Genomic DNA, 93,912 nt, shown 5'->3' on the forward strand with positions numbered 1-93,912 from the left:
TTTCGTCCGAAGACATTAAGAATCCATGTCACTTTGAGTGCCCACACAGATTGTCTGATAAATTGTTAAAGAGCAGTTGCGACGCGCTTCAGCGCTCTGTCGCGAGGTGGCGTATATTACGCTTTCCTCTTTCAGAGTCAACCCGTTATTTCAGGATTTTTTCTCTTCAACCGACCGGGTTGTCTGTGAAGTGATTCACATCCGCCGTGTCGATGGAGGCGCATTATAGGGAGTTCTCCGCAGGCCGCAACCGCTAAATGACAGAAAAATGACTGACTGCTGCATTCCCCAGCAAAACCCCGCCTTATACCCTTTTACGCACAGAGTTATCCACAATCCATTGACGATCCCGGTGCGATCCCGCTAATTGAACACTATACTAGCGGCAAATATTCCTCTCGCAGACCAACCTGATGACGACACAACGACTTCAACGTGACTGGCGTATCCCAACCGCCGGGCTCGCCGTGCTGGTGTTACTTATGGCAGGTTTCGCACTGCATACGCACTGGAATGCTTTTATTCAGTGGTGCCTCGCCGCTCAGATCACCCTGCACCGTTATCTGGTGATGTATTTGCTGCAACTTAATAATCATCAGTACAGCGGTGGGCTGTGGTTGTTAACCGGTGCGTTTCTTTATGGTGTACTCCATGCCGTTGGACCAGGACACGGCAAATTTATCGTCGCCACGTATCTCAGCACCAATAAAGAGAGCCAGCTCGCGGCGCGCGTCGTACCGTTTATCGGTAGCCTGATGCAGGGCGTCAGCGCGATCCTCTTTGTCTTTATCCTGGCGGTTGGATTGAACCTCGCGGCAGGGGATATCAGTACCAGCCGTTGGTACGTCGAGAAAATCAGCGCCTTACTGATTGCCGCCTTCGGTGCGTTTATCATTTATCAGGCGCTCAGCAGCCTGCGTCCGCGCAAAATGGCGATTAGCGCCATCAAGCCGCATCATCAGCATAATGAACACTGTGGCTGCGGCCATCACGGCGTAGGGGTGGATCTGGCTAAAAGCGACTGGAAAACCCGTCTGGGCGTGGTGCTGGCCATTGGCGCACGCCCGTGCAGCGGCGCAATTATGATCCTGATGTTCTCGAATGCGCTCGGCATTATTAGCTGGGGAATTACTGCTGTGATGACAATGTCGCTGGGCACGGCGCTGTCGATTATGGGGCTGTCGCTGGCAGTACGTTACGCGCGTGAACGCACAGTAGCCTGGTTTAGTGGCGGCACTTCCCTGAACTGGGTAATGCCGATGGTCAAAATAGCCGGAGGAGTTGTTCTGATACTGTTCGCAACTATCCTCTTCCTGACGGTGATCCCCGTCAGCGTCAGCGGCGACTATATCGCCGCAGGATGCTAATAAAAGAAAACCCGCCAGCGGCGGGTTTTTTATCACTCGTTAATTCGCGGATGCTGGTCAACCAGGCGAGAACGTTTTTTCTGAAGCTCTTCAATCTCTGCGTCAATATCTTCAATCTTCTGCTCTACGTTATCGTAGTGCTCGCGCAGGATCTCCTTCGCTTCCTGAATATCGGACGCCGCAGGCGTTGCCCCTTTCAGTGGACGGTTCGCCGTCTCCTTCATAGTAATACCGGTAATCAGGCCAATCACCGCAATAACCATCAGATAGTAAGCAGGCATCATCAGGTTCTGCGTGCTCTCCACCAGTGAAGCAGCAAGCGTCGGCGTCAGGCCCGCAATCAGAACGGAGATATTAAAGGCTGCCGCCAGCGCACTGTAGCGAATATGCGTCGGGAACATTGCCGGTAGCGTAGAAGCCATCACCCCGATAAAGCAGTTGAGGATCACCGCCAGCATCAGCAGACCGGCGAAAATCAGCCCCAGCACATTGCTGTTAATCAGAATAAAGGCCGGGATTGCCAGCGCGAACAGTGCGACGCTACCGAGAATAATGAATGGCTTACGGCCAAAGCGATCGCTCAGCAGGCCCATAATCGGCTGCACGAACAGCATGCCTACCATGATGGCGATAATAATCAGCACACCGTGGTCTTCCGAGTAGTGCAGGTTATGCGACAGATAGCTCGGCATGTATGTCAGCAGCATGTAATAGGTCACGTTGGTGGAAATCACCAGACCGATACAGGTCAGCAGGCTGCGCCAGTGTTTGGTCGCAATCTCCTTGAACGACACTTTCGGGCCATCCTGCAACCCTTCACGGTCGCCCTGCTCCAGCTTTTCAACGTGCTGCTGGAACGCAGGCGTCTCTTCCAGGGCGTGACGCAGGTAAAGACCGATGATGCCAAGCGGCAGCGCCAGGAAGAACGGAATACGCCAGCCCCAGTCGAGGAAGTTCTCTTCACCCACTACGGTTGAAATCAGAACCACAACTCCCGCGCCCATGACAAACCCGGCAATCGAACCAAAGTCGAGCCAGCTGCCCATAAAGCCGCGTTTTCGATCCGGAGAATACTCAGCGACAAAAATCGATGCACCGGTATATTCGCCGCCAACGGAGAAGCCCTGCGCCATCTTACAGATCAACAGCAGGATCGGTGCCCATATACCAATGGTCGCATAGGACGGAATAAGGCCGATACAGAATGTACTTATCGACATGATGACAATAGTAATAGCCAGGATCTTCTGGCGACCATATTTATCACCCAGCATGCCGAAGAACAGGCCACCGAGAGGGCGAATAAGGAAGGGAACAGAGAACGTACCCAGCGCGGCAATCATCTGCAAGCTGGGATCGGCACCGGGGAAGAACACTTTACCAAGCGCATAGGCAACAAAGCCGTAGACACCAAAATCGAACCACTCCATCGCATTACCGAGCGAGGCCGCCGTAATCGCTTTGCGCAGTTTCGCATCATCAATAATGGTGACATCGCGCAGCGTGATGGGTTTTACTTTTTTCCTTCTAAGCATAGCTTTCCTCGTAGACTCAGCCCCGTCCGTTTCACAGCGCATTTGCAAGCTGTGAACCAGAGATCCGCTCCATGCGAATCTCCTTATTCAAGCGTAGCAGGTTTACTTACATTGACGTTTTACCTCAATACAACCGAACCTGTTGACGCCTGTCTGGGCAGTTAAAGACCTTTTTACCCTACCAGCGTTTATATATGTGATCAACTTCACATATATTTTTCCGGTTCGTAAGTTGGCTTCAGGTTTTGTCAATTCACGATAAATAAGGTCATTCTCACCCCCTTTATCAAGCACATCTTAACACCCGTTATTATTCCTCTTAAAACAAAAAACAATCACATTTCTTCACATCGAATTTACACAAAATTTAATTATTAACAGCGGGCATTCCTGTTTACATTCAATATGTGACGCAGATAACTAAAACAGTGTTTTATTTTCATTGAATCGCAATTCCAAAGATCGCATGATAAACCCGAACACAATATCCCAGCGGCTTTCAAATGAAGGAATGCTAAGCACCTGAATTTCGCTTTACAGCATAAGTAACGAATCGATTGGTCTTCAAAAAAGGCAATCATTTGAATTTGTTGATCTATTTTTTGAGATTTCCGCCAGCCACGCGGGCGAGATGTGAGGGTTAATGATGAAGATTAAAGCAACAATAGAACGCATCCCGGGCGGGATGATGCTGGTCCCGCTGGTACTTGGCGCGATATTAAATACGCTGGCCCCGAATACCGGTGCTTATTTTGGCGGTTTTACAAAAGGTATGATCACCGGAACGGTGCCGATTCTGGCAGTCTGGTTCTTTTGCATCGGCGCATCTATTAATTTACGTGCAACTGGTACGGTATTACGTAAATCAGGGACGCTGGTCATTACTAAAATTGCGGTCGCCTGGGTCGTTGCCATGATCTGCGCGATGTTCATTCCGGAGAATGGCATACAGACCGGATTCTTCGCCGGATTATCCGTTCTGGCCATTGTTTCAGCAATGGATATGACCAACGGCGGTCTCTATGCCAGCCTGATGAATCAATATGGCACCAAAGAAGAATCAGGCGCGTTCGTGCTGATGTCCCTGGAGTCGGGTCCGCTGATGACCATGCTGATTCTGGGTTCTGCCGGCCTTGCCTCCTTTGAACCCCACCATTTTGTCGGGGCGATCCTGCCGTTCCTGATTGGTTTTGCGCTAGGCAACCTCGATCACGATCTGCGCGATTTCTTCAGCAAAGCCACCCCGGTACTGATCCCGTTCTTCGGCTTCGCGTTGGGCAATACCATCAATCTGAACGTGATTCTGGAAACCGGCCTGCTGGGTATTGTGCTGGGTATTGCCGTCATCGTCATCACGGGTATCCCGCTAATTATTGCAGACCGCGTCATTGGGGGCGGTAACGGAACCGCAGGTGTGGCCGCCTCGTCGGCCGCAGGCGCTGCGGTAGCTAACCCGGTGATTATCGCCCAGATTAACCCGGCCTTTGAACCGGTGGCGGCTTCCGCCACGGCCCTGGTTGCCGCCAGCGTGATTGTGACGGCGATTCTGGTCCCGATCATCACGGCGCTGTACGCCAGACGTTTTGGACAGGTTCCGGAAACCCAGGCAGAGCCGAAAGCGGTAGAAATGCACCACTAAGCCGTTCGCCCCCTCCTTAAAAAGAGGGGGCAATCACGCACTAAATATCTCTTCCACCATGCCATCCACCAGCCGTTTTGCCGAACAGAGTCTCGGCATACCCAGCGCGACCGTTTGCCAGCTCTGCGTCACTGACCAGCTCACCGGATGTTTATCCGCCTGACACCAGTCCCCCAGCCAGCCAAGCATATCTTTATAATCCATCAGACCAGGAGAAGCGGGCGTCGTCAGCCACTGATGGTAAAAATGCCGGGTGGTGGGAGAAGCGTTAATCCCCTGTGCCAGATAGTTTGCGGCCATGCTGCGCAGGTTATCTTTCAGCATGGCCGCCACATCACTATTCGCCAGACGACAGGCATCGCCAAACGCGCCCCAGCGCAACTCTTCCAGCACGATAAAGCAGCGGCCAGCCAGCGACCAGCCGTCATACTGCCCGGCTCGCCAGCGGGTAAAAATTTGCTCGCTGTGCTCACCCGCCTGAACCGTAAGGCCGCGCTGCGCGAGCGCTTTCTCTTTATAGGCGGCACGCTGGTTGAAATGTGCGGAGAGCGCCTCGTACTGTTGCAACAATCCGGAAGGTTGAGGGAGGCGTGGATTAACCTGCTGGCGCAGGGCTACCAGCTTGTCGGACATGCGGGTCAGCGCCAGGTGTCCGGGGTCGAGCATACCGGCCAGTTTCTCCGCCAGACCCAGCCGCAGTGCTGCATTTTCGTTGAGCATTCCCGCCATTGCCCATGGCCGCAACCGGGTCTGCGTAACGATCTCCTGCGTCAAACGCTCACGAAATTGCAGTTGCTGTGGCCCCAGGAGGGTGTGACGAGCAGCATCCGCCCCCTGGACCAAATCGACCATAAATTTTGGATGAATACACTCCAGCGTCCGCCCGGGACCGTCCAGTAGCTGTGTTGTCATGGTTGCTCTGCCGCGAATAAGGTTTGAATATCATCGCGTAACAGTCGGGTATCTTCCTGAATCCACGCCGCTGTGGTCATACTTTGCTTCAACAACTGGCTAAGCGCCCGGGTTGAATGCTCATTCTGCTGCCGCACGGCAAGGCTATCACGCAAGCTTTCCTGTAACCCGGTCAGGCACAACGAAAACTCTGCAAAGAACGTTGCCATACCTGCCGTAACAGAGACATCGACCTGCGCGGCCAAAGCTTTACGTATTTGATCGCAAAACTGATCGGTATGCTGCGTAAATTTGCCATGAAGCTGAGCGATATCGATGACATATCGGGTGCGCGTCTCCACATACGCTTCCCAGCCCCAGCCGGGATGATTGAGCCAGCGCGAGACGGTATTACGTACGCTGCCCGCCCCTGCAGGCTGACTGGCGGGAGGGGTGTCCTGCACAATGGCATCATTAAATAAGCCGCGCGTATTGAAGTTAAGCTGGTTTGCCTGAAACGCCGGAAAGCTAATCCGCGCCCGAAAGCCGGCATGACTGAGCTGTTCCTTAATTTGCATCTCGATGGGGCGCATCGCCTCATTCAACGATCGGGCGAGCGTAGACTCCAGCTGATCGAAGCGTAACGCCAGCTCCCGGCTAATTCTGCTCTGCGCATTCAGCAAAATCTGCTCGCATGACGATCGGATCTTGCTCAGGACAATCTGTGCCTGCCCTTCATCGTCAAGCACCAGTTGCTGGTTCCCATCCGTGTCGTCTGTACGCATGCTGGATGGCTCGCGCCCGGCTAAATCAAGAATTAACGGGCGGCTAAACATGTCGTCCAGCGCCTGGTGAAGTTCGCCTTTCTGACTAAGCAGAAATGCATCCGCTGCGTTGAGCGCCTCTTCAACTTCATGCTGGACCTCATCGCTCACTACGCTCTGCCGCTGACGCAGCATCGCCATGTCCTCTTCCAGGCGCTTAATATTCCGCTCCAGCTCATCAAAGGCGACCGTCAGTCCCTGATGGCGAAAATCCAGGTATTCTCTGGCATTTTGCGCATAGTTCAGCAGCTTATGCGATGCCGACCGCAGGGCGAACAGCGAGGCGTTGGCGTAAGCCGCGTAAATCAGCTTGCGGATGGGCTGTTCGAACAGCGAATCCTCCCACAGCAGATCCGCCGCATGGCGAATATGGTCACTATCGTCGAGATCGGCCGTACGCCAGCGGCGGCCCAGCGCGGCCTCGGCAAAATCCTGTACCCAACGCTGATCCTGATGATCGGGAAGCCGCCCATGGGTGTTCATCTCATAGCGGGCGCGGTTTGCCAGGTAGGCCCACATGGAAGAGACCGGATAAATTTGTCCCGGAGAAATATTCCCTTTCATCAGCGTGCCGGAAATCATCGCCCGTACCTGCTCTTCATCGTCGCTGTTACGATCTTTCTGATCGAATTTGTTGACCAGGGCGTAAAGCGGCACGGATTTCCCCGCCGCCGAAATTGCCTGACGAACCTCGGCGTCGGAAATAGATTTAAGCTGGGTATAGTCCATCACCGCCAGCACGGCGGAGGCGCGCGCCAGCTGCTCGCTGAGCATTTTTTGCAGGTGCGGCTGACCGGCCTCGTTCGGCCCCGGCGTGTCGAGCAGCGTCAGTTGCCCCAGGTGCGCATCCAGACCGGCGAGGTGCACAAATTCCACCTCAATCACCGGAATATGTTCAATCGCGGCGTACTCAGAAAAAGGAAACTCCACGCCCAGCGCCTGAGAAAGCCGCACCAGATCGTTCAGGCTTTTCAGACAATGAAAGATGGGCTCCGCGCCCAGGTGATGTTTTCCGAACGCCTCACCTCTTTCGATGCGCTCCAGCAGCGTATTCATGTCCTTGTCGATTTCCAGACGCCGCGCCAGCTTGCCGCGATCTATATCGCACAATTTCGTCTGCAACTGGGAAATCAGGGTATCAATGGGCGCAACGTGCAAAAAATGCAGCACCGGCTCCTTCTGGCCCGGCGTATGGCGGATCAGCGTGGGCAGCGCCGTCATCGGACGATTGCGGTTCGGCAGCACTTCCGTACCCACAATCGCATTAATGGTGGTCGATTTTCCCGCTTTCATGGTACCCACAATCGCCAGCACCATTTCGAGGCGGGTTATTTTGCGTAATTCGTTATTCAGCAACGCCTGCTGAGCGTCGACACCCCGCGCGCTAAAATGTAATGGCAAAACGTTGTTATTAACGCCGCTCATGGCAGCGGCTGTGCTATCCAGCTTTGCAATCGGCATTGATTTTAATGAATCAAGATTGTTCAGAGCCAGCTGTAACAAACGTTCGGCTTCCTGGCTTAATTCAAATATGGTCTGTGTGTGCATGATAAAAGCCTTCCCTTAACGCAAATTTATTACTTTTATTAAGCCACGTTTTTTTAATTATACTGTTCAGGCTTATATGATCACGTATGGAAAACATGTTCATTTAATACAAGTAACTGAAGATAATGAGAATTTAAATCTCACCCTTCTAATACGTGTAAAACATCCCTCTGGTCAGAAGACCAAAAGTAAATAGACAAAACGCATTTTCAGGAAACATCAGGAGATATCATCGTTATTTACCCACCAAAAAAGAGAGGTATTCCCTGACACCAAAAGATGTATAGCATCAGAAAGGATAGATAAATAACGGTTTGTTCCTTCACCTTATCCGAAATGGCACAGCGTAGCAATTTGCTGTAATAAAATATTCGATATATTTATCATCATAACGATCACTGCCGTGCAGGGCATAAGCTTCCCCTAATTCACTGACAGTTCGTGTCATCTTTTACGCATTTTTGCGCTATTTTTCTAAAACAATATCACCGACAAAAGTGGGGATTTGCGTTATACTCGCTGCCTTTTTCGGCACACTGCCGTCATTTAGCTGGCGTTTTCCAGCGTGTTAACACTTTTGAGGATACCAACATGCAACTTCCACACTGCCCGAAATGCAATTCTGAATACACCTATGAAGACAATGGCATGTTCGTTTGCCCGGAATGCGCCCATGAATGGAACGATGCGGAGCCTGCGCAGGACAGCGATACGCTGATTGTGAAAGACGCGAACGGCAACCTGCTGTCAGACGGCGACAGCGTTACCGTTGTGAAAGATCTGAAGGTAAAAGGCAGTTCTTCCATGCTGAAGATTGGTACCAAAGTGAAAAACATCCGTCTTGTTGAAGGCGATCATAATATCGATTGCAAAATTGACGGCTTCGGTCCGATGAAACTGAAATCTGAGTTCGTGAAAAAGAACTGATTGACCCGCCCGGTGACGCTTCGCTTACCGGGCGTTCGGGAACTACACTTAACGGGCTTTTCTTACGTGAGGTAAAGATTATGCCGTTAAGTCCCTACATCTCTTTCGCCGGCAACTGTGCGGAGGCCACCGCCTTCTATCAGCAGGCCGTCGGCGCAGAACTCCTCTACAAAATCACCTTCGGCGAAATGCCTAAAGACGAAAACAGCGAAGAAGGCTGTCCGTCCGGCATGAACTTCCCGGATACCGCCATCGCCCACTCTAACGTCCGCATCGCGGGCAGCGACATTATGATGAGCGACGGGATACCGCCTGGCAGCAGCGCGCAATACGCGGGTTTCACACTGGTGCTCGACACCCAGGATGTGTCGGAAGGCAAGCGCTGGTTCGACAACCTCGCCGATGGCGGCAATATTGAAATGGCCTGGCAGGAGACCTTCTGGGCGCACGGATTCGGCACTGTGACCGACAAATACGGCGTGCCGTGGATGATTAACGTCGTTAAATCGTAGGCTGGATAAGCGCAGCGCATCCGGCAACAGCGTCCGGTGGCGCTGCGCTGACCGGGCCTACGGTGATTGTCATCAAATCCCCCTCAACTCTTCAAACTCCCGCAACCAACACTTAACCTGAATGTCATATTGATGCGCCAGCATGAGGCCACATTTATCGTGAGGCCCAGCACATGCAAACTGTCATTCGCGTCGAGAAACTGAGCAAAACCTTCCATCACAACAAGGCGCTGCATGCCGTTGATCTGACCGTCCAGCAGGGCGAAATGGTGGCGCTGCTGGGGCCATCCGGTTCAGGAAAATCCACCCTTCTTCGTCACTTAAGCGGCCTCATTACCTGTGACAAAACGCCGGAAAGTCGCGTCGAGCTGCTGGGTAACACCGTGCAACATGCGGGGCGTCTGGCGAGCGATATTCGCAAAAGCCGCGCGCAGACGGGCTATATCTTTCAGCAGTTCAACCTGGTGAACCGCCTGACGGTGCTCGAGAACGTGCTGATTGGCGCGCTCGGCAGCACCCCGTTCTGGCGCACCTGCCTGCGCTGGTTCTCCCCTTCCCAGAAACAAGAAGCCTTACAGGCGCTGACCCGCGTCGGCATGGCGCATTTTGCCCACCAGCGCGTCTCAACGCTCTCCGGCGGACAGCAGCAGCGCGTCGCCATCGCCCGCGCCCTGATGCAGAAAGCCAAAATCATTCTGGCCGATGAGCCTATCGCCTCGCTGGATCCGGAATCGGCCCGCATCGTGATGGAAACCCTGCGCGACATCAACCAGAACGACGGCATCACCGTGGTGGTGACGCTGCATCAGGTGGATTACGCCCTGCGCTACTGCGAGCGCATCGTCGCCCTGCGTCAGGGCCACGTGTTCTTCGATGGCGCCAGCCATCAGTTTGATAACGAACGTTTTGATCATCTCTACCGCAGCGTAAACCGCGTCGAAGAACGCGCGCAGGCTGCTTAACGCCCCGATAACGAGGAATGGAAATGAACTACAAAGCCGTTGCCGCGCTGGCCTTCACCAGCATGTTCAGCATCAGCACCCTGTTAAGCCCGGCCTGGGCAGAGGAACAGGAAAAAGCGTTGAACTTTGGCATCATTTCAACGGAATCACAGCAAAACCTGAAGCCGCAGTGGGAACCGTTCCTGAAAGATATGGAAACCAAACTGGGGATCAAAGTGAACGCCTTCTTCGCCCCGGACTACGCGGGCATTATCCAGGGAATGCGCTTCAACAAAGTCGACATCGCGTGGTACGGCAACCTCTCTGCCATGGAAGCGGTAGATCGCGCCAACGGCCAGGTCTTTGCCCAGACCGTTGCAGCAGACGGCTCCCCGGGCTACTGGAGCGTGCTGATCGTTAACAAAGACAGCCCGATCAACAACCTCAACGATATGCTCGCCAAACGCAAAGAGCTGACCTTTGGTAACGGCGACCCGAATTCTACGTCCGGCTTCCTCGTCCCGGGTTACTACGTCTTCGCGAAAAACAACATCTCCGCCAGCGACTTCAAGCGCACGGTCAACGCCAGCCACGAAACCAACGCCCTGGCCGTAGCAAACAAGCAGGTAGACGTTGCCACCAACAACACTGAAAACCTCGACAAGCTGAAGACCTCCGCGCCGGACAAGCTGAAAGCGCTGAAGGTGATCTGGAAATCGCCATTGATCCCGGGCGACCCGATTGTGTGGCGTAAAAACCTCTCCGAAAGCACCAAAGACAAGGTCTACGACTTCTTTATGAACTACGGCAAAACGCCGGAAGAGAAAGCAGTGCTGGCGCACCTGGGCTGGGCACCGTTCCGCGCGTCCAGCGATTTGCAGCTGGTGCCGATTCGCCAGCTGGCGCTGTTTAAACAGATGCAGGGCGTGAAGGACAACAAAGGTCTGAAGGAAGAAGAGAAGACCAGCAAAGTGTCGGAAATACAGGCGCAGCTGGACGATCTCGACCGCCTGACCGCCGCGCTCGGGGCGATGACCAGCGTGAATAAAGCGGTGCAGTAACTCAAGTCCCCTCTCCCTTGAGGGAGAGGGTTAGGGTGAGGGGGAAAGGCGCACGCTGATGCCCTCACCCCGGCCCTCTCCCACAGGGAGAGGGAGAACAGATTAAGGAGCCAACATGCAAACCATCACCCTCCCGCCGCCAAAGCGCAGCTGGTTCTCGCTCATAAGCTGGGCCGTTCTGCTGGCGGTGCTCGTTATCTCCTGGAAGGGCGCGGAGATGGATCCGCTGCTGCTCTTCAGGGACTCGGGCAACATGGCGACCTTCGCCGCCGACTTCTTCCCGCCGGACTTCAGCCAGTGGCAGGACTACCTCAGTGAAATGGCCACCACCCTGCAAATCGCCGTCTGGGGCACCGCCCTCGCCGTGATCCTCTCCATTCCGTTTGGCCTGATGAGCGCCGAAAACATCGTGCCGTGGTGGATCTACCAGCCGATGCGTCGCCTGATGGATGCCTGCCGCGCCATCAACGAAATGGTCTTTGCGATGCTGTTCGTGGTCGCCGTCGGCCTGGGTCCGTTCGCTGGCGTGATGGCGCTGTTCATCCACACCACCGGCGTACTCTCCAAGCTGCTCTCCGAAGCGGTTGAAGCCATCGAGCCCGGCCCGGTGGAAGGCATCCGCGCAACCGGCGCGAACAAAATCGAAGAGATCCTCTACGGCGTCCTGCCGCAGGTCATGCCGCTGCTCATCTCCTATTCGCTATACCGCTTCGAGTCCAACGTTCGCTCCGCCACCGTGGTCGGCATGGTGGGCGCAGGCGGTATTGGCGTCACCCTGTGGGAAGCGATTCGCGGTTTCCAGTTCCAGCAAACCTGCGCATTGATGGTGCTTATCATCGTCACCGTCAGCCTGCTGGATTTCCTCTCTCAACGCTTGCGTAAGCACTTCATCTGAGAAGCGAGGCTTTGATTGGTATGCACTTATCCAGACATCCGACCAGTTACCCTACCCGCTGGCAAGAGATTGCGGCAAAGCTCGAAGTGGAGCTGCGCACGCACTATCGGTGCGGCGACTACCTGCCCGCCGAGCAGCAGCTTGCCGACCGCTACGAAGTGAATCGCCACACCCTGCGTCGCGCCATCGATCAGCTGGTGGAACGCGGCTGGGTCCAGCGTCGTCAGGGCGTCGGCGTGCTGGTGCTGATGCGTCCGTTTGACTACCCGCTCAATGCCCAGGCGCGTTTTAGCCAGAACCTGCTCGATCAGGGCAGCCACCCCACCAGCGAAAAGCTGCTGTCTGTCCTGCGCCCGGCCTCCCGCCACGTAGCGGACGCGCTGGGGATTCAGGAGGGCGACAACGTCGTTCACCTGCGCACGTTGCGCCGGGTGAACGGCGTGGCGGTCTGTCAGATCGACCACTACTTCGCGGACCTCTCCCTCTGGCCCGTGCTGCAACATTTCGCCAGCGGTTCCCTGCATGATTTTCTTCAGGAGGCGACGGGTATCGCGCTCAAACGCACCCAGACGCGCATCAGCGCCCGCCGCGCGCAGGCTAAAGAGAGCAAGGTGCTGGAGATCCCCAACATGGCCCCGCTGCTCTGCGTGCGCACCCTCAACCACCGTGACGGCGACGTCAACGCAACGGAATACTCCGTCAGCCTGACCCGCGCCGACATGATTGAATTTACCATGGAGCACTGAATGCACTTCGACACCTCCACTCGTCAGCGCTGGATGCGCGTGCTGGCCCACAGCCAGCCTGCTGCGCTGGCTGCCCGCATGAACGCGCTCGGCCTGACGCCGGACTACGACACGATCCGCGCGCCAGAGATCGGCCTGGTGCAGATCCAGGCACGCATGGGCGGCACCGGCGAGCGCTTCTTCGCCGGCGATGCCACCCTCACCCGCGCGGTGATCCGCCTGAGCAGCGGCACGCTGGGCTACGGCTACGTACTTGGGCGCGACAAAACGCACGCCGAGCGCTGCGCCGTGATCGACGCGCTTTTACAGGAACAGCCGCATTTTCAGACCTTAATGGAAACCCTTATTGCCCCGCTGGAAGCTGACCGCGCCGCACGCCTTGCCGCGCGTCAGACCGAAGTGAATACCAGCCGGGTCGACTTCTTTACGCTCGTTCGCGGAGACAACGCATGACGCTTCAACCTGCCTTTACCCTGGCCGTCCAGGATGCCCAACAGAGTTTCCGTCGCCTGCTGAAAGCCATGAGCGAGCCCGGCGTGATCGTCTCGCTGCACCAGCTTTCGCAGGGCTGGCTGCCGCTGAATCTCGCCTCTACCAGCGTGCTGCTGACGCTGGCGGACAACGACACGCCGGTATGGCTGTCAGGGGCATTGCTGAACGATATCGCCAGCCAGAACCTGCGCTTTCACACCAACGCGCCGCTGGTCGAGCAGCCCCAGCAGGCAGTCTTTGCCGTGGCAGACGAGCAAATCAGCCACGAGCAGCTTAACGCCCTGAGCGAAGGCAGCGCCGTCGCACCGGAAACCAGCGCCACGCTGATTTTGCAGGTCTCCAGCCTGAGCGGTGGTCGCATGCTTCGCCTGACGGGTGCAGGCATCGCCGACGAGCGGATGGTCGCCCCCCAGCTGCCGGAGTGCATCATTCATGAGCTGACCGAGCGCCCGCATCCGTTCCCGCTCGGTATCGACCTGATCCTGACCTGCGGCGAGCGCCTGCTGGCGATCCCGCGAACCACTCACGTGGAGGTGTGCTGATGTACGTTGCCGTCAAAGGGGGCGAGAAGGCGATCGCCGCCGCCCATGCCTTGCAGGCGCACAGACGCCGGGGGGATGACGCTCTTCCCGAGCTGAGCGTCGCCCAGATTGAACAGCAGTTAAACCTGGCCGTCGACCGCGTGATGACCGAAGGCGGCATCGCGGACCGTGAGCTGGCGGCACTGGCGCTGAAACAGGCCAGCGGCGATAACGTGGAAGCCATCTTCCTGCTGCGCGCTTACCGCACAACGCTTGCGAAGCTGGCGGTGAGCGAGCCGGTAAATACGGCGGAAATGCGTTTAGAGCGCCGTATTTCTGCGGTGTATAAAGATATTCCTGGCGGCCAGCTGCTTGGCCCCACCTACGACTACACCCATCGTCTGATGGACTTCGCTCTGCTGGCAAACGGTGAAACACCGCAGCTCAGCGCCTCTGATGCTGAACAAGACGCCTCCCCGCACGTCTTTAGCCTGCTGGCAAACCAGGGGCTGGCGAAGGCGGAAGAAGACACCGGCAGCACACCGGATGACATCACCCGCACGCCGCCGGTCTATCCCTGTTCGCGCTCGTCCCGTCTGCAACAGCTGATGCGCGGCGACGAAGGGTATCTGCTGGCGCTGGCCTACTCCACGCAGCGCGGCTACGGGCGCAACCACCCGTTCGCGGCAGAGATCCGCAGCGGCTATCTCGATGTCGAAATTGTGCCAGAAGAGCTGGGGTTTGCGGTGAACATCGGCGAACTGCTGATGACCGAGTGCGAAATGGTCAACGGTTTTGTCGCGCCAGAAAATGAAGATCCACACTTTACCCGCGGCTACGGGCTGGTGTATGGCCTGAGCGAGCGCAAGGCGATGGCGATGGCGCTGGTTGACCGTGCGCTCCAGGCGCCGGACTACGGCGAGCATATTGCAGGCCCGGCACAGGACGAAGAGTTCGTGCTGGCCCACGCGGATAACGTTGAGGCCGCGGGCTTTGTCTCGCACCTCAAGCTGCCGCACTACGTCGATTTCCAGGCCGAACTGGAACTGCTGAAACGCCTGCAACGGGAGCGCGCCAATGGCTAACTTAAGCGGCTACAACTTTGCCTATCTGGACGAGCAAACTAAACGCATGATCCGCCGCGCCATCCTTAAAGCTGTGGCGATCCCCGGCTACCAGGTGCCGTTCGGCGGCCGCGAAATGCCGATGCCCTACGGCTGGGGCACCGGCGGTATTCAAATCACCGCCAGCGTGATTGGCGAAGCGGACGTGCTGAAGGTCATCGACCAGGGGGCAGACGACACCACCAACGCCGTGTCGATCCGCAACTTCTTCAGGCGCGTAACGGGCGTCAACACCACTGAAAAAACCGAAGACGCGACGCTGATCCAGACCCGTCACCGCATTCCGGAGACCCCGCTGACTGAAGATCAGATTTTGATTTTCCAGGTGCCGATCCCGGAGCCGCTGCGCTTTATCGAGCCGCGGGAAACCGAAACCCGCACCATGCACGCCCTGGAAGAGTACGGGATCATGCAGGTCAAACTGTATGAGGACATCGCCCGCTTCGGCCATATCGCCACCACCTACGCCTACCCGGTGAAGGTGAACGGCCGCTACGTGATGGACCCGTCGCCGATCCCGAAATTCGATAACCCGAAGATGGACATGATGCCCGCCCTGCAACTTTTTGGTGCCGGACGTGAAAAACGCATCTACGCCGTACCGCCGTTTACCCGCGTAGAGAGCCTGGATTTCGACGATCACCCTTTTACGGTGCAGGAGTGGGACGAGCCGTGCGCCATCTGCGGATCCAAACACAGCTATCTGGATGAAGTGGTGCTGGACGACACCGGCAAACGGATGTTTGTCTGCTCCGACACTGATTACTGCCGCCAACAGAGCGAGGCGAACAGCCAATGAAACCGCTGCTTTCGGTTAACAACCTGACTCACCTTTATGCGCCGGGCAAAGGCTTTAGCGACGTGTCGTTTGAGCTGTGGCCGGGCGAAGTGCTGGGCATTGTCGGCGAGTCCGGCTCCGGTAAAACCACCCTGCTGAAGTCCATCTCCGCGCGCCTGACGCCGCAGAGTGGCGACATTTTGTATGAGGGCGTGTCGCTGTACGGCATGAGCGAAGCCGAGCGCCGCCGCCTGCTGCGCACCGAGTGGGGCGTGGTGCATCAGCACCCGATGGACGGCCTGCGCCGTCAGGTGTCAGCGGGGGGCAACATCGGCGAACGGCTGATGGCCACCGGCGCACGCCACTACGGCAATATCCGCGCCACGGCGCAGCACTGGCTGGAGGAAGTTGAAATCCCCGCCTCGCGCATCGACGACCTGCCGACCACCTTCTCCGGCGGCATGCAGCAGCGTTTACAGATTGCCCGCAATCTCGTCACCCATCCGAAGCTGGTGTTTATGGACGAACCGACCGGCGGGCTGGACGTATCCGTGCAGGCGCGCCTGCTCGACCTGCTGCGCGGCCTGGTGGTGGAGCTGAACCTGGCGGTGGTGATTGTCACCCATGATTTAGGCGTCGCGCGCCTGCTGGCGGACCGTCTTCTGGTGATGAAGCAGGGTCAGGTGGTGGAAAGTGGGTTAACCGACCGGGTGCTCGACGATCCCCATCATCCGTACACCCAGCTGCTGGTGTCGTCCGTATTGCAGAACTGAGGGCGCTGTTGCCGGGTGGCGCTGCGCTTACCCGGCCTACGAACAACGCACCCATAGGCCGGGTAAGGCGAAGCCGCCACCCGGCAAAACGAACACCGCACCTGTAGGCCGGGTAAGGCGAAGCCGCCACCCGGCAAAACGAACACCGCACCCGTAGGCCGGGTAAGGCGAAGCCGCCACCCGGCAAAACGAACACCGCACCCGTAGGCCGGGTAAGGCGAAGCCGCCACCCGGCAAAACGAACACCGCACCCGTAGGCCGGGTAAGGCGAAGCCGCCACCCGGCAAAACGAACACCGCACCCGTAGGCCGGGTAAGGCGAAGCCGCCACCCGGCAAAACGAATCGCGAGGCAAAAATGATCCACGTTGAAAATGTCAGTAAAACCTTTGTGCTCCACCAGCAAAACGGTGTCCGCCTGCCGGTACTGCAAAATGCCTCATTAGAGGTCAGCAACGGCGAATGCGTGGTGCTGCATGGCCATTCCGGCAGCGGAAAATCCACCCTGCTGCGCTCCCTGTATGCCAACTACCTGCCGGACGAAGGCCATATCCATATCCGCCATAACAATGAATGGGTCGATCTGGTCCAGGCTCCCGCGCGCAAGGTGCTGGAAGTACGCCGCTCGACGATCGGCTGGGTCAGCCAGTTCCTGCGGGTGATCCCGCGGATCTCTGCCCTGGACGTGGTCATGCAGCCCCTGCTGGATCTCGGCGTGCCGCGCGAAACCTGCGCCGCTAAAGCCGCCAGCCTGCTGACGCGTCTCAACGTACCGGAGCGTCTGTGGCACCTCGCCCCGTCGACCTTTTCCGGCGGCGAACAGCAGCGCGTGAACATCGCCCGCGGCTTTATCGTCGATTACCCGATTTTACTCCTGGATGAACCCACCGCCTCGCTCGACAGTAAGAACAGCGCAGCGGTGATGGAACTGATCGAACAGGCCAAAGCGCGCGGCGCGGCGATCGTCGGGATCTTCCACGACGACGCCGTACGCCATCGCGTGGCGGACAGACTGCACCCGATGGGGACAAACGTATGATTATCAATAACGTCAGGCTGGTACTGGAAAATGAGGTCGTGAACGGCTCGGTTGAGGTCCGGGACGGTGTCATCCGCGCGTTTGCTGAAACCCAGAGCCGCTCACCGGACGCGATGGATGGCGAAGGCGGCTGGCTGCTGCCGGGGCTGATTGAGCTGCATACCGATAATCTTGATAAATTTTTCACGCCCCGCCCGAAGGTCGACTGGCCCGCGCATTCAGCGATGAGCAGCCACGACGCGCTGATGGTCGCCAGCGGCATCACCACGGTGCTGGACGCGGTGGCGATCGGCGACGTGCGCGACGGCGGCGATCGGCTGGAGAACCTGGAGAAGATGATCAACGCCGTGGAGGAGACGCAAAAGCGCGGCCTCAACCGCGCCGAGCACCGCCTGCACCTGCGCTGCGAGCTGCCGCACCACACTACCCTGCCGCTGTTTGAAAAGCTGGTGGGCCGCGAGCCGGTCTCGCTGGTTTCCCTGATGGATCACTCGCCGGGGCAGCGCCAGTTCGCCAACATTGAAAAGTATCGCGAATACTATCAGGGCAAATACGCGCTCAACGACGCGGAGATGGCGCGCTACGAAGAAGAGCAGCTCCAGCTTGCGGCCCAGTGGTCGCAGCCGAATCGCCTCTCCATTGCCGCTATGTGCCGGGACCGTAATATTGCCCTGGCCAGCCATGATGATGCCACGCACGACCATGTTCGCGAATCCCACCAGCTTGGGAGCGTGATCGCCGAATTTCCCACCACGTTCGAGGCGGCAGAGGCATCGCGTAAGCATGGCATGAACGTGCTAATGGGTGCGCCGAACATCGTGCGCGGCGGATCACACTCCGGCAACGTGGCGGCAAGCAAGCTCGCCTCCCTCGGCCTGCTGGATATCCTCTCATCTGACTATTACCCCGCCAGCCTGCTGGACGCGGCCTTCCGCGTCGCGGACGACGAAGGCAATAGCTTCACGCTGCCGCAGGCGATTCGCCTGGTGACGAAAAACCCGGCCACCGCGCTCAATCTTCACGATCGCGGGGAAATCGCCGAGGGGAAACGGGCCGATCTGGTGCTGGCGCACCGTAAGGGCGAGCACATTCATATCGACCACGTCTGGCGTCAGGGAAAAAGGGTGTTCTGATGGGAAGACTCATCTGGTTAATGGGCCCGTCCGGCTCCGGGAAGGACAGCCTGCTGTCGGCGTTACGGCAGCGGGAACACTCACAGCTGCTGGTGGCGCACCGCTATATCACGCGCGATGCCAACGCCGGAAGCGAAAACCATATCGCCCTGAGCGAGCAGGAGTTTTTTACCCGCGCCGGACAAAACTTGCTGGCGCTAAGCTGGCATGCCAACGGTTACTACTATGGCGTCGGCATTGAGATCGACCTCTGGCTGCACGCGGGGTTCGACGTGCTGGTTAACGGCTCACGGGCGCATCTCCCGCAGGCTCACGCCCGGTACGAAGCGGCGCTGCTCCCGGTCTGTTTGCAGGTTTCCCCGGAGGTTCTGCGTAGCCGGCTGCAAAAGCGGGGGCGCGAAAACGCGCGCGAGATCGACCAGCGGCTGGAACGTGCGGCGCGCTACACCCCGTCGGGTTGCCATCTCCTCAATAACGACGGAAGTTTGCTACAGTCAGTCGAGACCTTTCTATCGCTTATTCGCCAGAAGGAGAAACAGCATGCCTGACTGCCAGCTTCGCCCCGCCACCGCCGACGATGCGCCGATCGTTTACGCTCTGATCTGCGAACTTAAGCAGGCCGAGTTCGATCATCAGGCGTTTCACGCCGGGTATCTGGCCAACTTGCAGGATCACAATATGCGCTACCAGCTGGCCGAGCTGGACGGGAAGATCATCGGGATGATCGGCCTGCACATGCAGTTTCACCTGCACCACGCCCGCTGGATCGGCGAGATCCAGGAGCTGGTGGTGATGCCGCAGGCGCGCGGATTGAAAGTGGGTAGCCAGTTGCTGGCCTGGGCAGAGGAGATCGCACGCCAGGCAGGCGCCGAGCTGACCGAGCTTTCCACCAGCGTGAAGCGCGTGGACGCGCACCGTTTTTATGTTCGTGAAGGGTATACGCAAAGCCATTTCCGCTTCACCAAACCGCTGTAGAGGTGCGTTATGAGTCTGACGATCACGCTAACAGGAACGGGAGGGGCGCAGCTGGTGCCGGTGTTTGGCTGCGACTGCGCGGCGTGCCGACGGGCGCGTTTACAGGAAAATTATCGCCGTCGCCCCTGCAGCGCGGCGGTGAAATTCAACGATGCGGTCACCTTGCTGGACGCGGGTATTCCACACCTGATGGACGACTGGCCCGCAGGGAGTTTCAGGCAGTTTTTGCTTACCCATTATCATATGGATCACGTTCAGGGGCTGTTTCCTCTGCGCTGGGGCGTGGGGGCGACCATTCCGGTTTACGGTCCGCCGGACGACGCAGGCTGTGACGACCTGTTCAAACATCCGGGCCTTCTGGATTTCAGCCACACGGTGGAGCCGTTTGTGACGTTTGAACTTCAGGGCTTGCGGGTCACGCCGCTGCCGCTCAACCATTCAAAACTCACATTTGGCTATCTGCTGGAGTCCGCCCACAGTCGCGTGGCGTGGCTTTCTGATACCGCCGGGCTACCGGATAAAACGGTGACATTTCTGCTAAATAATCAGCCGCAGGCGATGATTATTGATTGTAGCCATGAACCGCGCCAGGAGACGCCGCGCAACCACTGTGATTTGAATACGGTGATTGCGCTGAACGAGGTGATTGGCTGTCCGCAGGTGATCCTGACGCATATCAGTCATCAGTTTGACGTCTGGATGATGGATAACCCGCTGCCGTCCGGCATTGAAGCGGGGTATGACGGGATGGTACTGGTGCTGGATTAGGTTTTGCCGGGTGGCGGCTGCGCCTTACCCGGCCTACGCGTTGCGATACCGGGGTTTACCACCGATCGTAATCATCCTCTAACCGGCGCTCATCCTCCTCTAACCGACGCCGGTCGTCATCCAGCTGCCGCTGACGCTCGTCTAAGCGCTGGCGTCGGTCTTCTAACTGCCGGCGACGATCGTCGTACTGGCGGCTGTCGGTTTGACGGCTGCGATCGTAACGATCGTCGTCATCGTCATTACGGCTGCTGCCGGGGTTATAGGCGTCGTTGATCGCCTGCTGAATATTGCCAATAGCATCATCAATCACATCGGCATGCGCCAGTTGGCTGGTTAAAGTCAGCAGACCCAATAACAGAGCGGTAGAGTAACGTTTCATAAGGCCAGACTCGCAGGTGAACTGGCCTTAAGGTAATGACTGGCTACTGGCTGGTGTAGCGGAGGAATCTCAAATTCTGTTGTTAACAGTACTCATCAGGCCTCAGGCATCTCCATTGAGCGGATCACAAAAAAGTCCTGCGAAATACCTGCGCCTTTGTCTACCGTTTGCAGGTCGTGTACAAACCATGCGTACATTTCTGACGGTGCCGTATCTATGGGAAACGGCTGGGGTTTACCGAGGTTCGCCGCATGGAAATAGTCCAGAAATCGCTTCGCACGCCACAGCGCGGGTCCATACACGTTCGGAACGATATCCCGGCGTCTGTCCATAGGGTTCTGTTCCATACTGTTTCGCATTCTTATAGCCGCATTCTTTACGTCATCAAGCCATCCCCAGTTTTGCTGTAGTACAGCAAGTTCATTCGCGTACTGCCCGGCGGTCTCTTTCGCCTCCTGCGTAATGCCTGCAAACCCTGCCGATGCGCCAGCAGAGGCCAGCGTCTCGCCGCGCTGTTTTTCATATTTCATACATTCCGTGCGGTACTGGTAATACTGACGCCCCAGCCAGTCGATATAGCTGTCCAGATGCCGGTTCTGGCATGCGGTACTTAATGAAGTAAAGGGCAGTGCGCTCTGGTACGCCTCTGCCCACTGCAGGACGGACTGGTTTTTGACGTTGTCCTGGACGATGAAATAAGCAGCCACATCAGTATCTATTTTATCGAGCGACTGAAAATCAGGAAAAGGCACGCCCGCCATGGTCGCCTCACTGTACATCCTGTGGAGCGCCACGCGGCAGAGTTCCGCACTGGGCTTTTGTTCGTCCGGTTTCAGGCCCCCGCCGATATCCTCCGCGCATCCGGGATAGAGTTCTTCCTTGTGCGCCGGGTTATTGCCGGTGCGGTACAGGCAGCGCCAGACGCGGGTTTCATGGGCGGCAACCAGATGCAGGCTTTTCTTTACCGACTCAGGCAAGGGGGTATCCTGGTCGATGGACTTGTCCCCCAGCAACACGCTAATCCCTTTTATCGGCCCGCCAAACGCAGAGATAAAGTAATCCACGCCGTTGTTGTTGCTGGCCGATGTGCGCCTTGAGCAGTCAAACAGGCCGGTAAAGACGATATCGACGGGTATACCCTGGTAGGTGTATTTATCCCCCTCTTTCTTACAGATATCTTTCAGCAGGTTGTCGAGGAATTTACGAGCCAGGGTAGCACCGAGGTCAAAACCGAAAAGGGAGACAGAAATGAGTTTAATGGGCACCGGGCTTTTTTTAACGGCTTCCTTGTATCCCTCTTCAAACGATATTTTGGTCGATGCAATACGGGTATCAGCACCCGTTACCAGCATATCTGCGACAACGGGGTTATCACGAAGCCAGGGGGTTGCTTCGATACTGACTTTTTTAGCCGCTTTCCTTGCCGTATCGGAGGCCAGTTTTTTCCATTCTGTAGGGTTAATAAGTTTCTTTCCCTGATTTTTTAAAATCTCGTACCAGTTGTTGCCTTTTATGGAATCCCAGGCCGCTTCTTTAGCCATTTCACCGGGCTGTTCTTTTAAATTATCCTTTATACTGCCCAGACCGCTGTCCATGACGGTGTGAAGCTTTTCAACGACGGTTTCATTAAAAGGAGTGCCCAGGCCTGAGATGTAAAAAGCATTATAAGTAATACTTGGTATGTTTTCTCTTTCATCAGGAAATGCCCGGAACAATCTGGCAATATTGCTGAGACGATGTTCCGGGGCATCCTGTTCGATATTGCGATGAATCCCGTCAAAAAAGAATCCCAAATGCCATATCCGTGAACAGTTCCCTAAACCAGCATCTTCCGCCTGCTGGGCCCGGTTTGCCGCGGCAATAAGGCTTTCAATATCCATATGTTATTTTCCTTTTTTTAATTCTGTAGTTTGATATTTAATATCGTGGGAGTCAGGATGATTGAATCCGGTGCTCCACCATAACCGGACATTATCTTCAGGCAGGAAATAAACATGGAGATAGTTTTCACCCCACTGGCGTTTTGGCAAAGGTAGTGTTAACTTGCGGGTCTCTCTACGTAGCCCTGCATCGTATTGGGCTCTTGTGGTACTGAGCGTCCAGACCACTTCAGCCTTATCCCCGCTGATGCTGCCGCAGCAGGTGGCCTTTCCCCCGCCATAAGCAAATGCATTTGCCCCCGCTACGCCATTTACGCTAAACCCCAGAACAGGCCTGTCAATTTCACTGTGAATAATCAGCGTCACCGGCCCCGACGGCGGTCCCCAGACCGCAGCCCACACCGACCAGCCAAAATAAATCACTAGTGGGAGTATCAGTGCACCCCAGAGCCATTTGCCCCAGCGGGCATAACCTCGATTCACGACGCTGTCTATTTTTTGATATTTACCGAACCATCCCATTATTCTGTTTCCCTGTCATTATCATTCTCCTGATGCGTTTCATAAGGCGACCATGCGTTATCACTCCATCCCAAAAGGACTTTATCGCCCGGGAGGAAATGAACGTGTAAATCATTTTCGCCCTGCTTCCGTACTGGCATAGGCATTTCTGTGCGACGAGTTTCGAGACGCATACCTTTAAGATACTGAGCATGGGTTATATCAAGCGTCCAGATTACTTCAGCTATGTCACCTTCAATAGTCCCGCAGCAGGTGGTTCCGCCCCCGCCATGCGCAAAGGCATTCGCACCCGCCACACCGTTTACGCTAAACCCTAAAACAGGTCTGTCTAGTTCATTGTGAATAATCAGCGTCACCGGCCCCGACGGCGGTCCCCAGACCGCAGCCCACACCGACCAGCCAAAATAAATTACCACCGGCAGTAACAGTGCACCCCAGAGCCATTTTCCCCAGCGGGCATAACCCCGGGTAACTGCACTGTCTATTTTGTCGAACGCGTTAAAAAATCCCATTTTAATCCCTTAAAATCAGTGCATATTCTGGCGCTGTTTTTTCGCCACCTGTGCGGCAATATCATCGGCTGAAGGGCTGTTAAAATCTGTGCTCCACCATAAATAGACTTTGTCATCTGGCAGGAAATAGGTATGAAGATAATTTTCACCCCACTCACGTTTTGGCAAAGGAATTGTTAACGTACGGGTTTCTTTACGTAGCCCTGCATCGTATTGCGCTCTTGTGGTACTGAGCGTCCAGATCACTTCAGCCTTATCCCCGCTGACACTACCGCAGCAGGTGGCTGCGCCAGGACCAGTCCCGTAAGGATTTGTTTTATCACGCGCGAACGCATTCCCTCCCGCCATACCATTCACGCTAAACCCTAAAACAGGCCTGTCGAGTTCACTGTGAATAATCAGCGTTACCGGCCCCGATGGTGGTCCCCAGACCGCAGCCCACACCGACCAGCCAAGATAAATCACCACCGGCAGTAACAGTGCACCCCAGATCCATTTTCCCCAGCGGGCATAACCCCGGTTAACCGCACCGTCTATTCTTTTATACGCACTGAAAAATCCCATGGTTTATTTTCATCCCTGATGTTGAATGTTATTTTTTAAGACTTGCTCCAGCGAGAATTTTCCCTGAGCCACATCTTCTAATGCAGATTGTATAACTCCAGACTCCACGAGCTTTTTACCACCAGTAAGATAAAAAAGGGCATACAGTTTTTGTTCTGTGCCCGCTTTCATTTTCGCTTCGCAGGCTTTGCTCAGTGCTTTTTTGACCATATCGCGTTGTGCGCAAGGAGAAAAATGCTTGCTGGAGGGCAACTTTTGCCATGCGGTTAACACACTAGTCACAACCGGTTCATCCGCGATATATAGCCATTCTTCTTTATTCAGTCGTATGGTGCTGTCTCTCGCATTTATTACCCGTGAAGGGGGAATATCTACTGGATGCAATCCATTTTCTCCAGATGTCCACCAATGTGAAACCCCTCTGAATAACATACTGTGCCATTCCCGATCGTTACAGCTCGTCAGCAGATTCATGGCATCACGGGTATAAAAACGCACTAAAGCCGCTGATCCATCAGGCGAAATAATTGTGCATGCCGCGGAAAGCTGAACGGCTAAAGCGCATCCTGAACGTGAAGAGGCGATAACAGCCACTAAACCTGGCATAGAATAAATATAACGCTGTAGCGCCTCCTTATTTTCTAAAGCAAATAACCAGGGGCCATAGTTTCTGAATTCTGCAAGTTGCGGATGGAGATAAAGTGAATACAGAGAGGACGCATGTTCGTTATAAAAAGCCTGAAAAGCGTCCGATGTTTGCGCACCGCCTTCCAGCAACAGAAAGAGATGGGTGTGAGTTGATTCAGGTAGCATATGCATCATTTTTGTGACATCCATTGACTACGCTCCCTGCACGATAGTGTCGTTGGCTTTAATGGCATTGAGGAGACACTCAATACATATCTTGCCATTAAGTGGTGGATACTGACCCGGGAGAAGCGGTATGGATAGCGGCATTGTGGCTGGGGTTGCCGCCATTGTCCGTTTAACCTTCCGTATATACATCGCCGTCGTGCCGTACTCAATTCTCCCCGCCTCCAGCCGCAGGTAGCTCCCGCCCCCGATGAGCGTGATGCGCTTCTTGCCCGCAAACGTGATGTCACTCGCGGACGACAGGGTGAGCTTTTTCTCCGCGAACAGCTGCATTCTCCCGTTCTGCGCCTGCATCTCCACTGGGCCTTCACTGGCTTTCAGGCTCAGCTGGCCCGTTCTGGCAAACAGCCCGAGTTTTTCACCCGCCAGCGCCGTCATGTTGCCCATGACACCGGCACTGATATCCCCTCCGGCGTTAACGGCGACGTTTTTTGTGGCTGTCATCTGCATGTGCTCCCCGCTGCTCACGGCAACGCCTTCCGGGGCAGAGAACAGCAGGGTTTCGTTAAGGGGCTTCAGGCGCTGCTCAAACATCTGTATCTGGCTGTCGATATCCGCCTTCAGCGCCTGCGCCTGCTCTGCCGCCATCCCCAGCTGCTGAAGCTGTTTCAGGCAGACGTCGATCTCCCTGAGTGCCGTGCTCATCTCCAGCACCCCGCCTGCGGCCTTCTGCTGCCCGTCCGCGGTGACAAACAGCCCCTTTGCGACGCGAATAACGCCGTGCTCATCGGTCCTGAGTTCAAAGCCTTTGCCACGACGCTGCCCCTGGCTGTCCACCAGGTGTCCGCTGTTGAGCTGAGTTTTCCCGTACTCCGTGGCGAGCTTGATGTGTTCCTCGCCGCGCTTATCCTCCATCCGCAGCTTGTTGTTCGCGGGAGTTCTGAGAATGTTCCGGGTGTGATTGTCGCGGTTCACCAGGTCAGGATGTTCGGAGTCGTGCAGCGCATACGCAATGTACGGCAGGTCAATATCGCCGTTGCTGTAGGCAATCGCCACTTCCGTCCCGTCTGTGAGCGGTGTGTGCCAGCCCAGCGTGTCACCGGCATACGGTTTCGCCATCCGCAGCCACAGGTAGCTGTAACCGGCTTCCGTCCCCTCCCGGTTGAAGTCGAGCTTCACCCGGTAGCGTCCCTGTTCGTCAAGGTGAGCGTAAATATCATTTTTCTCCCGGCTCTCGACCCGGGCCGGAAGCGTGCCGTGGATTTCCGGACGCGGGATGTCCGCCGGGCGGAAACAGTAACGCTCGGTGTAGGGCATGCCCCACACCGACACGTGCAGGCGGGAATCACGGGCCCCCCGGAAGGTCACGAGCGTGAGGATAACCCCCTCCTTCAAGGCCGTAATGACATCGCCCTGTGGCTCCAGCACCTGCCCGGGCGTGAGGTGGGCAGCATTGCTGAACAGGTGGATGCGGGCTGATTTATTCAGTTCCCGCTCGTGGTGGATGCGGGCATAAAAGGCGCCGGATTCGGTTTCCGGCTCCGGGCTGGTGTCGTCACCTGCGTCACGGTAAGGCGCTGCGTAGCGGTAATACTCCCCGGTGGTGACCGCATCGTTACGTACACTGACCGTCGCATCCATCGGCGTGGAGGCAGTCCGGTAGTTGTAATCCCGCGTGGCGACAGAGCCGGTGGCAACCCTGTGCCAGGTCCGCACATCCCAGACCGATTCTGCTGCGCCGTCAAACAGGCCTGATGGCTCGCGGTACGGCAGGCGCACGTCAAACCGGTAGTTAAGCTGGCTGTCGGCAAAAATGTACGTATCCAGACCGCGCACGTCGTCCATCTCCGTACGCCAGTAAATGCCCACCTCGGACAGAATACGCCGGATAAACTCAAGGTCCGTTTCCCGCCACTGGGTGATAATTTCACGCGGCGGGTAGGTGCGCGCCAGCCTGAATTCAAAATCAGGTCCCTCCAGTCCGTGCTTGCGCAGCACCTGCTCCACCACTTCCGGAACGGACTGGTTCTGAAACACGGCGCACTGCCGGGTGTATCCCAGGAGCGCCAGACGGGAACTGAGCGTGAGCCGGTAGTGAGACTGGTCTTTTGATGTGGACAGCCATTCCAGGCGGGTGACGATGCCGTGGACATTTTTGCCGCTTCGCATCCGGAAGGTGGCATATTTCATCAGCACCTGTTCCGGAGGAATGCTCGCCTGTGGGGTGGTGAACTCGATGTCCCACCGGAACGGCTCGCTCAGGGCTTCCCTGCCACGAAAACGCAAAACATCCGGCTTCACTGGACTGTCAAAAATATCCAGAAAGTAACGGGTCTGTCCGTCAAAAAGCGCCAGCCAGTTATCCATAACAAAAACCTGATAATAAATAGGGTTAAATCAGGATAGTTACATGCCGAGACGGGACTGTAAATGACTGAAACAGGAGTTAAATTCTGAAAATGAAGGACAAATCAAATTACCATCACCTTGCGCAGCGCCTGCGCCAGCTGTGCGCGGGTGAACGGTTTTCGCAGTAACGGAACGTCCGGCAGTTGCGGGTTATGCGCCGGGCGCAAATCCTGCCCGCTGATCAGCAGAACCGGCAACTGCGGATAGTGGCTGCGTACATGGCCGATCACCTCCGCACCGCTCAGGCCGCCCGGCAACATCAGGTCGCTGATAAACATGCCGATATCCGGTGATGCGTCCAGCATGTTCAACGCCTGCTCGCCGTTTTCGGCTTCAAGTGTCAGGTAGCCAAGCTGGTGCAGTTGCTCGCACAGGGTCTGCCGCACGCCCGCCTCATCTTCCAGGACCAGCACAAGCAGCTCACTTTCTGCCGGGGCCGTGGTCGCCAGCACGACATCATCGGAGAACGCGGGCAGCGTCGAGCGCGGCAGCTGGAGCCGCACGGTGGTTCCCTGCCCCGGCGCGCTTTCGATCTCAACGCGACCACCCGACTGGCGCACAAAGCCGTACACCATCGACAGCCCTAGCCCGCTGCCGCTGCCGGTCTGTTTGGTGGTGAAGAACGGTTCAAAGACCTGCGATTTCACCTCCTGTGACATCCCGCAGCCGTGGTCAATCACCTCCAGCGCGACCATATCCTGCCTGCGCCCGTCGCTGCGGGTCACACGCTGGTTCCAGGTGCGAATTTTAATCACACCGTTTTGCCCCTCCATTGCATCACGGGCGTTCATCACCAGGTTGATAATGGCGTTTTCCAGCTGGCTGACGTCAATCCATGCGGGCCAGGCCGGGGTTTGCGCTTCAATATCCAGCGTCAGCGTGGCGGGAAGCGAGTGCCGCATCAGCTCGCTCAGGTTCTCCAGCAGCGGCTTCATCTCTACCGCATGGGGTTGCAGGGATTGCTTGCGCGAGAAGGCCAACAGACGCTGGGTGAGCATGGCCCCGCGTTCCGCGGCTTTAAGCGCACGGATGATGCGCGGCGCGTCCGGTGATGCCGAATCGGTCAGCTCCAGACTGCCGATAATCACCGCCAGCAGGTTATTAAAATCATGCGCCAGGCCACCCGTCAGTTGCCCGACCGCCTTCATTTTCTGGCTGTGCAGCAGCGCCTCCTCCAGCCCCTGACGTTCGATGCGGTCAACCTCCATCTGTGAGGTCTTCACCTTCAGCAGCCGCGTGGTGTGCTCCAGCGAAGCGGTATTGCGGGCGAAAACGTTAAACGCGCGCGCCAGTTCCCCCAACTCATCACGCCGCTGTAGCGCGGGCACCGACACATCCTGCTCCCCGTGAGCGAGACGCGACATCGCCCTTGAGATAGCCGTCAGGTTGGAGCCCAGATTGCGGTAAATATACCAGCAGGCACAGCCGGTGATGATCAGCGCCAGCACCGCGAAGATGCTGATAAACACGCTGATGGATTGCAGCTCGTGATGGCTCTGGGCCGTGCGAAGCCGGGAAGCCTGCGCCACCTGTTCAACGTACTGATTAATGTCGCTGTTTAATATCGCCACCAGCGCCTTGATGTGGAACATGTACCAGCTGATGGACAGATCGCTCTCCTCCAGCTGCGTCGACAGTGGTGCGAGCTTGCGCAGCTCATCATTAAAATCCGGGAGCACCAGGTTGGCCACCGGTTGCAGGGCGCTCGCGGGTAACCCCGCGGTTACTGCATCCAGCTGCTGCACCGTGGCGCGCGGTGAAGGGGTATCAATGGCGGCAACGATCAGCCTGTCCATCTCTGCAAGCTGTCGGGCGTCTGGCACATTGCTCGCGTAACGGCGGTTGATATCCTGCAAATGACGCAGGTAGCTTTGGCTTTGATAGAGCGAGCTGAGCAGCGCGTTACGCTCCAGATGCCGCTTTTGCCCGCGCTCCAGCATTCCCGTCACGCTCTGCTGTAATTCATTACTCCTGCGAATAATTCGCGCCACCAGCGCCGGCTCCTGCTGCGCCAGCGGCGCATCGGCAAGTTGATCCAGCGAGTGGCGCAGCGCCATCTGCGTCTGTTTCAGCCGCTCGGCTTCGCCTTTGTACTCCAGCGCACCGACCACCTGCGACAGCCGCACCGCCGCCGTTGCCACATTTGCGGTATCACGGGCGAGGTTCATGCTGCCGGTCATGTCATCCAGCGTTTGCTGTTGGACCTGCTCCTGGATCTGGCTGGCGTGACGAAAGCCGAGCACCGCCACACCGCTCACCATCAGCGTGACGGCGACCACCAGCAGATTAAAAATCAGCAGGCGTCCGCGGGCGCTGGTGAAGAACGGGGGGCGTGAAGACATGGGTTTGGGCTCCTCTGCGGATTGGTGCCTTCACCCTGGCCCTCTCCCACAGGGAGAGGGAAAAGGAAAATGTGATGGCGATTAGCTATTCATAACTATGACAAATATGAACAGCTTCTGACATTTTGCATTTACGCGCCTGTGATGAAGTGCAGATATCGACATTCACAGGAGATCCGCCATGAGCAGAACCCCGGTTTTAGAGATGCGCCACATTGCCAAAACCTTTGGCAATTTCCACGCGCTCAAGGGCGTGGATTTGACGGTTTTCCCCGGTGAGATCCACGCGCTGATGGGGGAAAACGGCGCCGGAAAAAGCACGCTGATGAAGATCCTCGCAGGTGCCTATACCGCCAGCAGCGGCGACATCCTCATCGACGGTAAGCCGTTTCATATCAAAGGGCCGAAGGATGCGCTGGCCGCAGGCATTACCCTGATTTATCAGGAGATGCAGCTTGCTCCTAACCTGACCGTGGCGGAAAACATTTTTCTCGGCAGCGAGCTGTCGCGCGGCGGGCTGGTCCAGCGCAAAGAGATGGCTGCCCAGGCGCAGGCGGTCATTGACCGCCTCGGTGCGCAGTTCAGCGCCACCGACCTGGTCATGAAACTGACCATCGCCGAGCAGCAGCAGGTGGAGATCGCCCGCGCCCTGCACCGCAACAGCCGCATTCTGGTGATGGACGAACCTACCGCCGCCCTCTCCTCACGCGAAACCCACCGTCTGTTCGAACTGATTTTGCGCCTGCGCGATGAAGGCATGGCGATTATTTACATCAGCCACCGGATGGCGGAAGTGTATGAACTCTCGGACCGCGTCAGCGTGCTGCGCGACGGGCAATACGTCGGCAGCCTGACGCGCGACAGGCTCAACGCCTCCGAGCTGGTGCGCATGATGGTGGGCCGTCCGCTCAGCGATCTGTTTAACAAAGAGCGCGATATTCCCCTCGGCAGCCCGCGTCTTAACGTCCACCACCTCACCGACGGCAAAAAAGTGCAGCCCTGTAGTTTGCAGGTGCGCTCCGGTGAAATCGTCGGACTGGCGGGTCTGGTCGGGGCCGGGCGTTCCGAGCTGGCGCAGCTGATCTTCGGCGTGCGCAAAGCCACCGGCGGCATGATTGAGGTGGACGGCGAACCGGTGGTGATCCACTCCCCGCGCGCGGCCATTGAGAACGGCATCGGTTTTCTTACCGAGAACCGCAAGGAGCAGGGGCTATTTCTGGAGCTGGCGGCGCAGGAGAACATCACTATGGCGACGCTGGAGCGCGACGCCACCTTCGGCTGGCTGAACCGCAAAAAAGCGCAGTCGATTTCCGATGACGCCATCGCCCTGCTCAATATCCGCGTGCCCCATTCACAGGTGCGCGCGGGCGGGCTCTCCGGCGGCAACCAGCAAAAACTGTTGATCTCCCGCTGGGTGGCGATAGGCCCGCGCATTCTGATTCTGGACGAGCCCACGCGCGGCGTGGACGTCGGCGCAAAAAGCGAGATCTACCGCATCATGAACCAGATGGCGCGCAAAGGCGTTGCGATACTGATGATCTCCAGCGAGCTGCCGGAAGTAGTAGGGATGAGCGACCGGGTGTACGTGATGCGGGAAGGCAGCATTGCGGGTGAACTGCACGGGCGCGACATCTCTCAGGAAAACATCATGACGCTGGCAACCGGCGTAAACGACACTCATCATCAGGCGGTGTAATTATGACAACTCCAACCCATCCGCAGCAGGTGGCGAAATCCGCCTCCGCCAAAAAAATGCTGATGAGCGATCTGATGCAAACGATCGGCATTTTGCCGATTTTAATCCTGATTGTGGCGGTATTTGGCTTTATCGCCCCGAACTTTTTCACCGAGAGCAACCTGCTCAACATTACCCGGCAGGCGTCGATCAACATTGTGCTGGCGGCCGGGATGACCTTCATCATCCTGACCGGCGGGATTGACCTCTCCGTGGGCTCGATTCTGGGCACCACGGCAGTGGCGGCGATGGTGGTCTCGCTTATCCCTGAATTTGCGATGCTCTCCATTCCGGCGGCGCTGATGCTCGGTATGGTGCTGGGGCTGTTCAACGGCGCGCTGGTGGCCTTCGCCGGACTTCCGCCGTTTATCGTCACGCTCGGCACCTATACGGCGCTGCGCGGCGCGGCCTACCTGTTGGCGGACGGCACGACGGTTATTAACTCCAACATTAACTTCGAGTGGATCGGCAATAACTACCTCGGCCCGATTCCGTGGCTGGTGGTGATCGCCCTGGCGGTGATTGTGGTGTGCTGGTTCATCCTGCGCCGCACCACCCTCGGCGTTCACATCTATGCGGTTGGTGGCAACGTGCAGGCGGCACGCTTAACCGGCATTAAGGTCTGGCTGGTGCTGCTGTTTGTCTACGGCATGAGTGGCCTGCTCTCGGGCTTAGGCGGCGTGATGAGCGCTTCACGTCTCTACAGCGCCAACGGCAACCTCGGCACGGGGTACGAGCTGGATGCGATTGCGGCGGTGATCCTCGGCGGCACCAGCTTCGTCGGCGGGATCGGCACGATCACCGGCACCCTGGTGGGCGCGCTGATCATCGCCACCCTCAACAACGGCATGACGCTGATGGGCGTCTCCTATTTCTGGCAGCTGGTGATCAAAGGGGCGGTGATCATCATAGCGGTGCTGATCGACAAATACCGTACCCGACACCATCAAAGTGCATAACAACAATACCCTACGTGAGGAATACAGCATGAGATTGAAGCCCTTAGTGACCGCGCTCTGTGCTGGCGCGCTGCTGGCCGCAACCCCGTTTGCGCAGGCAAAAGATCTGAAATCCATCGGCGTGACGGTGGGTGACCTGGCTAACCCGTTCTTCGTGCAGATCACCAAAGGTGCCGAGCTGGAAGCGCGCAAGCTGGCGGGGGACAACGTCAAGGTGACGCTGGTCTCCAGCGGGTACGATCTGGGCCAGCAGGTGTCGCAGATCGATAACTTCATTGCGGCGAAAGTAGACATGATCATCCTCAATGCCGCGGATTCCAAAGGGATCGGCCCCGCGGTAAAACGCGCTAAAGAGGCGGGGATCGTGGTCGTGGCGGTGGACGTGGCGGCGGAAGGGGCCGATGCGACCATCACCTCCGATAACACTCAGGCGGGAGAAATGGCCTGTAAGTACATTACCGACCGCCTGAAAGGTAAAGGCAACGTGGTGATCATCAACGGACCGCCGGTTTCTGCGGTACAAAACCGCGTGGAGGGCTGCCAGACCGAGTTCAGGCGCCACCCGGATATCAAAGTGCTCTCGGATAATCAGAACGCCAAAGGCAGCCGCGAAGGCGGCCTGGAGGTCATGACCTCCCTGCTGGCTGCCAATCCGAAGATCGACGGCGTATTCGCGATTAACGATCCGACCGCGATCGGCGCCGATCTGGCGGCTAAACAGGCGCAACGCAATGAATTCTTTATCGTTGGCGTAGATGGCAGCCCGGATGGTGAAGAAGCCCTGAAGCGCGAAAACTCGCTGTTTGTTGCTACCCCGGCGCAGGATCCGCAGGTGATGGCGGCGAAGGCGGTGGAGATCGGCTATGACATTCTTCAGGGCAAACCTGCGCCGAAAGAGCCCGTGCTGATCCCGGTGACGATGATCGATAAAAAGAACGTCGGCACATATAAGGGGTGGACGGTTAAGTAAGCCCCTCACCCCGACCCTCTCCCCAAAGGAGAGAGGGTGTTCAAGTTCCCTCTCCCCTTTGGGGAGAGGGTTAGGGTAAGGGGGCGGCAAAAACTCAAGGAGTCCCCATGAAACGCTCCGACATCAATGAAATCCTCGGCCACACGCGGCAGTTCTTCTCCATGCACGGCGTGCATCTCCCGCCGTTTGCCAGCTTTCCGCCGACAAAATGGCAGCAGCTTGACCAGGCAGCATGGCAGGAGGTGTTTGACCTCAGGCTCGGCTGGGACGTGACGGCATTTGGTGGCAACAACTTCGCTGCACAGGGGTTAACGCTGTTCACCCTGCGCAACGGCTCCCCCAACGGCGTGCCCTATGAAAAGTGCTATGCCGAAAAAATCATGCACGTCCGCGACGGCCAGGTGACGCCGATGCATTTTCACTGGCGCAAGCGGGAGGACATTATTAACCGCGGCGGCGGGAATCTGATTATTGAGTTATGGAATGCGGGCGCGCATGAAGAGACCGAAAACACCGACGTGACCGTCACGATAGACGGCTGTCGGCAGACGCACGCGCCCGGCAGCCAGCTGCGCCTCACGCCTGGGGAGAGCATCTGCCTGACGCCCGGCCTGTACCATAGCTTCTGGGGTGAACGCGGCTTTGGTGATGTGCTGGTGGGCGAAGTGTCGTCGGTCAATGACGATGAACACGACAACCACTTTTTACAGCCCATCGATCGCTACAACACCATTGAAGAAGACGAACCGGCGGTGCTGGTGCTGTGCAACGAGTACACCCTCTTTCGGATATAAGGAGTGAATGATGCCATTGATTTCTCTTGCCGACGGTCTGGCCCACGCCAGGGAACACCGCTACGCCCTGGGCGCGTTCAACGTGCTCGACTCCCATTTTCTGCGCGCCCTGTTTGCCGCCGCGAAGCAGGAACGCTCGCCGTTTATCATCAACATCGCCGAAGTGCATTTTAAGTACGTGTCTCTGGAGTCGCTGGTGGAAGCGGTGAAATTCGAAGCTGCCCGCCACGATATTCCCGTGGTGCTTAACCTCGACCACGGACTGCATTTTGAGGCGGTGGTGCGCGCCCTGCGTTTAGGGTTCAGCTCGGTGATGTTCGACGGCTCCACGCTGAGCTATGAGGAAAATATCCGCCAGACCCGGGAAGTGGTGAAGATGTGCCACGCGGTGGGCGTCTCGGTAGAGGCGGAGCTGGGCGCGGTAGGCGGGGATGAAGGGGGCGCGCTTTACGGGCATGCGGATGAAGCCTTCTTCACCGATCCGCGGCTGGCGCGCGAGTTTGTCGATTTAACCGGTATCGACGCGCTGGCGGTCGCCATTGGCAACGCGCACGGCAAATACAAGGGCGAGCCGAAGCTTGATTTCCCGCGTCTGGACGCCATTCGCCAGCAGACGGGCCTGCCGCTGGTTTTACACGGTGGCTCTGGCATAAGCGACACTGATTTCCGCCGCGCCATTGAACTCGGTATTCATAAAATCAATTTCTATACCGGCATGTCGCAGGCCGCACTTGCCGCCGTTGAGCAACGCATGGCGAACCGACAATCGCTTTACGATGAGTTTGCCGAGCTGCTGCTGGGCATTGAAGAGGCCATTACCGATACGGTTGCGGAACAGATGCGCATCTTCGGCAGTGCGGGGCAGGCCTAATGGAACGCAAAGGGATCGTCGCCGCAGGCAATATGCTGGTGGATCACGTCCACCAGATCGTACAGTGGCCGGAGCGCGGCTGGCTGGCAGAAATCACCCACAGCGAACGCTCAACCGGCGGTGCGCCGCTCAACGTTCTGCTGACGCTGGCAAAAATGCACGTCGGCCTGCCGTTACAGGCGGTGGGGCTGATTGGGGAAGACAGCGACGGAGACTATATTCTGGCGATGCTCGACCAGTATCACGTCAATCGCCAGCGCGTGCAGCGCACGACGTTCTCCCCAACGTCGATGTCGCAGGTGATGACCGACCCCAGCGGACAGCGCACTTTTTTCCACTCGCCGGGCGCCAACCGCCTGCTGGATCTTCCCGCCTTCGATCGTTTAGACGGATCGCTGAAGATCTTCCATCTCGGCTATCTGCTGCTGCTCGACAGCCTGGATATGCCGGACGAGGAATTTGGCACCCGCAGCGCGCGGTTACTGGCACAGATGCACGATCAGGGGTATGAAACCTCGCTCGATCTGGTGTCCCGCAAGGGCGACCCGCGCTATCAGCCGCTGGTGCTCCCTGCCCTGCGCCATCTTGATTATCTGGTGATTAACGAGCTGGAAGCCGGTGAGTTTAGCGGGCTTGAGATCCGCGACAGCCATGATGCGCTGAACATGGCCCATATCGCCGACGCTGCCGCACAGCTGCTGGCGGCAGGCGTGCGACAGCGGGTGGTGATCCACTGTCCGGAAGGGGCATGGGGTGAAGCGCCGGGTGAAAAAGGGCAATGGGTTCCGTCGTGGAAGCTGACGCAGGACGAGATTATCGGCAGCGTCGGCGCGGGCGACGCGTTTTGCGCGGGCTTTTTATACGGCTGCCATGAATCCCTGCCGCTGACGGAGAGTATTTATCTGGCGCACGCCTGCGCGCGGGCCAGCCTGCTGGCGGCTAATGCAATTGACGGCGCGAAAACGCTGGCCGAACTTCAGACGTTTATTCAGGAGAACGGTCAGGCGGCTTTCTCATGATGGGAAACGTCCGTGGCAAAAACATAGCCCAGACCGCGAATGGTTTTGATCAGCAGAGGCTGGTGCGGATTGACCTCAATTTTTCGCCGCAGCCGCATGATCAGTACGTCGATAGTGCGGTCAAAGACCTCAGCGCTTTCGCTGTGGGTCAGTTCAAGCAGCTGTTCACGGCTCAGTACCCGGCGGGCGTTTTGCGTTAATGCCAGCAGCAGGCCATATTCGCCCTGGGTTAACGGCACGGTATTACGCTGCGGATCGCTCAGCTCGCAGCGGGTGGTGTCCAGCGTCCAGCCGTTAAAAGCAATACCCTCAACGCGCGGCGCGGCAGGCTCCGCGGCCAGCGCGCCGGTACGACGCAGCACCGCCTTAACGCGGGCGACCACCACGCGCGGATTGAACGGTTTTCCGATGTAATCATCAGCGCCCATTTCCAGCCCGACAACCACATCTGATTCACTTCCCAGCCCCGTCAGCATCACCACCGGTAGCGACGGTCGCCGCTTTTGCATCTGCAGCAAAACCTGTAATCCGTTGATATCCGGCAGCATCATGTCCAGCAGAACCAGCGCAATGCCGGAGTCCTGCTGGACACGGTTCACCGCTTCCTGACCGGTGTGACACGTCAGCACGGTAAAGACGTGCTCGCTGAGCACATCCTGTAGCAGTTCGCAGACTGCGACATCATCATCAACCACCAGAATCGCCGGTTTCATCGCATGCTTCCGTCAGGGAATTATGTTAAGTCTGAACCATTCTGCCGCCGGCTCCAGCCGAATTGTTTTTTACGTGACGGAAATTCAATCCATGTCACATCCCCTGCCCTTTCGACACGTCAATTTTGACGATTGGCTGTTTTTCGTCAGGGTTTTGCCCCGCAAAGGGTCGTAAAGTCAGGAAATACCCATAGTAAAAACATGGCATAGAAGCTGCATATTGGGCAGGTAAGAACTGTTTAACTGGAGCAAAGCGATGAAAAAAGTCGTCACGGTTTGCCCTTATTGTGCCTCAGGTTGCAAGATCCACCTGGTGGTCGATAACGGCAAAATCGTCCGGGCGGAAGCGGCGCAGGGTAAAACCAATCAGGGCACGCTGTGCCTGAAAGGGTACTACGGCTGGGATTTTATTAACGATACCCAAATCCTCACCCCGCGCCTGAAAACCCCTATGATCCGCCGCGAGCGCGGCGGCAAGCTGGAAGCCGTCTCCTGGAATGAAGCGCTGGATTATGTTGCCACGCGCCTTAGCGCCATCAAGGCCAAGTATGGCCCGGATGCGATTCAGACCACCGGCTCCTCACGCGGAACCGGGAATGAAACCAACTATGTGATGCAAAAATTCGCGCGCGCCGTTATTGGTACCAATAACGTCGACTGCTGCGCTCGCGTCTGACACGGCCCATCGGTTGCAGGTCTGCACCAGTCGGTCGGTAACGGCGCAATGAGTAATGCCATCAATGAGATAGATAACACCGATCTGGTGTTCATCTTCGGCTATAACCCGGCGGATTCTCACCCTATCGTCGCGAATCACGTGATTCGCGCCAAACAGAACGGGGCGAAAATCATCGTCTGCGATCCGCGCAAAATTGAAACCGCGCGCATTGCCGATATGCACATCGCACTGAAAAACGGCTCGAACATCGCGCTGTTGAATGCGATGGGGCACGTCATTATTGAGGAGAACCTCTACGACCAGGCGTTTGTCGCAAGCCGTACGGAAGGGTTTGAAGAGTATCGCAAGATTGTCGAAGGCTATACGCCGGAGTCCGTAGAGGCGATAACCGGCGTCAGCGCACAGGAGATCCGCCAGGCGGCGCGGATGTACGCCGGAGCGAAAACCGCCGCCATTCTGTGGGGTATGGGCGTGACCCAGTTCTACCAGGGCGTGGAAACCGTGCGCTCGCTCACCAGCCTCGCCATGTTGACCGGCAATCTGGGTAAAGCGCATGTGGGCGTGAACCCGGTACGTGGTCAGAATAACGTGCAGGGCGCGTGCGACATGGGCGCGCTGCCGGACACCTATCCGGGCTACCAGTACGTCAAATTCCCGGAAAATCGCGAGAAATTCGCGAAGGCCTGGGGCGTGGAGAGCCTGCCTGAGCACACGGGGTATCGCATCAGCGAGCTGCCGCACCGCGCGGCGCACGGTGAAGTGCGTGCGGCCTACATCATGGGTGAAGATCCGCTCCAGACCGACGCCGAGTTGTCTGCGGTGCGTAAAGGGTTTGAGGATCTGGAGCTGGTGATTGTTCAGGATATCTTTATGACCAAAACCGCGGCGGCGGCGGATGTGATTTTACCGTCGACCTCCTGGGGCGAGCATGAAGGTGTCTATACGGCGGCAGACCGCGGCTTCCAGCGCTTCTTCAAGGCTGTCGAGCCGAAGTGGGATCTGAAAACGGACTGGCAGATCATCAGCGAAATCGCTACCCGCATGGGCTACCCGATGCACTACAACAACACCCAGGAGATCTGGGACGAGTTGCGGCATCTGTGCCCGGACTTTTATGGGGCAACCTATGAAAAAATGGGTGAGCTAGGCTACATCCAGTGGCCGTGCCGGGATGAGTCAGAGGCGGATCAGGGAACGTCGTACCTCTTTAAAGAAAAATTCGACACCCCGAACGGGCTGGCGCAATTCTTCACCTGCGACTGGGTCGCGCCGATCGATAAACTCACCGACGAGTATCCGATGGTGCTCTCCACCGTGCGTGAAGTGGGCCATTACTCCTGCCGTTCCATGACCGGCAACTGCGCCGCGCTGGCGGCGCTGGCGGATGAACCGGGCTACGCGCAGATCAACACCGCCGATGCCGAACGGCTCGGTATTGAAGATGAAGCGCTGGTGTGGGTGAACTCGCGTAAAGGCCGCATCATTACCCGCGCGCAGGTCAGCGACCGTCCGAACAAAGGCGCGGTCTATATGACCTACCAGTGGTGGATTGGCGCCTGTAACGAGCTGGTGACGGAGAACTTAAGCCCGATAACCAAAACGCCGGAGTATAAATACTGCGCCGTAAACGTGGAGCCCATAGCGGATCAGCGCGCAGCGGAACAGTACGTGATCGACGAATATAACAAGCTGAAAGCCCGCCTGCGTGAAAGCGCAATGGGATGAAGCTGTTAATTAATCGCTGACTAAATGGGGTGAGATATTCACCCCATTATTATTTCTGGCATCGCTATTAATAATATCAATATATTTCTCTGAAGACGTCTCGCAGAAAAATGTAATTTGCGCGAAAATTAATTACATCTTTGCATTTTAATTCAGAGGGATAAGATATGCGGCGGGTGCTTAAGACTTTCTGTCTTGAGCATTGTTGAGGGACAGAAAGTGGAAAGCCCCGGGAAATTTGCATTTACCCGAGGCTACCCCTCAACCCCCAACAGGTTGAGAGTAGCCTCTTATTCTTTTTTTCACAAGGAGTAAAAGGCATGACGCCATTAAAAACTGCGTTAGGCATCGTCTTTATTATTTGCCTGACGATAGTGATCTTTACCTTTATTACTCGCGGTAACTTATGTGAGTTTTCAATAAAGAGTGAACATCAGGAGGTGGCGGCGAAATTAGCCTGTAACGCAGGCTAACCTCTTCGGGCGGAACGCGTGTTCCGCCCGGCTTGTGGGATGCTGAGGTCTTAACGCACCCGTTTTTTTCTTCTGTCGCCGCGATTATACTGCGCGGCGTGTACCCCGATGATAAGAATCCATGAAAACCCTTTTTCTGATGTTGTTATTTTTAACCGCCTTTGCCCGTGCCGATGAGATAGGCAGCCAGTATCGTAAACAGGCGGAAGCCGGTGATGCGCGCGCCCAGTATTATCTTGCCGATACGTACTTCAGCTCCGGCGACAGCAAGCAGGCCGCGCTGTGGGCCGAGAAAGCGGCGAAAGGCGGCAATGTCGACGCCATGGCGCTGCTGTCGCAAATCCTCTTTACGCAGGGCGACTACGCACAGGCCAAAGCTCTGGCCCAACAGGCAAACATTGCGGGCAGCAAACGCGGCGCGATCATGCTGGCGCGGGTGCTGGTGAACACGCAAGCAGGCAAGACCGACTACCCGCAGGCCATTAAACTGCTGCAAACGGCGACCGAAGACATCGATAGCGACTCCGCGGTAGACGCGCAACAGCTGCTGGGGCTGATCTATGCCAACGGCGTTGAAGTCCCTCAGGATGACGTGCAGGCTGCGGCGTGGTTCAAGCGGAGTTCGGCTCTGTCCCGGACGGGTTATGCGGAGTACTGGGCAGGCATGCTGTTCAGGCAGGGTGAGAAAGGCTTTATCACACCGAATAAACAGAAAGCGCTTTACTGGTTAAACCTGAGCTGTACGGAAGGGTTTGATACCGGGTGTGAAGAGTTTGATGCGTTGAGCGGGGAGTAAATTATTGCCCGGTCGCGCTGCGCTTACCGGGCCTGCGGCTTATGTAGGCCGGGTAAGGCGAAGCCGCCACCCGGCATTTTTACATCATTGGTCAGCCGTTTTATCAAAACGACCCAGCACCTCGCGTTCATACGCCAGCGCTTTTTTACGGTCGAACTTGTGTTCCCACTTGGAGATTACCAGCACCGCCAGCGCATTACCCACCACGTTCAGCGCGGTACGCGCCATGTCGAGGATACGGTCCACACCGGCGATAAACGCCAGGCCTTCCAGCGGAATACCGACGCTGCCCAGCGTCGCCAGCAGCACCACGAAGGAGACGCCCGGCACGCCTGCGATACCCTTTGAGGTCACCATCAGGGTCAACACCAGCACGATTTCCTGCCACAGCGACAGGTCAATGCCGTACAGCTGAGCGATAAAGATTGCCGCAATACTCTGATACAGCGTTGAACCATCCAGGTTGAAGGAGTAACCGGTCGGTACAACGAAGCTGGTAATGGACGCCGGTGCACCGTAGGCCTCCATCTTCTCAATGATACGCGGCAGCACGCTCTCGGAGCTTGCCGTGGAGTACGCCAGAATCAGCTCATCTTTCAGAATGCGGATCAGGATCCAGATGCTCAGCCCGCACAGGCGCGCCACAATCCCCAGCACCACCAGCGCAAAGAACAGGATCGCGAAGTGCACCAGAATCACCAGCTTCGCCAACGGCCACAGGGAAGCAAAGCCGAAGTTCGCCACGGTTACGGCGATCAGCGCAAAAACACCCACCGGCGCATAGCGCATCACCATGTGGGTGACTTTGAACATGGTTTCAGAGATAGAGCGGAACACCGTTACCAGCGGTTCACGGTGCGTCGCGGGCAGGGAAGAAAGCCCCAGACCAAAGAGCACCGAGAAGAAGATGATCGGCAGCATCTCGCCCTTCGCCATTGACGCGATAATGTTGGTCGGCACCAGTGACAGAATTGTGCCCATCAGACCGTGCGAATGGCTCTGCACGTCGGCGGTGGTGCTTTGATATTTCGAAATATCCACCGTCGCCAGCTGCGACATATCAATCCCGGAACCGGGCTGGAACACGTTCGCCAGGGTGATACCAAGAATGATGGCAACCGTGGTGATCACTTCGAAATAGAGAATGGTTTTAACGCCGATGCGGCCTAACTGTTTCGCATCACCTACCCCGGCAATACCGACCACCAGCGTCGAGATCACAATCGGCACAACAATCATCTTGATCAGATGAATAAAGATATCGCCCGCTGGCGAGAGAAGGTTCGCAATCAGCCACTCGCGGCTGTCGCTATGGTAATGGAGGTAACTGCCCAGCAAGATGCCCAGCACAAGGGCCAGCAGGATCTGCCAGGCCAGGCTGACTTTCAAATTTTTCATAGAAACTGACTTCCTCAATGAAATCTCCGCACCAGCAAAACTGCATGAATATGGAGACATACTGAAAGGGTATGAATTGTGTTGCGTTGGTTTATGGGATTTTTTAACGCGCCGTATGAGTATCATTTGCACGGCATGCTGCGCAAGCCTTAAAGAACAAGGCATTTCACTGCAAAAAGCGTCATTGACGGTAATTAATAGCAATCCACATCAATAACCGATTGTTATGAAAAAACTTTTACAAACAAAAAAGTGAATAATTCTTCAGATGAATTATTTCCCTTCAAAGTTTCATTCGCTCAATTTTCATACTCTTCAGACATTGCGTGATCTGTCGCCCAAATACTAAACAAAGCTTGTAAAGCCCCTACTATTAACGTTTTTGCGACATATTATTAACATCTTACAAGGAGAAAAAAAGCCATGAGCCAAATACACAAACACGACATTCCCGCAAACATTGCGGACCGTTGCCTGATAAGCCCGGAGCAGTACCAGGAGAAATACCAGCAGTCCATTTCCAGCCCTGACGCATTCTGGGGTGAACAGGGCCACATCCTCGACTGGATCAAACCTTATCAGAAGGTAAAGAACACCTCTTTCGCGCCGGGCAACGTCTCCATTAAATGGTATGAAGACGGCACGCTGAACCTGGCGGCGAACTGCCTGGACCGCCATCTTGCCGAACGCGGCAACGAAACGGCCATTATCTGGGAAGGCGACGATGCCTCTCAGAGCAAACACATCTCATATAAAGAGCTTCATCGCGACGTCTGCCGCTTCGCCAACGTGCTGCTGGCCCAGGGCATTAAAAAAGGCGATGTGGTGGCGATCTATATGCCGATGGTGCCGGAAGCCGCGGTGGCTATGCTGGCCTGCGCGCGCATCGGCGCGATCCACTCCGTTATTTTTGGTGGCTTCTCGCCGGAGGCGGTTGCCGGACGTATCGTCGACTCGAACTCAAAGCTGGTGATCACCGCTGACGAGGGCGTGCGTGCCGGGCGCGGCATTCCGCTGAAGAAAAACGTCGATGAAGCGCTGAAAAACCCGAACGTGAAATCCATCCATAACGTCATTGTCTTCAAACGCACGGGCGGCAACATCGACTGGCACGAGGGCCGAGACCTGTGGTGGAGCGATCTGATTGAAAACGCGAGCGACCAGCATCAGCCGGAAGAGATGAACGCGGAAGATCCGCTGTTTATCCTTTATACCTCCGGATCCACCGGTAAGCCGAAAGGCGTGCTGCATACCACCGGCGGCTATCTGGTTTACGCGGCCACCACCTTTAAATACGTTTTCGACTACCATCCGGGCGACATCTACTGGTGTACCGCCGACGTGGGCTGGGTCACCGGTCACAGCTACCTGCTGTACGGCCCGCTGGCCTGCGGCGCAACGACGCTGATGTTTGAAGGCGTACCTAACTGGCCAACGCCGGCACGTATGTGCCAGGTGGTTGATAAGCATCAGGTCAACATTCTCTACACCGCGCCAACGGCCATTCGTGCGCTGATGGCGGAAGGCGATAAAGCCATCGAAGGGACCGACCGCTCTTCCTTGCGCATCCTCGGTTCCGTGGGCGAGCCGATCAACCCGGAAGCCTGGGAGTGGTACTGGAAGAAGATCGGCAACGAGAAGTGCCCGGTGATGGACACCTGGTGGCAGACCGAAACCGGCGGCTTCATGATCACCCCGATGCCGGGCGCCACGCAGTTGAAAGCCGGTTCGGCCACCCGTCCGTTCTTCGGCGTGCAGCCCGCGCTGGTGGACAACGAAGGCAATCCGCAGGAAGGGGCCACCGAAGGCAACCTGGTAATCGTCGATTCCTGGCCTGGCCAGGCGCGTACCCTGTTCGGCGACCATGAGCGCTTCGAACAGACCTACTTCTCGACCTTTAAAAACATGTACTTCAGCGGCGACGGCGCGCGCCGGGACGAAGACGGTTATTACTGGATCACCGGACGCGTGGACGATGTGCTGAATGTTTCCGGCCACCGTCTGGGCACGGCGGAGATTGAGTCTGCGCTGGTGTCGCATCCGAAGATTGCCGAAGCGGCAGTTGTCGGCATTCCTCACAACATCAAAGGCCAGGCGATCTACGCCTACGTCACCCTGAACCACGGCGAGGAGCCGTCACCAGAGCTGTATACCGAGGTGCGCAACTGGGTGCGTAAAGAGATCGGCCCGCTGGCCACGCCGGACGTGCTGCACTGGACCGACTCACTGCCGAAAACCCGTTCCGGCAAGATTATGCGCCGTATTCTGCGCAAAATCGCAGCAGGCGACACCAGCAACCTCGGTGATACCTCAACGCTTGCCGATCCTGGCGTGGTGGACAAACTGCTCGAAGAGAAGCAGGCCATCGCAATGCCTTCCTAGTGTTTTCTCCCTCTCCCCGTGGGAGAGGGCCGGGGTGAGGGCATCAGACCGCACCTTCCTTCCATCACCCTAACCCTCTCCCCATAGGGGAGAGGGGATAAAAACAAACCAACCTTACCTTTGGAGACTCTGTGATGAATAACGATATTTGTCAGCAGATAGAGAATAGTGCGCACTACAGGGAGCTCGTCGAAAAACGGCAACGGTTTGCCTTTATCCTTTCCATCATCATGCTGGTTATTTACGTCGGCTTTATTCTGCTGATCGCCTTTGCGCCGCAGTGGCTCGGTACGCCGCTGCACGCCGGAACCAGCGTTACGCGCGGCATCCCAATTGGCATTGGCGTTATCGTTATTTCGTTTGTGCTGACAGGTGTGTATGTCTGGCGTGCGAACGGTGAATTCGATCGTCTTAACAGAGAAGTTCTGCGCGAGGTAAAAGCATCATGAAGCGAGTCCTGACGGCGCTTGCCGCCACACTTCCCTTTGCTGCCCATGCGGCAGATGCCCTTACCGGCGAGGTCCAGCGCCAGCCAACCAACTGGCAGGCGATTATCATGTTCCTGATTTTCGTGGTGCTAACGCTTTACATCACCTACTGGGCGTCGAAACGCGTGCGCTCCCGTAACGATTACTACACCGCGGGCGGCAACATTACCGGCTTCCAGAACGGGCTGGCGATTGCGGGAGACTTTATGTCTGCCGCCTCGTTCCTCGGGATCTCCGCGCTGGTTTATACCTCGGGGTATGACGGCCTGATCTACTCCCTCGGCTTCCTCGTCGGCTGGCCGATCATTCTGTTCCTGATTGCCGAGCGCCTGCGTAACCTTGGCCGCTACACCTTTGCAGACGTAGCTTCATACCGCCTCAAACAAGGCCCCATCCGCATGCTCTCCGCCTGCGGTTCGCTGGTGGTGGTGGCGCTGTACCTGATTGCCCAGATGGTGGGCGCGGGTAAATTGATCGAGCTGCTGTTCGGTCTGAACTACCACGTCGCGGTGGTGCTGGTAGGCGTGCTGATGGTGATGTACGTCCTGTTCGGCGGCATGCTGGCTACCACCTGGGTACAGATCATCAAAGCGGTACTGCTGCTGTTCGGCGCCAGCTTTATGGCCTTTATGGTGATGAAGCACGTCGGGTTCAGCTTCAATAATCTGTTTACCGAAGCCATGTCAGTGCACCCGAAAGGGGAAGCGATCATGAGCCCGGGCGGGCTGGTGAAAGATCCGATATCCGCGCTCTCGCTCGGTCTCGGCCTGATGTTCGGTACCGCTGGCCTGCCGCATATCCTGATGCGTTTCTTCACGGTGTCTGATGCACGTGAAGCGCGTAAAAGCGTGTTCTACGCCACCGGGTTTATGGGCTACTTCTACATACTGACCTTTATCATCGGCTTTGGCGCGATCATGCTGGTGGGGGCAAACCCGGCGTTTAAAGACGCGGCGGGCGCGCTTATCGGCGGTAACAACATGGCGGCGGTGCATCTGGCCGACGCGGTAGGCGGTAACCTGTTCCTCGGCTTTATCTCTGCCGTGGCCTTCGCCACCATCCTCGCGGTGGTTGCCGGGCTGACGTTGGCTGGTGCGTCTGCGGTATCGCACGATCTCTACGCCAACGTTTTCCGCAAAGGCGCAAGCGAGCGCGATGAGCTGAAAGTCTCCAAAATCACCGTACTGGTGCTGGGCGTCGTCGCCATCCTGCTGGGGATTTTGTTCGAGAAGCAGAACATCGCCTTTATGGTGGGGCTGGCCTTCTCGATTGCGGCAAGCTGTAACTTCCCGATCATTCTGCTCTCCATGTACTGGTCAAAACTGACCACCCGTGGGGCGATGATTGGCGGCTGGCTGGGGCTGCTGACGGCGGTGATTCTGATGATCCTCGGCCCGACCATCTGGGTGCAGATCCTCGGTCACGAAAGCGCTATCTTCCCGTATGAATACCCGGCGCTGTTCTCCATTGCCGTGGCGTTTATCGGGATCTGGTTCTTCTCAGCGACCGACAACTCGCCGGAGGGTAACCTGGAGCGTGAGAAATTCCGCGCCCAGTTTATCCGCTCGCAAACCGGCCTGGGTGTTGAGCAGGGCCGCGCGCACTAAACCTTTTCTCCCCGGTCGCTCTGGCCGGGGAACTTAAAACATCACCCACGCCACCAGCGGCGCGATTAATACCATTGTCACGCCCGAGAGCATCATCACCAGGCTTGCAACAACGCCTTCCTGCTGTCCCAGCTCATACGAACGTGCCGTCCCCGCCCCGTGCGACGCCGCGCCAAACCCCGCCCCTTTCGCCATCCCTTCGCGAATGGAAAGGCGCAGAAACAGCACATCCCCCACTGCCATGCCGAACACGCCGGTGACGACCACAAACAGCGCCACCAGATCCGGCTGCCCGCCGAGCGGTTTGGCGGCCGCCAGCGCAAACGGCGTGGTCACCGATCGCACGGCCAGGCTGCGCTGAATTTCATCGGAGAGGGTAAAAAGCCGCGCCAGCCAGACGGAGCTACAGACCGCCACCACCGTGGCGGTGACGACGCCCGCGCTGAGCGACATCCAGTGGCGTTTGATAATGGCCAGGTTTTCATAAACGGGTACGGCAAAAGCGATGGTTGCCGGGCCGAGCAGCCACAGCAGCCAGTGGGATTCACCAATGTAGTTCTGCCAGGAGATATGGCCGAAGACCAGCATCAGCACCAGCAGGATCGGCGTAAAGACCAGCGGCATCAGCGGCAGCGTGCGAAAGCGGCGATACAGGCGCTTGTTGGCAAAGTAAATGACGACTGTCGCAATCAGGCATAGCACGCTTATCTGAAAGTTAGTCATGCTTCTGCCTGCTGATTTCAAAGCGATACACTTTATCCACCACCCAGGCGGTGGCGCCCAGCACCATCAGCGTGCTCAGGGCGATAACCGCAAAGATGCGCCAGCCGTCGACCATCAGCAGTTGCGCATAATTCACCACCGCCACCACGGCCGGAACGAAGAACAGCAGCATCTCCGCCAGCAGCCAGCGCGCACCGGCCCGCACCCAGCTAAGGGGTAACGCGCGACAGAGGATCAGCGTCAGCATCAGCACCATTCCCACCAGGTTGGCGGGTAAAGGCAGGTTCAGCCAGTCGACAAGATATTCAGCAAAAACAAACAGTCCCGCGTAGAGCAGTACCTGAACCGGTACCTGGAGTCGTTGAACAACGGCAGGCGTAACACGGCTTAACGCCACGGCCATGGGGGTTTTCCTCAGAAATGAGACGAGGCGCCAGTATAGTGAGCGTACGGTATCGACTGAAATGAATTAAAATCATCGAAGGTATAGTTTCGAGGAATAATCATGGACATAAGAACGCTGCGCTATTTTGTCGAGGTGGTTCGCCAGCAAAGTTTTACCCGCGCAGCGGAGAAGTTATTCGTAACCCAGCCTACCATCAGTAAGATGCTGAAAAACCTCGAAGATGAGCTGAACTGTACCCTGCTGATCCGCGACGGACGCAAGCTGCTGCTGACCGATACCGGTCGCGTGGTGTTCGAGCGCGGGCTGGCAATTCTGGCGGAGTTCCGCCAACTGGAGGCCGAGCTTGGGGACATCAACCACCTGACAAAAGGGCTGCTGCGGCTCGGCATTCCGCCGATGGTCGGCATGATGATGGCCGGGCCGATTAGCCTGTTTCGCCAGCGCTATCCCGGCGTTGAGCTAAAAATCTCTGAGTTTGGCGGCCTGACCGTGCAGCAGGCGGTGATGAACGGTGAACTGGACGTGGCCATGACGGCCCTTCCCGTGGAAGAAGAGAGCGGGCTGGCAACGCTGCCGCTGTTCAGCCACCCGCTGTGCGTGCTGGTGCCGCGCTCCGGCGACTGGCTGAAGATTGAATCAGTAAAACCCGAGCTGCTCGGCGAACACCCGCTGCTGATTTACAACGAAGATTTCGCCTTAAGCCGCCAGCTGATGGCGCTGTTTAACCAGCACAACGTAAAGCCGCGCATTGCGGTGCGCAGCGGCCAGTGGGATTTTCTGGCAGCGATGGTACAGGCGGGCGTGGGGATAGCCATTCTGCCGCAGCCGATCTGCGAGCGGCTGGATAAAAACACGCTGCGCTGGATCCCGCTGGAGAGCGATCTGCACTGGCAGTTAGGGATGATCTGGCGTGAAGGGGTGTATCTGTCGCACAGCGCACAGGCGTGGTTGCAATGCTGTGAGGGGTTTTGGGTACCCTCACCCTAACCCTCTCCCATAGGGCTGAGGGTTCCCCACAAATTAATGCGAGCACTGAGCAATCCCCTCGCCCCTCCGGGGAGAGGGTGAGGGTGAGGGGAACATACGGCGGTGGTGGTCATTCCGTTCACTTTATGTTCCTTGCTACTCTGTAACGACATGACCGGTGAACGTGCCAGGGTGGCTCAGTCGCCACCACCCTGGCGACCCGGGCTCCCGGCGGTAAATCGCCGCTTCGCGGTGCCCTCGGCTTATTCCTTCCGGCTTATCGGGTACGGGCGGAGGCAACGTCCCTGTAAAGCCGCCCTCTCGGCGCATCCCTGCGCCTCGCCCCGGCCTGCAGGAAACGCCTCAGCGATTTACAGCCGGACCAGGGCATCGCTGACAGCCCTCAGCCATTTAGAAAGCAACTTTATTGCTTCTGCATAAAAAAATTACTGGGGATCCCTCAGCCCATAGGGAGAGGGAACCGATCGAGCACGTAGGCCCGGTAAGCGCAGCGCCACCGGGCAATTACAGCGCTACTGATTCTCTATCAACAACGCTTCCAGCAGATCCAGATCGTGCAGCAGCTTTTGCAGCGTCTCGTTGCTGATCTGCCGCGTCGCGCGCAGGTGATACAGCTCGGCACGCTCGGAGCGCAGCGCCGCCAGGCGGAAACGGCGCTCGAGGTTCTCTTCCTGCAACGAACTTTCCACGTCGTTACGTCCGTCAGCACGGCGACGCAAATTACCGATCACGCGTGAACTGACTTCCTTCAGCAGCTGGTTATCAATGTTCTCTTCGGCATCGGCGGCCAGACGCTCCTCCATCTTCTCGATGGCGACAATCGCCACTTCCGCCGTCGCCGCACGGGCAATCCGCTCTTCCTTATGCTGCTGCGAGGTGTCACCCGCATCAATATGCTGCAGCAGAATCGGCAGCATAATTACGCCGACAAACAGGGAGAAGAGGATCACGCCCGCCGCCAGGAACACCAGCTCGTAGCGCGCCGGGAAGACGTCGCCCGTCGGCAGAAGCAGAGGAATGGAGAGCACACCAGCAAGGGTGATCGCCCCGCGAACGCCCGCGAAAGAGGCAATCAGCAGCTCGCGCGTGGTCCAGGAGCCGAACTCCATCGGCTTTTTGGTCAGGAAGCGAACGCTGAACTTCTTCATCGTCCACAGCCAGCCGAAACGCACCAGCATCAGCGAAAGGTAGATGAGTACGATATCGGTAAACAGCATCCACACTTCAACGTTTGGATCCGCTTCGGCCGCGATCAGCGAAGATTCCATAATGCCCGGCAGTTGCAGGCCCAACAGCAGGAACACCATGCCGTTAAAGACAAACTCGAGCATCGCCCAGGTACTGTTCGCGCGAAGACGCATCGCCAGCGGCGCCCGGCGCATCACGCCGGAGCGGGTGATGGTCATCCCCGCGGCTACCGCCGCCAGAATGCCCGACACGCCGATATGTTCGGCAATCAGGTAAGAGGCGAACGGCAGCAGGAACAGCAGGACGATCTGCGTCGCCGGTTCATCGCCGCCCCAGCGGCTGAGGAAGCGCAGCGAACGACCGTACAGCCAGCTTACAACAAAGCCTGCGAGGATACCGCCAATCGCCACCTTGAAGAATTCGAGGGTTGCACCGCCGACGGTAAAGACCATGGTGCCCATGGCTACCGCCACGGCAAACTTCAGGGCGACCAGGCCGGAAGCGTCGTTCATCAGCGCCTCGCCCTGCAAAATGCCCATGATTTTCTTAGGAATGCGCCCTTCGCCCACAATGCCGGACAGCGCCACGGCGTCGGTCGGCGACAGCACGGCAGCCAGCGCAAAGGCGGGTATAAGCGGGATCCCCGGTACGGCCCAGTAGATCAGGAAACCAATCCCGACCACGGTAACGACCACCAGCGCCAGCGCCAGACCGAAGATCTCTCGCCCGTGCTCAAGAAATTCGCGCGTCGGCGTTTTCCAGCCATCGGCAAACAGCAGCGGCGGGATAAACAGCACGAGGAACAGTTCCGGATCGAACTCCACGTGCAGACCGAACGTCGGCCACGCCAGCAGCGCGCCGATAGCTATTTGCATTAAAGGCAGGGGGACCTGGAAGGGCAGTACGCGTGTAACCACCCCGGATAATGAGACCACAAGGGTCATGATGAGTATTGTGAAGAAAATTTCCATGCGTTCCCTGTTTGCTGTGTTTCTTTTTAAGCCAAACCTGAGGCGTCGTGCCTCTTATTCTATCCTCTCCAGAGTAACGTAAAAGACAACGGGATGAGTCCTGAAAATAAAAACGGGCGGCCTGAGCCACCCGTTTTCGCATCAATGGATAACTTAAATTGCCCAGCCGCCCGCGTAGAACGCCACCAGCGCAACGGCGATGACAACGGTACCGATGTTCAGCTTGCGCCACTCACCGGAGACCAGACGCCCAATCACCAGCGAGGCGAAACCGATCATAATGCCGGTCACGATGTTACAGGTCAGCACGATAAAGACCGCGGTGATCAGACCGGACATGGCATCAACAAAGTCAGCAAAGTCGATTTTCGCCACGTTGCTCAGCATCAGCAGGCCGACGTACATCAGCGCAGGTGCGGTCGCGTAAGCTGGCACCAGATAAGAGAGCGGAGAGAGGAACAGGATCAGCAGGAACAGTACGCCAACGGTAATAGCCGTCAGGCCGGTTTTGCCGCCTGCCGCCGTACCCGCTGCGGACTCAATGTACACTGCCGCTGGCGCTGCACCCACCAGGCCAGAGAAAACGCTGCTCAGGGAGTCGGTGGTCAGCGCTTTGCCGCCGTCAATGATCTGGCCGTCTTTGTCCAGCAGGTTAGCCTGCCCCGCCACCGCGCGGATGGTCCCGGTGGCGTCAAACACCGCGGTCATTACCAGCGCCAGCACGCTTGGCAGGATCACCGGGTTCAGCGCGCCCACAATATCCAGGCTGCCAATCAGGGAGTTACCGTTGTCATCGCTCAGCGACGGCATGGCGAAAATCCCGGAGAAATGAACGGACGGGTCGAAGATCAGACCGACGATGGACACGCCGATAATGGTCAGCAGAATGCCGCCCGGCACTTTCAATTTTTCCAGGCCAATGATCACCGCCAGACCCACCAGCGACATGATCACCGGGAAGCTCGCGAAGTTACCCAGCGCAACCGGCAGGCCGTCCAGCGGGTTCTTGATGACCAGACCCACGCCGTTGGCGGCGATCAGCAGCAGGAACAGGCCGATGCCGATACCGGTGCCGTGCGCCACGCCCTGCGGCAGGTTGCGCAAAATCCAGCTACGGATGCCGGTAGCAGAGATCACGGTGAACAGTACACCCATCAGGAACACCGCGCCGAGCGCTACCGGGACGCTGATATGCTGGCCCAGCACCAGGCTGAAGGCGGTAAACGCGGTCAGGGAGATGGCGCACCCGATCGCCAGCGGCAGGTTCGCCCACAGGCCCATCACAATCGAACCCACACCCGCAACCAGGCAGGTGGCAACGAAGACCGCCGCTGGCGGGAAACCGGCTTTGCCGAGCATGCCCGGCACCACGATGACGGAGTACACCATCGCCAGAAACGTCGTCAGACCGGCAACAACTTCCTGGCGCACGGTGCTGCCGCGAGCAGAAATTTTAAACATGGCGTCAAGTAAACCGCCGGTACGCGCAGATGGCGTAGACATAGAAAACATCCCCTGAAAATTTTTATTGAAAGTCCGTAAGCGTGGTGGAGACTCCACTGCCAGCGAAACGTCAAATCCTTGTGCTGCGTTTGCGACGAAAGGGGCGTCACAAAAAAAGCAAACGTTTAGCTCCGCGCTTACAAAACGGGTGGTCAAATGTAGGCAAACGATTATCTAGCCTAATACCCGCCCTTTTCAACTGAACTTTCTCGTTTTTCGCTAAAATTGCCTCATGACGATGAAGAATTAAGCAGAGGATGCGCAAACGTTATCGTCCATGCGCAATTTCGTTACATTTCATCCCCCGCCGGGTATCGTCAGCGGGCCGCCTTTCGCAAGCGTTGTCTGCCAGCCCGGACGTGCCTCCACTCTCTGTTTCCACGCCGCTATGTGGTCGAGATTGTCGATGCCGCCTCTCGCCAGCAGGGCGAAGAGGGGAAAACTCATCTGGATGTCCGCCATGGTCAGCGTGTCGCCGGCAAACCAGCTGTTTTCGGCAAGATGATCGTTAATAAAGTGCGCATGCGTTTCCAGCTGGCGGTTGAGATACGCTTTTTGCACCCCCTGCCCCAGCGCCTTACCCAGCGTGCGCAGGCCAAACGGGACGGGGGGTTTGCCGAGGCTGTTAAATACCAGCTTCATTAACAGCAGCGGCATCAAAGATCCTTCGGCGTAATGCAGCCAGAAGCGATACTGCACTTTATGAGCGGGATCTAACGGTTTGAATCGTGACGCCGAATCGTACGTTTCCTGAAGATATTCCAGAATCGCGCCTGATTCAGCCAGAACCAGTCCGTTATCTTCCAGTACCGGGGATTTTCCCAGCGGATGCACTTTTTTGAGCGCGTCTGGTGCGAGCATGGTTTTTTCGCGCTGGTAGCGTACAATCTCATATGTCAGACCCAGCTCTTCCAGCGCCCAGAGGACGCGATGGGAACGAGACTGGTTAAGGTGGTGGACCGTTAGCATGATGTTCTCCGGTGATTCATACTTTTTAACTATAGAAAACTGAACAACTTCACGAAAAAAATTCGGCTAAAATCTCATCATCTCCGGTGGCAAAAACGGCGGCCGGGCATAGAATTAAAGTGTCAGTACAAACCGGAACCTCCTCCACAAGCTCGACACGAGGAGTACTGATGTCGGGGGAAACCCTCCCGTGAGCCAGCGGGATAGAGAGAAAGACAAAGACCGGAAAAAACTAAAGCGCCCTTAGTGGCGCTTTAGTTCTTTATGCTTGTTGCCGGGTGGCGGCTGCGCCTTACCCGGCACACACCTCTCAATCCTCCTCCAGCAACCGCGCCCCCGTCCCCTGCTCGCCCAACCTGTCACCCGGGTTACGCAGCGGACAATCGCTACGTGATAAACACCCGCAACCAATGCAGCCATCCAGTTCATCGCGCAGGGCTACCAGCGTGTGAATACGACGATCCAGTTCTTCTCGCCACTGGGACGACAGCTGCTTCCACTCTTTCGCGCTCAGCGAGTGTCCTTCCGGCAATACGCCGAACGCGTCGCCGATGGTAGCCAGAGGGATGCCGATACGTTGCGCAATTTTGATAATCGCCACGTAGCGGAGCACATCGCGGGTATAGCGCCGCTGGTTTCCGGCGTTACGGATACTTTTTATTAACCCTTTGCTTTCATAGAAGTGGAGCGCCGACACCGCCACGCCGCTTCGTTTCGCCACTTCACCGGGGGTTAACAGCGCTTTGATGCGCGGTAATCTCTTTTCCATAAAACCTCTTTACCTCAAGTTAACTTGAGGAATTATACTCCCCCGCAGAGAAAACGACGAATCAACCAGGACAGATGTCTCCACAGAGGGGTAACCTTATGTCGCATCAGCAAATTATTCAGACGCTTATTGAATGGATTGATGAACATATCGACCAGCCGTTGAACATTGATGTGGTCGCTAAGAAGTCGGGCTATTCGAAATGGTATTTACAGAGAATGTTCCGCACCGTAATGCATCAAACGCTGGGTGACTACATTCGCCAGCGCAGGCTCCTGCTGGCGGCGCAGGCGTTACGCTCAACGCAGCGGCCCATTTTTGATATCGCAATGGATCTGGGCTATGTGTCGCAGCAGACCTTTTCCCGCGTCTTCCGCCGCGAGTTTGACCGTACGCCGAGCGACTACCGCCATCAGCTCAATTAATGCGTGTTAACGCAAGGGTTGCTGCTGCCAGGCCATAAATGCCTGGGGCGGCATCGCTTTCGCGAAGTGCCATCCCTGACAATACTGCACGCCACGCTTCAGCAGCCAGCTCACCTGCTCCCCCGTCTCGACTCCTTCCGCAATGGTTTTCAGCCGCAGGCTTTGCGCCATCTCAATGATGTGCTCGGCAATCAGGTGGCTGGTACTGTTGGTGGTTAAGGTATCGATAAAAGATTTGTCGATTTTCAGGATATCGACGTTCAGCGAATAGAGGTTATGCAGGTTAGAGTAGCCGGTTCCGAAATCATCAATCGCCACTTCATACCCCGCCTGGCGAAACGCCTGAATGACCGGCGTGGTTTTCGGCACGTCAATAAACCCCCGCTCCGTCACCTCAATTTTTATTTGCTGCGCGCGAACCGAGTAAAAGCGGGCTTTGTCGGAGATCAGGGCAATAAGACGCGAAGAGTGAAAATCCGACGCCGACAGGTTAATCGAGACATACAGATCGGGGTGAGCGGCAAGAAAATGGCCCAGATCGGTGAACACCTCCTCCACGACGTAATCCGTAATGCGCTCAATCATCCCCTCTTTTTCGGCCAGGGGAATAAATTCCGCCGGGCTCATAACCTGACCGTTGAATCCTGGCCAGCGCAACAACGCCTCTGCTCCCACGCACTGGTTATTTTTTATATCAATAATGGGCTGATAATGGACGCACAGCTGGCGTTTATTCAACGCCCGGTGCAGAAGTCGGCCAGGCGAATTGAATTCACGGTGTGTTCGCGACCACACCAGCAAAATAATAATGCTGCAAATCATCCCCAGCGGTAGCGTCAGAGTAGCCTGATGATAAAGCGTTTTATAAAAACGGGCATTGGAGGTTGAAACGATGGCCGCAATGGGCCTCTGCTCTGATTTTACAATCGTATAAAAACGGTCATCTTTCTGAAAAGTCGTTTCCTGATGTCGGAGCATCGAATGCAATAAAGAAATATTGGCTTTCTGACTCACAGAAAAGAATGCATTGCTGACGGTGTCATACACTCCCCACGACAGGGAACGATCGTCTGACATCACCTCACTGTACGAAAGCGGGTTGACCACTGCGACATAATTTCCGCGCTGCATATATATCATTTTATAACCATTAAAAAATGGCGTATCGCGAAAATAATAGATAGCAACGTCGGGTTTACGTGTGTAATTGGCAGCGGGGATGATGTAAGGATGATCCGGCGTAAAAAGGGTCGAGCAGAGAAAGTCCTGGCCTTCAGCATAAATTAAATCGGCAACAAAAAGGCGACCGCGGGAAACGTTCAACATATATTGACGATGCTCCGGCGTACACACTTTACCCTGATATTTTTCTGCGTCTTCCCGGGCCATATCAACCTGTTGAATAACCCGTTCAGTTTTGTTTAAAGCAAGTTCAGCAAACGTGCGCAGCTGAGCGCTGATTTCCGACACGGCTCTAAGCTGGGCAAACCATAGCGCAAGCATCACCGGCAGCATAACTACCATGATAATCCCGACCGCTTTGAGCATTTTGCGCCGCGCGCTACGATTCATTTCCCGCTCTGTATCCCTGCATGTTGTACGCCTGTAGCAATGAAGACCGGCTGCTTTGATAAACAGGTGATTACGTTGCATGAATCATGGGAAGTTAGCAACTGACTTTTGGTATTAAAAATCCTAAAATTCGTGATGCCGATAATATTTTCCCGTAAGCCAAACTAAAAGTATTCATTTCGTTTCTGATAAGGATAATAATTACCCGCGACATGTGTGGAAAATTTGTTGGCTGAAATAGCCTGCTCTTTGTTCTTATGCTGATTTATAAATAATCAGACGCCAGAACCGTTTTTCCTCTTCCCGTACGCTTGGCGTCATATAATGCCTGATCGGCACGCATCAGTATGGCAGAAGTATCCCGTTGCCCCTGACAGACTTCAACCACCCCGGCGCTGAAAGAGAGTACCAGCGTTTTATCGCCCACACGCAGCGGTTTTGAGATCAGCGCGGCACGCAGCCGGGAAGAGAGCAACGTAGCGGCCATACCATCCGTACGCGCCAGCAGAAGAACAAACTCTTCGCCTCCTACCCGTCCCAGTGCCGACCCGGCCGGGCTCACTTCGCGAATACGGTCGCAAAAGTGAATCAATGCCGCATCGCCAACCTGATGTCCCCACCGATCGTTGATCTGCTTGAAATAATCGAGATCGAACATCAGGAGACAGAAATGGCTACTGACATCCTGCGGCGAACTGGCTGCCAGCGCCATTTTGAGCCGCTGTAAAATTGTCGAGCGATTCATACAGCCCGTCAGATCGTCCGTGGTGGCTTTGACGGTCAGCTGCTGTTCTGCTTTTTTACGTTCGGTGATATCGAGGCCAATATTGAGAATGGAGTTATCCGGTAAAAGGATGTTTGACCAGAGGATGGTTAACGGCGTCCCGTCTTTACGCACCGGGTGCCATTCGTACATATCCTTAAGTGGTGCGAAACGAACCGACTCCTGCACGCGCTGTCGCTCCTCGGGATCCGGGTAAAACAGGGCCAACGGATCGGGGTGCTCGCCGATTTCAGTCATACTCCAGCCAAAGACTTTTTCGCATTCGGCGTTCCACAATACACACCGGTTATGTCTGTCAAAGGCGTTCATCAATACCGGAGCACGTTCAAATAAAGTTTTATATTGCGTGACGACGCGCTGCATCTCTTGCGCTGTTTTTTCCCGCACGATGATGTCATCAAAATAATCTTTTAGCTTCTCGACCAATACCACCACGATATTTTTCAATATCGGTAACGAGGTCAGTTTTTCATTAAAAGCCAAAAAGAAATAACCACTGCACTGTCTGCCATGCGCTGAGAGTTTACACAGCACGCCGCTTTGCAGTCGCGCATAGCCCGGGTGCTGAGGGGAAAATACCGCCCGGCCAATATGCTCTTTCCAGTAGATAACGCGCCAGGCGCGGTGATGCCGCTGCAACAGGGTGCTGGCAAGAAAATCCGCCACGTTGAAGGCGTGACACGTCACGTCGCCGGCACAAACCACGCGCGGCCCGTCTGCGGATTCGACACTGACCCACGAGAGATTTGCCCCCAGTGCGCTGTTGATGATTTCCAGCATTTCAACCGGCGAACACTGCGCGTTGAGTTGTGGCATCAGCTTCGCCAGGGCGTGCAGAGCCTGCATGCTGTCGTTAATAATCTCGCGTCTTTTTTCTTTCATTATCTTTTCGCAGGTCATTAATCGAGAGAGCAACCGCAATAACTCATATCTGAATAAAAGAATAAGACCACGAAATCAAAGAGTATGCTGAGTGTTAAAAAAGAATAAAAATCCAAAAAAAACCAAATAATTCAATGTGATGAATTATTTTTGCGGGTACATTTATTGTTCCACACAAGCATAATCCATAGACATACTGCTGTAAACGCTATACAGCCGAGGGTGTTTTGCAAAGGTTTTGCTATCTGAATGAATTAAAAATAAAAATTCCGGCTAAGCGCCGATCTGAGCGAGTACGATATATTTTCCCCGGTTATAAACCCACTTTTACCTCATACGATACTGGCGAATAAAACAGCAAATGTGATATAGTTCACACATCTTATGTAACGAGAAACATTGTTTCATTTCAGTTCGTCTGTTTTGTCGAGGATGGGTTTTATGGCAACCATTACCACCAGCATGGTGCTCCTGCGCTGGCCGTTGTTGAGCGCGGTTTTGATGTTCCTGGCCAGCACGTTAAACATACAGTTCCGAAAGTCCGACTACGCAGGTCTTGCTGTGATTAGCACCCTGTTAGGGTTGGGTGCCGCATGCTGGTTCGCGACAGGTTTGCTCGGCATTACGCTGGTGGATATGGCCGCCGTCTGGGAAAACATTAAAGTGGTGATGGTTGAAGCCATGAGCCACACTCCGCCAGACTGGCCGATGGTGATTACCTGATAGCCTGTTATAAAAAACCCAGACATTGTCTGGGTTTTTTGTGTTTCACGCGTCTGGATATCAGAACGGGATATCGTCGTCGAAGTCCATTGGCGGTTCGTTAGACGGTGCCGAAGCAGACTGCTGCTGAGGACGAGACTGCGCGCCGCCGCTGAACTGATTGCCGCCCTGAGGCTGTTGAGGCTGACCCCAACCGCCCTGCTGCTGGCCGCCACCTGCCGGTGCGCCACCGCCCTGACGACCACCCAGCATCTGCATGGTGCCGCCTACGTTGACCACCACTTCCGTGGTGTATTTTTCCTGACCGGATTGATCGGTCCATTTGCGGGTACGCAGCTGGCCTTCGATATAGACCTGAGAACCCTTACGCAGATACTCACCGGCCACTTCAGCCAGTTTGCCAAACAGCACAACGCGGTGCCATTCGGTCTGCTCTTTCATTTCACCGGTCGCTTTATCACGCCAGGATTCGGAAGTAGCCAGCGTAATGTTGGCAACTGCGCCACCACTCGGCATGTAGCGTACTTCCGGGTCCTGGCCCAGATTACCGACGAGAATCACCTTGTTTACGCCTCTGCTGGCCATGTTCGTGTCTCCTGAATACGTTTCTTAATAGTGTAAACGCGCGAGTGTACCATTTCCATGCGACACTTTGATAGTTGCGTAGCATGTTCCAGAGTTCTCTCGCGGACTCGACATTGTTACACAGTGAATCAGAAAATGCATTCCAATACTGTATATTCAAACAGGTCATTTTGTGTCATAATTAGCCGTTTCTGACAGCCGTTTGTCCTTCAAACAAATCAGGCAATCCGTGTTCCAACCGGGAAAGGTGAATGGATAAGATCGAAGTTCGGGGCGCCCGCACCCACAATCTCAAGAATATCAACCTCATAATCCCTCGCGACAAACTCATCGTCGTGACCGGGCTTTCGGGGTCTGGCAAATCCTCACTGGCTTTCGACACTTTGTATGCCGAAGGACAGCGTCGTTACGTTGAATCGCTCTCGGCGTACGCGCGTCAGTTCCTGTCGCTGATGGAAAAACCGGATGTCGACCACATTGAAGGGTTGTCTCCTGCTATCTCCATTGAGCAGAAATCCACATCGCATAACCCGCGTTCTACGGTCGGTACCATTACCGAAATCCATGACTACCTGCGTCTACTGTATGCGCGCGTGGGCGAGCCGCGTTGTCCGGATCATGACGTTCCGCTGGCGGCCCAGACCGTCAGCCAGATGGTGGATAACGTGCTGTCTCAGCCGGAAGGCAAACGCCTGATGCTGCTGGCGCCAATCATTAAAGAGCGTAAGGGTGAACACACCAAAACGCTGGAAAACCTGGCAAGCCAGGGCTATATCCGCGCCCGTATCGATGGCGAAGTGTGTGACCTGTCCGATCCGCCAAAGCTGGAGCTGCAAAAGAAACACACCATCGAAGTGGTGATTGACCGCTTTAAGGTACGTGAAGATCTGGCGACGCGTCTGGCGGAATCCTTTGAAACGGCGCTGGAACTGTCGGGCGGCACGGCGGTGGTGTCAGACATGGACGATGCGAAAGCGGAAGAGCTGCTCTTCTCCGCTAACTTCGCCTGCCCGATTTGCGGCTACAGCATGCGCGAGCTGGAACCGCGCCTGTTCTCGTTCAACAACCCAGCGGGCGCGTGCCCGACCTGTGACGGCCTCGGCGTTCAGCAATATTTCGACCCGGACCGCGTGATCCAGAACCCGGAGCTGTCGCTGGCGGGTGGCGCCATTCGCGGCTGGGATAAGCGTAATTTTTACTACTTCCAGATGCTGAAATCGCTGGCAGAGCACTATAAGTTCGACGTTGAAGCCCCGTGGGCCAGCCTGAGCGCGAACGTACATAAAGTGATCCTGTTCGGTTCCGGCAAAGAGAACATCGAGTTCAAGTACATGAACGATCGCGGTGACACTTCCGTGCGTCGCCACCCGTTCGAAGGGGTGCTGCACAACATGGAGCGCCGCTACAAAGAGACCGAATCCAGCGCGGTGCGTGAGGAGCTGGCGAAGTTCATCAGCAACCGCTCCTGCGCCACCTGCGAGGGTACACGTCTGCGTCGCGAAGCGCGTCACGTGTTTGTCGAAAACACGGCGCTGCCGACCATCTCAGACATGAGCATCGGCCACGCGATGGACTTCTTCAACAACCTGAAGCTCTCCGGCCAGCGCGCGAAAATCGCCGAAAAAGTGCTGAAAGAGATCGGCGATCGCCTCAAGTTCCTCGTGAACGTCGGCCTGAACTACCTGACGCTTTCCCGATCGGCTGAAACGCTCTCCGGCGGTGAAGCCCAGCGTATCCGTCTGGCGAGCCAGATTGGCGCGGGCTTAGTCGGCGTGATGTACGTACTGGATGAGCCGTCTATCGGCCTGCACCAGCGCGACAACGAACGCCTGCTCGGCACGCTGGTTCACCTGCGTAACCTTGGCAACACGGTGATTGTGGTTGAGCACGACGAAGACGCCATTCGCGCCGCAGACCACGTGATCGACATCGGCCCGGGCGCTGGCGTGCACGGCGGACAGGTGGTGGCAGAAGGGACGCTGAAAGACATTATGGCGGTGCCCGAGTCGCTGACCGGCCAGTACATGAGCGGCAAGCGCAAAATTGAAGTGCCAAAACAGCGCGTGGCGGCGAACCCGGAAAAAGTGCTGAAGCTAACCGGGGCGCGCGGCAACAACCTGAAAGACGTGACCCTGACGCTGCCTGTCGGGCTGTTTACCTGCATCACCGGCGTGTCCGGTTCCGGTAAATCGACGCTGATCAACGATACGCTGTTCCCGATTGCGCAGACGGCGCTGAACGGCGCGACGCTGGCCGAGCCTGCACCGTACCGCGACATTCAGGGGCTGGAGCATTTCGACAAGGTTATCGATATCGATCAGAGCCCGATTGGCCGCACCCCACGTTCCAACCCGGCGACCTATACTGGCGTCTTTACGCCCGTCCGTGAACTCTTCGCGGGTGTACCGGAAGCGCGTTCGCGCGGCTACACGCCAGGACGTTTCAGCTTTAACGTGCGCGGCGGCCGCTGTGAAGCGTGCCAGGGCGACGGCGTAATCAAGGTTGAGATGCACTTCCTGCCGGATATCTACGTGCCGTGCGACCAGTGTAAAGGCAAGCGCTATAACCGCGAAACGCTGGAGATTAAGTACAAAGGCAAGACCATCCACGAAGTGCTGGATATGACTATCGAAGAGGCGCGCGAGTTCTTTGACGCCGTCCCTGCGCTGGCGCGTAAGCTGCAAACCCTGATGGATGTTGGTCTGACCTATATCCGTCTGGGGCAGTCAGCGACAACGCTGTCCGGTGGTGAAGCGCAGCGCGTGAAGCTGGCGCGTGAGCTGTCCAAACGCGGAACCGGTCAGACGCTGTATATTCTGGACGAGCCGACCACCGGCCTGCATTTTGCGGATATCCAGCAGCTGCTGGACGTGCTGCACCAGCTGCGCGATCAGGGCAACACCATCGTGGTGATTGAGCACAACCTGGACGTGATTAAAACCGCGGACTGGATTGTCGATCTCGGCCCGGAAGGCGGCAGCGGCGGCGGTGAAATCCTCGTCTCCGGTACGCCAGAGACCGTTGCAGAGTGCGAAGCCTCGCACACCGCGCGCTTCCTTAAACCGTTGCTGTAATCGTTACACGGAGAGCTGCTGTCGGATCGTTTCCGGCAGCAGTTCTACCGCCTGTTGATACGACGCATCTACCAGGTAGTAAATTTGCGAATCTGGCAGCGAGCCGTCGAGAAACACCGTACTCCAGTGTGCTTTATTCAGATGCTTGCTTGGCCTGACATCATCGTGCTGCTGGCGCAGTAAGTCGGCCAGTTCAGGACTGGTTTTCAGCGATGCCGCAGGACGTCCCTCCACCTCTTTTACCATCGCGAACAACACATCACCCACTTTGATCTGCGTGGCTTTCCAGTCGCTGTGAACGCTCTGTTCTGCGCCCGGCTTGCTCATGCAGTACTGAAGTATCTCCGAAATTGTCATCTTTATTCCCCTTGTAGCGTTGCGATAATTTTACGCGAACCACCGTGAATGCGATGTTCTCCCAGCCAGATCCCCTGCCACGTTCCCAGCAGCAGCCGTCCGTTGTGGACCGGCAGCATCAACGAGACCCCCAGCAAAGAGGATTTGATGTGCGAAGGCATATCATCCGCCCCCTCGTAATCATGGTCATACGGGGCGTTATCCGGGACGGTTTTCAGAAAATGCCGCTCCATGTCAGACCGGACGGTGGGATCGCAATTTTCATTGAGCGTGAGAGAAGCAGACGTGTGCTGAAGCAGCAGATGCAGCAAACCCGTTTTGACGCGCGACAGGTCGCGGATTTGCCCGATGACTTCGTCCGTCACCAGGTGAAATCCGCGTGGTTTTGCGCTTAAGGTCAGGGTCTGTTGATACCACATGTGCTGCTCCGTGTTGAAAGATGAATCTTTCTAAGTGTGCAGCAAGAAAGCGAAAGGTAAAACCCGCGCGGCGAGATTTGCTTAAAAAAGCATTCACCCCGCCGTTAATGCATCAGTATTCGGAGTTAACGATCACCTCTTCACCAAATTTTCCGGCCATTGGCAGCGGCCGGTAGGTGGAGTTCGAGGCGCGTAACACCCGGATGCCTCTGGCTCCCACATCGTGCGCCGCGGTGATGTCGTTATCTGAATCACCGTAGAACACCTTGATATTTTTCTTTTCCAGCCACTGGGTTTTGGTGTTTTGCCCTTCCTGGTCCCCGGCAAAAATGACCGGATTCATGCTGGCCGCCGGGATCAGAAAATCATCCTGTAGCGTTTTCGAGACGGTTTCGGTTTTGGTCTGGCTACGTCCGGTCACGAAGTAAATGCTGTCGCCGCGCTTTACGTGCATGGCGATCAGCGCGCGGGCAACCTCTTTCGGGATACTGAACTCATCCCAGCCGTTGTTCATCTTTTCCCAGAATTCCGGGTTTTTCAGATAGGCTTCGCTCTCAGGGGAGTACGTTTTTTTGCCGCGCCAGAAACCGGGACTGGAGAAGAGAACGGTATCGTCAATATCGAAGCCCACGGCCATCGGCGGGCGACCCGTCAGGCTGTTTTCGATTTGTGCCACTGAAACCCAGTGAATGGGGGCCTGTTCGGCAAGAATGGCGGCGGTGGTGCCGGTATAAAGCGGCGTGGGTGCAGAAGCCCGCGCAACAACGGTACTATTAAGCGAGAACAATAAGCAGGCGGCGCTGAGCGCCAGTGTGATCTTGCGCATGTTTTCCCCTGAATATTCAGTTTGTTATCTTTTTATTTTGAGCGGATGGTCAAAAACTATCCGACCATAACCCCAGCGGGAGGGGAAGAAAAGGAGTTTTTGCTTATGAAGCGGAATAAAAAGAAGACGATCACAAAGTGTGGATGAGTGATGTAGGCCCGGTAAGGCGCAGCCGCCACCGGGCAAGATTTTCTGCGGCCTGATGCCCTCACCCCAGCCCTCTCCCACAGGGAGAGGGAGATAATAAGTAGTGAGTACTTACATCACAGCTGCAAACGCCTGCGCCACGCGCTGGACGTTGCTGGCATTCAGACCCGCCACGCACATACGGCCGCTGGCGATCAGGTAGACACCGAACTCTTCACGCAGGCGATCGACCTGCGCTACGCTCAGTCCGGTGTAGCTGAACATCCCGCGCTGCTTGAGAAGATAATCAAAGTTATGCCCAGGCACGGCCTCTTTCAGGACGTTAACCAGCTCCTGACGCATCGACAGGATGCGCTCACGCATCGCTTCCACTTCCGCAAGCCAGGTGGCTTTCAGTGTTTCGTCACCGAGAACTGTCGCCACCACCTGCGCACCAAAGTTCGGCGGGCTGGAGTAGATACGGCGGACCGTCGCTTTAAGCTGGCCCAGCACGCGGCCCGCCGCTTCAGCGTCTTCACACACCACGGACAGACCGCCAACGCGCTCGCCGTACAGGGAGAAGATTTTTGAGAAGGAGTTGCTGACCAGAGCGGGAAGCCCCGCGCTGGCAATCGCGCGAATGGCGTAGGCGTCTTCCTCCATGCCCGCGCCAAAGCCCTGATAGGCGATGTCGAGGAACGGGATCAGGTTACGCGCCTTCAGTACCTCGATCACCGCATCCCACTGGGCATTGGTGAGGTCCGCACCGGTCGGGTTATGGCAGCACGGATGCAGCAATACGATACTGCGCTCCGGCAGGGTGTTCAGTTTTTCCAGCAGCGCATCAACGCGTACGCCGTTGGTTTCGCTGTCGAACCATGGATAGGTCGCAACCTTAAAGCCCGCGCCTTCAAAGATGGCCACGTGGTTTTCCCACGTCGGGTCGCTGACCCACACGCCGGAATCCGGGAAGTACTTTTTCAGGAAATCTGCGCCTACCTTCAGCGCACCCGAGCCACCCAGCGTCTGGATAGTCGCCACGCGCTTTTGCGCGAGCACCGCGTGATCCGCACCAAACAGCAGCGGCGCAATGGTATTACGGTAGGTATTTAACCCTTCCATCGGCAGATAAAGCGAAGCCCCGTGCGGGGTTGCGTTAAGACGCGCTTCGGCTTCGGCAACGGCTTTCAGTTGAGGAATGATGCCGTCCTCGTTGTAATAAAGACCGATGCTGAGGTTCACTTTGTCGCTGCGAGGATCTTCTTTGAAACGCTCCATCAAGGAGAGGATAGGGTCGCCGGCGTAGGCGTCTACTTTCTGAAACACGCGATGTTCTCCGGATTGTTATGAGGCAGGATTTTCAACAATAAACCGGAAGCAGGAGAAGGTCGAGAAGGTTATGAAAACCGTTTCTGGATATGCCCACGAATTTGTACGATACGCTCAGACGTCGACCCTGTGACGCGTAAATACGGGATGTTTCGGCGCGCCAGTTCAGCGATATACCACGACTGCTGCCTGCGGCGAAACGCCGCGCCTTGCCTGGTACCGTCCTGTACGAAGGGAAATTCATCGCCGCACAGTACAACCAGCGAATAGTCCCGCCCGGCTAAGTCGTGCAGCGCCTGAGGCGCCGAGCCATACTGGTCGAGGGTATAAAACAGCGTGGTTAAGGGCGACGTATCACAAATCAGATAAGGCGCCGTGCTGGCTGCGTCCTCACGCCGCACCTGCTCGCGCGCAATATGCAGGAGATCGTCGCATTCCAGTACTCCGTTCTTTTCTTCCCAGTATTCGCGCCCGAACTCAGCGACATAGGGCGCGTTAAGCGCTGCTGCCAACGCCCGGGAAAGCGTGCTTTTGCCCGTCGACTCGCCGCCCAATAAGCAAATTCGAAAGACAAAACTCCGGTAAACCTCCGCCGAGAGCATCTCGCGGTAGCGATGAACATCAGAGCGAATAAGCGTGCCTGAGGGCGCATCAGGGCCCTCCGGGCGCTGAAGCCGCACGTGCGTGACCGGTTTGCCAAAACGCTGGCTTAATACGCGGGCAAAGCCATCGCCGTAATCCTCCGCAGTGAATACGGCGTCCGGTCGGCAGTGAAAGAAGCGTTCGCACAGGGTAGCCACGTAGTGTCGGTGGCGATCGGCATCTGCGTCGTTGGGCGGCGGCGGTTCAATATCATGGCCCGCCGCGATCTCTGGCGAAAACACCAGGTGACGACACCGCGGGAAACGCGTCTGTAGCCACTGAAGGCGCTTTTCGGGTTCGCACCCCGGCATTTCCGGTAGCGAATAGCTGATGATAAATACCGTCTCGCACCGGGCAAGCGCAGCGTTGATAAGCAATTCATGTCCTGCGTGTAAGGGCGCGAACTTGCCGACAATCAGACCCTCTGCGTAAGGTTTCATCGCGCGCGGATCTCCTTACGCCATTGATATAAACCGTGCCAGGCGTTAAACCAGAACACCAGATACAGAACCGCGGTCAAATGCAGGCCCCTCATCGCATACAGCGGCACGGCAAGGGTATTGACGGCAAGCCAGACGTACCAGTTCTCCAGGCGTCGGCCCATTAGCATGAACTGCGCCAGGATGCTGAAGGTTAAAATAATGGAGTCCAGCCAGGGTGCCCAGGCGTTGGTATACCGATGCAATAAAAGCCCGTACAGCGCCGCTACTGCCACGGCACAGGCCAGCAGAAGGAGAAAATGTCTGGGGTGGGTTCGCCGCACCGGCAATACCTCTCCGCGGTTTCCTTTCAGCCAGTGCACCCAACCCGTTATGCTCGTGATAATGAAAAAGAGCTGTAGGGTAACATCGGCATAGAGCTGCACTGAATAGAAGACCCAGGCGTATAGCCCGCTGCCGAGAATACCGATCCACCACGTGTTGATATTGTTTCTGGCCGCCAGCCAGACAGAGAGCGCATAGGCCAGACAAGCAGCCATTTCAGATGGTGACATATCCCTTCCCGGATACTGTGATTAGTCGACGTATTTCATCGCGACCCTTGAGGTAAGGCGCGTGATAAGTTCGTAAGCACTCACTTTTGTTATTTCAGCAATACGCTCTACCGGCAGGCCTTCGCCCCACATCACCGCATCGTCCCCCGCTTTATCCTGCGCGTCGGGTCCCAGATCGACACAAATCATGTCCATCGCCACACGGCCGACAATCTTCACTTCGCGACCATTGACCAGTACCGGCGTACCCGTTGGCGCGGCGCGTGGATAGCCGTCGCCGTAGCCCATCGCTACCACGCCAAGCCGCGTGTCGCGCTCACTCGTCCAGGTGCCGCCGTAACCTACCGGCTCGCCTGCTTTGTGCTCACGCACGGCAATCAGCTTTGAAACCAGCGACATCACCGGCTTAAAGCCGAAGTCCGGTCCCCAGGGTTTGTTCTCAAGCGGGGAAACGCCATACAGGATAATCCCCGGACGCGCCCAGTCGAAGTGCGACTGCGGCCACAGCAGAAGGCCGCCGGACGCCGCAATGGAGCGCATCCCCGGTTTGCCTTCGCAGAAGGTGGTGAAGATATCAAGCTGCTGTTCCGTTGCGCCGCATTCAGGCTCATCGGCGCGGGCAAAGTGGCTGACGATATTCACCGGCTGACGCACGTTCTGGCACTGGCACAGCCGCTGATAAAACGCTTCGGCATTCTCCGGGCGCACGCCCAGGCGGTGCATGCCCGTGTCGAGCTTCATCCACACGGTGACCGGCTCGCTCAGTTCGGCCGTTTCCAGCGCGGCCAGCTGTTCTTCGTTATGCACCGCCGTGTGCAGGTGCTGATCGGCAATGGTCGGCAGGTCCGAGGCTTCAAAAAAGCCTTCGAGGAGCAGAATCGGTTGCGTAATTCCACCTGCGCGCAGGCGGAGAGCTTCTTCGAGACGGGCGACGCCAAAAGCGTCGGCATCGGGGAGCGTTCGCGCGGTCTCAAGAAGACCGTGTCCGTAAGCGTTCGCTTTCACGACTGCAACGAGCTTACTGGCGGGCGCCAGTTCTCGCAGACGTTGCAGGTTGTGTCGCAGAGCGCGGCGGTTAATCACAACAGTTGCCGCTTGCATTTGAATTCCTTAGAAATTACTCATCATCATATTGAGGACCGGCATAGTTGTCGAAACGCGACCACTGGCCGTTAAAGGTCAGACGTACCGTACCGATGGGGCCGTTACGTTGCTTACCAATAATAATTTCGGCGATCCCTTTCAGATCGCTGTTCTCGTGATAAACCTCATCACGGTAGATGAACATGATTAAGTCGGCATCCTGCTCGATGGAGCCGGATTCACGCAGGTCGGAGTTGACCGGGCGCTTGTCTGCACGTTGTTCCAGAGAACGGTTTAGCTGCGACAGCGCCACCACCGGCACGTGCAGCTCTTTGGCTAACGCTTTGAGTGAGCGGGAAATTTCGGCAATCTCCAGCGTACGGTTGTCGGAAAGCGACGGAACACGCATCAGCTGGAGGTAGTCAATCATGATAAGGCCGATGCCACCGTGTTCACGGGCGATACGGCGCGCGCGGGAGCGCACTTCCGTCGGCGTCAGGCCGGAGGAGTCATCAATATAGATGTTCCGTTTTTCCAGCAAAATCCCCATGGTGCCGGAGATCCGCGCCCAGTCCTCATCGTCGAGCTGACCGGTACGGATGCGGGTCTGATCCACGCGCGACAGGGATGCCAGAGAACGCATCATGATCTGTTCTGAGGGCATCTCAAGACTGAAGATAAGAACCGGTTTATCCTGCAACATCGCCGCGTTTTCGACGAGGTTCATCGCAAATGTCGTTTTACCCATCGACGGACGCGCCGCGACGATAATCAAATCCGATGGCTGAAGACCTGCCGTTTTCTTGTTGAGATCGTCATAACCGGTGTTCACCCCCGTCACGCCATCGTGCGGCTGCTGGAAAAGCTGCTCAATACGCGCAACGGTGGCGTCGAGCACATCGGCGATGTTTTTCGGGCCTTCGTCTTTGTTCGCACGGCTTTCGGCGATTTTAAAGACGCGGGACTCGGCAAGATCAAGTAGATCTTCGCTGGTGCGCCCCTGGGGATCGAAACCGGCCTCGGCGATCTCATTCGCCACCGAGATCATCTCGCGGACAACGGCACGTTCACGGACGATATCAGCGTAAGCGCTGATGTTCGCGGCACTTGGCGTGTTTTTTGACAGTTCTGCCAGATAGGCAAACCCGCCGACACTGTCGAGCTGTCCCAGACGCTCCAGCGATTCTGCGAGTGTAATCAGGTCGATCGGGCTGCCCGACTCCTGCAAACGCGCCATTTCAGTAAAGATGTGGCGGTGCGGGCGGGTATAGAAGTCTTCCGCAACAACGCGCTCGGCGACGTCGTCCCAGCGTTCGTTATCCAGCATTAAACCGCCCAACACCGACTGTTCCGCTTCAATCGAGTGCGGCGGGACTTTTAACCCGGCGACCTGATAATCACGTTCACGGGGTTCAGTCTGTTTGTTGAAGGGTTTGTTTCCTGCCATAGTGAATGGAGTTACCGAGATAAAGAGTGGGTCGAAAGATTACCATAATTTTCTAACGGAGGGAGCATGGCAACACGCATTGAGTTCCAGAAACATGGCGGGGCAGACGTACTGCAAGCCGTGGAGTTTACCCCCACGGCACCTGGCGAGAACGAAATCCAGGTTGAAAACAAAGCGATCGGCATTAACTACATCGATACCTATATTCGCGGCGGTCTCTATCCGCCTCCGTCGATGCCGAGCGGACTGGGCACCGAGGCGGCCGGTATCGTCAGCAAAGTGGGCAGCGCGGTTAAGCACATTAAGGAAGGCGATCGCGTGGTGTACGCGCAGTCGGCGCTGGGCGCTTACAGCTCCATCCATAACGTTCCGGCCGAGAAAGCGGCGCTTCTGCCAAATGCGATCGGCTTCGAGCAGGCTGCCGCCTCATTCCTGAAAGGGCTGACGGTCTATTATCTGCTGCGCAAAACCTACGAAATTAAGCCTGACGAGCAATTCCTGTTTCACGCAGCCGCAGGTGGCGTAGGGCTGATTGCCTGCCAGTGGGCGAAAGCCCTGGGGGCGAAGCTGATCGGCACCACAGGCAGCGCGCAAAAAGCGCAGCGCGCGCTGGACGCGGGCGCATGGCAGGTGATCAACTACCGGGAAGAGAGCATCGTTGAGCGGCTGAAAGAGATCACTGGCGGCAAAAAGGTACGCGTGGTGTATGACTCGGTGGGGAAAGACACCTGGGAATCTTCGCTGGACTGCCTGCAACGTCGCGGGCTGATGGTGAGCTTCGGTAACGCCTCCGGGGCTGTCACCGGCGTGAACCTGGGCATTCTGAATCAGAAAGGGTCACTGTATGTCACCCGCCCTTCCCTGCAAGGTTACATCACTAATCGGGAAGAACTTGAGGAAGCCAGCAACGAGCTGTTCTCGCTGATCGCCAGCGGGGTGATCAAAGTGGATGTGGCAGAAGCGCAGAAATATCCGCTGACCGATGCGCAACGTGCGCATGAGGTGCTGGAGAGCCGGGCAACCCAGGGCTCAAGTCTGTTAATTCCCTGAGCCATAAAAAGAAATTGGGCTTCCCATGGGAAGCCCTTTCTTTTTTTTAGTTCGGCTGTATGTAGGGTACAGCTCGATGAATTCTTTAGCGGCAGCCATAGTGACAGATTCGATAAGTAAATCCTATTCTGTTCTAAAGATTGCTGCCGGAAAAGTTGCAGGTATGTGACGTACCCCTCAATACCTTAGTAACGGAAGCGGTTATTACGCTGATAAGTGGGCAGTTTTGGCGATTTAATCGCCCGTATGGCCCATACCACCGCAATCGCCAGAAGTAACCACGGCAAGAGTTTAATCGTCAGGGCAAATAAACCGCCGACAAACATCACCACCGTGGCCACAACGAGCGCGGCCAGAATACCGAGCAGCGACACGCCCGTGACCATCAGCATGATAAAGAAGCCAATCACAAAAAGTAGTTCCAGCATGGTGCTCTCCCACGAGTTCCCGAATGATGCTGCGATCATTACAAGAATCATGCCAAAAATAAGTTGTTGTTCTGAAAGCAAAACGCCCCGCAATGTGTTGCAGGGCGTGGCGTATTTGACCATCTTTTAGCGAAATTTAACGTTTATCCGCAACCAGACGCAGCGCGTGTTCCAGTACCTCAATATCCGCACCGGCTTTATGCGCGTTCTCGCTGAGATAACGACGCCACTGGCGCGCACCAGGAATGCCCTGGAACAGGCCAAGCATATGGCGGGTAATGTGGCCCAGATACGTACCATGACTCAGCTCGCGCTCAATGTACGGATACATGGCGCGCACTACGGCCACGGGATCGGTGTCAGCACCCTCAACGCCAAAGATTTCCCGGTCAACCGTCGCCAGAATGCCCGGATTCTGATACGCCTCGCGTCCGACCATCACGCCATCCATATGTTCGAGGTGCGCTTTGGCCTCGTCCAGCGACTTAATACCGCCATTGATCGACATGGTCAGGTGTGGGAAGTCGCGTTTCAGCTGGTACACGCGCGGGTAGTCCAGCGGCGGGATCTCGCGGTTTTCTTTCGGGCTGAGGCCTGAGAGCCAGGCTTTACGGGCGTGGATGATAAACATCTCGCATTCACCCTTCCCTGATACCGTGTTGATGAAATCACACAGAAACTCATAGCTGTCCTGGTCGTCTATGCCGATACGGGTTTTGACCGTGACCGGGATAGAGACAACGTCGCGCATCGCTTTGATGCAGTCCGCCACCAGGTGCGCATTTCCCATCAGACACGCGCCGAACATGCCGTTTTGCACACGGTCGGACGGACAACCGACGTTGAGGTTAATCTCGTCATAGCCGCGTTCTTCGGCCAGCTTCGCGCACTGCGCCAGCGCAGCCGGATCGCTGCCACCGAGTTGCAGCGCAACCGGATGCTCCTCTTCGCTGTACGCCAGATAGTCGCCTTTGCCGTGAATAATTGCGCCGGTAGTGACCATTTCGGTGTATAGCAGCGTATGGCGGGAGAGCTGACGCAGGAAATAGCGGCAATGTCTGTCCGTCCAGTCGAGCATTGGCGCAATGGAAAAACGGTGTGCAGGGAAAGCGGTCTGGAATTCTGACGACATGGCGAACTTTTAAGCATCTGGTGGAAAAGGGGCGCTACTATAGCACAAAGAAAAGCCGGAGGCGCAGCGCCTCCGGTGTACTTTAGAACGTCATGCTCAACTGTGCCCCTGCGCCCCAGGTCTCGTCTTCGCCATAAAGCCCCATCAGGTCAACGTGGACGGAGTTGAACGGCGCAAAACCGACACCGCCGGTAAAGACGTTGCTGTCGTTCCCCTTCATATCCGCACGATAACCGGCGCGCACTGCCAGCCAGCTCAGCGGCGTGACTTCAGCACCAATGCCGGCGTATTGGGAGGTATCTTCGCTTTTAAAGCCCTTGGTTTCGGTCAGATCCCCGTCCGCGGTCAGCGTCACCAGATCGTTGTGCCAGGCGGCCCCGGCAGTGACCAGCGGACGGATCTGATAGGTGTCTTTATAACTCACCACCTCTCCTGTGCGCCCGTTGCGAATGCGGATATCTTTGGTATCGATATCGCGCGACATCAGGTTTTGCCCGCTCACGCCGACCGTCCAGTTTTCACCGAAATCAGCAGCAATACCGGCATCGACGTTGAAGCCAGTGTCGTCGGTACGGTAGCGGCTGTCGTTCCACTTATTACTGTCGTAATCGTAGATTGAGGTAGTGTAGTTATAGAGCCAGGTTTTTTGCAGCTTCGGCGTGACGCCAACGGAAACCGGAACGCCGCCAAGATCGAACTGACGGGCTACCGCAATACCGTAGTCGGACACAATCGCCGCCCGACCAGACGCCGTAGAGTTAAGGTTTTTGGTGATCTGATCGGAACCGTTTAGCGCGGCATCCAGCGCCACACCGGCAGCCACCGCATCGCTTCGTTGTATACCGCGCAGATAATCAATGTCCTGCTGATCGATTGAAGAGCTGACGCGGCCATGTGCATAGCCTTTTGCCATAAAGGCCACGGAAAGGACATCGTTAGGGATACTGACGGCAATCCCCGCCCCTGCGGTGGCGTGTGCGGTTTTGCCTTTCAGGTAGTCCAGCTCATCAGCGAGATCTTTCGCTGCGCCCTGGAACTGATTGATCGAACCTAATGGATTCGTGATGATATCAATGGGGGTCAGACTATCAACCACGTCCTTGTAATGATTGATTTTATCGTTAATGGTATCAATCTCGTCCTGAAGATTGTCTTCATCGGTCACCTGCACGCCAACGGACGGCAAAATGACCGTCACATCATCCTCGGGCTTAGATTTTGCCAGTAACGCGGGGTTGATTAACGCCCCGCTGCCATAGCTGCCTGCTGCCACGCCCGTGCCGCCCATTGCGTCACTACGCGCTTCCGTCCAGGTATTGGCTGCTCCCGCCTGATTTGCCATAAAAAAGGAGACAGCGATGCTAACCATCGAAAATTTAAAATGTTTTTTCACAGTGTGCTCGTAAATAGTTTGTTATTAGTTAACCCTGTCTGTTATCACCCAAACAGGAACGAACTATTGCTGTGAATAAGTACAAAAAGACCCGCTATTTCCCTAAGTTAAATTCCATCCCGGCCTGTTCTAATGTGTGACGACCATCAATATTTATAGAAGAGGAAATTATTTTCGCCCAGGTTTTCCATCGTGCGGGCCAAAAAACTGAGGCGGATGGTCTACCCAGTGGTCTTCGCGCGTCACGGCATACACCGGATTGAGGGGATAGTAGATGCGGTTATGTTTTTTATTAGCCTCACCCACCACCAGTAAGCGCACCTCTTCATCGGTGTTGTTGATAAAGGTATGGCACACCCCCGTGCCGGCAGGAAATCCCACGCTGTCTCCGGGTTCAAGCTTCCACAGATAACCATTGATCCAGGCCTCAGGGTAACCCTCCAGAACGTAAACAAACTCCTCTTCGTCGCTTTCCGCATGCGGATAAGAAGTACGGCGTCCGGGCGGCAGCCGTTCATGGTGAATACCAATGCGGCCGAGACCCAGCTTGCGGGCCAGCGGCGCGCCAATAGAAAACCGTTCATTGCTGTCCGGATACGTTGCGTCATCGGCGCCTTCCACGTCCCGCCAGTGCCGAATACAGTCAGGTCTTTTCATCATGCGATCTCCCGATTTGCGATGCGTCAGGTATAGCACAGCCCGGCGGATCTCGGTGTTTTTAGCAGAACATGATAAAGTGAGGGTTTTCTACCCTTTTCACATCCGAGGTGCCCGATGGACAAGTCCACAAAAGAGCTGTTAGCGCAAGCTGAAAAGCTGTGCGCGCAACGCAATGTGCGCCTGACCCCGCAGCGCCTTGAGGTACTGCGTCTGATGAGCCTGCAACAGGGTGCCATCAGCGCTTACGATCTGCTCGACCTGCTGCGTGAAAGCGAGCCGCAGGCAAAACCGCCGACCGTCTATCGGGCGCTGGATTTTCTGCTGGAGCAAGGGTTTGTGCATAAAGTGGAATCAACAAACAGCTATGTGCTGTGCCATCTTTTTGACCAGCCTACTCACACGTCCGCCATGTTTATCTGCGATCGCTGTGGCGTGGTGAAGGAAGAGTGTGCGGAAGGTGTGGAAGATATTATGCATACGCTGGCAGCCAGAATGGGCTTTGCGCTGCGCCATAACGTGATCGAAGCCCACGGCTTATGTTCTGCCTGCGTGGAGGTGGAGTCATGCCGTCATCAGGATGCCTGTCAGCACGATCACTCTATCCTGGTGAAGAAAAAGCCGCGTTAAGGCCAAAGAAAAAGGCGGCTCATGGCCGCCCTTTGGGGATAGTGCCGGTTACCAGCGGTAGTCGTTACGGGTTTCCCAGTCTTTGACTTCGTTTTCCGCCTGATCTTTTTCGTAACCGTAGCGCTCCTGGATTTTACCTACCAGCTGATCGCGCTTACCTTCAATGACGGTCATATCGTCATCTGTCAGCTTACCCCACTGTTCTTTCGCTTTACCTTTGAATTGCTTCCAGTTGCCGCCGATTTCGTCTTTATTCATAATCGTGTCCTCGTGTTAAGCGTCTATGAGTGTCGTCCGCTTCGTTCTATTCTGCTGGACGTGATTATTATTGTAGTTAAGGATTCGGCATTTATTTTTATATTCGGAATCTTTAACCGTTACGATATATCGTGCGGGGCTGGAAACCAGGTATTGTTTCGCCAGTGACGACGCCAGATAACGGCCAGCGAAAGGCCACGCAGTGAGAGAAACACCGCCAGCGCGAGCCACAGACCATGATTGCCGAGATACGGCAAGGTCAGCAGCGTCAGGCCGAACCCCGCCGCAGCGACGGCCATGCTGTTGCGCATCTCCGCCCCTCGCGTCGCACCAATAAACATGCCGTCCAGCAAATAGCACCACACACCCACCACCGGTAATACTACCTGCCAGAGGATGTAGCGATCGGCCAGCTCACGTAGCGCGGGCAACGAGGTGAGAAGCGCGACAATATGCCCACCAAAACAGGCGTAAACCAGAGCAAAGACCAGCGCCACCAGACCCGCCTGACGACAGGCAGCACGCCAGACTTCGCGTAACTGGCCGCTTTCACGCGCGCCATAAGCCTGCCCTGAATGCGCCTCGACGGCGTAAGCAAAACCATCCAGCGCGTAAGCGGTAAAGGTCAGTAACGTCATGAGCACTGCGTTGACGGCGACGATCTCAGGCCCAAGACGCGCACCAAAAACGGTTAATGCGCCGAAGCAGAGTTGCAGCAGGAGCGAACGGAGCATGATGTCGCGATTAAGCGCCAGCAGCTTACGCATATTGCCGCGCCAGGCCGATTTCAGCAGATCCAGGGTGATACCGCGCATCGCCAGCACGCGCCAGACCATCCCCAAACCGATCAGCAGCGTCCCGTACTCGGCAATTGCCGTAGCCAGCGCCGCGCCCCGGACGTTCATGTGCAGTCCCATCACCAGCCAGAGATCGAGGACAATATTGAAAAGGTTACCCACCACCAGCAGGATCACCGGCGCGCGGGCATACTGCACGCCCAGCAGCCAGCCCAGAAGGACCAGGTTTGCCAGTGAAGCGGGCGCGCTGAGCCAGCGAATTTCGAGGAACCGCCGGGCTTGTTCCAGTACGGCATCGCTGCCGCCTACAATATGGAGCGCAAGATCAATCAGCGGCGTACGCAACAGAACGATTAACGCGCCAGCACCGAACGCCAGAATGAGCGGCTGAACCAGCGCACGCGCCAGACGCAGGGGATCTTTTGCACCATACGCCTGGGCCGTAAGGCCTGTCGTACTCATGCGCAGAAAAAGTAGCAGCATAAAGAGGAAGCTGGTCGCCGTTGCGCCAATCGCGACGCCGCCCAGGTAAATCGGCGAATCGAGATGCCCGATAACTGCCGTATCCACCAGCCCCAGCAGAGGAACGGTAATATTGGAAAAAATCATCGGTAGCGCAAGACGCCACAACGCCTTATCGGCAGAAGTTAGCAATGCCATGGAAATTACCGGAATCAGAAAACAGGCCAGGCTGTAGAGGAACTACAGCCTGTCAGGAAGAGATTACAGCCATTCACCGTTGCGGATAACGCCGACCGCCAGCCCTTCAATAGAGAAGCTCTGCTCGCGGAGATCCACCACAATCGGGGAGAATTCATTGTTTTCAGGCAGAAGCTGCACGGTATTGCCTTGTTTTTTCAGGCGCTTAACCGTCACTTCATCATCAATGCGCGCCACCACGACTTGCCCGTTACGCACGTCCTGCGTTTTGTGTACCGCCAGCAGATCGCCATCCAGAATACCGATATCTTTCATGGACATTCCGCTAACGCGCAGCAGGAAATCGGCGCTCGGCTTGAACATGCCTGGGTCAACCTGATAGTGCCCTTCGATGTGCTGCTGCGCCAGCAGAGGTTCACCTGCGGCTACGCGACCCACCAGCGGAATACCGCTCTCTTCTTCCACCAGCAGACGGATGCCGCGTGAGGCGCCGGAAACAATCTCAATCACGCCCTTACGCGCAAGCGCCTTAAGGTGCTCTTCGGCAGCATTAGGAGAACGGAAGCCCAGACGCTGCGCAATTTCTGCACGCGTGGGTGGCATACCCGTCTGGCCGATATGATCCCGAATGAGATCAAACACCTCTTGCTGCCTGGTCGTTAACGCTTTCATACCGCCCCCTGGGTGTATATACAGTTATGCTGTGAGTATATACAGTCAAAGGCGATTTTGGAACCAAAAACTGCACAAAAAACCAGGGACTTAATTATTCCTCGAGGCTCATCGGAAATGCGACCAAAGTAGCGTGACCCAGGTGATCGCCGCCGTGATAATCGACAGCAGTACGGCAGCGGAACCCATGTCTTTCGCCCGGCCAGACAGTTCATGGAATTCCGACCCGATTCGGTCAACAACGGCCTCAATAGCGCTATTCAGAATTTCCACTATCATCACCAGAAGGACAGATCCGATGAGCAGTACGCGGGTGATAGCATCAACATCAAGGAAGCAGGCGATGACAACGGCAACGATTGCGGCAACCGCTTCCTGGCGGAAAGCGGCTTCATTAACCCATGCGGCGCGGAAACCTTTCCATGAATAACCGGCAGCTTTAATGATTCGAGTTAACCCAGTGGTATTATTGGCCATTAAAAGAACCTTTTATGATAAATAGCGTCAGTAACTAAAGCCGCAGCGCGTTTTGCTGCGACCTGAAGTATGACGGGTAACAACAGAAATTTTGCGCGCTTTCTGTTATCCTTGCGCCGCAATTGCATTATTAACCAGAGGCTTTACATCGTTTATGTCCGGCTGGCCACGAATTTACTACAAATTACTTAATTTACCATTAAGCGTACTGGTAAAAAGTAAGTCTATCCCAGCAGAACCTGCGCTGGAATTAGGGCTCGATACGTCGCGCCCTATTATGTACGTTTTGCCTTATAACTCGAAGGCAGACCTGCTAACGCTTCGCGCTCAATGTCTGGCGCACGATTTACCTGACCCGCTTGAACCGCTGGAAGTCGACGGTACGCTGCTGCCGCGCTACGTGTTCATCCATGGCGGACCGCGCGTGTTCACCTATTACACGCCGAAAGAAGAGTCCATTAAGCTGTTCCATGATTACCTCGATCTGCACCGCAGCAACCCCGATCTGGACGTGCAGATGGTGCCGGTGTCGGTGATGTTTGGCCGTCGTCCGGGGCGTGAAAAAGGGGAAGAGAACCCGCCGCTGCGTATGCTCAACGGCATTCAGAAATTCTTCGCCGTCTCATGGCTGGGACGCGACAGCTTTGTTCGCTTCTCGCCTTCCGTTTCACTGCGCCGCATGGCGGATGAACACGGTACTGACAAAATCATTGCGCAAAAGCTGGCGCGCGTTGCGCGTATGCACTTTGCACGTCAGCGTCTGGCGGCCGTTGGGCCACGTCTCCCGGCGCGTCAGGATCTGTTTAACAAGCTGCTGGCTTCCAAAGCGATTGCCCGTGCCGTAGAAGACGAAGCGCGCAGCAAGAAGATTTCGCACGAGAAAGCGCAGCAGAACGCAATCGCGCTGATGGAAGAGATCGCCGCGAACTTCTCCTACGAGATGATTCGTCTCTCTGACCGTATCCTCGGTTTCACGTGGAACCGCCTCTATCAGGGGATTAACGTCCACAACGCCGAGCGCGTGCGTCAGTTAGCGCATGACGGCCACGAGATTGTCTATGTGCCCTGCCACCGCAGCCACATGGACTACCTGCTGCTCTCTTACGTGCTCTATCACCAGGGCCTGGTGCCGCCGCATATTGCTGCCGGTATCAACCTGAACTTCTGGCCAGCTGGTCCGATTTTCCGCCGTCTGGGTGCGTTCTTCATTCGTCGTACCTTCAAGGGTAACAAGCTCTACTCCACCGTCTTCAGGGAGTATCTGGGCGAGCTGTTCAGCCGCGGTTATTCCGTGGAGTACTTTGTTGAAGGCGGTCGCTCCCGTACCGGTCGTCTGCTCGATCCGAAGACCGGCACGCTGTCGATGACCATTCAGGCCATGCTGCGTGGCGGTACGCGTCCTATCACGCTGGTGCCTATTTACATCGGTTATGAACACGTGATGGAAGTGGGCACCTACGCGAAAGAGCTGCGCGGTGCGACCAAAGAGAAAGAGAGTCTGCCGCAGATGCTGCGTGGTCTGAGTAAATTGCGCAACCTCGGTCAGGGCTACGTGAACTTTGGCGAGCCCCTGCCCCTGATGACATATCTGAACCATCATGTTCCGGAGTGGCGCGAGTCTATTGATCCTATCGAAGCGGTACGTCCGGCCTGGCTGACGCCAACGGTCAACGGCATTGCATCCGAGCTGATGGTACGCATCAACAATGCTGGTGCGGCAAACGCCATGAACCTGTGTTGTACCGCGCTTCTGGCCTCTCGCCAGCGTTCACTGACCCGTGAACAGCTGACCGAGCAGATTGATTGCTATCTGGATATCATGCGCAACGTGCCGTATTCCGTGGATTCGACCGTGCCGTCTGCCACCGCCAGCGAATTGATCGATCACGCGTTGCAGATGAACAAGTTCGAAGTCGAGAAAGATACGATTGGTGACATCATCATTCTGCCGCGCGAGCAGGCCGTGCTGATGACCTACTACCGTAATAACATCACGCACATGCTGATGCTGCCGTCACTGATGGCAGCCATTATTACCCAGCACCGCCGTATTTCGCGTCAGGAGCTGCTGCGCCATATTCAGGCCATCTATCCGATGCTGAAAGCGGAGCTGTTCCTGCGCTGGAGTAACGATGAGCTGGCGGCAGAGCTCGATAAAATGTCCGCAGAGATGCGTCGTCAGGGGCTGATTACCATCAGTGATGACGAACTGCATATCAATCCGTCACGTTCCCGAACCTTGCAGCTCCTGGCTTCCGGTGCGCGTGAGACGTTGCAGCGCTACGCCATTACCTTCTGGTTATTGAGTGCTAACCCGTCAATCAACCGCGGTACGCTGGAAAAAGAGAGTCGGACACTGGCCCAGCGCCTGTCCGTTCTGCATGGCATTAACGCCCCGGAATTCTTCGACAAAGCGGTATTCAGCTCCCTGGTGCTGACGCTGCGCGACGAAGGTTACATTAGCGATACGGGCGATGCTGAGCCGGAAGAGACGATGAAGGTTTACCAGATGCTGGCAGAGCTGATTACCGCGGATGTGCGTTTAACGATTGAGAGTTCAACGCAGGGCGAGTGATGTTAAAGCCGGGTGGCGCTAACGCTTACCCGGCCTACATGTTCTGCTAAATCGTAGGCCGGGTAAGGCGAAGCCGCCACCCGGTTTTTTTATGACCAGTAACTCATCGCTAGCCCCATAAACAGCACCAGCCCGACGTAGTTATTATTCAGAAACGCTTTAAAGCAGGCTTCACGCTCGCGCTTCGCGATCAGCTTCTGCTGATACGCAAACAGCAGACCCGCCACCAGCACGGACCAGTAAAACTCCCAGTTCAGCCCGTTCAGGCTACCAATCGCCACCATCAGCGCCAGCACCGACACCTGCAATATGCCGATGATCAGTTTGTCGTGACGGCCAAACAGGATCGCCGTCGATTTGATGCCAATCTTGAGATCGTCATCGCGATCGACCATCGCGTATTGGGTATCGTACGCAACGGCCCAGAGAATATTCGCCAGGAACATCAGCCAGCAACTGAGCGGAACGGACTCGCTGACCGCGGCAAACGCCATGGGAATCGACCAGCCAAATGCCGCACCCAATACCACCTGCGGCAGATGGGTGTATCGCTTCATAAATGGGTAGACCCAGGCCAGCGCCAGAGCAGCGACGGACAGCAGAATGGTCATGGTGTTAAGGGTTAACACCAGCATGAAAGAGAGAAGCACCAGCACCACAAACAGGATGCGCGCCTCTTTCCCGGTCACCTGACCGCTCGGCAAAGGACGATTCGCGGTGCGCTTAACATGTCCATCAAATTTCCGGTCAGCATAGTCGTTAACCACACAGCCCGCAGCGCGCATCAGCCAGACACCCGCCACAAACACCGCCAGGATCCACAGCGGCGGTACGCCCGGCGTGGCAACCCACAGCGCCCATAAGGTCGGCCACAGCAGCAGCAGCGCGCCAATGGGTTTATCAGTACGCATCAGGCGGTGATAGGCCAGCAGCTTATTCTGCGTCAGACTCCACTCCATTTTTTCTCCCTCTTAGTACAACGGCGATGCAGGCAAAAAGAGTTCCGTCAGTATTAACGGCTTGCCACTCAAACGAAGGCGGGAACGGCGCCCCCACAAATCGGCATCGCAACCAATTTCAATAAAATCACGGGTCAGTTCAGACGAGGTGAACAGATAGCGCCCCAGCGGCGTTTTGCCGAGGCGTTGCAGTGCCAGCTCCGGCCCGGAAAGTGTAGACTCAGGAACCACCGTTCGCCCGGCAAGCCACGGCTCGCCATCCGCACAGAGTAAAATTTCACGCAGCCAGTAGCGTTCTTCCTGCGGCAGCAGCGGCAGCTCGCTGGCAATCTCCGCAGGCGAGACAAACCCTTCCTGAATCATCGTCACCGTGACCGTTTTACCCTGTTGCTCAAAACGTTTTGTCATGGAATCTTCCAGCAGCAGCCAGTCCAGCTGTTCCGGGTCAAGCGCAGGGATGTGGTCGAAATAGCGTAGCGCACGCAGCTGCGTTAGCGCGGGGTGTGACATGCCAGACTCTCCGATACATAACGTAAAAGCATTGTATCGCAGATTGGCAAAATGAGGACGGACAAACAGAATTTAACGATCACTATCGCAACAAAGGTGCAACTTAGCCAAAAAAAGTGCGCCCGCGAAGGCGCACCAAACGACTAACAAAATCAGCACTGTGGGGAGACGGTTACCCCTTGCCTTTTACACTGCTGATAAAGGTGGAACGGGCAGTGGTTGAACCTAAACGCTCGGCTTCATCAAGCAGTTTCAGCGCTTTATCGACATCGCCGTTTTTAACTGCCTGCTTGATGGCGTTGTTAAAGTAAGTTTCAGTATCGTTAAGCACCGGCTCGGCTTTTTTCGCCGGGGCCGGGGCTGCGGCTGGTGCTGCGGCTGGCGCGGCATACACAGGCGCGGCAGTATTACCCACCGTTACCGGACCCGGGCCAGATGAGCCAAACAGTGGGCCTACGAGTACGCTGGAGGCGCTGTTGGTGGAGACTTTCAGCTTGATCAGACCATCGGTTGTATGACGGGCAAGCGGGTCCGGAATATCCGGGACAGAGTTCCCCGTGCCTTTCGCATAGGCTTTTGCCGGGTCAACAAGCTTCGTTGTCTGTTGCAGATCTTTTTCAGTCGTGAACACCAGGACATAAATCTTCTGCTGACCCAGGGCTGGCGTCAGGCGCATAACGCCTTCCAGCCGATCGGCACTCATGACGCCAGGCTCCTGATAGCTGAAATAGTCGCTTGGGAAGAACGCGGATGGCGTCATGTTCTGATCGAGGATCAGCACGTTAGGCGCGAAGACGCTGGTCTGTTTATTGACTTCACTGGTCAACGTCAGGGTCAGCTCGCCGATATTCGCCGGCACGCTGAAAGCCGCGACCGGACCGCTGATACCCGGCACGTTCAGTGACTGACCCCCCGCTGAAAGCTGGGTAGTTTGTGTTTTCGATTGATCAACTGGCGTCCACACCAGTTGCTGAAGTGCCGCAGCCGGAATAGCTGGCGCAGCGCTGGTATTTTGAGGAACAAAATTCACATCTGCAAAGGTGACCGCAGGCGCACAGGCCAACAGCCCCGCAGAGAGGCACAGCGCGACGAGACTTTTCTTCATTTTCATTGTTATTACCTCTGATAGCGTGAGCACTGCGGTGGCCAGGCAATAGCGCGCAGCACCCTAAGGAGAGAGGGGCTCACGCCCCTCTTTTTAGGTCATTACGTCAGGTCTAACGAATTACCACCAGATTTCCATCTGGGCACCGAAGGTCCACTCATCGTTGTCGCCACGGCTGAAGGTTTTCGCGGAGGTGTCGCTATACGCTACGCCAGAGGTGTAGCCCGTATCGCCGTTGTTCGCGTAGCCCCATTTCTCATCCCACTTCGCGTAGGTTGCGAAGACGCGGATAGCCGGACGGGACCAGATGCTGTCGCCTGCCTGCCATTGCTGTGCCAGGGTGATTTTGTACTGGCTGTTTTTGTCGTCAGTTTTCTGAGATTTGACGTTGTCGTAGCCCACTTCCAGCAAGGTGCTCATGATCGGCGTCCATTTGAACATTGGACGAACACCCACGGTCCACCACTCGGTACCGTTGTTGTTGTCACGATCGATGTTCTGGTACATACCGACGTACATCAGGTCCCAACGGTCTGCCAGGGTGATTGCACCGTGATCCAGCACGCGCCACATAGAGCCGTCGTTATCGATGCTGCCGCCCTGTGGAATACCTTTACCGTTAGAGGTCATGGAATCCGTACCGTATTGCAGTACGAACTTGTTGAAGCCTTTCATCATGCTCTGGGTGTGTTCAGCGGTGAACAGCCAGCCATCTTTAGAGGCGCCAGGTTGCAGGTAGTAGTCGTCAGGAATGTTGGTATGACCGTAGTCAACGCCCAGCTCCAGCGTACCGCCCGGGTTGGTTTCCAGACCGGCTAAACGGACGTCGAAGACATCGTTTGGTACCACGTTGTCATAAATACGGTCGCCGTTCGCATCACGATCGGCGAAGGTTGCAGAACCGCCGGACTCAGAAGAACGGGTCGCTGCCAGAGAGAGTTTACCAAAGCCCAGATCGATGTTTTCAATACCGGCACCAGGACCAGAGATATCCCAGTAGTAGAAGTCGATCATGTGTACGTCATGACGCTGATAGAAGCGTTTACCAGCCCAGATGGTAGAGCCTGGCAGCCATTCAATCAGGTTTTTACCCTGCACGTTAGCTTCACGGAAGGCCGGGCTGGTGGATTCCCAGTCATTCTGTTGAGAAACGGAGTACGCTACGTTGGTGTCGAAATAGAAGCTCTTGTCGCCTTCTTTCCACACTTCCTGGCCCAGTTTCAGTTCGGCGTAGGTTTCACATTCGTTACCGAGACGGTATTTACTTTGTGCGCCTGTTGCCTGGAAACATTGTTGTTCACCGCCACTTCCGGTCCAGCCAATGCCGGAACGAGCATAACCTTTAAAGTCTACGGCGCCCGCCTGGGCAGACAGGATGCCTGCCGCAATGGCGACAGCCAGAGGGACTTTGCGCAGAGTAATCATTATTCTATCTCCTGAGATCATTGCTTTTCTTTGTAATTGGAATGCTTAAACGCCTGGCTCTTTGTGCAACCGACGACATGCAGTGCCATCCTCACGGAACAGATGGCAGCGCTCTGGCGGCAAACCGATAGCGAATGTGGCACCCTCTTCTACCAACACCACGTCATTCTGGCGGTAGACCAGGTTCTGACGGATGGCGGGGATCTGGATATGAATCTGTGTTTCGTGACCAAGCTGTTCGACGACCTGAACTTCACCTTCCAGCGTCACATCAGCGATGTGGCTCGGCAGTAAATGCTCAGGGCGGATACCGAGGGACATATTGGCCCCCACCTGTACATTGGCGCTGTCGACCGGCAGCCAGACTTGCTGACGGTTTGGCAGCTCCACCTGTACCTGTTCGATTGCCGTCGCGGTCACTTTTACGGGCAGGAAGTTCATCTTTGGCGAGCCAATGAAGCCCGCAACAAAGCGGTCTGCCGGATAGTGATACAGCTCCAGCGGTTTGCCCACCTGCGCCACGCGACCGGCGTCCAGTACCACGATTTTGTCGGCCAGCGTCATCGCTTCGACCTGATCGTGGGTGACGTAAATCATCGTGCGCCCCAGGCGCTTGTGCAGACGGGAGATTTCGATACGCATCTGGACGCGCAAGGCGGCATCCAGGTTAGAGAGAGGTTCATCGAGCAGGAATACGCGCGGCTCGGCCACCAGCGTACGGCCGATCGCCACACGCTGACGCTGACCACCGGAGAGCGCCTTCGGTTTACGCTCCAGCAGATGTGCCAGCTGGAGCACTTCCGCCACCTGGGTGACGCGCTGGTTAATGGTCTCTTTTTTCGCGCCGGCCAGCTTCAGGCCAAAGGACATGTTCTCGGCAACGGAAAGATGCGGATAAAGCGCATAAGACTGGAACACCATGCCCACGCCGCGTTCAGCTGGCGGGATGTCGTTCATTCGGGTATCACCAATAAATAAATCGCCACTGGTGATGGTTTCAAGACCGGCAATCATACGCAGCAGAGTAGATTTACCACAGCCTGATGGACCAACGAACACCACAAACTCACCTTCGTGGATGTCCAGATTGATGTCTTTTGACACCACAACGTCGCCCCAGGCTTTCGTTACATTACGCAGCTGTACGCTCGCCATGCCCTTCTCCCTTCGTTACAACCTGTCACCGACAGAAACATTCAAGATAAGTTCACTATGCGTGTTCCATTACTTTCGTGAATCCTCCACCCCCCGGCTTTTTTATGGGGGAGGAGGCGGGAGGATGAGAGAGCAGGCTCTGCGACCGCAGCGGAGGGGCTGAGGCGAAAATCGTGAAGCGGCCTGCAAAATTCAGTGGGTTTTTATGTGCGCCAGCACTCATAACTTAAATTTATGTTACAGGGATCACACAAACAGGGGGTGGGGCGTAGGGACTGGGAGGATGGAAAGAGGATGTCAAATAAGGAGACTGAGTCACGTTGAACCACCTTATGTATCCACGAGCACATCACCAATAAAGGATGGCAGATATGAAGATCAAGACTGGCGCACGCGTTTTCGCATTGTCCGCCCTCGCAGCAATGATGATTTCCGCACCGGCTCTCGCCAAAATTGAAGAAGGTAAGCTGGTTATCTGGATTAACGGCGACAAGGGCTATAACGGTCTGGCCGAAGTGGGCAAAAAATTCGAGAAAGACACCGGTATCAAAGTCACCGTAGAACACCCGGACAAACTGGAAGAGAAGTTCCCGCAGGTTGCGGCAACCGGCGATGGTCCGGACATTATCTTCTGGGCGCATGACCGTTTCGGGGGCTACGCGCAGTCTGGCCTGCTGGCAGAAGTCACGCCAGACAAAGCCTTCCAGGACAAACTGTTCCCGTTCACCTGGGACGCCGTTCGCTATAACGGCAAGCTGATCGCTTACCCAATCGCGGTTGAAGCCCTGTCACTGATTTACAACAAAGACCTGGTGCCAAATCCACCGAAAACCTGGGAAGAGATCCCTGCTCTGGATAAAGAGCTGAAGGCGAAAGGTAAATCCGCTCTGATGTTCAACCTGCAAGAGCCGTACTTCACCTGGCCGCTGATTGCTGCCGACGGCGGCTACGCGTTCAAGTTTGAAAACGGCAAATATGACGTGAAAGACGTGGGCGTGGACAACGCGGGCGCGAAAAAAGGCCTGACCTTCCTGGTTGACCTGATTAAGAACAAACACATGAATGCGGATACCGACTACTCCATCGCGGAAGCGGCGTTCAACAAAGGCGAAACCGCGATGACCATCAACGGTCCGTGGGCCTGGACCAATATCGACAAGAGCAAAGTCAACTACGGCGTGACCCTGCTGCCAACCTTCAACGGCAAGCCGTCTAAACCGTTTGTTGGCGTGCTGAGCGCGGGTATCAACGCCGCCAGCCCGAACAAAGAGCTGGCGAAAGAGTTCCTCGAAAACTACCTGCTGACCGATCAGGGTCTGGATGAAGTGAACAAGGACAAACCGCTGGGCGCCGTTGCGCTGAAATCCTTCCAGGATCAGTTAGCGAAAGATCCACGCATTGCGGCCACCATGGATAACGCCCAAAAAGGCGAAATCATGCCGAACATCCCACAGATGGCTGCGTTCTGGTACGCCACCCGTACCGCCGTCATCAACGCTGCAAGCGGTCGCCAGACTGTTGATGCCGCGCTGAAAGATGCTCAGGGTCGTATTACTAAGTAAGTCTGAAAAACGGCGGGTGGCGCGTGCGCTTACCCGCCCTACGACTACGGCACGATCCGTAGGTCAGGTAAGCGCAGCGCCACCTGACGATAAGTTTCCACCGTTGTAGAGGAAGAACCCCATGGATGTCATTAAAAAGAAACGCTGGTGGCAAAGCGACGCACTGAAGTGGTCAGTGATAGGTCTGCTGTGTCTGCTGGTGGGTTACCTTGTTGTTTTAATGTACGTGCAAGGGGAATACCTTTTTGCCATCATGACGCTGATTTTAAGCTCGGTTGGCCTGTATATTTTCGCCAACCGTAAAGCGTATGCCTGGCGCTATGTCTACCCCGGTGTTGCCGGGATGGGGCTGTTTGTCCTCTTTCCGCTGATCTGCACCATCGCGATTGCCTTTACTAACTACAGCAGCACCAACCAGCTCGCGCAGGAGCGTGCCACCCAGGTGCTTCTGGATCGTTCTTATCAGGCGGGTAAAACCTTTAACTTCGGCCTGTATCCTGCGGGAGATGAGTGGAAGTTAGCGCTCACTGACGGTGAGAGCGGCAAAAACTATCTTTCCGACGCGTTCAAATTTGGCGGCGAGCAGAAGCTGGTCTTAAAAGAGGCCGCGGCCCTGCCGGAAGGTGAACGTGCCAACCTGCGTATCATCACTCAAAATCGCCAGGCGCTGACCCAGCTCACCGCCGTGCTGCCCGATGACAGCAAAGTAACCATGAGCTCGCTGCGCCAGTTTTCCGGCACGCAGCCGCTTTATACTCTGGCGGATGACGGCACGCTGACCAACAACCAGAGCGGCGTAAAATACCGCCCGAACAACGATATCGGTTTCTATCAGTCGGTGAATGCCGACGGCAGCTGGGGCGACGACAAGCTCAGCCCGGGCTATACCGTTACCATCGGCTGGGATAACTTTACCCGCGTGTTTACCGACGAAGGCATCCAGAAACCGTTCTTCGCCATCTTCGTCTGGACGGTAGTCTTCTCCATCCTGACCGTGATCCTGACCGTGGCCGTGGGCATGGTGCTGGCCTGTCTGGTCCAGTGGGAATCCCTGAAGGGCAAAGCGATTTACCGCGTGCTGCTGATTCTGCCGTACGCCGTGCCGTCGTTCATCTCGATTCTGATTTTCAAAGGGTTGTTTAACCAGAGCTTCGGTGAAATCAACATGATGCTGAGCGCGCTGTTCGGCATCAAACCGGCCTGGTTCAGCGACCCGACCACCGCTCGCTCGATGATTATCATCGTGAACACCTGGCTCGGTTATCCGTACATGATGATCCTGTGCATGGGGCTGCTGAAGGCCATCCCGGACGACCTGTACGAAGCCTCGGCGATGGACGGCGCGGGTCCGTTCCAGAACTTCTTCAAAATTACCCTGCCGCTGCTCATTAAGCCGCTGACGCCGCTGATGATTGCCAGCTTCGCCTTTAACTTTAACAACTTTGTGCTGATTCAGCTGTTGACCAACGGTGGACCGGACCGTCTCGGCACCACCACGCCGGCAGGCTATACCGACCTGCTCGTGAGCTACACCTACCGTATCGCCTTCGAAGGCGGCGGCGGTCAGGACTTCGGTCTGGCGGCGGCGATTGCCACCCTGATCTTCCTGCTGGTGGGCGCCCTGGCGATCGTGAACCTGAAAGCTACACGTATGAAATTTGACTAAGGAGGGCACTGAACATGGCAATGGTACAACCCAAATCTCAGAAACTGCGCCTCCTCGCGACGCACTTAGGCCTGCTGATTTTCATCGCGGCGATCATGTTCCCGCTGCTGATGGTAATCGCCATCTCCCTGCGTTCGGGGAACTTCGCCACCGGGAGCCTGATCCCGGATGAAATCTCCTGGGAGCACTGGAAACTCGCGCTGGGCTTCAGTGTGGAACACGCGGATGGCCGAGTCACTCCGCCGCCGTTCCCGGTGCTGCTGTGGCTGTGGAACTCGGTAAAAGTGGCGACCATCACTGCCATCGGCATCGTGACGCTCTCCACCACCTGTGCTTACGCCTTCGCCCGTATGCGTTTTCCTGGCAAAGCGACCCTGCTGAAAGGGATGCTGATTTTCCAGATGTTCCCGGCGGTGCTGTCACTGGTGGCGTTGTATGCCCTGTTTGATCGTCTGGGCCAGTACGTGCCGTTTATCGGCCTGAACACCCACGGCGGCGTGATCTTCGCCTATCTTGGCGGCATCGCCCTGCATGTGTGGACCATCAAGGGCTATTTCGAAACCATCGATGGTTCACTGGAAGAAGCCGCCGCGCTGGATGGCGCCACCCCGTGGCAGGCGTTCCGTCTGGTGCTGCTGCCGCTGTCGGTGCCGATTCTGGCGGTGGTGTTCATCCTGTCGTTTATCGCGGCGATCACCGAAGTACCGGTCGCCTCTCTGTTACTGCGCGATGTGAACAGCTACACCCTGGCCGTCGGTATGCAGCAATACCTCAACCCGCAAAACTACCTGTGGGGCGACTTTGCCGCGGCGGCCGTACTCTCTGCCATCCCGATTACCGTGGTGTTCCTGCTGGCCCAGCGCTGGCTGGTCAACGGCCTGACGGCGGGCGGTGTGAAAGGTTAAGTTTCATCTGTTATGCCACTGCAACCCTCAACTTTAGACGTATTGTATTGAACCAACTTGTGACTGTTGTTAGGCGCTCTTCGGAGCGCCCTTTTTTTATTCGCGTTTCAGCCGCTTTGAGTTGCACAGCCAGAGGGTGATCACCAGCAGCAGGATCGCCGCCGAGTAGATCAGCACGTCGAGCGGGGATTTATGATCGACGATGATCAGCCGCACAATGGCGGTGATGCCAATATAGACAAAATAGCGCAGCGGGAAGTGAAAGCCGGACTGAAAGTACTTCACAATCAGGGCGATAAATTCAAAGTAGAGAAAGTAGACCACCAGGCCTTCCACCAGCGCGTATTTGCTGGTTTGCTCAGGTGCGAACAGCACATCCGCCAGATGCACCGTCTCTTTACCCAGAAACACGACCAGGATCAGGCCAAGGCTCAGCAGACCGAGGTTCAGCACGGTCTGGAGTATCGTTGAGATAAACTCAACACGCGGGCGAGTCAGGGATGTCATACAGCACCTCATTCTCCAGGGCGAGGTTCCTGTATAACGCAAAAATGTGACGGGGATCTATATTTTTTGTTTATGTTTTGTCCATATGAACATTCTTGCCGGGCGGCACTGCGTTTGCCCGGCCTACAAAAATACTTTCGTAGGCCCGGTAAGCGCAGCGCCACCGGGCAAACAAGCATCAGCGGAAGTTAATGTTCTTATCGCTGGTCATATCATACAGCTGGAACTTACGTCCAAGCTGCTGACCGCCGTCGCGCGTCAGCGGCGTCCAGCCCACTGCCGCACGGCTGCGGGTTGGGCCTGACGAGAACAGATCCAGCGGAATCGACACATACACCCCTTTGGTGAAGTCCCCTTCCCCGTACTCGTCTGGCGAAACGTTGGTGATGGTGGCATAACCGCCTACCACAACGCCGCTGTCGAAGTGTTTGGAGATATCCAGCGTGCCGCCCTTATCACCCGCCAGATACTGGCCGACGCTGGCTTTCACCAGCACGTCCTGCGCGAACGACGGCGTCCAGTAGGCGGTCAGGTGGCCGGTTTTGACGCTGTAGTCGGTGAACTTCATCATGTCCTGCGCGCTGCGCCAGTCACGCTGTTTCACGTAGTTGGCATCAATCCCAAACGCCCAGTTGCTGTCGACAGGACGATAAAGCACTTCTGCCCCGGCGCCGCCGAACATGGTTTCCAGATAGCCACCGTAAACCTGGCCGTAGAAGCCGTTGCCGAAGTACTGGAAGTAGTTGGCCTGGAGGTTATTCACGTAGATATCGTTCTGCACATATTCGCGAACGCGGGTACGCACGCGCGGCAGTTTTGAATCGTTCGGCGGGTTGGTGTAGTTAAATTTGTCGTAGTTGTTGGCAAGGTTGCCGAACAGACTACCGGTGGTCAACAGGTGGTCGGTCACCCACAGATCCGCCGTCGCCATCGCGCCCAGCTGATACATGTAGAAGTTTTCCGGCCCACCCACGGACTGGTTCAGCACCGGATCGATATGGAAATCGAAGCGGGATTTATCGATATACCAGCCCTGCTCGGTGCTCTCTGGCACCACCGGCTCAACGCGTTTTTGCACCAGCTCGGTTTCATGTCCCAGCGGTTCGCCTTCAAGATGACGCTTAAGGCTGGCAACATCGGTTTCAGTGGTGACCTGCGGCAGGTTGAGACGGTTCTCCGTCACGCGGATCGTGCGGATCCCCTCCGGCAGATCGTTCATGACGATCCGGTTGGCGCGCTCGATCCCTTCGCGGGAGTCGCGGTATTTTACCTGCTCGCCGGTGACGTACAGCGTATCGCCTTTGGTCTGGATCTTCGGATCCGCCAGGCCTGCGTTATATTTCAGCAGCGTCAGCTGGTTCGCTACCACGGAGTGCTGAATGATCGCATCCTGCGGCTCCGGCTGGTATTTGGGCCGCGGGTTATCATTGTAGCGCGGCCGCATGTCGTTAAAGTTGGTGCGCAGCGTAAAGCCAAACATCAGGGTATTACCGCGCTCATAGCTGAGGTTAACGTCGGCCCAGTCGGTGACGCGGTAAATGGCGCCGACGTTAAACTTGCTCTTCTGCTCAATCTTGCCGGCAAAATCTTCGCTGTAGTTATTGCCTTCGTACTCCAGCTTCAGGCGCAGCGGCTGCCATGGCGTTTGATACTCTACGCCTCCAAACAACGAGGCCGGGCCGTGGAACATCTGGTCGCCGTTGATGGAACCCGCTTTTTTATAGCTGTTATCGCGGTAGCAGTATTTGTCGCTGTAGGTACAGAACGGGTTGGTTACGTTGCCGCTGGTGCCGAGGTAGCCCCAGCCAAGACCCAGCGAGAAATCAAACGGTCCCCAGGCTTTGCTGGCAACGATGTATTCCGCATCAAACAGGCCGGTCCCGCCAATGTCTTTCGCCCCGACGGAGACCTGCGGCATCCAGTAGCTCTCTTCCCACAGGCGCAGCTTCACGTCGAAGGCTTTGTCTTTATAGGTCTGATCGCCGGAGAAGGCGTCCACGCTGCTGTACTGTTTTGTACGCACGTCGGTGTAGCGCAGCGTGGTCTCCAGCCAGGGGAATAGCTGCACGGACGCAGAGTAGTAACGGTACTGATCGTTATCGCGATAGTTAAGGCTGATTTCCCCCTCGCGGGCCATACGCGCGGTCGGGGTTTGCAGTAAGCCCACGCCGCCAAAATCGGACTGCGACGGGCCGATGGGTGCCGGATACGTTTCTGCATGACAGGCGGCACTCACGCACAGTGCAAGCATGCTGTAGAGATAGGTTTTTTTCATTATTCCGGTATCCGCTGTATCAGGGAGCGAAGGATATCGGCATTAAGCCCGTCATACGCTTTCGTCCAGAAATGGTCGGCAAAACCGACAAAAATGATGCTGCCTGGCATAGGTTCGATATGGCGTTTATTCCAGTAAGCCACCGGCGCTTTTTGCGTATGCCCGTCAGGATAGACCACCCAGGCATAGCTGTTATCCGCACCGCTGAGCAAGCTTTGCTCGTCGAGATAGCTCACGACGTCCCGGCCCGGCGTAAACGACTTTTTGCCAGGGCTGCTGATAAGCCCCATCACGGTGACGGTGGAAGGCTGAGCCGGCAGCCACAGGGTATAGTCCCCTTCCAGCGACGGATTGCCGTTTTCGGCGACGCGCACCTCATCCGGATCGAGATTCACCTTCTGGCGACCCGTCACCTTAACCGCCTGAAGCTGCTGACGCAGGCTAGTAATGGCCGCGGCATCGTCAGCATCTTCCTGTTGTGCCAGCCCGCTCAGTCGGGCGAGCAGCGCCTGATGTTTTTGTTCCGCTACAATCGTCGCCTGACGCTCGCTGATAACCGCCCCGGTCCACCAGCTTTTCGCCAGCCTCGGCTGCCCCACCAGATCGAGCAGATGCCCGGCATTGGTTAAGGTTTTAGGTTTTTCGCTGTCCGGGGTGTAGACCTGTACCGTTCCCGCAGACCACGCCAGCGGCGAGGCCAGGCTGGCGAGAAGCGCAACGTGAATGAACATTTTCATGATTTCGCCGCCTTGATCAGGGTGGTCTTCACCGGGAAGAAACCGGCACCGAGATACTGTAAGGACTGGCGGATTTGCCCCTCTCCGTCCACCCAGAAGCGGTTATGCCAGGTGGCCTGATCGGTTGTCACCTCTTCATCCAGCACGCGCACCTGCGTTTCGTCGCTGCCCACTTTGACGCTGTCCGTACCATCCCAGCGGAAGGTGGAGCGGGCCGTGGCGTAGCGCACCTGTTTGTGCTCGGTCCAGCCCATTGTGCGCGTCCAGCTTGCGCCATCGACGATCTGATTCGGCTTGATGAGCGGATCTTCAGCCAGGTTGTTTACCTCAAGCAGGTTGTCGCCGCCGAGCAACGTTTTCACGATTCGGGAATGCTGAGTCACGATGGTGGCCTGATCCTGCGTCACCCATTTCTGCTGCCCGTTTTCATCGAAAGCGAGCACCACAAACAGTTGCGGACCATCGTTTAGCTGCATGTACTGGCTGGCATACGGCATGTTCTGAAGTTCGTCATCGGTCAGATGCACGCCCGGCGTGCCGAACATGCTGTCCCACAGTGAGTGGCCCAGCCCTTTGGTGGTAGCTGAGCACGCCTGCAACAGCAGGCAAATCAGGATGATTGCAGGTCGCTTCACGACTCTTCTCCGAAGGGGCGAAATAACCACACCGAAGTGTGGTTATGATTAAAACACCCGGTATTACTGGGTGCTGGTCGTCGTAGTGGTCGTGGTTCCGGTATTGGAGCCATCACCGCCACCGGTTGCCGCCAGCGCGACACCCACGGCTGAACTTACGGCGCTGGTGCTGGCTGCGGTAGAACTCCCCGCAGACGCAGACGTCGCTGCCGACCCTGCTGCTTCCCCGACCTGGACCGGAGCTGCATAGACAGACGTCGCCGCAAGCGCAGATATGGCAAAAATGCCATACAGTACTTTCTTCATAACAATTTCCCTTCAATGAATGAATGGAGATTTGCCCGAAAAGAAATTCAGGCGGATTCGAGTATACACAACTAAAGCAGTGGGTTTACCGTGGGGGTAAATAGGGATGAGGTTTTCAGACTAATGGTTAAAAAT

Annotated in this window: 88 protein-coding genes; 40 read left to right on the top strand and 48 right to left on the bottom strand. The window is 56.2% G+C overall.

Annotated features, from left to right (window positions below; all coding sequences use genetic code 11):
- The first annotated feature begins 413 nt into the window (after positions 1–413).
- Positions 414–1,367 carry a nickel/cobalt transporter gene (locus IM282_RS16880; RefSeq protein WP_165716234.1) on the top strand — a complete coding sequence of 318 codons (954 nt, stop codon included), beginning with the start codon at positions 414–416 and terminating at the stop codon, positions 1,365–1,367.
- Positions 1,368–1,399: 32 nt separating this feature from the next.
- On the opposite strand, the gene proP is transcribed toward IM282_RS16880, so the two are convergent.
- Entirely contained in the window at positions 1,400–2,902 is a 1,503-nt protein-coding gene (gene proP, locus IM282_RS16885) for a glycine betaine/L-proline transporter ProP (RefSeq protein WP_022646793.1), read from the bottom strand.
- A gap of 646 nt (positions 2,903–3,548) precedes the next feature.
- On the opposite strand from proP, the gene kdgT reads away from it, so the two are divergent.
- Positions 3,549–4,541, top strand: coding sequence for a 2-keto-3-deoxygluconate transporter (gene kdgT, locus IM282_RS16890; RefSeq protein WP_192970663.1), 993 nt, complete (start codon positions 3,549–3,551; stop codon positions 4,539–4,541).
- Positions 4,542–4,574: 33 nt separating this feature from the next.
- Here kdgT and IM282_RS16895 read toward each other — a convergent pair whose 3' ends face one another.
- Together IM282_RS16895 and crfC are read right to left on the bottom strand one after the other, a co-directional pair.
- Positions 4,575–5,453 (bottom strand): diguanylate cyclase regulator RdcB family protein, encoded by an 879-nt coding sequence (locus tag IM282_RS16895; RefSeq protein ID WP_022646791.1) that lies wholly within the window; start codon positions 5,451–5,453, stop codon positions 4,575–4,577.
- On the bottom strand, positions 5,450–7,804 hold the full coding sequence (crfC, locus tag IM282_RS16900; RefSeq protein ID WP_045309100.1) for a clamp-binding protein CrfC: 2,355 nt from the start codon (positions 7,802–7,804) through the stop codon (positions 5,450–5,452). Before crfC ends, IM282_RS16895 begins: the two co-directional genes overlap by 4 nt.
- A gap of 591 nt (positions 7,805–8,395) precedes the next feature.
- Here crfC and IM282_RS16905 point away from each other — a divergent pair.
- The 16 genes from IM282_RS16905 (at position 8,396) to phnP (ending at position 20,487) form a co-directional block, all read left to right on the top strand.
- The gene (locus tag IM282_RS16905; protein ID WP_022646789.1) at positions 8,396–8,731 is read left to right on the top strand and encodes a zinc ribbon domain-containing protein YjdM; all 336 of its coding nucleotides are present in this window, start codon (positions 8,396–8,398) and stop codon (positions 8,729–8,731) included.
- Between the two features lie 80 nt (positions 8,732–8,811).
- Positions 8,812–9,243, top strand: coding sequence for a VOC family metalloprotein YjdN (gene yjdN / locus IM282_RS16910; RefSeq protein WP_022646788.1), 432 nt, complete (start codon positions 8,812–8,814; stop codon positions 9,241–9,243).
- Between the two features lie 173 nt (positions 9,244–9,416).
- A complete protein-coding gene (gene phnC, locus IM282_RS16915; protein WP_003860210.1) occupies positions 9,417–10,205 on the top strand; it encodes a phosphonate ABC transporter ATP-binding protein in 789 nt (262 codons plus the stop codon).
- Between the two features lie 23 nt (positions 10,206–10,228).
- A complete protein-coding gene (gene phnD / locus IM282_RS16920) occupies positions 10,229–11,245 on the top strand; it encodes a phosphonate ABC transporter substrate-binding protein (RefSeq protein ID WP_022646786.1) in 1,017 nt (338 codons plus the stop codon).
- A 115-nt stretch (positions 11,246–11,360) separates the two neighbouring features.
- Positions 11,361–12,140, top strand: coding sequence for a phosphonate ABC transporter, permease protein PhnE (gene phnE / locus IM282_RS16925; protein ID WP_022646785.1), 780 nt, complete (start codon positions 11,361–11,363; stop codon positions 12,138–12,140).
- Positions 12,141–12,160: 20 nt separating this feature from the next.
- Positions 12,161–12,886, top strand: coding sequence for a phosphonate metabolism transcriptional regulator PhnF (gene phnF, locus IM282_RS16930; RefSeq protein WP_022646784.1), 726 nt, complete (start codon positions 12,161–12,163; stop codon positions 12,884–12,886).
- On the top strand, positions 12,887–13,339 hold the full coding sequence (phnG, locus tag IM282_RS16935) for a phosphonate C-P lyase system protein PhnG (protein ID WP_022646783.1): 453 nt from the start codon (positions 12,887–12,889) through the stop codon (positions 13,337–13,339).
- Entirely contained in the window at positions 13,336–13,920 is a 585-nt protein-coding gene (gene phnH, locus IM282_RS16940; RefSeq protein ID WP_003860219.1) for a phosphonate C-P lyase system protein PhnH, read from the top strand. Before phnG ends, phnH begins: the two co-directional genes overlap by 4 nt.
- Complete coding sequence (locus IM282_RS16945; protein WP_022646782.1) at positions 13,920–14,984, top strand: carbon-phosphorus lyase complex subunit PhnI; 1,065 nt, start codon at positions 13,920–13,922, stop codon at positions 14,982–14,984. Before phnH ends, IM282_RS16945 begins: the two co-directional genes overlap by 1 nt.
- Entirely contained in the window at positions 14,977–15,822 is an 846-nt protein-coding gene (gene phnJ, locus IM282_RS16950) for an alpha-D-ribose 1-methylphosphonate 5-phosphate C-P-lyase PhnJ (protein WP_023299113.1), read from the top strand. Before IM282_RS16945 ends, phnJ begins: the two co-directional genes overlap by 8 nt.
- Complete coding sequence (gene phnK / locus IM282_RS16955; RefSeq protein WP_032627058.1) at positions 15,819–16,574, top strand: phosphonate C-P lyase system protein PhnK; 756 nt, start codon at positions 15,819–15,821, stop codon at positions 16,572–16,574. Before phnJ ends, phnK begins: the two co-directional genes overlap by 4 nt.
- Positions 16,575–16,930: 356 nt before the next feature.
- The gene (phnL, locus tag IM282_RS16960) at positions 16,931–17,611 is read left to right on the top strand and encodes a phosphonate C-P lyase system protein PhnL (RefSeq protein ID WP_022646780.1); all 681 of its coding nucleotides are present in this window, start codon (positions 16,931–16,933) and stop codon (positions 17,609–17,611) included.
- Entirely contained in the window at positions 17,608–18,744 is a 1,137-nt protein-coding gene (gene phnM, locus IM282_RS16965) for an alpha-D-ribose 1-methylphosphonate 5-triphosphate diphosphatase (RefSeq protein ID WP_192970656.1), read from the top strand. Before phnL ends, phnM begins: the two co-directional genes overlap by 4 nt.
- Positions 18,741–19,292 (top strand): ribose 1,5-bisphosphokinase, encoded by a 552-nt coding sequence (phnN, locus tag IM282_RS16970; RefSeq protein ID WP_032670903.1) that lies wholly within the window; start codon positions 18,741–18,743, stop codon positions 19,290–19,292. Before phnM ends, phnN begins: the two co-directional genes overlap by 4 nt.
- Entirely contained in the window at positions 19,285–19,719 is a 435-nt protein-coding gene (gene phnO / locus IM282_RS16975) for an aminoalkylphosphonate N-acetyltransferase (protein ID WP_022646777.1), read from the top strand. The genes phnN and phnO overlap by 8 nt, the downstream gene beginning before the upstream one ends.
- A 9-nt stretch (positions 19,720–19,728) precedes the next feature.
- Complete coding sequence (phnP, locus tag IM282_RS16980; RefSeq protein WP_023305273.1) at positions 19,729–20,487, top strand: phosphonate metabolism protein PhnP; 759 nt, start codon at positions 19,729–19,731, stop codon at positions 20,485–20,487.
- A gap of 55 nt (positions 20,488–20,542) precedes the next feature.
- On the opposite strand, the gene yjdP is transcribed toward phnP, so the two are convergent.
- The 8 genes from yjdP to IM282_RS17020 form a co-directional block, all read right to left on the bottom strand.
- Positions 20,543–20,866, bottom strand: coding sequence for a DDRRRQL repeat protein YjdP (gene yjdP, locus IM282_RS16985; RefSeq protein ID WP_017382647.1), 324 nt, complete (start codon positions 20,864–20,866; stop codon positions 20,543–20,545).
- Positions 20,867–20,961: 95 nt separating this feature from the next.
- The gene (locus IM282_RS16990) at positions 20,962–22,746 is read right to left on the bottom strand and encodes a DUF2235 domain-containing protein (RefSeq protein WP_126314502.1); all 1,785 of its coding nucleotides are present in this window, start codon (positions 22,744–22,746) and stop codon (positions 20,962–20,964) included.
- A 3-nt stretch (positions 22,747–22,749) separates the two neighbouring features.
- The gene (locus tag IM282_RS16995; protein ID WP_058677492.1) at positions 22,750–23,268 is read right to left on the bottom strand and encodes a DUF3304 domain-containing protein; all 519 of its coding nucleotides are present in this window, start codon (positions 23,266–23,268) and stop codon (positions 22,750–22,752) included.
- Positions 23,268–23,780, bottom strand: a complete 513-nt coding sequence (locus IM282_RS17000; RefSeq protein ID WP_126314500.1) for a DUF3304 domain-containing protein — start codon at positions 23,778–23,780, stop codon at positions 23,268–23,270. Before IM282_RS17000 ends, IM282_RS16995 begins: the two co-directional genes overlap by 1 nt.
- Before the next feature lie 15 nt (positions 23,781–23,795).
- Positions 23,796–24,344, bottom strand: coding sequence for a hypothetical protein (locus IM282_RS17005; RefSeq protein ID WP_192970657.1), 549 nt, complete (start codon positions 24,342–24,344; stop codon positions 23,796–23,798).
- A 9-nt stretch (positions 24,345–24,353) separates the two neighbouring features.
- Positions 24,354–25,181: a DUF4123 domain-containing protein gene (locus IM282_RS17010; protein ID WP_192970658.1), complete on the bottom strand. Its 828-nt coding sequence runs from the start codon at positions 25,179–25,181 to the stop codon at positions 24,354–24,356.
- 3 nt (positions 25,182–25,184) lie between these two features.
- Entirely contained in the window at positions 25,185–27,524 is a 2,340-nt protein-coding gene (locus IM282_RS17015) for a type VI secretion system Vgr family protein (RefSeq protein WP_126314493.1), read from the bottom strand.
- A 104-nt stretch (positions 27,525–27,628) separates the two neighbouring features.
- Positions 27,629–29,908: an ATP-binding protein gene (locus tag IM282_RS17020; RefSeq protein WP_154850656.1), complete on the bottom strand. Its 2,280-nt coding sequence runs from the start codon at positions 29,906–29,908 to the stop codon at positions 27,629–27,631.
- A gap of 181 nt (positions 29,909–30,089) precedes the next feature.
- Between IM282_RS17020 and IM282_RS17025 the strand changes: the two genes are divergently transcribed.
- The 6 genes from IM282_RS17025 to IM282_RS17050 all read left to right on the top strand — a co-directional run bounded on the left by IM282_RS17025 (position 30,090) and on the right by IM282_RS17050 (position 36,256).
- The gene (locus IM282_RS17025) at positions 30,090–31,604 is read left to right on the top strand and encodes a sugar ABC transporter ATP-binding protein (RefSeq protein ID WP_023299107.1); all 1,515 of its coding nucleotides are present in this window, start codon (positions 30,090–30,092) and stop codon (positions 31,602–31,604) included.
- A gap of 2 nt (positions 31,605–31,606) precedes the next feature.
- Positions 31,607–32,602, top strand: a complete 996-nt coding sequence (locus tag IM282_RS17030) for a ribose ABC transporter permease (protein ID WP_063850426.1) — start codon at positions 31,607–31,609, stop codon at positions 32,600–32,602.
- A 28-nt stretch (positions 32,603–32,630) separates the two neighbouring features.
- Complete coding sequence (locus IM282_RS17035; protein WP_003860240.1) at positions 32,631–33,572, top strand: ABC transporter substrate-binding protein; 942 nt, start codon at positions 32,631–32,633, stop codon at positions 33,570–33,572.
- 107 nt (positions 33,573–33,679) lie between these two features.
- Positions 33,680–34,366 carry a D-lyxose/D-mannose family sugar isomerase gene (locus IM282_RS17040; protein WP_063163965.1) on the top strand — a complete coding sequence of 229 codons (687 nt, stop codon included), beginning with the start codon at positions 33,680–33,682 and terminating at the stop codon, positions 34,364–34,366.
- 10 nt (positions 34,367–34,376) lie between these two features.
- Complete coding sequence (locus IM282_RS17045) at positions 34,377–35,237, top strand: ketose 1,6-bisphosphate aldolase (protein WP_192970664.1); 861 nt, start codon at positions 34,377–34,379, stop codon at positions 35,235–35,237.
- Positions 35,237–36,256, top strand: coding sequence for a carbohydrate kinase family protein (locus tag IM282_RS17050; RefSeq protein WP_048965642.1), 1,020 nt, complete (start codon positions 35,237–35,239; stop codon positions 36,254–36,256). The genes IM282_RS17045 and IM282_RS17050 overlap by 1 nt, the downstream gene beginning before the upstream one ends.
- Here the strand turns inward: IM282_RS17050 and IM282_RS17055 are convergent.
- Positions 36,238–36,969 carry a response regulator gene (locus IM282_RS17055; RefSeq protein ID WP_022646769.1) on the bottom strand — a complete coding sequence of 244 codons (732 nt, stop codon included), beginning with the start codon at positions 36,967–36,969 and terminating at the stop codon, positions 36,238–36,240. The genes IM282_RS17050 and IM282_RS17055 overlap by 19 nt on opposite strands.
- Before the next feature lie 256 nt (positions 36,970–37,225).
- On the opposite strand from IM282_RS17055, the gene fdhF reads away from it, so the two are divergent.
- The 3 genes from fdhF to IM282_RS17070 all read left to right on the top strand — a co-directional run bounded on the left by fdhF (position 37,226) and on the right by IM282_RS17070 (position 40,642).
- The gene (fdhF, locus tag IM282_RS17060; RefSeq protein WP_080298763.1) at positions 37,226–39,373 is read left to right on the top strand and encodes a formate dehydrogenase subunit alpha; all 2,148 of its coding nucleotides are present in this window, start codon (positions 37,226–37,228) and stop codon (positions 39,371–39,373) included.
- Between the two features lie 320 nt (positions 39,374–39,693).
- Positions 39,694–39,846 (top strand): Hok/Gef family protein, encoded by a 153-nt coding sequence (locus tag IM282_RS17065; protein WP_022646767.1) that lies wholly within the window; start codon positions 39,694–39,696, stop codon positions 39,844–39,846.
- Between the two features lie 121 nt (positions 39,847–39,967).
- Complete coding sequence (locus IM282_RS17070; RefSeq protein ID WP_126504335.1) at positions 39,968–40,642, top strand: tetratricopeptide repeat protein; 675 nt, start codon at positions 39,968–39,970, stop codon at positions 40,640–40,642.
- Between the two features lie 84 nt (positions 40,643–40,726).
- Here the strand turns inward: IM282_RS17070 and gltP are convergent, their stop codons facing one another.
- Complete coding sequence (gltP, locus tag IM282_RS17075) at positions 40,727–42,040, bottom strand: glutamate/aspartate:proton symporter GltP (protein ID WP_022646765.1); 1,314 nt, start codon at positions 42,038–42,040, stop codon at positions 40,727–40,729.
- Positions 42,041–42,463: 423 nt separating this feature from the next.
- Here gltP and acs point away from each other — a divergent pair, with 423 nt between their 5' ends.
- The 3 genes from acs (at position 42,464) to actP (ending at position 46,517) form a co-directional block, all read left to right on the top strand.
- A complete protein-coding gene (acs, locus tag IM282_RS17080) occupies positions 42,464–44,422 on the top strand; it encodes an acetate--CoA ligase (protein ID WP_023299100.1) in 1,959 nt (652 codons plus the stop codon).
- 134 nt (positions 44,423–44,556) lie between these two features.
- On the top strand, positions 44,557–44,871 hold the full coding sequence (locus tag IM282_RS17085; protein ID WP_022646763.1) for a DUF485 domain-containing protein: 315 nt from the start codon (positions 44,557–44,559) through the stop codon (positions 44,869–44,871).
- Positions 44,868–46,517 (top strand): cation/acetate symporter ActP, encoded by a 1,650-nt coding sequence (gene actP / locus IM282_RS17090; protein WP_023299099.1) that lies wholly within the window; start codon positions 44,868–44,870, stop codon positions 46,515–46,517. Before IM282_RS17085 ends, actP begins: the two co-directional genes overlap by 4 nt.
- 33 nt (positions 46,518–46,550) lie before the next feature.
- Here the strand turns inward: actP and IM282_RS17095 are convergent, their stop codons facing one another.
- Complete coding sequence (locus IM282_RS17095; protein ID WP_192970659.1) at positions 46,551–47,240, bottom strand: LrgB family protein; 690 nt, start codon at positions 47,238–47,240, stop codon at positions 46,551–46,553.
- Positions 47,233–47,643 (bottom strand): CidA/LrgA family protein, encoded by a 411-nt coding sequence (locus IM282_RS17100; protein WP_022646760.1) that lies wholly within the window; start codon positions 47,641–47,643, stop codon positions 47,233–47,235. The genes IM282_RS17095 and IM282_RS17100 overlap by 8 nt, the downstream gene beginning before the upstream one ends.
- Positions 47,644–47,745: 102 nt before the next feature.
- Between IM282_RS17100 and IM282_RS17105 the strand changes: the two genes are divergently transcribed.
- A complete protein-coding gene (locus tag IM282_RS17105; protein WP_022646759.1) occupies positions 47,746–48,633 on the top strand; it encodes a LysR family transcriptional regulator in 888 nt (295 codons plus the stop codon).
- 512 nt (positions 48,634–49,145) lie between these two features.
- Here the strand turns inward: IM282_RS17105 and IM282_RS17110 are convergent.
- The 4 genes from IM282_RS17110 to soxR form a co-directional block, all read right to left on the bottom strand.
- Positions 49,146–50,792: a Na+/H+ antiporter gene (locus tag IM282_RS17110; protein WP_022646758.1), complete on the bottom strand. Its 1,647-nt coding sequence runs from the start codon at positions 50,790–50,792 to the stop codon at positions 49,146–49,148.
- Positions 50,793–50,945: 153 nt separating this feature from the next.
- Positions 50,946–52,295 carry a guanine/hypoxanthine transporter GhxP gene (gene ghxP, locus IM282_RS17115; protein ID WP_063148444.1) on the bottom strand — a complete coding sequence of 450 codons (1,350 nt, stop codon included), beginning with the start codon at positions 52,293–52,295 and terminating at the stop codon, positions 50,946–50,948.
- Between the two features lie 297 nt (positions 52,296–52,592).
- Entirely contained in the window at positions 52,593–53,264 is a 672-nt protein-coding gene (locus IM282_RS17120) for a glutathione S-transferase family protein (RefSeq protein ID WP_063148445.1), read from the bottom strand.
- Between the two features lie 310 nt (positions 53,265–53,574).
- A complete protein-coding gene (gene soxR / locus IM282_RS17125) occupies positions 53,575–54,033 on the bottom strand; it encodes a redox-sensitive transcriptional activator SoxR (RefSeq protein WP_003860275.1) in 459 nt (152 codons plus the stop codon).
- Positions 54,034–54,131: 98 nt separating this feature from the next.
- Here soxR and soxS point away from each other — a divergent pair, with 98 nt between their 5' ends.
- Entirely contained in the window at positions 54,132–54,458 is a 327-nt protein-coding gene (soxS, locus tag IM282_RS17130) for a superoxide response transcriptional regulator SoxS (protein ID WP_003860277.1), read from the top strand.
- 6 nt (positions 54,459–54,464) lie between these two features.
- On the opposite strand, the gene IM282_RS17135 is transcribed toward soxS, so the two are convergent.
- Complete coding sequence (locus IM282_RS17135) at positions 54,465–56,030, bottom strand: EAL domain-containing protein (RefSeq protein WP_023299098.1); 1,566 nt, start codon at positions 56,028–56,030, stop codon at positions 54,465–54,467.
- A gap of 265 nt (positions 56,031–56,295) precedes the next feature.
- Positions 56,296–57,696, bottom strand: coding sequence for a sensor domain-containing diguanylate cyclase (locus tag IM282_RS17140; protein WP_032676709.1), 1,401 nt, complete (start codon positions 57,694–57,696; stop codon positions 56,296–56,298).
- A gap of 441 nt (positions 57,697–58,137) precedes the next feature.
- Between IM282_RS17140 and IM282_RS17145 the strand changes: the two genes are divergently transcribed.
- Positions 58,138–58,419 carry a YjcB family protein gene (locus tag IM282_RS17145; protein ID WP_022646751.1) on the top strand — a complete coding sequence of 94 codons (282 nt, stop codon included), beginning with the start codon at positions 58,138–58,140 and terminating at the stop codon, positions 58,417–58,419.
- A 60-nt stretch (positions 58,420–58,479) separates the two neighbouring features.
- Here IM282_RS17145 and ssb1 read toward each other — a convergent pair whose 3' ends face one another.
- A complete protein-coding gene (gene ssb1 / locus IM282_RS17150) occupies positions 58,480–59,004 on the bottom strand; it encodes a single-stranded DNA-binding protein SSB1 (RefSeq protein WP_192970660.1) in 525 nt (174 codons plus the stop codon).
- 251 nt (positions 59,005–59,255) lie between these two features.
- Between ssb1 and uvrA the strand changes: the two genes are divergently transcribed.
- Positions 59,256–62,078: an excinuclease ABC subunit UvrA gene (gene uvrA, locus IM282_RS17155; RefSeq protein WP_003860287.1), complete on the top strand. Its 2,823-nt coding sequence runs from the start codon at positions 59,256–59,258 to the stop codon at positions 62,076–62,078.
- Between the two features lie 3 nt (positions 62,079–62,081).
- Here the strand turns inward: uvrA and IM282_RS17160 are convergent, their stop codons facing one another.
- From IM282_RS17160 to dnaB, 8 genes are all read right to left on the bottom strand, one after another.
- Complete coding sequence (locus IM282_RS17160) at positions 62,082–62,435, bottom strand: MmcQ/YjbR family DNA-binding protein (RefSeq protein WP_006810472.1); 354 nt, start codon at positions 62,433–62,435, stop codon at positions 62,082–62,084.
- 2 nt (positions 62,436–62,437) lie between these two features.
- Entirely contained in the window at positions 62,438–62,854 is a 417-nt protein-coding gene (locus IM282_RS17165) for a secondary thiamine-phosphate synthase enzyme YjbQ (protein ID WP_023305263.1), read from the bottom strand.
- A 112-nt stretch (positions 62,855–62,966) separates the two neighbouring features.
- A complete protein-coding gene (gene aphA / locus IM282_RS17170; RefSeq protein WP_048966216.1) occupies positions 62,967–63,680 on the bottom strand; it encodes an acid phosphatase AphA in 714 nt (237 codons plus the stop codon).
- A gap of 258 nt (positions 63,681–63,938) precedes the next feature.
- Positions 63,939–65,132 (bottom strand): aromatic amino acid transaminase, encoded by a 1,194-nt coding sequence (tyrB, locus tag IM282_RS17175; protein WP_048966217.1) that lies wholly within the window; start codon positions 65,130–65,132, stop codon positions 63,939–63,941.
- A 71-nt stretch (positions 65,133–65,203) separates the two neighbouring features.
- Positions 65,204–66,217 carry an AAA family ATPase gene (locus IM282_RS17180; protein ID WP_192970661.1) on the bottom strand — a complete coding sequence of 338 codons (1,014 nt, stop codon included), beginning with the start codon at positions 66,215–66,217 and terminating at the stop codon, positions 65,204–65,206.
- Positions 66,214–66,771: a nicotinamide riboside transporter PnuC gene (pnuC, locus tag IM282_RS17185; protein WP_032627030.1), complete on the bottom strand. Its 558-nt coding sequence runs from the start codon at positions 66,769–66,771 to the stop codon at positions 66,214–66,216. Before pnuC ends, IM282_RS17180 begins: the two co-directional genes overlap by 4 nt.
- Positions 66,772–66,792: 21 nt before the next feature.
- Entirely contained in the window at positions 66,793–67,872 is a 1,080-nt protein-coding gene (gene alr, locus IM282_RS17190; RefSeq protein ID WP_023305261.1) for an alanine racemase, read from the bottom strand.
- Between the two features lie 16 nt (positions 67,873–67,888).
- Positions 67,889–69,301: a replicative DNA helicase gene (gene dnaB / locus IM282_RS17195; protein ID WP_003860298.1), complete on the bottom strand. Its 1,413-nt coding sequence runs from the start codon at positions 69,299–69,301 to the stop codon at positions 67,889–67,891.
- A 66-nt stretch (positions 69,302–69,367) separates the two neighbouring features.
- Between dnaB and IM282_RS17200 the strand changes: the two genes are divergently transcribed.
- Positions 69,368–70,351: a quinone oxidoreductase gene (locus tag IM282_RS17200; protein ID WP_192970662.1), complete on the top strand. Its 984-nt coding sequence runs from the start codon at positions 69,368–69,370 to the stop codon at positions 70,349–70,351.
- Positions 70,352–70,536: 185 nt separating this feature from the next.
- On the opposite strand, the gene pspG is transcribed toward IM282_RS17200, so the two are convergent.
- From pspG to IM282_RS17220, 4 genes are all read right to left on the bottom strand, one after another.
- Complete coding sequence (pspG, locus tag IM282_RS17205) at positions 70,537–70,779, bottom strand: envelope stress response protein PspG (RefSeq protein ID WP_017382623.1); 243 nt, start codon at positions 70,777–70,779, stop codon at positions 70,537–70,539.
- A 136-nt stretch (positions 70,780–70,915) separates the two neighbouring features.
- On the bottom strand, positions 70,916–71,911 hold the full coding sequence (gene dusA, locus IM282_RS17210) for a tRNA dihydrouridine(20/20a) synthase DusA (RefSeq protein WP_003860304.1): 996 nt from the start codon (positions 71,909–71,911) through the stop codon (positions 70,916–70,918).
- Between the two features lie 82 nt (positions 71,912–71,993).
- Entirely contained in the window at positions 71,994–73,280 is a 1,287-nt protein-coding gene (traF, locus tag IM282_RS17215; RefSeq protein ID WP_216661661.1) for a conjugal transfer protein TraF, read from the bottom strand.
- A gap of 192 nt (positions 73,281–73,472) precedes the next feature.
- Positions 73,473–73,961 (bottom strand): cupin domain-containing protein, encoded by a 489-nt coding sequence (locus IM282_RS17220; RefSeq protein WP_022646741.1) that lies wholly within the window; start codon positions 73,959–73,961, stop codon positions 73,473–73,475.
- A gap of 117 nt (positions 73,962–74,078) precedes the next feature.
- Between IM282_RS17220 and zur the strand changes: the two genes are divergently transcribed.
- Positions 74,079–74,591 carry a zinc uptake transcriptional repressor Zur gene (zur, locus tag IM282_RS17225; RefSeq protein ID WP_006810484.1) on the top strand — a complete coding sequence of 171 codons (513 nt, stop codon included), beginning with the start codon at positions 74,079–74,081 and terminating at the stop codon, positions 74,589–74,591.
- A 48-nt stretch (positions 74,592–74,639) separates the two neighbouring features.
- Here the strand turns inward: zur and IM282_RS17230 are convergent, their stop codons facing one another.
- The 4 genes from IM282_RS17230 to IM282_RS17245 all read right to left on the bottom strand — a co-directional run bounded on the left by IM282_RS17230 (position 74,640) and on the right by IM282_RS17245 (position 77,455).
- Positions 74,640–74,849 carry a CsbD family protein gene (locus IM282_RS17230; RefSeq protein WP_003860314.1) on the bottom strand — a complete coding sequence of 70 codons (210 nt, stop codon included), beginning with the start codon at positions 74,847–74,849 and terminating at the stop codon, positions 74,640–74,642.
- Positions 74,850–74,968: 119 nt separating this feature from the next.
- Positions 74,969–76,306, bottom strand: coding sequence for an MATE family efflux transporter DinF (gene dinF / locus IM282_RS17235; RefSeq protein WP_126504139.1), 1,338 nt, complete (start codon positions 76,304–76,306; stop codon positions 74,969–74,971).
- 63 nt (positions 76,307–76,369) lie between these two features.
- Positions 76,370–76,978 carry a transcriptional repressor LexA gene (gene lexA, locus IM282_RS17240; protein ID WP_003860318.1) on the bottom strand — a complete coding sequence of 203 codons (609 nt, stop codon included), beginning with the start codon at positions 76,976–76,978 and terminating at the stop codon, positions 76,370–76,372.
- Positions 76,979–77,086: 108 nt separating this feature from the next.
- Positions 77,087–77,455 (bottom strand): diacylglycerol kinase, encoded by a 369-nt coding sequence (locus IM282_RS17245; protein WP_006810487.1) that lies wholly within the window; start codon positions 77,453–77,455, stop codon positions 77,087–77,089.
- A 154-nt stretch (positions 77,456–77,609) separates the two neighbouring features.
- Here IM282_RS17245 and plsB point away from each other — a divergent pair, with 154 nt between their 5' ends.
- Positions 77,610–80,030, top strand: coding sequence for a glycerol-3-phosphate 1-O-acyltransferase PlsB (plsB, locus tag IM282_RS17250; protein WP_022646738.1), 2,421 nt, complete (start codon positions 77,610–77,612; stop codon positions 80,028–80,030).
- Between the two features lie 89 nt (positions 80,031–80,119).
- Here the strand turns inward: plsB and ubiA are convergent, their stop codons facing one another.
- From ubiA to malK, 5 genes are all read right to left on the bottom strand, one after another.
- A complete protein-coding gene (ubiA, locus tag IM282_RS17255; RefSeq protein WP_063149602.1) occupies positions 80,120–80,989 on the bottom strand; it encodes a 4-hydroxybenzoate octaprenyltransferase in 870 nt (289 codons plus the stop codon).
- Positions 80,990–81,001: 12 nt separating this feature from the next.
- Positions 81,002–81,499: a chorismate lyase gene (gene ubiC, locus IM282_RS17260; RefSeq protein ID WP_022646736.1), complete on the bottom strand. Its 498-nt coding sequence runs from the start codon at positions 81,497–81,499 to the stop codon at positions 81,002–81,004.
- Positions 81,500–81,671: 172 nt separating this feature from the next.
- Positions 81,672–82,610: a maltose operon protein MalM gene (gene malM, locus IM282_RS17265; protein ID WP_015570172.1), complete on the bottom strand. Its 939-nt coding sequence runs from the start codon at positions 82,608–82,610 to the stop codon at positions 81,672–81,674.
- A 114-nt stretch (positions 82,611–82,724) separates the two neighbouring features.
- Positions 82,725–84,032: a maltoporin gene (locus IM282_RS17270; RefSeq protein WP_026094413.1), complete on the bottom strand. Its 1,308-nt coding sequence runs from the start codon at positions 84,030–84,032 to the stop codon at positions 82,725–82,727.
- Positions 84,033–84,074: 42 nt separating this feature from the next.
- Positions 84,075–85,184 (bottom strand): maltose/maltodextrin ABC transporter ATP-binding protein MalK, encoded by a 1,110-nt coding sequence (gene malK, locus IM282_RS17275; RefSeq protein WP_003860329.1) that lies wholly within the window; start codon positions 85,182–85,184, stop codon positions 84,075–84,077.
- A gap of 371 nt (positions 85,185–85,555) precedes the next feature.
- Between malK and malE the strand changes: the two genes are divergently transcribed.
- The 3 genes from malE (at position 85,556) to malG (ending at position 89,317) form a co-directional block, all read left to right on the top strand.
- Positions 85,556–86,746, top strand: a complete 1,191-nt coding sequence (gene malE, locus IM282_RS17280) for a maltose/maltodextrin ABC transporter substrate-binding protein MalE (protein WP_022646733.1) — start codon at positions 85,556–85,558, stop codon at positions 86,744–86,746.
- A 121-nt stretch (positions 86,747–86,867) separates the two neighbouring features.
- Entirely contained in the window at positions 86,868–88,412 is a 1,545-nt protein-coding gene (gene malF, locus IM282_RS17285) for a maltose ABC transporter permease MalF (protein ID WP_023299085.1), read from the top strand.
- Between the two features lie 14 nt (positions 88,413–88,426).
- Positions 88,427–89,317, top strand: coding sequence for a maltose ABC transporter permease MalG (gene malG / locus IM282_RS17290; protein WP_003860332.1), 891 nt, complete (start codon positions 88,427–88,429; stop codon positions 89,315–89,317).
- A gap of 96 nt (positions 89,318–89,413) precedes the next feature.
- Here the strand turns inward: malG and psiE are convergent, their stop codons facing one another.
- The 5 genes from psiE to yjbE all read right to left on the bottom strand — a co-directional run bounded on the left by psiE (position 89,414) and on the right by yjbE (position 93,777).
- Positions 89,414–89,824 carry a phosphate-starvation-inducible protein PsiE gene (psiE, locus tag IM282_RS17295; protein WP_000202963.1) on the bottom strand — a complete coding sequence of 137 codons (411 nt, stop codon included), beginning with the start codon at positions 89,822–89,824 and terminating at the stop codon, positions 89,414–89,416.
- A 178-nt stretch (positions 89,825–90,002) separates the two neighbouring features.
- Positions 90,003–92,099, bottom strand: coding sequence for a YjbH domain-containing protein (locus IM282_RS17300; RefSeq protein ID WP_023299084.1), 2,097 nt, complete (start codon positions 92,097–92,099; stop codon positions 90,003–90,005).
- Positions 92,099–92,836: a capsule biosynthesis GfcC D2 domain-containing protein gene (locus tag IM282_RS17305; protein ID WP_023305255.1), complete on the bottom strand. Its 738-nt coding sequence runs from the start codon at positions 92,834–92,836 to the stop codon at positions 92,099–92,101. The genes IM282_RS17300 and IM282_RS17305 overlap by 1 nt, the downstream gene beginning before the upstream one ends.
- Positions 92,833–93,471, bottom strand: a complete 639-nt coding sequence (locus IM282_RS17310) for a YjbF family lipoprotein (protein ID WP_058646369.1) — start codon at positions 93,469–93,471, stop codon at positions 92,833–92,835. The genes IM282_RS17305 and IM282_RS17310 overlap by 4 nt, the downstream gene beginning before the upstream one ends.
- 63 nt (positions 93,472–93,534) lie before the next feature.
- Positions 93,535–93,777 (bottom strand): exopolysaccharide production protein YjbE, encoded by a 243-nt coding sequence (gene yjbE / locus IM282_RS17315; RefSeq protein ID WP_003860341.1) that lies wholly within the window; start codon positions 93,775–93,777, stop codon positions 93,535–93,537.
- Positions 93,778–93,912: the final 135 nt, after the last annotated feature.

The sequence above is a fragment of the Enterobacter cloacae complex sp. P29RS genome (genome assembly GCF_014893445.1).
Taxonomy (GTDB): Bacteria; Pseudomonadota; Gammaproteobacteria; order Enterobacterales; family Enterobacteriaceae; genus Enterobacter; species Enterobacter intestinihominis.

Coding starts and splice junctions, on each gene's coding strand:
- IM282_RS16880 (WP_165716234.1), top strand. CDS start 414: ATGACGACACAACGACTTCAACGTGACTGGCGTATCCCAACCGCCGGG.
- proP (WP_022646793.1), bottom strand. CDS start 2,902: ATGCTTAGAAGGAAAAAAGTAAAACCCATCACGCTGCGCGATGTCACC.
- kdgT (WP_192970663.1), top strand. CDS start 3,549: ATGAAGATTAAAGCAACAATAGAACGCATCCCGGGCGGGATGATGCTG.
- IM282_RS16895 (WP_022646791.1), bottom strand. CDS start 5,453: ATGACAACACAGCTACTGGACGGTCCCGGGCGGACGCTGGAGTGTATT.
- crfC (WP_045309100.1), bottom strand. CDS start 7,804: ATGCACACACAGACCATATTTGAATTAAGCCAGGAAGCCGAACGTTTG.
- IM282_RS16905 (WP_022646789.1), top strand. CDS start 8,396: ATGCAACTTCCACACTGCCCGAAATGCAATTCTGAATACACCTATGAA.
- yjdN (WP_022646788.1), top strand. CDS start 8,812: ATGCCGTTAAGTCCCTACATCTCTTTCGCCGGCAACTGTGCGGAGGCC.
- phnC (WP_003860210.1), top strand. CDS start 9,417: ATGCAAACTGTCATTCGCGTCGAGAAACTGAGCAAAACCTTCCATCAC.
- phnD (WP_022646786.1), top strand. CDS start 10,229: ATGAACTACAAAGCCGTTGCCGCGCTGGCCTTCACCAGCATGTTCAGC.
- phnE (WP_022646785.1), top strand. CDS start 11,361: ATGCAAACCATCACCCTCCCGCCGCCAAAGCGCAGCTGGTTCTCGCTC.
- phnF (WP_022646784.1), top strand. CDS start 12,161: ATGCACTTATCCAGACATCCGACCAGTTACCCTACCCGCTGGCAAGAG.
- phnG (WP_022646783.1), top strand. CDS start 12,887: ATGCACTTCGACACCTCCACTCGTCAGCGCTGGATGCGCGTGCTGGCC.
- phnH (WP_003860219.1), top strand. CDS start 13,336: ATGACGCTTCAACCTGCCTTTACCCTGGCCGTCCAGGATGCCCAACAG.
- IM282_RS16945 (WP_022646782.1), top strand. CDS start 13,920: ATGTACGTTGCCGTCAAAGGGGGCGAGAAGGCGATCGCCGCCGCCCAT.
- phnJ (WP_023299113.1), top strand. CDS start 14,977: ATGGCTAACTTAAGCGGCTACAACTTTGCCTATCTGGACGAGCAAACT.
- phnK (WP_032627058.1), top strand. CDS start 15,819: ATGAAACCGCTGCTTTCGGTTAACAACCTGACTCACCTTTATGCGCCG.
- phnL (WP_022646780.1), top strand. CDS start 16,931: ATGATCCACGTTGAAAATGTCAGTAAAACCTTTGTGCTCCACCAGCAA.
- phnM (WP_192970656.1), top strand. CDS start 17,608: ATGATTATCAATAACGTCAGGCTGGTACTGGAAAATGAGGTCGTGAAC.
- phnO (WP_022646777.1), top strand. CDS start 19,285: ATGCCTGACTGCCAGCTTCGCCCCGCCACCGCCGACGATGCGCCGATC.
- phnP (WP_023305273.1), top strand. CDS start 19,729: ATGAGTCTGACGATCACGCTAACAGGAACGGGAGGGGCGCAGCTGGTG.
- yjdP (WP_017382647.1), bottom strand. CDS start 20,866: ATGAAACGTTACTCTACCGCTCTGTTATTGGGTCTGCTGACTTTAACC.
- IM282_RS16990 (WP_126314502.1), bottom strand. CDS start 22,746: ATGGATATTGAAAGCCTTATTGCCGCGGCAAACCGGGCCCAGCAGGCG.
- IM282_RS16995 (WP_058677492.1), bottom strand. CDS start 23,268: ATGGGATGGTTCGGTAAATATCAAAAAATAGACAGCGTCGTGAATCGA.
- IM282_RS17000 (WP_126314500.1), bottom strand. CDS start 23,780: ATGGGATTTTTTAACGCGTTCGACAAAATAGACAGTGCAGTTACCCGG.
- IM282_RS17005 (WP_192970657.1), bottom strand. CDS start 24,344: ATGGGATTTTTCAGTGCGTATAAAAGAATAGACGGTGCGGTTAACCGG.
- IM282_RS17010 (WP_192970658.1), bottom strand. CDS start 25,181: ATGGATGTCACAAAAATGATGCATATGCTACCTGAATCAACTCACACC.
- IM282_RS17015 (WP_126314493.1), bottom strand. CDS start 27,524: ATGGATAACTGGCTGGCGCTTTTTGACGGACAGACCCGTTACTTTCTG.
- IM282_RS17020 (WP_154850656.1), bottom strand. CDS start 29,908: ATGTCTTCACGCCCCCCGTTCTTCACCAGCGCCCGCGGACGCCTGCTG.
- IM282_RS17025 (WP_023299107.1), top strand. CDS start 30,090: ATGAGCAGAACCCCGGTTTTAGAGATGCGCCACATTGCCAAAACCTTT.
- IM282_RS17030 (WP_063850426.1), top strand. CDS start 31,607: ATGACAACTCCAACCCATCCGCAGCAGGTGGCGAAATCCGCCTCCGCC.
- IM282_RS17035 (WP_003860240.1), top strand. CDS start 32,631: ATGAGATTGAAGCCCTTAGTGACCGCGCTCTGTGCTGGCGCGCTGCTG.
- IM282_RS17040 (WP_063163965.1), top strand. CDS start 33,680: ATGAAACGCTCCGACATCAATGAAATCCTCGGCCACACGCGGCAGTTC.
- IM282_RS17045 (WP_192970664.1), top strand. CDS start 34,377: ATGCCATTGATTTCTCTTGCCGACGGTCTGGCCCACGCCAGGGAACAC.
- IM282_RS17050 (WP_048965642.1), top strand. CDS start 35,237: ATGGAACGCAAAGGGATCGTCGCCGCAGGCAATATGCTGGTGGATCAC.
- IM282_RS17055 (WP_022646769.1), bottom strand. CDS start 36,969: ATGAAACCGGCGATTCTGGTGGTTGATGATGATGTCGCAGTCTGCGAA.
- IM282_RS17065 (WP_022646767.1), top strand. CDS start 39,694: ATGACGCCATTAAAAACTGCGTTAGGCATCGTCTTTATTATTTGCCTG.
- IM282_RS17070 (WP_126504335.1), top strand. CDS start 39,968: ATGAAAACCCTTTTTCTGATGTTGTTATTTTTAACCGCCTTTGCCCGT.
- gltP (WP_022646765.1), bottom strand. CDS start 42,040: ATGAAAAATTTGAAAGTCAGCCTGGCCTGGCAGATCCTGCTGGCCCTT.
- acs (WP_023299100.1), top strand. CDS start 42,464: ATGAGCCAAATACACAAACACGACATTCCCGCAAACATTGCGGACCGT.
- IM282_RS17085 (WP_022646763.1), top strand. CDS start 44,557: ATGAATAACGATATTTGTCAGCAGATAGAGAATAGTGCGCACTACAGG.
- actP (WP_023299099.1), top strand. CDS start 44,868: ATGAAGCGAGTCCTGACGGCGCTTGCCGCCACACTTCCCTTTGCTGCC.
- IM282_RS17095 (WP_192970659.1), bottom strand. CDS start 47,240: ATGACTAACTTTCAGATAAGCGTGCTATGCCTGATTGCGACAGTCGTC.
- IM282_RS17100 (WP_022646760.1), bottom strand. CDS start 47,643: ATGGCCGTGGCGTTAAGCCGTGTTACGCCTGCCGTTGTTCAACGACTC.
- IM282_RS17105 (WP_022646759.1), top strand. CDS start 47,746: ATGGACATAAGAACGCTGCGCTATTTTGTCGAGGTGGTTCGCCAGCAA.
- IM282_RS17110 (WP_022646758.1), bottom strand. CDS start 50,792: ATGGAAATTTTCTTCACAATACTCATCATGACCCTTGTGGTCTCATTA.
- ghxP (WP_063148444.1), bottom strand. CDS start 52,295: ATGTCTACGCCATCTGCGCGTACCGGCGGTTTACTTGACGCCATGTTT.
- IM282_RS17120 (WP_063148445.1), bottom strand. CDS start 53,264: ATGCTAACGGTCCACCACCTTAACCAGTCTCGTTCCCATCGCGTCCTC.
- soxR (WP_003860275.1), bottom strand. CDS start 54,033: ATGGAAAAGAGATTACCGCGCATCAAAGCGCTGTTAACCCCCGGTGAA.
- soxS (WP_003860277.1), top strand. CDS start 54,132: ATGTCGCATCAGCAAATTATTCAGACGCTTATTGAATGGATTGATGAA.
- IM282_RS17135 (WP_023299098.1), bottom strand. CDS start 56,030: ATGAATCGTAGCGCGCGGCGCAAAATGCTCAAAGCGGTCGGGATTATC.
- IM282_RS17140 (WP_032676709.1), bottom strand. CDS start 57,696: ATGAAAGAAAAAAGACGCGAGATTATTAACGACAGCATGCAGGCTCTG.
- IM282_RS17145 (WP_022646751.1), top strand. CDS start 58,138: ATGGCAACCATTACCACCAGCATGGTGCTCCTGCGCTGGCCGTTGTTG.
- ssb1 (WP_192970660.1), bottom strand. CDS start 59,004: ATGGCCAGCAGAGGCGTAAACAAGGTGATTCTCGTCGGTAATCTGGGC.
- uvrA (WP_003860287.1), top strand. CDS start 59,256: ATGGATAAGATCGAAGTTCGGGGCGCCCGCACCCACAATCTCAAGAAT.
- IM282_RS17160 (WP_006810472.1), bottom strand. CDS start 62,435: ATGACAATTTCGGAGATACTTCAGTACTGCATGAGCAAGCCGGGCGCA.
- IM282_RS17165 (WP_023305263.1), bottom strand. CDS start 62,854: ATGTGGTATCAACAGACCCTGACCTTAAGCGCAAAACCACGCGGATTT.
- aphA (WP_048966216.1), bottom strand. CDS start 63,680: ATGCGCAAGATCACACTGGCGCTCAGCGCCGCCTGCTTATTGTTCTCG.
- IM282_RS17180 (WP_192970661.1), bottom strand. CDS start 66,217: ATGAAACCTTACGCAGAGGGTCTGATTGTCGGCAAGTTCGCGCCCTTA.
- pnuC (WP_032627030.1), bottom strand. CDS start 66,771: ATGTCACCATCTGAAATGGCTGCTTGTCTGGCCTATGCGCTCTCTGTC.
- alr (WP_023305261.1), bottom strand. CDS start 67,872: ATGCAAGCGGCAACTGTTGTGATTAACCGCCGCGCTCTGCGACACAAC.
- dnaB (WP_003860298.1), bottom strand. CDS start 69,301: ATGGCAGGAAACAAACCCTTCAACAAACAGACTGAACCCCGTGAACGT.
- IM282_RS17200 (WP_192970662.1), top strand. CDS start 69,368: ATGGCAACACGCATTGAGTTCCAGAAACATGGCGGGGCAGACGTACTG.
- pspG (WP_017382623.1), bottom strand. CDS start 70,779: ATGCTGGAACTACTTTTTGTGATTGGCTTCTTTATCATGCTGATGGTC.
- dusA (WP_003860304.1), bottom strand. CDS start 71,911: ATGTCGTCAGAATTCCAGACCGCTTTCCCTGCACACCGTTTTTCCATT.
- traF (WP_216661661.1), bottom strand. CDS start 73,280: ATGGTTAGCATCGCTGTCTCCTTTTTTATGGCAAATCAGGCGGGAGCA.
- IM282_RS17220 (WP_022646741.1), bottom strand. CDS start 73,961: ATGAAAAGACCTGACTGTATTCGGCACTGGCGGGACGTGGAAGGCGCC.
- zur (WP_006810484.1), top strand. CDS start 74,079: ATGGACAAGTCCACAAAAGAGCTGTTAGCGCAAGCTGAAAAGCTGTGC.
- IM282_RS17230 (WP_003860314.1), bottom strand. CDS start 74,849: ATGAATAAAGACGAAATCGGCGGCAACTGGAAGCAATTCAAAGGTAAA.
- dinF (WP_126504139.1), bottom strand. CDS start 76,306: ATGGCATTGCTAACTTCTGCCGATAAGGCGTTGTGGCGTCTTGCGCTA.
- lexA (WP_003860318.1), bottom strand. CDS start 76,978: ATGAAAGCGTTAACGACCAGGCAGCAAGAGGTGTTTGATCTCATTCGG.
- IM282_RS17245 (WP_006810487.1), bottom strand. CDS start 77,455: ATGGCCAATAATACCACTGGGTTAACTCGAATCATTAAAGCTGCCGGT.
- plsB (WP_022646738.1), top strand. CDS start 77,610: ATGTCCGGCTGGCCACGAATTTACTACAAATTACTTAATTTACCATTA.
- ubiA (WP_063149602.1), bottom strand. CDS start 80,989: ATGGAGTGGAGTCTGACGCAGAATAAGCTGCTGGCCTATCACCGCCTG.
- ubiC (WP_022646736.1), bottom strand. CDS start 81,499: ATGTCACACCCCGCGCTAACGCAGCTGCGTGCGCTACGCTATTTCGAC.
- malM (WP_015570172.1), bottom strand. CDS start 82,610: ATGAAAATGAAGAAAAGTCTCGTCGCGCTGTGCCTCTCTGCGGGGCTG.
- malK (WP_003860329.1), bottom strand. CDS start 85,184: ATGGCGAGCGTACAGCTGCGTAATGTAACGAAAGCCTGGGGCGACGTT.
- malE (WP_022646733.1), top strand. CDS start 85,556: ATGAAGATCAAGACTGGCGCACGCGTTTTCGCATTGTCCGCCCTCGCA.
- malF (WP_023299085.1), top strand. CDS start 86,868: ATGGATGTCATTAAAAAGAAACGCTGGTGGCAAAGCGACGCACTGAAG.
- malG (WP_003860332.1), top strand. CDS start 88,427: ATGGCAATGGTACAACCCAAATCTCAGAAACTGCGCCTCCTCGCGACG.
- psiE (WP_000202963.1), bottom strand. CDS start 89,824: ATGACATCCCTGACTCGCCCGCGTGTTGAGTTTATCTCAACGATACTC.
- IM282_RS17300 (WP_023299084.1), bottom strand. CDS start 92,099: ATGAAAAAAACCTATCTCTACAGCATGCTTGCACTGTGCGTGAGTGCC.
- IM282_RS17305 (WP_023305255.1), bottom strand. CDS start 92,836: ATGAAAATGTTCATTCACGTTGCGCTTCTCGCCAGCCTGGCCTCGCCG.
- yjbE (WP_003860341.1), bottom strand. CDS start 93,777: ATGAAGAAAGTACTGTATGGCATTTTTGCCATATCTGCGCTTGCGGCG.